Genomic DNA, 115343 nt, shown 5'->3' on the forward strand with positions numbered 1-115343 from the left:
TGCAGCCGGACCTGTTTCTGAAGCGCTACCCAAAGGAGCTTTCGGGAGGGCAGCAGCAGCGCGTCGGCGTGCTGCGGGCGCTTGCTGCCGATCCTCCGGTGATGCTGATGGATGAGCCATTCGGCGCAATCGATCCTATCAATCGCGAGGTCATCCAAGACGAGTTCCTCAAGATGCAGCGGGAAATCCGCAAGACGATCATCTTCGTATCGCACGATCTCGACGAGGCGGTAAAGATGGCGGACAAGATCGCGATCTTCCGTAGCGGCCGGCTGGAACAATATGCTAGCCCCGACGAGCTTTTGGCGAGACCTGCCAATGCATTCATCGAGAATTTCCTGGGTTCGGACCGGGCTCTGAAGCGCTTGCGGCTGGTGTCCGTCAGTGATGCGATGTCGACATCCTTCGACAGCGTCAAGCGGGATGAACCCGTGGTGCGTGCGCACGATCTGATGCGTGCATCCGGTCTTCCGGCAGTTCTGGTCGTCAATCCGGATGGGGTTGCCGATGCCGTGGTAACGAAGGACGTTGCAAACGGTGCAAGCGGCAGCGTTGCCGACCACGCAAAGCCGATCGGTGCCGCTGTTTCGGTCAATGCCGATCTGCGTAATGCAGTGGCCTTGATGTTCGGGCACGATATGCCTGTTTTGCCTTGTATAGACGACGCGGGCAGATTGAAGGGTGTGATGACCTACCGCTCGATCGTCAGAAACCTCGGCGGAGGGGATGGCGTATGAGTACTTCGGTGCCAGATAGCACTGCGGTCATCGGCGGGATGAGGCCTAGCCGTTTGGCGCCAATCCTGCTGTCCGTTGTCGTCGCCGCGGCAATTTACGGACTTTGGGCCAGCGGCATGGCCGCGGAGATACTGACCTACTGGGAGGACATCACTTATCTTACGCTGCAGCATCTGGAATTGGTTGCCTGGTCCGGTGCCCTGGCGATCATCGTCGCCCTCCCTGTGGGAATAATTATGTCGCGCCCATCGTTCCGCGCTTTCTCGGAAGCGACTATGCAGTTGTTCAACATCGGCAGTACGGTTCCCACTTTGGCAATTCTTGCCCTTTCCATGACGTTGCTCGGCATTGGCATCGTACCTGCCGTCTTCGGATTGTGGGCCGCGACGCTGCTGCCGATTGTTCGCAACACCTATGCCGGGCTGCGTGCCGTGCCCCCGTATTTGATCGAGGCAGCTCGGGGAATGGGCATGACCCCGGCCCAGGTGCTTTGGCGCGTTGAGCTTCCAAATGCGCTGTTCGTTATCTTCGGCGGAATACGCACGGCGTTGGCCATCTGCGTCGGATCGGCGCCTCTGGCATTTCTCATCGGTGCCGGCGGACTTGGCGAACTAATATTCACCGGCATCGCTCTCGACGAACTTCCGATGATGATGGCGGGAGCAATTCCCACCGCAGTGATCGCGGTGGCGGTCGATTTCCTGATCGGCCAGATCCAGTACCACCTCATACCGCGAGGCATCAATCCCCTGCGATAAGATAACAACAAGAGAGGAACGGAACATGACATTCATTTCTAAGCTTACGAAATCAGTCGTTTCAGCTGCTGCATTTTTCATGGTCAGCGGACCCGTCTGGGCCGACACATTAACGGTCGGCGGCAAGAATTTTACCGAACAACTGATCCTTGCCGAGATGACCAAGCAGTTGCTGGAGAGCAAGGGCTATACGGTCAACAAGAAGGATGGCATGGGTACAAAGATCGTTCGTGCCGCCCTAGAGAACGGCGAGGTTGACCTGTACTGGGAGTATACGGGTACATCACTGATCACCTTCAACAAGGTCACGGAGAGAATGTCTCCGGAAGACACCTACAAGAAGGTCAAGGAGCTGGATGGCGAAAAAGGTCTCATCTGGCTTGCGCCGTCGAAGGCGAACAACACCTATGCCTACGTGGTTCGCTCGGACAATCCGAAGACAGACGGCATGAAGACGATTTCTGATCTCGCCGCTGCCTATAAGGCCGGCACGGCCATCGCGATGGGAACGACGGCGGAGTTTCCGAAGCGTCCGGACGGATTGCTGGGCCTGCAGGAAACCTATGGCTTTGAGGCAGGACGTGCCAATGTCAGACCAATGGATCTGGGTCTGGCCTATAACGCTCTCGCTAACAAGGACCTCGATACTATCGCCGCACAGGCGACAGACGGGCAGATAGCTGCCTTGAAACTGCGGGTGCTTGAGGACGACAAGGGCTTCTTTCCGAATTACGCGCTGACGCCCGTGGTCCGCAAGGAGGTCCTCGATGCTCATCCGGATTTGAAGGATACGCTGGAATCCATCTCCACGAAGCTGGATGATACAACCATGCAGCGCCTCAATAGTGAAGTCGATGTCGAGAGAAAGACCATCGAGACCGTGGCGTCGGACTACCTGAAGTCAAGCGGTATCTAGGTTTCGAAGCAATGTGCGAAGGGCTTCGGTCAAAAGCGATTGCTTTGACCGACGCCGGCTGCGAGGGCCGCGTTTGACCCATCTATCAGTTCATTCAAACCCCTGTCTTGAGGACTCTGCGATGAATATCAGCTCATTGATCAGAATTGCCACAGTTGCGATTACGGCTTCATTTCTCTTCGGTTCAGCCGGTCAGGCGGCCGATCTCACGGTTGGAGGCAAGGATTTCACCGAGCAATATCTCGTTGCAGAGATGACCCGGCTCCTGCTGGAAGGCAAGGGATATACTGTCGAAAAGAAAGACGGACTGGGGACGAGCATCGCTCGGTCCGCCTTGGAGAGCGGTGAGGTCGATCTTTACTGGGAGTATACGGGCACCTCACTTGTTACCTTCAACAAGGTGACGACGTCACTCGGCCCCGACGAAACCTATGCCAAGGTAAAGGAGTTGGACGGGGCAAAAGGACTGGTCTGGCTTGCTCCCTCCAGGGCCAATAATACCTATGCTCTGGCAATCCGACAGAACAACCCAAAGACCGATGGCATGAAGACCTTATCCGATCTTGCCAAGGCCTATCGCGACGGCGGCGAGGTTATGATGGGCGCGACGGCCGAATTTCCCAAACGCCAGGATGGCTTGCTCGGACTTGAGAAGACATATGACTTCAAAGCCGGGCGATCGAATATCCGCCCCATGGAGATCGGGCTCGTCTACAATGCCTTGTCGAATGGTGACATCGACGTTGCAACCGTGGGCGCAACCGACGGCCGCATTGCGGCGATGAAGCTGACGTTGCTCAAAGACAACAAAAGTTTCTTTCCCAACTACGCGCTGGCCCCGGTGGTTCGCAAAGCGACACTCGACGCTCACCCGGATTTGCAGCCTCTGCTCGAGTCGCTCTCCGCGAAACTCAACGATGCCACCATGCAGCGCCTGAACGGAGAGGTCGATGTCGAGAAGAAGCCCATCGAAACCGTCGCAAAAACCTATCTTCAAGACGCAGGCCTTCTCTGACGGACCGTGCCATGCAACCCGATTATTCAAACCTCATTGATAGCGAGACATGGTCATTCATCGATCGCATCAACGCGTTCTATCCGCCAGAAGCTGCCGGATGGCCGATGGAACGCAATCGCAACGTTTACGACCGCATGTGCCGGGAGTTTCACGCGGGGATACCTGCCGGGGTCGCCATCGAAACCTCGGCCATCGACCTGGCGGATCGATCATTGCCAATCCGGATCTATGCGAACGGCGAGCCTGCTGGCTCAGCTGTAGTTCTGTATTTTCACGGTGGCGGCTTTATTCTCGGCGGACTAGACAGCCATGACGATATTTGCGCCGAAATTTGCGACCGCACTGCCTTGACGGTGATCTCCGTAGACTATCGCTTGGCTCCGGATCACCGGGGGACAGCCGCGTTCGACGATGCTGTTTGTGCATATGAATGGACGGCAGCCCGATACGCCCAGCCTGTCCTGCTGGTCGGTGAATCCGCCGGTGGCACGCTCGCGGCATGCATTGCCGGCCATGTAACCAAGCATAGCCAACCACCATGTGGTCAGGTCCTCATTTATCCTCTGCTCAGCGGCGCCAATGAGGGAGACTCGTACATTAGGCATCGTCACGCGCCATTGCTGTCGGCCGATGATGTTGTTTTCTACCGGAGCCTGCGTGGCAACGTTGCCGACATGGCGGATGACGAACTCTATACGCCGCTAGCGTGCACCAATTTTGCAAGCCTGCCGCCGACAGCGATCTTTACCGCCGAATGCGACCCGCTCGCCTCGGACGGCGACATCTACTGCCAACGCTTGCTGCAAGCCGGACGGCCCGCGGCCGTGGTCGAGGCAAAGGGCCTGCCGCATGGCTATCTCCGCGCGCGCACCAGTTCGTCTCGCGCCGCTGCGGCCTTTGCAAGTATTGTTCAAAGCGTAACAGCCCTCGGGCTTGGTGAGTGGAATCCATCACAATAAACAGAGCGCGACGGCAGCGACCATTCGGCGGAAACTTGCGAAGGAAAACAGCATGGTGAAGATTTCCAAAGTGCATATACGGCCACTCGTACTGCCGCTTAAGCAGCCTTATCACTGGTCCTACGGCATACGGGAGACATTTGCGGTAAATCTTATCGAGATCGAGGCGGACAATGGCGTGGTCGGTATCGGCGAGTGCACTGTCGCTCCCGATCAGGGAGGGACCGCCGCCATTCTCAGGCGGCTCGCCGGCCATCTCGTCGGTCATTCCCCCTACGATGTCGCACCGCTGATATCGCGAATCTTTCAGCAGGAATATCTCGGGCATGGCGCCAATATCATGCGGGCAGCGAACCAGATTTTTTCAGGAATCGACATGGCGATGTGGGATCTGCAAGGCAAGCTGGCCGGGCTGCCCGTCCACCAGCTTCTGGGCGGAGCACACCGTAAAGCCGTGGGCTACTTCTATTTCCTGCAAGGGGAAACCGCAGAAGAATTGGCGGAGCATGCGGCCGCTGGATACGCGGCAGACGAACGGATTTTCTACCTCAAGGTCGGGCGCGGCGAAAAGCTCGACCTGGAGATTACTGCCGCAGTGCGCCATGAAATAGGTAATGCCCGCTTGCGGCTTGATGCCAATGAAGGCTGGAGCGTGCACGAAGCGATCAATATGTGCCGCAAGCTCGAGAAGTTCGATATCGAGTTCATCGAGCAGCCCACCGTCAGCTGGAGCATCCCGGCCATGGCACATGTACGGGAATCGGTGGGCATACCGATTGTGGCGGATCAGTCGGCGTTCACGCTTTATGACGTCTATGAAATCTGCCGCCTGCGCGCCGCTGACATGATCTGCATCGGCCCGCGCGAGATTGGCGGGATCCAGCCGATGATGAAAGCGGCCGCCGTGGCCGAAGCTGCGGGACTGAAAATCTGCATTCATTCATCATTCACCACGGGTATTACCACCTGCGCAGAGCATCATATCGGGCTGGCGATTCCCAACCTCGATGATGGCAATCAGATCATGTGGCAGTTGGTTCAACAAGACATCGTCGCCTTTCCCGGCCTTTCTCCACAAAATGGCTGGCTGGCTGCGTTCCAAGGTCCGGGGCTTGGCTTCGACCTTGCCCCGTCTTTGGTTGCGGAAGGGGAAAAGCGATATGCAGAAGCTGCATGAGTAGCATTGGCGTTACGGCGGAAGAGATCGAACGGACTGCGCTTTTCGCGCTAATTGCCCATGGTGCAAGTGTGGCGAATGCAATACCTGTGGCGCGTGCCATCGCCCGCGCCGAGGCCGAAGGCAATTCCATCTGCGGCCTGTTCTACCTGCCCATCTTTTGCGAACATTTGGATTGCGGCAAAGTCGATGGCCGCGCCGAGCCGCATGTAGCCGTACAGGCGGCGGTGATACAGGTCGATGGCAGGTCCGGTTTCGCTCATCCGACTATAGAGGTGGGAAACACGGCACTGGCAGTGGCTGCACAGCGATATGGCATAGCATCAATGGCGGTGAGAAATTCATACAATTGCCTGGCGCTCTCGCACCATGTCACGCCACTGGCTGAGCAGGGGCTAATCGGTATATGTATGTCCAACGCTCCAGCGTCCGTTGCGCCTCCAGGTGCGATCAGGCGTATCTTTGGGACAAACCCGCTTGCCTTTGCCATCCCCTTTGCCGGGCAGCCTCCGATTGTCGTCGATCAAAGCATGAGTGCGGTGACGAAGACCGAGGTGATACTGCGACGTAACCGCGGCGATCCCATCCCCCTCGGCTGGGCGCAGGATAAAGCAGGCAACGCCGTCACCGACGCCGCAGCAGGACTGGAGGGCTCATTGTTGCCCGCCGGCGGGCAAAAAGGCGCCAATGTTGCCCTGCTTATCGAAGTCCTAGCCGCGGCGCTGACAGGCTCCGCTTTGAGCACGCAAGCGAGCGCATTTGGCGATAATGCAGGTGGACCGCCTGGTGTGGGTCAGTTCATCATTGCAATCGACCCTGCACACTTTGCTGGACAGGCTTTTGCAGCGAGCATCGGCCATTTGGCCGCGGCCTTCACGGAAGCGGGCGTACGACTTCCCGGCCGGACTCGCAATCGCCTCTTTGAGATAGAGGTGGATATTAATCTCTGGCGGAAAACAAATGCGCTGGTGAAGTCAGTCTAGCCGATAATCTATCAAGCCAGGCCGCTCGGCTGTCATTATATAAATTCGCGATCTGAACGTCCGCAGTGCCGGTCTGCCGTTCCTGAAACAGTCACGCAATCAGGTCTGATTGCGTGACGATCCCAACGACGCGGTTGTCGGTATCAGCAATGGGAGTGTGATGCAGGCCCATGTCTGCCATTGACGGCAAGAGCCTGGCTATCATGGTTTCAGGCGCGACCGATTGTTCTGCTCATGTTGATGTGGCGCCGAGGGGGAACCCGAAGTTAAGCGGAACCCGTTCTCATCTTATCAAGACGATGATTGTAGAATTACATGTTTCTTGGGTTGAGAGTGCGCAGGGCAAATCGATTGCAGAGGCAATCCGGTCGATAGGCGTAACGGAAGTAACATACTACCGATGGCGGTCTGAATACGGTGGCCTGAAAGGCGACCAGGTCAAGCGACTGAAGGAACTTGAGACAGAGAATGCCCGGCTTCGGCGCGCTGTTTCTGATCTGACCTTCGTAGCCGAGCAATGTAAATCTCCTTGATGTGTCAGTTGAATGACAGCTTGCTGTCAATTTTCGAGATGGTCTCAATTAAAAAGGGTGCGGTTGAATCTGCATTCTCGGTAACTCATGCAGTGAGTTGTCATTAATGTTTTAAGAAACGGAGGTACTAAAAAAGTAAGATTATCTTTTTCGGAGCGTCGGTCGGACGTCTCTGCACTCGTCTTGTAACGGTGAGTTCGGACGTGCGTGTCGATCTGTCAAAGACAATGATCGTGAGGTGTCGACGATGGACCGTTTCCTACTGCGTATTTGTCAAAAAAGACCAGTTGTTTTAGACATTTTCAGTGCCGCTCTCCTGGCCACAGGCCTCGCGTTGACTCCCGCCGCCTGGGCAGAGCCTATCCGGGGGGCTGGCTCGACATTTGCGGCGCCTGTAATTGCAAAATGGGCAGAAATTTACAAGACCGCACGGATGGATGGTGGCGACTTCAGCTCACCAGACTGGACGGTCGATTACGAACTTGTCGGCTCGTTGGCGGGTCTGATGAGACTTGATCAGCCAGAGCTGGATTTTGCGGCGACGGATGTTCCTGTGTCTCATGCGGAACTTGCCCAACATGGACGCCAGCAATTTCCAATCGTGCTGGGCAGTGTTGCAATTGCCATCAATCTTGATGGTGTCGCGCAGGGCCAGTTGAACCTGTCTGGTCCGCTGCTTGCGGATATCTACCTTGGCAAAATACAATCCTGGTCCGATCCTGCGATCAAGGCAATCAATCCGGATCTGGTTCTTCCAAGCCTGAAGATAAGCCCCATTCATCGCAAGGATGGATCAGGTACCACCTACATGTTTACCGAATATCTCTCGTCGGTCAGTGCCGAATGGAAGACGAAGTATGGGGCGGACACGTTGATAAGCTGGCCATTGGGGACGGGTGTCGAAGGAACGCAGAATCTCATTCTTGCCGTAAAGGGGACAAAGGGCACGATTGCTTATGCGGAATCCGGGCAGGTAGAACGGGCAAGCCTTTTTTTTGCTGCCGTCCAGAACAAGTCGGGCAAATTCGTGGAGCCGGGTCCGGAGGGCGTCAGAGCAGCTCAAAACGCCGTTGACTGGTTGAAGGCGGAGGATTTCGCCGTCTCCCTGACCGATCAACCCGGCGATGCAACATACCCAATCTGCGGGGCAACCTTTGCCGTGGTACCAACGATAGGCAAGTCGTCGGGCCGCTATCGCCGTGTGCACGACTTCTTCCGCCTGGCCTTCAAAACAGGTAGCCGCGATGCCGAGGCGCTTCGCTATGTGCCGTTGTCACAGCCTCTGGTAAGCGAGATTGAAAAATACTGGCTCAAGGAGCCGTCAGCAGCACGTTGAACCGTTTTAACACCTGCTGACTAGATGTCCGCCTTGGACAAGTGGATTTTTGTTGGATCGCGCCACAGGCGCTGAGGGGATAAGGCACAATGGATATAGATATTTTCAAGGATATTCTCGTGCCGGTCATCGGCGGGCTCGGCATATTCATGCTTGGACTGGAGTTCATGTCGAACGGCATCCAGGCGCTCTCTGTCAACAAGATGCGAGCTTTTTTGGCCAAAGCCGCTGGAACACCGATTAAGGGTGTTGTTGCTGGCACGTTAATTACGGGTGTCATCCAATCATCGACAGCGATGACTGTCATGGTGGTCGGACTGGTGAATGCCGGGGTTGTCGGATTGAGACCCGCTATCAGCGTTATTATGGGTGCCAATATCGGTACGACACTTGGAAATGGCTTGATTGCTCTTCCGTTAGGACCGCTGGGGTTGATCTTTGCCGGACTTTTCTCATTGGTCTATTGCTTCTCCAAGAATGACAAGGTGCGCAATATCGCGCTTGCCTGCATGGGGTTCGCGCTGATTTTCTACGGGCTCAATCTCATGACGGGTGGTTTGCGGCCACTCCGTAATATCCCCGAGGTGATGTCTGTCCTGTCGACACTCCAGGCTGATTCCTATTTCAACTTGATCAAGTGTGTTCTTATTGCTGCTGGCGTTACTGCAATGATCCACTCGTCCTCGGCTACGATTGGTATCGTGATGGGACTCGGTGCCGCCGGTGTTCTGGATTGGACCACTGCAGTAGCATTTTCCCTGGGTGCGGATTTAGGAACCACCATCACATCTTGGATCGCGTCCCTTAACCTGTCCAAGAATGCGAAACGCGCTGCATATGCCCACATATCCTTCAATATTATCGGCGTATGCATTACTGTGCCTCTGTTTTTTACCTCAATCAACGTGCTCGCCTGGGTCATGCAATGGTTTGGCGGCGACCCGGGAATTCCTGTTGTGGTAGAGGGTAAGGAGACTTTCCCCCTCGTTCCGGTGGCTGTCGGTCTCTATTCGACATTCTTCAATATCTTTAACACCGTGCTGCTCTTTCCCTTCGTCGGCGTGTTTGAAAACGTACTGGCGCGTATCGGACGCACTGATGCCGAAGATGTCGAAGACTACTCGACACCCAAATTCTTGGACCGTAAAGCTGCTGGCGATTTTGCAAAAGCCATCCCAGCCGTCCAGCAAGAGACCGCCCGCCATCTGCAGGCTGGTGCCATGTTCCTGGATATCGCACGCTCCGCGAAAACCGCACCGTCCGATCCAGGCGAGCATTATCTTGCTACCGATATACTCAGCCGCGACATCCGCGAATACACAGCATCGCTCATGAAAGAAGATCTGCCGTATGAACAGCTCGATCTTGTTGCCAGCCTGATCGAGGAGGCGGATTTCACGGCTGCATTGACGGAATCATTGCATCAGGTAGCGCGGCGTGTGAAGCGCGAAGAGTTTAGCCCGGCGGCGCGGGCAATCGTCGATGTCGCGCTCGACAAGCTTGACGCATCCCTTCAGGATATTATGCCAGACTACGGTGTTGCCAGTCCGGCTATGCCTGCCGGTCACGTCAGCATCCCGGACGTTGAGGAATTGCGGGCGCGGACATTGGCACTCGGCCCGAATGCCGGCGCTGCGGAACGGGGTACGATCCTGGCGCTTCTCGGTTCTATCGAGCGCGCCGAAATCCTGATCCGTCGTATCGATGACGAGCGCAAATCGGTCAATCGACAAAGCGTGCTGTCAAGGGCCGCACACAAAACCGAAAAGCCTCTCTCCTTAAACGATGCTGGACTGAGCCCCATGCCAGCGGAGTAACAGTCATGGCCTGCACGCGGAGCAAAGTCGTGCGCGGCTATGCCCGGGCGCTGGATATTCATCCGGCGGCGGTGAAGGCGGGCCTATCGAGTCTTCGCGGCGATGACAGCGTTGATGAGGGAATTGCGAAACTGTTGTCGGGCTGTCAGCAACAGATACGGGCAAATCTTTGCCCCGCGACAAGTGACCGTGAACCCGAAGGTGTCCACCGGTTGCGGGTGGCCTTGCGACGGTTGCGCTCGGCCCCTATTGGTTGCGACGCGAGCTGGACGCACCTTCGCTGCAGGCGCTAGATGCTGAAGCAAGCGCTTCGCGCGGACATTGGGACCGTCACGCAATTGGGATGTCTTCATCGATTCAACGCTTTGCGAAATCGAGGTGGCCAGTCTCCCGGACATCGAATTCTCCGTACTACGTGACGCCAGCGTTCCATTCCGAACCCGGGCCCGTCAGGATGTGCGTGAAAGTATTGCCGACGGGCGAACCAACCGCTCTCTATTGTCAATGGGGCTCGCGATCGAGCAGAGGAACTGGCGAAACGATAATGCAAGTGAGGATCTCGGAATATTGACCGAGCCGCTGAGGAAGTTTGCCGACCATGTCCTCATCCCTCTTGAGCGCAAGGCACTCAAGCGCGGACAGCACTTTCGCTAGATGCGACCGGAAGCACGCCACAAGCTGCGGCTTACCTTGAAGAAACTGCGGTACGCCGCAGAGTTCTTTCTGCCGCTATATTCCAGTCACGCGTCGACCAAAAAGTATCTCAGGCAACTGTAGAGCATGCCGGAGTCGCCCCGCTGCTCGACAGGTGGCGCAAATTCAAGTGCACTGCGCCGTTTTGACCCTGCCGAAAAGTCTCTCGTCCTAGAAGAGCGCAGTTCCCTGCTACGCATCGCGCAGCGGTTGCGATTCGCCATATCGTTTGTAAAGCCTGCAGCCGGTGCCGATGGCCGTTCCCGATGTTGGTTCTTCACAGCTCGATAAAGTTACATATCCGTAAAATAGCTGTCACAATCAACGCCGGCTTCATGAATCGTTCACGGCGGAAATGAGCGTTGCCGCTGTAGCGCCACGTTTTTTTCATTCGCTTGACACGCGGTCAGGCTATGAATTGATCAACGTGATATGAAACCCGATTGGCAAAGCAAAATGAACACATCGGCAAATCGGCGGACGCCGCATGAGGCACTCCATCCTGGCCAACATTTGCTTGAATGCATCAAGTCCCACGGCCTGTCGGAGCAAGATTTTGCGCTGCGTGCGGACATACCGATGGCGACGATTGATGCCATCATTGCTGGCCGGCATCCGATCACCTGCGATATCGCCCTGCGTATAGACCGAACACTGGGTATCATGCCGGATCTCTGGTTTGTCCTGCAATCAAGGTGGCAACAGCATCAGAAGAAGCTTTCCATTGCTGCGTTGTCCCAGACGTTCCCCGATCTGCTCATCGAGCAGGTGATGCCGTGATCGCCCATCAGACGCTGGAACTGTTTGCTGGTGTAGTGGGCAGGTTCAAGCGGTCGTCGCAACATCTTCGGCGAGTTTATCAGCGGGCGACTTTGCGCCGCAGCCATTCGATCTCAAGTTGTTTTGACTTCATCTGGCCATGCCCTGGAAAAGACTGGATCGGAGCCATGCTCTCTGATCCATTTGCGCAGCACATTCTCGTGGACATCGAGGTCGCGGGCAGCCTGTGTAGTAGCGACACCGCGCTTCTTCATCGCTTCAAGCTTGTATTCGCGGCTGAACTTTTGTCTTTGCATTCATACTTTCTGGTTTCATGCAGAACACCTTAACTCTATGTCTGTGAAACCGGTAGCAGGCCACAACGCTTCGCGTCCATTCACGACCCGATCTACAACCTTCATTACTATACTATCCCCGCAATCAATTCAGCTCCGCCGACTACCGAGAACTGCGTCAGGCTGCCACCAACATGTGGCGCGAAATCGCATGCGTGAAATAGCCTGAACATCACTCAAAGATATAACTAAGTCGACTGCAAAGTTAAGGTTCCAGTATTCTCCAGACAGCGTTGGTAGAGTTAACGCGCCGAAGATTTAGCTCGACAGAATTAGTTTATCGGTTCAGAATCGAGTTTCGGGCAGCCATTCAAAGATTGAATCAGAGCGTGATAATGGATTCATTATCAGTGATAATTGGCAGTCGGCTTTGAGCTTGATTAAGTTCTGGTAGAAAATTATTACAGGAAGATAAATAACGTTTCATTCAAATATGGGGCTTAGCTTCACCAAATAAATTAGCCAGCATGTAACATGTGTTAATTCCCTCGTATGTAAGCCAATCCTGAGGATAAGAGCGAACATATGCTTTTGTCATAAAGCAAATATACAGTAGATAACTTGATGGAATCCTAGATTTCAGAAAATAAACATTCGCGAATCGAAATTTTTTCTCGGGCGTGGGTTGACACCGATCCTAATTATTCCGAGTAAATGCCCAAAAGGTAAGCAAATGCCCAATTTGTGCTATATCGCGGTTGTGAGATCGGGTTAATGCCTAAATCGAAGTGTGTAGAAGTAAAATATAGTCATTATCAAAGCGACTGTAGCGATGCATCGCAAAGCCTCTGTGACAATTCCCTCTTTGTACGAGATGACTACGATGATTAGAGCCGATCTAGACAGAACGTTTTCTTGCCGAGATATTGCTGCCATATTGAGACTCGGTCGATTGGCTGCGCCCAAGGATATGCCGGATGGGCATGCAACTAGTAGTTTGCCATTCAAAGGCGAGTTTACGGTTCAGAGCGTTGTGAGCGGAATCCACACCGTTGTTTCGGACATCAAAAGTAACCAGGATTTTTCGCTCATCAACCCGATGCGATCAAGTTTGATGTGTTTGGTATTATTGGGTGGATCCCCGATAACACTGTACTCTCCCGGAAGACCTGCAGTTACATTAGATCATCAACGCCCGATTATCTTGAATTTCTCCCACAACGAATTGCTTGAGCTGCGCCAAAAGGCTGGTACACGGAGTGCGTTCGGCGGAATAGTTCTTTGCCCTGAGAAAATTCAATCGCCACCCTGGTCAACATATATTGGCAATTTCTCACCTTTGCTGGACTTTCATGCCAGACCTAACAACTACCTAAAGTTGCTCCCGTCGCAGCGCTGCGTAAAACTGGTGAGTGAAATATTATCGCACAATTATAGCGGGAAGCTGAGAAAGCTTTATCTTGAAAGTATAGTTCTGGCTTTCATCGTTGAGATAATAAGGCTGATGCAGGTGTATGATTTGCACTCGGAGGGACTTAATTTGAAGCACTTTTCAAAAGTGCTGGCTGCACGGGAAATCATTGACAGTGATATTGTGAATCCCCCTACAGCTCACGAGCTATCGCAGCAGGTAGGTGTCAATATCACCACCCTGAGGATAAATTTCCGGCTTGCTTTCAACAACAGCATAGGTGGATATATACATGACCGCCGCCTTGAAAAGGCTCGAGCTCTCTTACGGACTCAGGCGCCTTTAATAGCTGATGTGAGCCGGTCTGTCGGGTATACGAATGCCACCGCTTTCGCCACAGCATATCGCAAGCACTTCGGCTATCCGCCAAGTCAGGAAGTAAAAACGGAAAGCGAGATAGATCGAAGATCAATCGCAGGCTAGCGTCGTTTGCATCAATCTCGTGAACCTGACAAGTCGAAAAATAACTGCTCAAGACGTAGCAACGTGTCATAAGTTATGGTCATCTCATCGCTGTTCTCAGGGCAATTTTCCATTGAGTAAGGCAACTTCTCGATAAGCGAGTCTACAGCAATACAGAGTTGGTGCGCTTTGAGCTGCATGGTGAGTTGAATGGTCCGCCGGTTTTTATGAGAAAGAGCACGCTCGACATAGCCATGTTCTTCCAGACCGTTGATGTAGTAAGTGAGATTGGGACCTTTAAGGCCCAGCTGGTCGCCCAGATCACCAATCGAAGAGTAACCATCGCGCAAGGTAAGCAACAGCATGAGCTGGTTCGGCCCGATATCCTCGACGCCCAGTTTATTCAACTCTCCCTGAAGGAGAGTCGACAGTTTCCGGCCCATGCGATTAACTGAAGATCCCATTTTAAACAGGGTTGTAGCGTAGTCATTGCTCAGACGTGGATGAGCCGGGGGTACGGCGATATCGGTGGAGCAGCTATCGCTAAATACCATTTGGCTCTTTTGCAAAGATATGGTCTCCACATCTGCAATATTGGCGGACGATGCTTGCTCAGAAAAATTCATGACCATAAAACTCACTCACCCGGTTTCAGGAAGGACGCGGTAATTATCGTTGATCGGACATTTGCGATAACCTGATTGGCGTTGTTCAATCAGAGACCGCAGCAACAAGTCATACAGGCCTGCTCATCCGGAATGTCGCTGTGCCTGTTCTTTCGTCTGGTGGTTTGCTCAAGCGGACTCCTTTTTACCCGCTTCCATGTCTGTGCTTCCCCAGGGACGCCAATCATCGGTATGAGACTGATGACCATGTGGACCGTCCCTGGTTGTCGAGCCAGTCAGATGCTTCTCCCAAAGATTCTTGCTGTTGGGATCACCGTCCTTGTGCAGGTAGGGCGCAAGACGGAAAAGCGAGCTTCCTTTTTTGCCCTCTGTTTCCTTGAAATGCTTCCATTCGTCTGCCTGAAATTCAAAAATCGATTTGTCATCGGCTGAGTCACGACCGCCATACATGTAGCTGGCGTAACGGGCATATTCGAGCTTGTCGCCCCAATCGTCCTTTGTTACGCCCGCGCTGGCGAGATCCTTGAAGAACTGGCCTTGCGAGTCTGTCAGCTTTTGCATCTTGGCGTGTTCTACGGCCTCGGCAATCAGGGTGCCAGCGATGCCGAATACCAAACCTGCCACGCCGAGAACGGGACCGGCGACACGCGCGCCTATGCCTATGCCACGCACAACTGTCGAGGCGATATCGCCGGCCAATTTTGCTGCAAGATGACCGCCTTTGGGGGCAAACATCGATATAGTGTTTGCTATCGCCGAACCGGTTCCAGCCACACCTGTTCCTAATGAGAAAGCCGCATCTGCCTTCTCAAGTGCAGTATCCGCTTTCTTGAGCTTGCGGGCTCCGGATACAATGTCCATGACACCGCCTGTCAAATCCAGACCAGCTCCACCCATGAAGCGGAGGAACGAACGTCCGGCTGCGACGGCGGCATTTGGTTTCTTACCGTTGGGACCGTCTTTAGCGCCCATCGCTTCGCCGAGAGATTTGATGGTTTTTTCGTAGTCTTTCAGTTCCTCGGGCGTGAATTTGGTCACGTCATAGGATTTCAGATTTTCGGAGGACTTCCCTATCCGCTCATTGATTTCAGTGGCGAGTTTATCTGATTTCGTTTCCTTCTTGCCCCAGATGTCTGGGAAGTTTTCATCGATCAGGCCAAGCCATTCCGTGGCTTTGATTTTGGGTTGCGGTTTACCATCGGCACCAGCTGCAGGGTCTGCGTTCTGTGTGCCGCCGAGGGTTTCCACAATGTTTGAACCGAACTTGAGGAAATCGGGGGTTGCACCCAAACCGCCTACCAGATCACGAGCGGCAGCTAACTGCTCGTCTGATGTCATTTCACCCCAGCCGCCGCCATTGGCAATCTGCAGGGCACCGCTGACCAAGTTCATCGTACCAGATATAGCGCCGAGCGTACCAGTGTCGCTTGCGGAATGCAGTGCCTTCTTGAGTGAACCGGCAGTTTCCTCACGATTGGTCGAAAGGCCTTTTAGCTGCTCATCTACGACCTTGTCGATAGTCTTGGCATCACCGGTTGCTGCGGCCTGCCTGATGGCAGCTGCAATCTTGCTGTTATCCTCCGGCTTCAAGCCCTCAATTCTTCCGTCCAGGATGTCAAACTCATCCTGCATCTTCTTGTAAAGGTCGTAACTTTTATCACCTTTGTCCAATCCTGCCAGCGTCGTATTGAGTCCGCCTTTAACCATTGAGAATGTCGAACGCAGACCATTCTCGATATTTTCAGGCTTCACCGTTTCCGGCTTTTCCATGTAAGTGTCGAGCTGATGTGTCATCATGTTCTGGTTGAATGTCTGCCGACGCGCAGCATAGCTATCGGGCTCCAGGATGCGCAAAGATTCGAAATAACGGTCTACATCCAGCTCCGCCATTTCAGATTTTTTCGGATCCCCCGAGTCATTCATGGCAATGACATATTCTTCAAATTTCAGATTGGCGTCACGGCTGTCCTTGTTGAACAGGGCAGGGAAGACTTGCTCCCTAACTTCGTTGAGCGTTCCTTCAGGCAATTCACTGACCGCTTTCTTCAGCTCCTTGTCATAACGATCCTTAATGCCGTCTTTCTGCATCAACCCGGAAAGCTCTTTTGCGAGTTTTTCCTCATCGATTATTTCCTTGACGTCATGGCCGTTGAGTTTGGTGGGGTCCTTGTCGGATTCACGATAGGTCCCGCTGCCAAGATTGATGGCTTCTGCGTAGCCATAAAGATCATATCCGTTGTCTACAGCGGCCTGCGCATCCATCAACTTGACGATTTTTGCCTCGTCAGAATCCTTGGACAGCTTTCCGCTTTCGATATCGTCTTTGATGCCTTTAACAAAACTTTCAGCGGTCTTTGTACCAACAGTTTTGTCACCGTATAGCTCCATGTCCATGATGCCTTCGGCGCCAAATGACGGGATGCCGTATTTCTCACGCAATTCCTGTACGGATTTGGGTTCATCAGGTGGTGCAGCTTTGTCCGAATAGGCTTTGGGCTTGATCTGTATCAAATCGCCCTTGAGATTAGAAAAACCGTATTTGCCGAAATCCTGGAGACGGCCTGCTTCTGTTCCGTGCTTGGCATCACCGCCTTTAGTGAAACCATCGATCTTGCCATTCCCTTTCTCATCACCCGATAACAGCCTGTCGCTGTCGGTTATCCTCTTGCCACTCTCATCCAGATTTTCCACATGTTCCACAACCTGGCTTGCCCGGTATGCAGCATCGGCATCGTTATCGAAATCGCCGACACGTTTCTTAAGGTTGTCTTTGACATTGCTCTGGTTGCCAAGATTGCGAAGAAGCGGGGTGTCGTCGATAATCTGCTTGGCAGAACGATTGTCGCCTTCAGGGCGTTTTTGATTTTCGCCTATATCCGATACGACGATCTCGCCTTTCAGATTGGAATAGCCATACTTCCCGAAGTCCTGAAGGCGGCCTGCCTCTGTTCCGTGTCTGGCTTCACCATCCCTGGTAAAACCGTCAATGCTGCCGTTTCCGGCCTCTTTGCCATCAGTAAGCTTGCCGTCTTCATCAACGGTTTCGACGTGTTCCAGAACTTTGACTGCCCGATATGCAGCGTCAGCGTCATTCTCGAAGTCGCCGACCTGCTTTTTCAGATTGTCCTTGACGCCGCTTTGATTGCCGAGATTGCGGAGAAGGGGAGTATCGTCGATAATCTGCTTGGCCGTCCGGTTGTCTCCCTCTGGCCGCTTCTGGCCCTTGCCCATTTCATTTTTAGGAGGAGTGTCCGGGGAGGTTTTGACAGCGTTGTGCACCTCTTTTTCCCATGCAGCAGCTGCTACGGCATCTTTATTTGTTCCGCCAGCATCCTTGGAAGAAAGATTTGGTGCCTTGACTGTCATCGTGCATCCTCCGCCTAAAAATATTCAATCAGCTATTCCAGATTCACCCCCACTTCCCTACCTAGCTCTTGTGCAACGCAGGTACCTAATCAGAAAGTCAGGACGAATTCTTCGCCTTGCCTGCTTGCGATAAGCCTGCCGTCACGAATGTCCTTGATGATCCAGCCATCTTCGAGCGCGGCTCCCTTATAAAGCCGCGTTCCGTCTGAACTGATGGCGTAGGGCGCATCCCCGAACCATACAGCCTGTAAATTGAACTTCGGGTGCACCTTCGGTGCCATTGCCCCGACCATGCTGGTCAAGACATAGGTTCCGCCATAGGTGCGGTCGAACCAGTTCTGGATATTGGCCCATGCCTTCTGATCATCGGCCGACAGATCGCCGCTGACGGTAAGCCGCGTTCCGTCTGCATCGACTTCAAGACCGGAAAGACCGATTTCCGCCAGCCTGGTCTTCAGCGATGCTGCAACCGGCCCATCGGCTGCCGGAGCATGAATGCTTTCGACAACCTGACCATGCTTGGCCGCAAGATGGGCAACAGGCGCATTGCCCGAGCCGAGAAAGTCACTGACGCCTGCCTGTACGGCAGCAATCGTCAAAAGTGTCAGTGCACCGCCGCCGATGGCGATCCAGCTGGCTCGTGGCATCTTGCGCAGGCTATCCGTCCCGGACACAGGCGATGAAAGCGCGATGGTTGCACCGCCGATCTCGAACTCGAAAGGCAAGGGTGAACGCACGCCATGACCGGCCGGCACAAGCGTGTCACCGTCAATGACAACATCGCCCTCAATGGCTTCGATCAGGACATTCGATCCCTGAAGCTGCAGTGTCATGTGATGGGCGGCAACAGCGCGGTCGCTGAGCGTCAGATCGCAATCTGCCGCTGAACCGAGACGATAGGAGCTGCCTTCCAGAGGAAGCAGAACTCCATCATGAACACCTGCCGTTACACGCAGCAACAGCGCTGTTTTTGGTTCCTGAAACCGTACGACGGAGCCCATGGCATTTGCCTCGTTTGCAAAGTATTCGAAGTATTTCAATACGTCTTTACATCGGGCTCAAACTGGCAAAAGGCCCCCGACCGGCAATAAGGATTTGCGCAGAAGGCAAGAGCCCTCTGCGCAAACGTCAAAATCAGTTGTTTGGACGCTGCTTGGCAGCATCAAGTGCCACCTTCTTTTCAGTCGTGATTTCGGTAATCTTTGCTGACTTCTCAATCGCCTTGTCAAACGCTTGCGTCATCTTGTCGATTGAAGCGTCCGATCCCGTCGCCCCGCCACCAACACCTTGAACAGCCATGCTATTTCTCCAAAACTTGTTGCAATGTAGCCGGGATAGATAAGATAAAAATGACACCCTAACCTAGCTGACCTGAAGTCTAGAGCAAGAATTTGCCATGAGACAACTCGCTCTAAGCATTAATTTCGGATAACAAAGTATGTTCTTTCTCTAGCGAAGCCTTCGTGAAGGGATGGCACAGACAAAAAATGTATCGCAAGCGGTCATCATTTTAGTTAGCTGGAAATCTAATCAGTAATCGAAAAATTATTGTGGTTCTCTACAATGGAACCATACTCATGACCGATGAAGGTTCAAAGCCCCTGCTGTTGTCAGGGATCTTGAACGCCTCAGACCGAGGCGAGGTTTTGAGTGCACATACTTACGAGCTAGCGGTGAGCTTCGAATTTAGCATGCCAGTGATGCCTGCAGATAAAATGTGCGAAGTTGGCCGACAAATTTACCGCCGTTGTTGTCAGTGGAGCGTGGAAAGTATTGTTTATCAAACAAGTTCTTTCCGAAAGTGAACTTGAGGTTGTTTTTCTCTTTTTCTCCATCATAGCTCAGGCGAAGATTGACTGTAGCATATCCAGGAATGACACCGAGACGACTGGTCGCGTCTTCACCAGTGAGATACCTGGCCCCTCGTCGGGTAATCCCGGTGAACGTTGCTTCGACTGGGCGAAGACATCGGCATTAAATACCCAGTTCTGGTAGTTGGCGATCAATAGATCGGATCGGCTTAATTCATGTCTGTGTTGTTCAAAATATTCCTGCCGGAGAGCAGAACTGCGCCAAGAAGTTTCCAGTGCCTTTTGGACATCTTCGGTCTGTTTTTCTTGGCTGCCGTGCCTGTCTGCTCTTCAGTTATCTTCAAGCGGGCGTCGTTATGTGGGCTCGCTCTACCCTGAGTGGCAGACATAATGGGGTTCCGTCAACCGGATGGCGGATAACAACAGCTTCAATGCCGAACACGTCCTTAATAAGGGTTTCCGTCAAAAGCTCTTCTGGCGACCCGACGGCATAAATGCCACCATTGGATACGGCAATTATCTGATGCGCAAACTGCGCTGCCTGATTGAGGTCATGGACAACCATAACGATTGTCCTGTTTTCGTTGCGGTTCAACTCGCTGAGCAAATTGAGTATGTCGATCTGATGTGCAATGTCGAGGTATGTCGTCGGTTCATCCAGCAGCAGAATTGGTGTCTCCTGCACAAGCGCCATGGCAATCCAGGCACGTTGCCTTTGACCACCGGAAAGAAGGTGCAAAGGTCGCTCGGAAAACTCTGTCAGATGAGTTGCAGCCAGTGCCCGATCAACGATGTCGTCGTCATTTGTCTGCGAGAAACTTAAAATGCTTCTGTGAGGATGCCTGCCGAAACGGCACAACTCCCGAACTGTGAGACCATCCGGTGAAACAGGGTTTTGCGGCAAGAGTGCCATTATCTTTGCCGTCATTCTTCTCGAATTGCTGGCAATCGATCTGCCGTCGAGAATTACAGAACCACTTATCGGGTCTGCTACCCGCCCCAATGTCCGTAACAAGGTCGATTTGCCACTACCATTTGAACCGATGAGAGCTGTTATCTTGCCATCCGGAATTGTCAGGTTCACTCCGGAAAGAACAGATTTGCCCTCATAGCCAACAGACAGTGCATCAGCTGCCAGCCGATGGGTTTCGATCTTATCCATTTGAGCGGGCCTCCCGATACAACAAATAAAGCAGATAAGGTCCGCCAATTACCGCCGAGACGATGCCGGCGGGAATCTCGTTTGGCAGTGCGATCAATCGGCCGGTCAGATCCGCCACCGAAAGCAGCAATGCACCTACAAGTGCCGATGTGGGTAGGAGGTATCTTGCCCGTTGACTGACGAGCGCCTTGGCAATCTGGGGTGCCAGAAGACCGAGAAACCCCACGCTTCCAACGCTGGCCACAGCACCTGCCACGAGAGCTACGGCTACCACTATGAGACATGCACGAGCCCAGCGCGGATTGATCCCCAAACTTGAGAGGTTGTCATCGCCAAAGCCGGTCAGGTCCAACAGGTTGCTGATCAAGACAACAATGGGCAAGCAGATCAAAAGCCAGAGGGCCAACCATAATACATCATGGCCGGAACTGCCGAAAACAGTCCCGGCTAGCCAAAGCATCGCCTGATCGGATTTCGCGGGATAGGTTGCCATCAGAAAATGCGTGATGGCTTGTGCGAGAGCGCCCAATGCTACACCCACCAAAGCCATCGTGGTCACGCTCCCCCCCAGTCTTTGTCCGATTGCCAAGAGAAGGAAAAGGGCAAGAGTACTGCCGATGGCAATACCTGCAGGAATTGCCCAAATCGACCATGCTGGAGGCAGGAGTATAACTGCAGTAAGCGCTCCCAGACCTGCGCCTTTGGTGATGCCTATCACATCCGGAGAGGCAATCGGATTGCGCAGCGCGTTCTGCAGGAGTGCACCTGACAATGCGAAAGCGGCACCTGCCATTATCGAAACAAGCACTCTGGGCATACGGTATTCCAGAACGATAAATGCGTTTTCCCCCCCGCCAAGCGCCGTGATAACTTCGCCTAGGGATAGCGGCACTGCCCCCAGCGCCATTCCCAGGAGTGAAATAAGCACCAAAGCCGACAGCAATGCTGCCCAAACGGCAAGCACGTTCGTTTTAACGATAGATATTGAAACTGCGCGATTGGAAGGACTAGTCATCGAATCCGCTTTCTCGCCGCAATCACAAGAAATGCAGGGGCGCCAAGCATGGCCGTCAATGTCCCAACGGGTAATTCGGCCGGGTAGGCGAGGATACGTCCAAGCAAATCTGCTCCACTAAGAAGCAAGGCACCGCCCACACCGCTAAGAATGAGTAGCGCGCGCTGATCTTCACCAGCAAAGAACCGCACGACATGAGGCACGATCAGGCCAACAAAACCGATTGGTCCCGCTACCGCCACAGCGGGACAGGCGAGTATTAAAATAAGGGCACAGGTAAGAGCAGCAACATGTTTGGAGTTCTGACCTAGAGATTGGCTGGTAATCCTGTCGAGTGCGAGAACACCTATGTAACGTGCAGCAAGAACTGCGACTGTCCCACCAATAATCGTAAACGGCAGAATGATGAGGACTTTCGGCCACTGCGCCGTGCTTACTGAGCCAACAAGCCAGAAAATCATATCCTGTGTGGAATTATCAGCGATCAGCACACCTTGAATAAGAGCTGACAGGACCAACTGAATGGTGATGCCCGAAAGCGCAACTTTCATGTTGTTCGCTTTGCCATCAAGCGATAGCGCCCACATAATCAAACCCACCATTGACGCTCCGATGAAGGCGAGGATCACGTTTCCGAAAGGTCCGAACGAAGGAAGCACCATCGCGAGAACAACGATTCCTACGGACGCACCTGCATTGATTCCAAAGGTCTGAGGTGAAGCGAGGGGATTGCGCGTCAAGGTTTGTATAAGGACGCCGGCCATCGCCAGATTTATTCCCACAAGCGCCGCCAAGACAGCTCTTGGCATCCGCACGCTGAAAATCAGCGCATCATCAACCGAACCGTCGCGATTAAACAGAAGCAGGAAAGCTCGTCCGATGGACATCTCTGTAGATCCTGCTGCAAGGCTTGCAAGCAACGTCAGAGCCAGCATTGCCGATACGATCAACAGGAAGGTGAATCGCCTCCAACCCGGCCGCTGGTTTGTTGTGCTATCCAACGTTAACCTCGCAATACCGGTTATTTGGCGTATAGATTATCGACAACATCACGGGCAATGATCGTTGCGGTACGCAAGCCGCGAAAACGTGTGTACTGATTGCGATCAACCTCGAAAACCTTGCCATTGCGGACTGCGGATATATTCAACCAGACCGGGTTGGTCCGCCATTGATCGAGCAGAGTACTCTCGGCATCTGCAGCGATGAAAAGCACATCCGGGTTGAGAGATGCGAGGCGCTCCAAACCGACGCCGCCTTCGAGAGGTTTGTTGGAGACAAGAGCTGATTTCAAGCCGATTGCGGTGAACACTGAGCCGCTGAACGACGACGATGTATGTAGGGTCAATACATCGGGTGTAACGACTGCCAAGAGAAACTTGCGCTCTTCATCTGCAGGAACCTTTTTGGCAAGTTCTGCAATGGCAGCCTCGTGTTCTTTAATGACCTTTTCGCCCGTGGCCTTGATGCCCAGAGCATCTGCGATAGTGATCAAGGAATTTTTGATGTCAGCATAGCCACCTTCCCAACTGTTCAGAATGATCGTCGGCGCGATTGAGCCAAGCTGGTTATATATGCTTGCATGTCTCAACTCGTCCGCGATGATCAAATCCGGCGTTATAATGCTCACCAGTTCGAGATTGGGCTCAAGTCTAGTGCCAACAGATTTGTATTCAATCTTTTTGCCGAGCAATTGCTCTATTCTTTTGGGTTGATTGTCATCTGCAATGCCCGCAGGCGTCACGCCGAGTGCTTCAAGTGCTTCGACGAAGGAGTATTCAAGCGCCACTACCTTTTTTGGATTGCCTGTGATGAGCGTCGAGCCGAACTGATGAACGATGGTGCGCGGGCTTTCGTTACTCTCCTGTGCGTTTGCGCTGCAATGCCCGAAAATGAACAGGCTTAAGACCAAGCTGCCTGCAAATTTTTGCAGCAACCGAATGGCGTAAAAAACAGTAATCATAAGATTTCTTTGAAAATGGCTCATATTGCAATCCAACTTGCGCCATTACCTGAAATTGGCCAGCGCTGATGTTGCGGTCATTACAAGAATGTTGGATTCATTTCAATTAAATATAACTACGAATATCATGTTTATCATCTCTGTGGCTGAGACTCTTACAAAATGGTAGAGGGTCGACTGTAGCCTTGAATTGCTAGAATATAGAAATTGTAATAATCGTTGAATTTCATCAATTTTTCTCATCAATATTATTGAAATTTATAATTCTAGAAAAGTCTATTCGATGAAATTGAGATTATTTCTTATATATCTTTCTATTATATAAGTAATTTATAATATATATATTAAAACTAAACAATATAGTATAAATATATGACTTGATAATTTCGCTATACGGTTATATATTTCGTATATTGTATATTCAGTCGGAGATTTATACTGGAATATTTTGCTTATCTTTTAATTTTTATGCACCGATTAACAACTAAATACAACTAAAAATAGAAAATGCTTGAGTATTCTGCAATGTAAAGTAAGGATAAGCGCACTACCGACTAGGTAGATATACGATTCTCTGGGGGAGTCGTCCGGGGCGGGGCGTGGGGAAAATGAAGAAATTGTCAGCTTTAGGCGGCCGGATCAGTTATGTTCCGGGCAGCCTTTTTGTATTTTGTTTGACTTTTGTATTACTCGCTGCAGCAACTATGCTCTCCGTAAATCCGGCATCTGCGCAGGATTGTGGTCCCCATAACATTTCGGTCGCGCATGGCGGTTCCGTTCAGCTGAATGCTGGCGGTTGCGACCCATTCGGGCTGAATAATCCTTCTGTTACGACACCTCCGGCCCACGGAACCGTAACAGTTCTGAATATTGACTCCGGCCTGATAGAGTATTCGCATAATGGCGGTTCGGATGTGGCGACCTCCGATAGTTTTGTGCTTGCTGGAGCTGCCGGTCAGTCCATCCCGGTTAATGTAACGATCGGGCCCGCCTCCACCATGACGATCTCTCCCGGTACGCTGGGTTCCATGAGAATTGCCGTTTCGTATAGTCAGAATCTCTCAGCAAGCGGAGGCACGGCCCCTTACTCGTTCACTGTCGTGTCTGGGAGTATTCCCGGTCTGTCTCTTAACTCGGGCTTGATATCAGGTACTCCGACAGAGAGAGGGCCTCATACACTTGTTGTGGAAGTCACCGATAGTACCGGTGCAACCGCGCAAAAGTCCTATGGCGTCACTGTCGATAATCCGATTATGACTACCTCACCACTCAATCCGGCTTTGGCAGTCGGTGTGCCGAGTACCGCCTCATTCACGACCACCGGCGGTATCGCGCCCTATACCTATAACGTTAATACCGGCACTCTGCCGCCCGGTATAACACTTGCCGCCAACGGCAGCCTAACCGGTACGCCATCTTTGGCAGGAACATATACTTTCGATATTGTGGCGAGAGAAAGCAGCACAAGTTCTATTTGTAATTGCCCTTACTTTAAAGTGGACACTGTAACAGTTACCGTAGCTGCAGCACCAACAATTGTTATCAATCCCGCTACCATTACAGGTGCGACTGTTGCCGCGGCCTACAGCCAGACTTTCACAGCAAATGGCGGGACTGCGCCATACACATTTTCTGTTTCGGCCGGAGCATTGCCATCTGGTCTGACCCTCGATAGCGCTACGGGTGTTTTTGCCGGTACGCCTACAGATTCAGGCACATTTAATTTCACTATACGGGCTACAGACGCCAACAGCTTCACCGGTGATCGAGCTTACTCGCTGACAATTGCTCCGCCAACAGTAGAAGTTGTAGCTGAACCTTTGCCAGTGGAACAAGTCGGTGTTCCGTTCAGTCGTAGCCTCAGTGCGGATGGGGGCACCGAGCCTTATACTTATGCTATAACAGGGGGGAGTCTACCGCCTGGCAAAGTGCTCGCTTCGGACGGCACCATTTCGGGAAGTCCAACGCAAGCTGGCACATTTACATTTACCGTCACTGCAACAGATAGCACTGGAGGCACGGGTCCCTTTTCCGGAAGCCAGGGCTTTACAATTCTCGTAAACCCTGCGCCGCTGGTTTTGCCGGCAACGAGCCTTGCAAACGCGACGGTAGGAAGTGCCTACTCAGCGTCAATTAATCCTGCTACTGGCGGTGTCAGCCCCTATACATATGTGGTGACAGCAGGTGCCCTTCCTGCTGGTATATCGTTCAGTGCGGCTGGTGGTTTGAGTGGCACACCAACCGCAGCCGGTGCATTCAATTTCACAGTGACAGCAGCTGATAGTGCATCAGTAACGGCTACTCAGAATTACTCTTTAAATATCAGTGCACCTACGTTGTCGATGACTCCGGTTGCTGGAAATTTAGTGCTGCCCTACGGACAGCCATCAACCTACAATTTCTCAGCCAGCGGGGGGACTTCACCATACAGTTACAGTCTGGTTGCAGGATCCTTGCCTGTCGGTATATCGTTCAGTGCTGCAGGCGTATTGTCGGGAACTCCGACAGTACCTGGCAACTACAATATAGCGATCCGGGCAACCGACTCTTCGACCGGATCAGGAGCGCCATTCAGTTTACAAAGCAACTATACTTTGCAAGTTGGTGCCCCTACCATGGCAATCACGCCGCCAACTCTCGCCAATGCTCAAGTGGGCATTGCCTATGCCAGCACTTTGACGGCCAGCGGTGGTGTCGGTCCCTATAGTTTTGCTCTTATCAGTGGAGCCTTACCAATTGGAGTATCTTTCAACTCTGCCGGTCAATTGTCGGGAACCCCCAGCACATCAGGCGCCTTCGCGTTGAACATAAGAGCAACCGATGCCAACGGGCAGTTCGTATCACAGGCATTCACGCTTAACGTTGATGCACCGACGATCAGTGTGGCACCGGCAACGTTATCAGCTGGCAGTGTCGCTTCATCTTATAGCGAGACAGTATCTGCAACTGGCGGGACTGCGCCTTATTCATATGCAATCACAGCGGGTTCTCTTCCTGCAGGATTGACATTAAACACCTCGACTGGTGTGATCAGTGGCACACCGACGACTGAGATAAATGCGAACTTTACTGTAACTGCGACAGATAGTACTGGCGGTGCGGGGCCATATAACGCAAGCCGCGCTTACACGCTTGTCATCAATGCGCCTACGATTAGCCTCCCTGCAACAACACTGGCCAATGGTACGGTTGCAACCGCCTATACCGCGACACTCAACGGTGCGAGCGGCGGTACTGCGCCATATAGCTATGCCGTTACAGGTGGTGCACTGCCTGCGGGATTGACCCTGGCATCCGATGGTATAATCAGTGGCACACCGACCACGCAGGTGAACAGCACCTTCACTGTCACCGCTACAGACAATAGTCCCGGGCCGGGACCCTACACTGCAACGCAAACATATACATTGATTGTCGACGCACCAACACTTTCGCTGCCTGCAACGACGCTTGCTAATGGCACGGTTGCAACTGCTTACACTGCTGCGTTGAACGGCGCTGTTGGTGGAACTGCACCTTACACCTACGCGGTAACCGGTGGCGCTTTGCCTGCAGGGTTAACACTTGCTTCCGACGGAACCATCAGCGGGACACCTACAACGCAGGTGAATGCCAATTTCATAGTAACGGCAACGGATAATAGTCCAAGCCCGGGGCCTTACACGGCGAGCCGTGCATATACGCTTATTATTGATGCGCCGACGATTTCCTTGCCTGCAACCACGCTTGCTGACGGTGTGATTGCAACCGCATACACCGCTACGTTGAACGCTGCTTCAGGTGGTACCTCGCCTTACACCTATGCAGTGACCGGCGGGGCTTTACCGGCAGGACTATCGCTTGCCGCCGACGGTACGATCAGTGGTACGCCAACGGCACAGGTCAATGCGAATTTTGTAGTAACAGCAACGGATAATAGCCCAGCTCCGGGGCCATATACCGCAAGCCGCGCTTACACCCTTGCCATAGCTGCGCCGACGCTTGTTTTTCCGGACACTACGTTGGCAGGTGGTACTATTGGAACGGCTTATTCAGCTTCGCTCAATCCGGCCAGTGGTGGTACTGCCCCGTATAGCTATGCAGTCACCGCGGGTGCTTTGCCGGTTGGGCTAACACTTTCGGCAACAGGATCAATTACAGGAACACCAACTGCTGTAGAAAATGCGAACTTCACGGTTACCGCGACCGATGCAAGTCCAGCACCTGGTCCCTATACGATCAGCCGTGCCTTTATGATAACGACAGTTGATACGGTGCCGGTGGCAAACCCGGTTACTGCCACGGTTGCTTATCAAAGTGGTCCAAATCCGATAACTCTTAATATCACAGGCGGGACGCCAACATCCGTGGCGGTCTCTACAGCTCCCACGTCGGGAACGGCTGTCGCAAGCGGTACGACGATTGCGTATCAGCCTGCCACAGGATTTGCTGGAACGGCGAGCTTTGCCTACACAGCTTCCAATGCATCAGGAACATCAGCTCCGGCAACTGTTACCGTTACTGTCACAGCGACGCCACCAGTTGCGCAACCACTTGCAGTTTCCGTTCTGTTTAACCAAGCCAAGAACTTCACTCTTACTGCAACGGGTGCAGGAACTTTGACGTTCGAGCTTCAAACTGCTCCTGCCAACGGCACGATGGTCGTAGGAACAAGTGGGAGTTCAACCTATACGCCGAATACCGGTTTCAGTGGTGCAGACAGTGCCACCTACAAGGTGACGGGTGTCGGCGGCGTTGCTTCCGCCAATGTGACCTTTACAGTTGCAGGACCAGCTGTCGTTGCCGAGCTAACAGGGCTGTTACCGAATGCCGGAACACTTCAGCCCGCGTTCTCGCCAACAGTTGGAAGCTACAGGCTGAAACTTCCGAATACTCAGGAGACCATAACGCTCACTCCAACTTCACGGGATGCAAACTCCAGAGTAACTGTCCAAGGGCGTGCGGTAACGTCCGGCTCGCCGAGCCAGGCTATAAAGCTCGTCGTAGGTGAGACACGTATTGTTGTGATTGTAACTGCTCAGGACGGGTCTGCGTTGAAAACCTACGAAGTAATTGCTGAACGCCTTCCGCCTGCTCCTGTTGCCGCATCAAGATCAGTAGAGGTTATTGCTGGTCAGTCAGCGCGTGTGGACCTGACAGAAGGCTCAACCGGCGGGCCATTCTCAGCAGCCCGACTTGTCAGCTTGTCCAATCCGGACGCGGGACGTGTGACCATTGAAAAGAACGGCAACCGTTATGACATGGTATACGCATCAAAAGAGGCTTTTGGCGGTTCACTGGAAGCCAAATATACACTGGCAAATGCTTACGGCACGTCCAGTCCGGCAACGATAACGTTTGTCGTCATTGCACGCCCCGATCCTTCGAAAGATCCTGAAGTCATAGGATTGCTCACTGCACAGGCTGATAGTGCCAAACGGTTTGCAACCAACCAGATCAAGAACTTTAACTCTCGGCTTGAACAACTGCACGATGAAGGGGATCGTCGCAGCAACAGCATGGCGGTAAGGCTTGGATTCACCGAGCAGGACGAGCCTGATGAAATGGATGAGCCTTTCGACAGTGTTCTGCGTAAAGATGCCGCCTCAAAATATATGGATCAGTCATCCAACGGAGTACCGGATTTCGCAGCGCATTCGTTTGCCGAAGAAGAGAGAAAGAAGAAGGATGGGCAGCCCGCCCCTGAACTGAATATGGGTCGCCTTGCTGTGTGGACCGGCGGGTTTGTCAATTTCGGCGAACGTGATGATGACGGGTTGAATCTCGACTATACGACCGTTGGGGTAAGCGCTGGCATGGATTACCGGTTCTCCAAAAAGTTTGTTGCAGGTTTTGGCTTCGGGTACGGCCGGGATGCGACCGATATAGGTGAAAACGGAACGGAGAGCAGGGCAAACGCCTATAGTGCGGCAGTTTACGGCAGCTATTCTCCGATTAAATCGGTCTTTATCGATGGCCTCCTCGGCGGAAGCTGGCTCGATTTCAACAGTGAGCGCTACATAACCTCGACTGGTGATTTTGCCTCGGGTGACCGCGACGGCACACAGATATTCGGTTCGCTTACTGCAAGCTATGAACACCGGACCGAGGCGTGGCTCGTGTCTCCATACGGGCGCTTGGACTTCTCCCGTTCTTGGCTTGATGGCTTTACAGAGAAGGGTGGAAATGGCCTCGCTTTGCAATATGGCGAGCAGACTGTCGATACACTCTCCGGTATTCTTGGCATTCGACTGGAATATACGATGCCCATGGATTGGGGTGTCCTGAAGCCCGGTGTGCGTGCTGAGTATACGCATGACTTCGAAGGCTCAAGCAGAGTCAAGCTAGGTTATGCCGATATTGGAGGCTTGCCCTACGACGTCGAGACAGAGAACAGCGGTGATGACTACGTTACATTTGGTGCGTCACTTGATGCCGCCCTTAATTCAGATTGGTCCACCAATTTTGATTATCGTACAACGGTAGGTGCCGATGATCAGAATCATGCGTTCGGGCTGAGAGTCGCAAAGCGTTTCTGATCGCTAAAATTAATACCGGCTTGAGAGGCCCTCCCGCCGGTATTTTATTTGCCGCATAAGAAGCAGTTCATCAGTTGATCGCCTTCTTAGTCTGTCGAAGTTTCTATCCCAAAATTCATCATACAATAAACCATAATTTGTATATTGACATTATATTTGCTGAACCATAACCCTATTCTCCATGGGAGCTTGAGCCAAATAGCGGGATAACGCTGCTGAAAGGGAGGGCAGCATATTTCCGGATTGACAACAGTGGCTCTGGCAATTGCGTTCGGCTGCGTTCTCGCTCATGGCGATACCGAATAGAGGTGGCATCAAGCATGGATATTGTGACCGATCTGAAAGTCGAGAGAAAGCCCAAGCTTTCCGAAACGGTTGTCGCGGCGATCCGCGAACAGTTGCTGGGTGGGCTGATCCAGCCTGGCCAGAAGCTGCCGACGGAAGGCCAGCTTACCGAGACTTTCGGTGTCAGCCGAACAGTTATTCGAGAAGCTCTCGCTCAGCTTGCCGCCGCCGGTCTGGTCGAGCCGCGGCAGGGTGCCGGGGTTTTTGTTATCGAGCAGCTCTCTACGGCCTTTGGGGCATTGACATCGGAAATGGGCACAAAGAATTCAATTGCCCTGAACGTGCTTGAAGTGCGTCTTGCGATCGAAATCGAATCCGCCGGGCTGGCCGCCATTCGGCACAACGCCGCACAGGAAGCAGAAATTCAGGAAGCATTTTTCGAGTTCGATATGCTTTTGTTGAAGGATCAGCCGACGGGACCGGCGGATCTTGCGTTCCATCGCGCGATAGCAAGCGCAACGAACAATCCTTTCTACGTTGAAATGCTCGACGTCCTCGGTCGCCGAGCCATTCCTTGCGATATCACGTCACCCTGGTCCACCGAAGTTGCGCAATCAGGAGAATATCAGCGTGGTCTCCAGCGTGAACACCTCGCGATTCTCAACGCAATTTCCGCTGGTAATGCCGAGGCGGCCCGCAATGCAATGCGTGCGCATCTGACCGCGAGCCAGAGACGCTATTTAGAGAGAATTCAGGCACGCCATGGATTCTATGAAGCCGGTTCCGTGAAGGAACCATAATCGAATGAGAGATAGTTTCAGGATACAATGACCCAAGATCAGACCGAATACAGCTCACGTTATGCCATCGATCCGGTAGCCGCTTCTGCAATGGGAACGGATGAACTGCGCCACAATTTTCATATCGGCAATCTGTTCGAAACTGGCAAGATTAATCTCACCTATACGCATTACGATCGCATGATCGTCGGTGGCGCGACGCCCATTAATGGTACGCTTGCCCTTGAGGCCATCAAGCCGACAGGCACGAAGAATTTTCTGGATCGCCGTGAACTGATCATCGTAAATGTGGGCGGTAAGGGTACGGTCGTTGCTGGTGGTGAATCCTTCGAACTTGCAGAGCGAGATATGCTCTATGTCGGCATGGGCGTTGAAACGGTGTCATTCGCATCGACGGACAATCAAGAGCCTGCGAAATTCTATCTGTTGAGTGCGCCAGCACATCAGACTTACCCCACCCGGCATATCCGCATTGGTGACGCCAAGCGCGTGGATCTCGGTAGTCAGGCAACGTCCAACGAGCGTTCGATTTTCCAGTTTATCCACGCCGATGGTGTGAAGACCTGCCAGCTTGTTGTCGGCATGACGCAGCTGGCACAAGGTTCGGTATGGAATACCATGCCATGTCACGTTCATGACCGGCGCATGGAGGCTTATCTGTACTTTGATCTCCCCGAGACGGCGCGAGTCTTCCATTTCATGGGAGAACCAGACGAGACACGCCATATCGTCATGAGAAATGAAGAAGCAGTGCTTTCACCGGGCTGGTCGATCCATTCGGGATCGGGGACTTCAAACTACGCGTTCATCTGGGCGATGGCTGGCGACAATGTGGACTATACAGACGTTGATCCAGTGACCATGGATGATCTGAAATGAGCCAGACAGTTGGAAGCGGGTTTTTTGTTGCAGCAGAAGACAGCAGCTGGGAAAATACCGAGCCGGGTGTAAAACGACGGATCATGGCCTATCTCGACGAGATGATGATGGTCGAGGTTTTGTTCGAAAAGAACGCTGTAGGGAGCCTGCATTCGCACCCTCATATTCAGTCAAGCTATGTTGCTGAAGGGCGGTTCGAAGTCACTATCAACGGCATCACCAAGATTCTTGAACAGGGAGGAAGTTTTATCGTTCCGGGCAATCTCGTTCATGGGGTGAAGGCTCTCGAGGCGGGCAGATTGATCGACTCGTTTTCCCCTCACAGAGCTGACTTTTTAAAGTAGTTAGAGTATTTTTCCGGGATTCATGATGCCGTTAGGATCAAGCAGGGACTTGATGGTTCGCATCAAGTCCAGCTTGACCGGGTTAACGAGCGTGGTCAGCTCCGCTTTCTTATCCAACCCGATTCCGTGTTCCGCCGAGAATGATCCACCCATTTCCCGGAGGTGGGCATAGATGATTGATTTGACCATCTCTTTGTCCGGCTTGGACGCAGTGCCTGCAACACCCACATGCAAATTACCGTCTCCAAGATGACCAAAAGCAAAACCGCGGACATCGGGCCCAAGCACCGCAATCCCTTCATCGAATTGTTTCAGCCATGATTCCAGATGCTGGAGCGGAACGGAGATGTCGAACCAGTGACCGTTCGGATATACGCGGTCAATGACACTGCTGTCTTCGCGGATGTTCCAGATTTCGCCACGCTCTTTCTCGCTCTGGGCAAGAATTGCATCAAGCACGAGGCCTTCCTCGATGCCTTCGGCGAGCGCATTTTCCAGGATCGATTGTGCTGATGCCTGATCCACAGCATCGGTTTCGACAATGAGATAAATTGGTGCTGAAGCGATGGAAGCCAACGATGGCGGACCAAGGTTTTCGACTGCCGTAAGGAAATAGTTCTGTGCCATGAACTCGGCGCGCAGTAGATGCAGAGTGTGACTGGCTTGCAATTGCTGAAACAGAGATGTTGCAGCGTCCACCGATATGCACGCAACAAGAGCCGTCGCGGTAATAGCATCCGGAGGTGCGAGCCTGATCACGGCGCGTGTTACAATACCGAGCGTACCTTCGGCTCCAATGAACAACTGCTTGATATCGTATCCCTCGTTGGATTTGGGCACTTGCGCCATATCACTCATGATGCGCCCGTCGGCCAGCACCACTTCGAGACCGAGGACACGCTGACGCATAACTCCGTGCCGGAAAGCTTCCATGCCACCGGCATTCGTCGAAATCATCCCACCTATTGTAGCACTGCCGCGCGAGGCAATATCGATACCTGTTGATAGATGCTGGCATGCCGCAGCTTCTTGCACTGCATGCAGCGTGACACCCCCTTGAACAATGGCGGTTCCTGCGGATGCGAACAGCATCTCGATATTGTTCATTGACGACAGGGAGAGGATAATTTGTCCGGTTGCAGATACTCCGCCGCCCACTAATCCTGTCCGTCCGCCATGGGGCACAACTGCAATTCGCTGTTTATTGCACAGACGAAGTACGGCAGCCGTCTCGACAGTTGTTCGCGGCGCTACCATTACCGCCGCATTGAGATTATTCGCATCGGAACCCGGATGGATCAGGTCTAATGCTTCCCCAGTCTTCACACTGTTGGCACCAACGATCAATCGAAGGTCGGCAAGAATGGTTTCTGGGATCATTGCGTGTCCGCTGCCCTGCGCCGATCAATGAAAATTCGTAGAGCAAGGATAACGGCGGTTACAAGGATCAGAAGTACCGAGATAGCAGCGATTGCCGGATCGATATTGTCACGCAGGCCCATCCACATGAGCCGTGGGAGGGTGATGGCGTTGACACTGGTAATGAAGAGCGTGACGCCGATCTCTTCCCATGACAGGACAAAGGAAAGAAGTGCAGCCGTGGCGATACCAAATTTGATGTTCGGGATGATGACTTTGAACGCGCGGGTTGCCAGGTTGGCACCAAGGCCGCGTGCCGCAAGGTCTATGCGCCGGTCAACCTGAAACAGAGCAACGAGGATGAGCACCACTGCGAAGGGTGTTATCATCACTGCATGGGCGAGGGCGACGCCAAGCCAGGTGTCGTAGCCGATCCAACTATTGAAGCTTGATAGCGTGGTCATCAGGAAATAGAGCGTCATGGCCGAGACAACCGGCGGAACAATCAAGGGCAACAAAACGAACCCGATGAGCAAGGCGGAGAAGCGCGGCTGAAACATCCAGATGCCAAGGCCAAACATTGTCGCCAATGCCGTTGCGATAATGCTTGAAAGAATACCGATGCGCAGACTGAGCAAGATGCTTTGGAGCCATGCAGGATTATCAAGCAGGGCCTGATAATGGCGAAGGGATAAGGTGCCGGATGGCATCGACAGGAAACGGGCAGGTGTAAACGACACAGGTACGACTGCAATAAGAGGCATAAGCAGGAAGAGCGCGACTGCGGTAGCGAGGATGAGGAGTACCGGGCCGGGGCGGGATGACTGCATGATACTAACCCACCATATGCGCGGGTTTGATGAAGCGCCGCAGCAATGTCAGCAGAATTCCGATGAAAAGGACAAGCACAACACTGATCGCAGCGCCAAGTCCCCAGTCGGGGCTTTGGAAGATGCGTAGATAAACCAGTTCTGCCACCATCACGCTCCGTCCACCACCAAGGATTGCAGGCGTAACGAAGAAGCCGAGAGCAAATACAAAAACAATAAGAGCCGCACCAATCATCCCGCCATAGGTCAGGGGGACAAAAACAGTCCAGAATGTTCGCGTTCTTGATGCACCCATGCCGCGCGCTGCCAGCAGGACACGTTCATCAATGCTGCGCATGGCGGAAGCAATTGGAAACACAGCAAAAGGAATAAGGAAATGCGTCATGCCGATGATGACGCCAAACTCATTGCGCGCCAGAGCAAGTGGTTCGCTGATAATTCCTGCCGATTGCAACCAGGTATTGATCAGTCCGCGATTGGATAGCATCGCCAGCCAGCCGAAGGCGCGGGTAAGTACGGAAATCCAGAATGGGACAAGGATGCAAAATTCAGCAAGTGCGCGCTGTACGGAACTGCCACGCACCCAGACATAAGCGATAGCATAGGCTGTGATAAGTGACGCGGCGGTTACAATCAGGCAGATACGTAGGGTACGAACAAAGACCGACTGCACAAGTGGATCGGTAAACACAGCCGCGTACTGGCCAAGCCCTGTTTCAGGCATAGTGAAGCTCCAGCGAACCACACCCAGAAAAGGCGCGACATAGGCAAGCCCCAAAAACAGGAGCAATGGTGCCAGCAGAAGCAGCTTTCTGGAATGGGTAGACTTACCGTTCATTCAGCATCCTTTGTTGCGTAGTTTTGAGTTGGCGCGAGATTGTTGATCCCGCGCCATTCATGCTTAGGCAGAAATGACTTTTGTATACTCGTCAAATGCCTTGCCGTAGTTTTCTGCATACCATTCCATATCAAGCGGAACCTGCTTTGCCATGTTTGCCGGATCAACGCAGTTTATCCGCTTCTTGTCGTCGGGGATCAGCGCGTCGGTTGCCGGATTTGCGGGGCCTTGACCCAACAGGTTAAACATTTCCAACTGGCGCTCTGGTGTTTGAGCGCTGGCGATGAACTTCATCGCATTTTCCTTGCCGCCCGGGTTGTTTTTCATAACCGCCAAAGCACCGGGTGAGATCAAACCCTGATCCCAGACGAACTTGATCGTACCGCCTGAATCCTGCTCTATAAGCTGTGCGCGCGTCGACCAGATCAGCGCCATGGAAGCCTCGCCATCGATCAGGACAGACTGGCTTTCCGCGCCGCCTCCCCAGTAGGCAACAACATTTTCCTTGAATGCAGCAATCTTGTCGTGGGCTCGCTTGAGGTCGAGAGGGTAGAGTTTTTCCGGTGCAACCCCGTCTCCCATCAACGCTGCTTCCCACATGGCTGCACCCCATTTGTACATGGAACGCTTGCCGGGGAACTTCTTCACATCGAAGAAATCGGCCATTCCTGTAGGCACCAGATCGCCGAATTTCGACGAGTCATAAGCGACAATGTAAGAGAAGAAATACGTTGAAGCCGCAGTATCCCAGCCGAATCCCGGCCGCATCTTGTTCTTGTCCACTATGGAATAATCAATTGGTTCAAGCATGCCCTGTTTGCCGAGTGAAATCCCTGAAAAAGGATCAACGTCAAGCAAATCCCAGCTGGGTTTGCCGCTTTTGAACTGTGCTGTAATTGCCCCTTCCGTCGGCCCGGAACCATCCATCTTGACGGTTACTCCGCTCTCCTTGGTGAACGGCTGGCCATAGGCCTTGTCGTAGGCCGTCATCGCATCACCGCCCCAGTTGACCAGAACAAGTTCCTTGGCCTGTGCATACGACCCGGTGGAGCGAAGAAGTGCCGGAGCTCCTGCCAGGAACATCGCAGCCATCTGCGTGAAACGTCGGCGACTTATTTCACCTCGTTCGACTTTGCTGGCGAGTATTTCGAGGCAGTCTTTTTGAAATGCGTTATCCATTTTGTTTCCCTCTGGATTTGTAGTTGTCACATTCCTGAATGCTGCCTAACTCCCATTCGGCAGCAAAAAGCCTTGATGCACCGGCCATGACACCCATACGTTTGTTTCAGGTGCTATCGGTGACGTGGTTGCTGTTGGCATTGAAACGGACAAGCTCGTTCCGGTGCGTGTTCGCAAATGATACTTGGTTGCAGCACCGAAATAGGTGGCCCCCTCTACCCGGCAGGTTATGGCGTTGCAGTTCTCGTTTCCTTTATCCGAGGAGATAACCATGTGTTCAGGCCGCACAGCTGCTACCGCGGCTCTCCCCGCAAGCATCGTTGACTTGTTTACAATGATTGTCTGGTCTTCAAATCTGCCGGCAGCGCGCTCGCCATCCAGCTGCACAATGTCCAGCGGCAACAGGTTGATCTCACCAAGGAATTCGGCGACGAACTGATTCGAAGGCCGTTCATAGACATCCTGCGGTTTGCCAATCTGCAGGAGTTCGCCATGATTGAAGATGGCAACGCGCGAAGACAAGGCAAGCGCTTCGGATTGATCATGGGTGACGAAGACGAAGGTTGTGCCGGTTTCCTGATGCAGCCGCTTGGCTTCTTCCTGCATCATTTCACGCAGGTTCTTGTCGAGAGCCGAAAATGGTTCATCCAGCAGCAGTACGGCAGGTTCAAATGCCAAGGCGCGGGCAAGTGCAACACGTTGCTGCTGGCCTCCGGAAAGCTTGGCTGGCAGTTTTTTCTCATGGCCGGCCAGCCCAACGCGTTCGACCATCTCGCCGACCCTGCGTTTGATGTCTGCAGCAGAACGCCGGCGTACCTTGAGCGGAAAGGCGATGTTCTGCTCGACAGTCAGATGCGGAAAGAGCGCATAACCTTGAAACACCATTCCATAGGAACGATCCTCCGCAGGTACACCGGTGATGTCTTTGCCATCCATCATCAAACGTCCTGATGTTGGCGAAAGGAAACCGGCAAGGATCATGAGGAATGTTGTTTTGCCCGAACCCGAAGGTCCTAGCAGGGTTAAAAATTCGCCCCGCCTTATGTCGAGCGAGAGGTCTTTGAGCGCATGAAATGCGCCAAATGTCTTGCCAATCGAAATAGCCTTGATCTCGGCGGCTTTCGCATCGCCCAGTTGCATGCTTTGAGGCATTGATTGACCTCTTTCCCCTTCTTTTAAGTGAAGCCTAGGCACAATCTGCGATTACGACAATTGAATTATATTACCCTGATACGTGAACAAAATTCACGCCATATTCGTAAGTAGCCCAGGGTGCACCGATTTAGGCATTACGCGTTTGTGACAGTCGCGACTTCAACCATTCGGTGAAGGCAAGCTGCGCGGGATGATCTATCTTCGCGTAATCTGTGACAAGAAAGTACGACTTTGGTGATTTGATTGCGAGATCGAAAGGTTGAATGAGTTGGCCACCTCGCATGGCTTTTCTACACGTCAGCTTATCGCCTATCGCGATCCCTTGCGCTGTTATGGCCGCAGAGAACACAAGGTTCATGTCAGAGAAAACAATTCCACGTTCAGAATCAGGGTTATCGACATTTGCGAGTGCCAGCCAAAGCGTCCAGTCTTCGAAATCTACCAGATGCAGCAAGGGTGCTCGCAATATGTCCTTGGGTTCAGCGAGGCCACCGAGCTTATTCAGAAGAACCGGGCTGCATAGGGGCGTAAACTCAATCTCGCAAAGCAGGTCGACGGCCCTGTTGGGCCAGTTCCCGTCTCCAAAGGCGATGAAGAGATCAATTCCCGGTGCAGTTACGTCATCAAGCTTACGCGGGGTTACAATACGAAGTGCAATATCAGGATATTTCTCCTGAAACTCCGCAATATGCGTGCATAGCCAAAGTGATGCGAAGCCGGAAGTGCAACTGACGGTCAATGTTCCGCCTGTGCTTGCGGGGCTATGTCGGCCGCCGGCATCGTCGATGACAATCAGCGCCTTTCGAATATCATTGGCATATTTCCGCCCGCGCGGGGTAAGGATAACGCCCTTTCCGTCCCGCTGTAATAGCTCGAAACCCAGGTCTCTTTCCAGCAGACGGAGTTGGTGGCTGACGGCGCTCCGTGTCAAGTGTAGTTCTTCGGCAGAACGCCAGACGCTGCCATGTCTCGCAAAGCTTTCCAGCGCGCGAAGGGCCTGAGTAGAGGGAATTCGCATACAACGCCTTTAAAGAAGAGGTGAATAGAATTTGCACGTTTTGAGAAAACATATCACTTTTTCTCCCGCCTTCCAGATGATTATCTGACCTGTGGCGGGAGATAATTCGTGGTTACAGCAGCAGGGACATCAGCACTCGGTTTCATTGATGAGCACACGGCTGATCTCTCGGCATCGGCGCAAACAATTTTCGATTTTGGCGAAACTGCCTGGCGCGAATATCGATCCGCTGACTGGTATGTCCGTCGTTTGAAGCAGGAAGGCTTTGACGTGGAGATTGGCTCCGCTGGCATGCCGACTGCGTTCTGTGCGCATTGGACCAATAAAGCTGGAACGACCGGAAGGTCACCGACGATTGGTATATATGCCGAATATGATGCGGTGCCTGGAAACTGTCAGGCCGCGGCGACCTCCAAGCAACCACGCTCCGGGCTGAATGAGCATGCTGGTGGCCACACAGACCCTCATTCCGGCCTTGGAATATCATCGCTGGGAGGATTGCTGGCGACAAAGGCGGCAATGGAAAAACACGGTATTGCTGGAACTCTGCGGTTTACCGGCGAGCCTGCAGAGAAGGTGCGTGGCTCCAAACCTATTCATGCAGCCAAAGGTTACTATGACGGATTGGACGGTATGATCTCATTCCATCCATTCTATATGCTGCCCCTGTGCAATACCGTGCGATGGGATACGCATTGCGGGGCGGCCTATTCGATGATCTATCGCTTCGTCTGTGATCAGCCGGAATTATGGGGCCTGAGTGATGGTGCACCCATTCCGCAATCCCATTCTGCGGTCCGCGCACCGGGTGCCAATGATGCGCTGATGATGATGTATATGGCATCGAAAGCATTGCGCGATTCCATGTTGCCGCATCAGGGTGGCTGGTCAATCAGCGAAGCAATTCTCACCGCTGGGCAGGCAACAGCGGACAATTTGCCGGCGGGTCTTGCGGAAATTCAGTACATGATGCGCGTCCCGACTATCGCCATGGCTGAGCAGATCACAGCTGCCCTGGATCGAAATGCTGAGCATGCTGCTGCAATATCTGGTTGCAGAGTAGAGCGGCATTGGGTTTGCAAATCCCGACCCGGACTTGCAAATCATGCCATGGCTGGAATTACCTGGGATGCGCTCAATATTGTCGGCGCGCCACGTTGGGGCGAAGCCGCAAAAGCCATCGCTCGCGAAATTCAGGTCAGCGCCGGTATGGAGGCCATGGCTGAACCGTTTATCGATGAGTGCGAGCAGTTGGTCTCGCCGCAGGATGCGGAAGCCATATTACGACGTGATTTGCCGCCGTCGCAGATCAATTCTACCTCCGATGATTATACCGATATGACGTGGCACGCGCCCACCGTTCGCTTTTACGTGGCCCGTCCGGCATTGAAGACGCCAAAAGGTAAGTCCTACCCCAGCTGGGTCATGAATGCACTTGGCGGGATACCGCAAACGATCGACCCGATGATCGTCTGCGCTGCAAAGACAGTGGCGCTGACGGCATTACGGTTGCTGGAAGATGAAGGTGCGCGGCGCGCCGCAAAAGACGAGTTCATCAAGCGGACAGATGGGGGAATTGGCGGTTCCAAATGGATTGCGCCACTGTGTGACTATGACCCGCCAATTCATTTCCGTTGGCCGGAATATATAACAACAAAGCGTGGAACCGAGTGGTGGATACCGAACACCGCCCAGTGAGGAGAGTGCAATGACACGTCATGAGAATGGTTTTGATGCCGATGCTTTCACATTGAAGCGGCGCAACCCTAACGGTTCAACGAAGCCGCTTGCAAATTGGGGCTTTCGTAACGAGACCGATCCGCTGACCGATGTACTGCTTGGATCACCCGCATTTCTGCGGCATATGGCAACAAGCTCGCTTTCACGAAAGCACCTGCGGGAAGCTCCTTGCAACATTCAGTCAGCGCAGGCTCAGCATAAGGAGCTTGTGGCGGCCTATGAACATTTCGGCGTCAAGATTCACTGGCATGAGCCGGAACCGGAACTGCCGATGCAGGTTTATTCACGCGATTCCAGCGTCATGACTCCCTATGGCGCAATCATCACGGCCATGGCGAACTGGTGGCGGCGCGGGGAGAATTACGCGGCCATCCGCACCTATGAAAGGCTCGGTATTCCAATCTACGATATGGTGACAGCCGGAACTTTTGAAGGTGGCGATTTCAACGTCATTGAGGAAGGTTGCGTTCTGATTGGCTGCGGAGGGGCGCGGACGCAGGAAGAGGGCGCACGTCAGGTCGAGGAGTGGTTCCGCAAGGAAGGTTGGGAAACGCGACTTGCCTTTATCGATGAGTACTATGTCCACATCGACTTGATGGTGGTGCCCATAGCACCAAAGCTTACAGCGGTTTGTCTGGCCTGCACGGAGCCGGGGATTGTCGATTGGCTCAAAGCAAAAGGTCATGAAATAATCGACGTGCCGTTTCAGGACACAATGAATCTGGGGTGCAACTTCATGTCGCTCGGCAATGACCGGATTATCGCACCCACATCGAGCAAAACCTTGATTGAGAAGTTAAGAGCGACCGGATTCGAGGTTGCCGCTGTCGATATGAGTGAGATTTCCAAAACAGGCGGTGGAATCCACTGTATGGCGCAGGCATTGCTGCGGTCTCCCGAATGAATCTTCTAAAAATAGCGCCCCGGCGTGACCCCAAATGTTTTGCGGAACATTGAAATGAAAGCGCTGACATTGTCGTAGCCGAGATCAAAGGCGATAGTCGTGACCTGGGTCTTTTCTGACAATAGTTCGAGTGCACGCATAAGGCGGGCGCGCTGGCGCCATTCCATAAAGCTATAGCCTGTCTCTTTATGAAAACGCCTCGAGAGAGTGCGGGGTGCGATAGCCGCCCATGCAGCCCACTCATGCATCCGGCGATTATCATGCGGATGTTTAATCAGGGCGTTAGCAATGCGTACCAGTCTGGTATCGATCGGCATCGGCAGACTGAATGGCTCCTCCGGGGCCTGAGCAATTTCATCCAGAATAACATCGGCGATACGCTGTTCAGCCGGGGTCAGTCTTGGATTTTCCCAAGACATGCTACGTGTCACCGCTTCTCTTAAAAGCCCTGTTATTTTGATAATGAAGGGGCGGCTTGGAAGTTTGGAACAGAGTTCTTCCGATACATAGACGCTCCAACCTTCGAACGGACCGTGTGAGAGAAGCTGGTGATCCATATGCGGAGGTATCCACGCTGCGTGGGTTGCTGGCACCACCCATCTACCCATTTCAGTTCCAATTGATAAAAGCCCCGAAGTGGCCCCGAGTAATTGACCATGCGCATGCTGGTGGAGTGTCATATTGGGCACATGGGTAGGCAATGTGCGTACCGCAAATACTGGAACATCGGAACTTGGATTGAGCAACTTCATCAAATTGGCCTTAAAACAGTATTTTATGGCATTGATCGCGTAGTATGGCCCTCTTTAACATGCAAATTCAAGGAGAGACCATTCAGAAGGAAGACCGATATGACACAATTATCCAAAGCAGCGTCGCAGGATCTAATAAAGAAAGTGTTGGAGAGCATGCTTGATCCAAACGCACCAGTTGAACAATTGCGCGAATTCTTTTCCACCAATTACCGGCAGGATATAGATGGAGTTACACTTGATTTTACAGGCTTCATGGCTCACGCCGAAGATCTGAAGAAATCTATTTCGGCAGGTTCGACTACTTTTGAGATGATGATCGTCGAAGGGCAAACGGTAGCAGATGTTCATATAGTTGATGCCATCAAGTTGAACGGCGAAAAAATCAGGATCAAAGTTATCGCCTTTTATACAATTGAGAATGGCAAGATTACCCGGGTCAACGAACTCACCCACTTGCTTTCCGGATTAACGGAAGACAGAAATCTGGGCTCACGAACCTCCCATTAGACCAAGCTTTCCAGATTCTGGTTGCATTTGATGGCTAGCATTCTTATCGAAACTTTTGGGCAGATCTGCCAAGCTGTTGTATCGTTTCAGCCATACCAATGACAACCACATAAACTTAAGGCCTAGTGTGCATAGCGAAGTCGCATTGATCTCAACCGTTGCCGTCAGCTTTGTAGCCGCAGCAATCTGTGGCTATTTGGCTGACAGGCTATGGCTACCTCCGCTGGTGGGGTATCTTTTTGCGGGCATTATGCTCGGTCCGTTCACGCCGGGCTTTATTGCCGATAGCGGCCTTGCCGGGCAACTTTCCGAAATGGGCGTTATTCTGCTCATGTTTGGAGTAGGTTTGCATTTCTCCGCGTCGGAGCTTCTGGCCGTCCGTAACATTGCCGTACCGGGTGCGATTGTACAAATCCTGCTGGCCGGTCTCTTGGGTATCGGGTTGAGTTCGCTTTTCGGTTGGGGCATTGGGGCCGGTGTTGTTTTTGGCCTTAGCCTTTCAGTGGCGAGCACTGTGGTTCTCCTCAAAGCTCTTGAAGAACGCAATCTGGTGAACAGTGCTAATGGCCGGGTCGCTGTTGGCTGGCTGATTGTCGAGGATCTCGCCATGGTTCTGGCACTGGTTTTGCTGCCGGCATTGGCCGAAGTTCTTGGAGCTCAGTCCGGGGCGGACATCGGCGGAACGCAACTCGCTATGAACCTTGCAATCACGCTCCTTAAAGTAGCGGCATTTGCTGTTATGGCCGCTTATCTCGGGCCTAAGGTTGTTCCCTGGCTTTTGACTTTGATTGCGCGTACAGGCTCGCGTGAGCTGTTTACACTTTCAGTTCTCGCCCTCGCACTGGGTATTGCATTCGGATCCGCGGAAGTCTTCGGGGTGTCTTTCGCTCTTGGCGCATTCTTTGCGGGTGTCGTCATGAGTGAGTCGAACCTGAGCCATAGGGCTGCGGCAGATTCCCTGCCATTGCAGAATGCTTTCTCGGTCTTGTTCTTCATATCGGTGGGAATGCTTTTTGATCCATCTGTTCTACTGCGTGACCCCTTGGCTGTGATTGGAACGCTTCTCGTAATCATACTTGGAAAATCGATCGTTGCTTTCGGGATCGTAGTGGCACTGCGATATCCGGTCGGCATGGGTCTGACCGTTGCAGCCGGGCTTGCACAGATTGGCGAATTTTCCTTCATCCTTGCTGGACTTGGTGTATCGCTGAACCTGCTTCCCAAGGAAGGGCAAGACCTTATTCTTGCGGGTGCGATCCTTTCTATTACGCTCAATCCGGTCATCTTCATCATCGCTGAAAAATTGAAGAAAACGGCTCTGGCCAAGTGGCCAATCTGGTGCGACCGGCATGGCAAGATGAAGCATGAAAAGCTCGAGCGCGAACTTGCAATCATCCGGGCGGTCGGGGAAGAAAGAGACAAGAAGCATCAGCAAAAGCTCAAGCAGCTCATTGAGACGTTTCCCTTGTTCTCTCAACTCGACAAGACATCCCGTGAAGAGCTTTTTCTTTTGTTCCGGCCTAAATCAGCTTCTCCAGGTGAACGCGTCATTCGTATCGGTGATCGCGGCGATGGAATGTATTTCATCGTTTCGGGCGCCGTTGAAGTTCGGCTTGAGAATGCAGATGTTCCGCTGGATGCAGGCGCATTCTTTGGCGAGATGGCATTGCTGAGCGGGGGCCGCCGTACTGCTGATGTTGTGGCAATAGATTTTTGCCAGTTTCTGGTGCTGGATCGCAGGGACTTCAATATTTTTGCGTCACGTTATCCAGGTCTTCGGGCCGCCGTTACCACAATGGCCAGGGAAAGGACCGAAATGAATATTTCCCGCCAGCAAACAGATCAATAGCGGGACATTGTAAGCAAGGTTGGCTTGATCGCCTTGATTTAAGGCCATGCAGTTCCTACACTAAAAAGGGCAATACGCAGGAGCACGACAATGAAAATCTCATCCGAAACTTCATTCGCCTTATACGCAATTGAACGCTCGGTTTGTGATGTCAGCTCTTCTCGTTTTACAGAATGTTTCCTACACAACGGCTGATGGCCGTGAACTCTTCAACTCTCTAGACCTCAGTCTTGATAGTGGGCGCACCGGCCTTGTCGGGCGCAATGGCGCAGGCAAGTCTACGCTCCTGAAACTCATAAGAGGTGATTACGCTCCGCAATCCGGTACGATCAGCTGTGCTAGCTCTGTTGGTACTTTGGAACAAGTTGTCCAGGTTGCAGCCTCCAGAATGGTCATTGATGCATTGGGTGTGGCTGATGCTTATCAAACCGTACAACGGATGATGTCCGGTAACGGCACTCTGGCGGACAGCGCAGAAGCGGATTGGACCCTTGAAGCAAGGTTGGCCGATGCCTTGGCAGAGGTGGGATTACCAGGGTGTGACCCAATGCGTATGCTTTCTACATTGAGTGGCGGGCAACGAACCAGAGTTGCACTTGCGGCGCTGATCGTGAACAAGCCCGACCTCATTCTTCTTGATGAACCTACCAATAATCTTGATCGCGACGGGCGCGAAGCAGTGGCGGCTTTTCTAGCGCGCTGGAGGGGAGGTGCGCTGGTCGTCAGCCATGACAGGCAATTGCTCCGTCAGATGGATAGGATCGTCGAACTTTCCGGTCTTGGCGTGAAAATTTATGGTGGCAACTGGGATGACTACAAAGAACAGAAAGATCGCGAAATAGAAGCAGCGGAGCGCGAACTGGTGGTTGCAGAACGCAACGCGGTGGATCTTGCCCGCAAGATACAAATCGTTGCAGAGCGGAAGGCAAGAAAAGATTCAGCAGGAAAGCGCTCACGCGGTAAAGCAGGACTTAGCAAACTTATTTTGGATGCCCGGGAGGATCGGGCAGAGAAAACCTCCGGGAGAGGAAAACAATTAGCGGATCGGCAACACCGGAAAGCGGATGAGAAACTACAGTCGGCGGTGTCTAGCGTTGAGCGCATCAAGCCACTCTCATTTGAAATCGGCGCATCCCGAATATCTTCAGGAAAAACGGTTTTGGTTTTTCACGAGGTAACCGGTGGTCCTGATAAGAATTCTCCGATAATAAACCGTCTCTCCTTTACAATAACCGGCTCGGAGCGGGTGGCTGTTACAGGTCCGAATGGATCTGGAAAAACAACACTTCTTCGTCTCGCTACAGGCGATCTTCAGCCTGTTGGAGGAACCATCCAACGTTCGGGACCCTATGCGATGCTGGATCAGAATGTCAGCGTGCTCGACCCCGAAAGTACAGTCCTGGAGAATTTCAGGCGCCTTAACCCGGACAGTACAGACAATGATTGTCGTGCCGCCCTGGCACGGTTTGTATTCCGGGCGGATGCTGCTCTACGTCTGGTCTCTACGCTTAGTGGTGGGGAAATACTGCGGGCCGGGCTTGCCTGTGTTTTGGGAGGTAGCACGTCTCCCGATTTGCTTATTCTCGATGAGCCGACAAATCATCTTGATCTGATGTCCATTACGGCAATTGAAACGGCGCTGAATGCTTATGATGGTGCGCTGCTCATGGTCAGCCATGATGAAGATTTTCTGTCAGAGATTCGCGTCGGGAAGCGATTAACGCTCTAACCATTCTGTGATGCCGTGCGCAGCAGCACGGCCCGTAGCAAAGCAGGCGGTAAGAAGATAACCGCCTGTTGGTGCTTCCCAGTCCAGCATTTCTCCGGCAACAAATAATCCGGGAATAGCCTTCACCATATAATTGAGACCAATGCTGTTCCATTCGACGCCACCAGCTGAAGAGATCGCCTCAGCTATGGGGCGCGGTCGCAAAACGGCTATCGGCAGGTTCTTGATGAGCTTGGAGATCACGTCAGGATCAGCCAGATCATGATCACCCGCAAAGGTTCGCAGCAATGCCAGTTTGACACCATCAATGCCTGTGCCCTTACGGAGGCGATTGGAAAAGCTTGCTTTGCTGCCTTGCCGTGTCAGATCGCGCACCAGACGCTCTAGCGGTCGTCCCGGCATAAGGTCGACCATCAGTGCAGCTTTACCTCTAGTCGCGAGTTGTTCACGCAAGCTTGCAGCATGGGCGTAAACAAGGCTGCCTTCAATGCCGTGCCTGGTAATGACGAACTCACCGGGGATAGTCCCGGCATCTGACGTGGCCGTAACTGATTTTACCGCTGCCCCTGCAAAACGCTCGCGGAAGGTTTCATCCCAAACTACATCGAATCCACAATTGGCAGGTTGAAAAGGGCTGATACCTACGCCGGCATTACTTAATAACGACACCCAGCCGGCATCTGAGCCAAGACGTGGCCAGCTGGCACCTCCCAACGCAAGCAAGACTGCATCAGGCTTGACTGCAAGTTGACCATCTGGTGTGTCGAACAGGTAGTCCTGACCCGAATATCCGACCCAGCGATGACGCGGGCGAATTTTCACACCTCTGGATTCCAGCCGTTTGAGCCATGCGCGCAAAAGGGGCGAGGCCTTCATCGCCTTGGGAAATACGCGTCGGGACGAACCGACAAAGGTTTCGATACCAAGCTCTTCGGCCCATGCCCGCAGATCGTCGGGTCGGAAAGCATCGAGAGCAGGGCGCAAGCGTTCCGATGCAGTGCCAAAGCGATTCACAAATCGCGAGTAGTCCTCGGCATGGGTCAGGTTAAGGCCTGATTTTCCAGCGAGCAGAAATTTGCGGCTAAGGGTCGGCATGCTGTCATAGACAGTGATCGAGTAGTTGGAGAGAGATAATATCTCTGCCGCTGCCAGACCGGATGGGCCACCCCCAATAATCGCGATCTCTTTTGTGTTCACAAGCCTGCCTGTCTGCATTTGGAGAAATCAGGCGTCGAGTTCGTTCCGTCTGATAAGTTCGTCCCGTATCAGTTTCTTGGCAATCTTTCCATATGCGGACTTTGGCATATCCGGCCAGAACACAAAACGCTTCGGCAATTTATAGCGGGCCATCCTGCTGCTGAGCCAGTCGGTGATGGCCGTACCGTCGGGTGATGCTCCTGATTTTGCGACACAGACTGCAAGCCCTACTTCACCCCAGACGGGATCAGGGATGCCAAGGACAGCAACCTCGCTTATATCGGGATGGGTGAGAATCTTTTCTTCCACCTCCCGGGGGTAAACATTGGAACCGCCCGAGATGTACATGTCAGAAGCGCGCCCGGTGATGAAAAGGAAACCTTCTTTATCAAGGTAACCGAGATCTCCCGTTCGGAACCAGCCATTGCGGAAGGCTATCTGGTTGGCTTCGGGGTTGTTGTAATAGCCTGCAAACACCGCCGGACCTATCACGCAGATTTCGCCTGTCGTACCGGCGCTCACTTCATCTCCATTGTCATCCTGAATGGATATCTGCATGCCGGTGCGGGCATAACCGCAAGTGCCAATTCTCGCATTGCTGTGGTCTTCGGTGGAGTGGCATTCTGTTGGCAGAACCGTGATATTTCCAGTCACTTCACCAAGGCCAAAATACTGCACGATTACAGGGCCGAGAGTCTTGAGGGCATGTATCTGATCGGTACGATACATCGGAGCGCCGGCATAGATTACGTAACGCAGCGATGAATGATCATACAAACTCACGGACGGGCTTTCAGTCAAAATCTTGAGAATCGTCGGAACCGTGAACATGTTGCTCACCTTCCATTTTTCAACAAGCCGCCATGCTTCCGAGGCATCGAATTTTTCCGTCGGTAGCAGGATGGTCTTTGCGCCTCGCGCCACTTGCGTAAGTTGATGAATGCCTGCGCCATGCGACAGCGGAGCGACAACGAGTGACGCGTCTCTATATGTCGTCCCGGGCATCAGGTCGCAAAGATGGTTGGTAATGACAAAGGCCATTTGTCCGTGGGTCAGCACGGCTGCTTTGGGTCTGCCGGTTGTGCCTGACGTAAAGAAGAACCAGCACGGATCGTCGTGGTTCACCGCTGTCGCTATCACAGGTTGGTCAGCGAACTCTTCGACAAGTGTATCGTAGTCATCACCGAAACTGCTGATGCCAATGCTGATGGTAAACTCAAGATCGCTGTTTGCTGCACGAGAGGCGAGGGCATGATCGGGAAACGCGTTTCCGCATATCATTCCCTTTGCTCCGCTGGCGCTACCGAGATAGGCCACCTCATCCGGCGTCTGCCGGAAATTGGCAGGAACCCATACTGCACCGAGCTTGAAACAGGCAAACATCGATTCAAACATCTGGTTACAATTTTGCGACTGGATAAGGATACGATCGCCTTTGCCGATACCGAACTTGCTTTGCAGTGCCGCGGCCATTGCGTTAACGCGCCGATCAATCTGTCTCCAGGTCCATGTTTTATCAGCCCAGACAAATCCGATTTCGTCCGGAAAACGCCGTGCAGTCTCGCTCAGAAAATTGCTGAGGTTCATCACTCGTCGTGTCATGGGAGCTATAGTCAAACCACCGGCCTGCATTGTCAGTTTGCCCCTTCAATTCGTGATCCGGGTCTTGCCGGGGTAACCGGCCGTTTTATCCTTCCATTCAATGGTTGGAGATGGGCAAGCCGCGCTTCTATCTTCTTTGCCTCGATTCGCATCAATGCAACCAATTCGACCTGTCGGGCTGGCTGCATGCGGCTGTCGATGGCCGCAATGCTCAAGGCACCTGCAGGCCGCCCGTCTGGATAATGAATTGCAAGACCAATAGCCCAGGAGTTCGCAAGGATTCTGCCCGGGTTTAATGCAAAGCCGGTTGTGCGGGTTGTAGCTATGTCTTCCCGGATTTGAGCTGGAGCAAGATTAGGGTATTCACTCTGAAGCACTTGATCGTTGGCTTCAAGTACAGCCTCGATTTCCTCATCCTGCAAAGCTGACAGGATGGCTAAAGATCCGGCACCCACACCAAGGGGATGTCGGTAACCCGCCTGCAATGCGTGTGTACGGATTTGATAAGTACCTTCCTCACGATGCAGGCAGACAGACGAAGTTTCCCGCTGAATTGAAAGAAAGCTTGTATCTTCGGTCCTGGCGGAAAGTGCCGTCAGGCTATCGCGGGAGATTTGCAGCAAGCCGTAGCGGCGCGAGGCCAACGTGCCAAGAATATACGCCTCTTCACCAAGAAAATAACGGCGTGTCAGGCTGTCCTGCTCTAGCATGCCTGAACGGATTAAGGCAAGCAGCAGCCGCCGAGTTGTCGGCTTGTTCAAGCTGCTATGTTCGACAAGCTCGCTGAGCGTCGCCCCCTGATCTCCAAAATAGCTGACAAGGCTTAGCAAGCTCAACGCCCTGTCGACGCTCTGCGCACCGCTAAGGCCGGATGTGGACACGACACGTTGTTCCATCTACATTTCCTCAAAGGTCCATAATATGGATCAAGATTCAAACTTATAAGACAATGGCATAAAAAAGATTGCAAGACCGCTTTGTTTGTCTATGATTTTGTCGAAGATTATTGCAGGTTGCATTCTATAATATGGATCATGGTGTCGACAAAGCAAAGGAGGTTGCTGCGTCTGACAGGTCCGAAGAGCTGCAAAAGACACCCGGGAGGAACGTCAATGAACAATCTTTCACGTCGCCAGATGTTGCTGGCTGCTGGTTCAACGCTAATCGCCAGCCCATTTATTATGAGACGTCCGGCCATGGCTGCTGAGTTCTCGTATAAGTACGCCAACAATCTGCCTGTTTCTCACCCGATGAATATCCGGGCCACAGAAGCTGCCGATAAGATCAAAGAAGAGACCGGCGGAAGATTTGAATTGTCAATCTTCCCGTCAAGCCAGCTTGGCTCTGACACGGATACGTTGAGCCAGCTGCGGTCGGGCGCTGTAGAGTTTTTCACTCTCTCAGGCCTCATTCTTTCGACCCTCGTTCCTGCTGCATCAATTAACGGTATCGGTTTTGCGTTCCCTGACAGTGCGACAGTCTGGAAAGCCATGGATGGCGATCTCGGTGCCTATGTCCGTACACAGATCGAAAAGTCCAACCTCGTTGCCATGGACAAAATCTGGGACAACGGCTTCCGTCATATCACTTCAAGCACGAAACCGATTGTTACGCCGGATGATCTGAAGAATTTCAAGATCCGCGTGCCGGTCAGCCCATTGTGGACATCCATGTTCACGGCGTTCCAATCTTCACCAGCCAGCATCAACTTCAATGAAGTTTATTCCTCGTTGCAGACGAAAGTGGTCAATGGGCAGGAAAATCCGCTCGCCATCATTTCTACTGCGAAGCTTTATGAAGTTCAGAAATATTGCTCATTGACCAGCCACATGTGGGATGGATTCTGGTTCCTGTCGAACCGTCGCGCTTGGGAAGCGTTACCGGACGATATCAAGGAGATCGTTTCCAAGAATATCAATGCGGCCGGTCTTGCCGAGCGCGATGACGTTGCCAAGCTGACGGAAACCTTGCAGGCCGACCTCAAATCCAAGAATCTCGAGTTCAATACGCCGGATCCTGCCCCATTTCGTGATGCACTTCGCAGTGCGGGATTCTATTCGGAATGGAAGGGCAAGTATGGCGACGAGGCCTGGGAGCTTCTCGAAAAAGTTGTCGGTCAGTTGGCCTGATTGAAGGCCGTAGCTGATGGCCGAGATCAAGATTACCGAAGGTGCGGTCGCTGCAGGTGAGGAGAGCATTCTGTCAGCCTCGTCACGTGGCGACCGATCTTTCCTTTCAAGATGCGACCGGTTGCTTGGCCATCTGGTCGAGTATCCGGTTGCCGTACTGGTTGTGGCGGAGGTAGTCATTCTCTTCGCTGGAATTGTTGCGCGCTATGTTTTGCATCGACCTTTGATCTGGTCCGATGAACTGGCATCGATCCTGTTTCTCTGGCTTGCCATGCTGGGAGCGGTGGTTGCTTTCCGTCGCGGGGAACATATGCGCATGACAGCGCTGGTCGGGATGATGAACCCGGCGCGCCGCGCCTTTTTCGATGTGATTGCGGTGGTCGGTGCGCTGGCCTTTCTCCTCTTCATCATCTACCCGGCATATGACTATGCCCATGAAGAAACCTATATAACGACGCCTGCATTGGAGATTACCAATGCCTGGCGTGCGGCGGCACTGCCTGTGGGTGCCGCTCTGATGATTGTCTCGTCATTGATCAAGCTGTTGCAGGTTTCCAACTTGCGTAATGTCATTGCGGCTGTCCTTCTTATAAGCGCCATTGCATTCATCTTCTGGCTGCTTGGACCTTCACTCAAGACGCTTGGCAATTTCAACCTGCTGATATTTTTCGTCGGGATCGTTGCATCACTTGTCTTGAGCGGTGTACCCATTGCCTTTTCCTTCGGACTTGCGACATTCGGCTATCTGTCATTGACGACGAATGTTCCGATGCTCGTCGTTGTAGGCCGCATGGACGAAGGCATGTCGCATCTCATTCTACTGGCCGTGCCTCTTTTCGTGTTTCTCGGTGTTCTCATTGAAATGACCGGCATGGCGCGCGCCATGGTGCAGTTTCTTGCCAGCCTGCTCGGACATGTCCGAGGCGGACTGTCATATGTGCTGATCGGTGCCATGTACCTTGTTTCGGGTATCTCTGGTGCGAAGGCGGCAGATATGGCTGCTGTTGCGCCGGTGCTGTTTCCGGAAATGAAAGCGCGTGGTGCAAAGCCGGGCGAGCTTGTCGCACTTCTCTCCGCAACGGGCGCACAGACCGAAACCGTACCGCCAAGTCTCGTGCTGATAACAATCGGCTCCGTAACTGGTGTATCAATTGCAGCGTTGTTTACCGGCGGCCTGCTTCCGGGTGTTGTCCTCGCGATCATGCTTTGCTTCGTTGTCAGACATCGCTACCGCAATGAAGACCTTTCGCATGTGACCAAGGCAACAGGAAGCCAGATCGGGCGCTCCTTCCTCGTCGCTTTGCCTGCGCTTGCCTTGCCATTCATCATCCGTGCGGCCGTCATTGAAGGTGTGGCAACGGCAACGGAAGTGTCGACCATTGGTATTGTATATGCTGTCCTGGCAGGCTTGCTGATCTACCGGCAGTTTGACTGGAAGCGCCTGAAGCCGATGCTGGTAGACACGGCGTCTTTGTCCGGTGCAATCCTGCTCATTATCGGCGCCGCAACCGCCATGGCGTGGGCGCTTACACAATCTGGTTTCTCCCGGGACTTGGCAGCTGTCATGAGCGCATTGCCCGGTGGCCCAATGACATTCCTGGCGGTCTCGATTGTCGCCTTCATCATTCTCGGTAGCGTACTTGAAGGTATTCCCGCAATTGTCCTTTTCGGACCGCTTCTGTTTCCCATTGCGCAACAGGTCGGTGTGCACGAGGTGCACTATGCGATGGTCGTTATTCTTGCCATGGGTATCGGCCTTTTCGCACCTCCCTTTGGCGTAGGTTATTATGCGGCATGTGCTATTGGCCGGGTCAATCCGGATGAAGGAATGAGGCCGATCTGGGGTTATCTGGCCGCCCTGATCATAGGCACGATCCTGGTAGCGGCCATACCATGGATTTCGACGGGATTTCTTTGATGACTGGCAGATTGAAAGACAAGATAGCGCTTGTTTTCGGTGCAGGTTCGTCGGGCGAGGGATGGAGCAATGGGAAAGCTGCGGCAGTTGCCTATGCACGGGAGGGCGCAAGCGTAGTTTGCGCGGATCTCAACCTTGCCTCTGCAACAGAGACGGTCGATATCATATCGGGCGAAGGTTATAAGGCAACGGCAACAACAGCTGATGTTGTCAGCAGCGCTTCAGTGAACGAGGTTGTCAAGGAAGTGCTGGAGGAATATGGCCGGATCGATATTCTCCATAACAATGTCGGTGTGGTGACGGCTGGAGGGCCGGAGCAGCTTGAGGAAGAAGCGTTCCGCGCATCGTTAGATATCAATGTAGGCTCGGTTTTTCGCACGGCGAAAGCTGTCCTGCCGCATATGATGGCACGGAAATCAGGAGCGATTATCAACATATCATCACTCGCCTCTATCCGTTGGACCGGTTATCCTTATTTTGCTTACTACACGGCAAAAGGGGCGGTTAATCAGGCAACGGTGGCGCTCGCCATGCAATATGCAAAACATGGCATCCGGGCAAATTGCATATTGCCGGGTCTGATAGACACTCCTCTGATCTACAAGCAGATTTCCGGCAATTACGCCTCAATCGAAGAGATGGTGGACGAGAGAAACAGGCTGGTTCCGATGGGCCATATGGGAACAGCGTTCGATGTTGCCAATGCTGCGGTCTTTCTTGCATCCGACGAAGCTCGCTTCATAACCGGAGTCTGTCTGCCGGTTGATGGCGGCCAAAGCTGTTCGGCAGTTGCAGGTGTCTGAGCGTCGGCTTTTACAGCCCGGACCAGTTGCAGTACAACGGTTCGAGAGCTTTGAGGGCGGGGGGCGTAAACTCCAGTTTACGCTTGAGACTGGTCTCAGCCTAAACGACGCAATCGCACGTCCTTTGCTTGCGGCGAATCTCCGCGCAGCTTCGCTGGTAATTGAAGGTGGTGCATTCGCTCCGTTCCGCTATCTGATGCCTGCATTGTCGACTGATGGCATTCACGCTGCGTGGTATAGCGAGCAATATTCGCCTGCGGGTGAAGTGCAACTCGAATGCGGTAATGTGACTTTCGGCGAACGCGATGGGGCGCCATTCATTCACTGCCATGCAATGTGGAATGAGGCCGATGGCAGCCGCAATGTGGGCCACATCCTTCCACATGAAACAATTGTCAGCAAACCCATCCGTGCCACAGCATGGGGCGTTGATAGTGTTGCGATGGTGTCGGAGCCAGATTCGGAAACGAGGTTCACCCTGTTTCATCCGGTTTTGCGAGAGCAGACAGAAGAAGGAGCCCAAGGTTCTCGCATGATCTTTGCAAGGGTCGCACCGAACGAAGATATTATCGAATCTTTGGAAGCCATTTGCCGGAAGCACGCCATGAAAAACGCTGTACTTCGAGGCAGCATTGGGAGCTTGATTGGAGCCCGTTATCTGGATGGAAGCAGAGTCGACGATACTGCTACCGAAGTGTTCGTTCTTCAGGGCATGGTCAGTACGAATACCACTGCGACGCAATTGGAAATCGCAATGGTTGACACTTATGGAGTAATTACACGAGGCTTTCTGAAGCGGGGCGAAAACCCCGTGTGTATTACCTTCGAACTGTGCCTCGAAGAAGTTCTTTAGGTCTGGGGTCCGAGCTTCTCAATCAAGACGGAAAGATCAGCAATGTCCTTTGCTGTACAGTCGGTCAGCGGCGGCCGTACAGGACCTGCGGCATGACCAACAATAGACGCACCTGCTTTAACGATACTGACTGCATAGCCGGCGACGCGATTACGAATAGAGATATATGGAATGAAAAACTCACTCAGCAGGCGTGAAGTCGTGGTGTGGTCGTTCTCTTTAACCGCCTGATAAAAGGTGAGGGCGGTTCGTGGGATGAAATTAAAGACTGCCGAAGAATACACATCTACGCCCATCGCCTTATAGGCTTCGGCGTATACTTCCGCGGTCGGCAACCCGCCCAGATAGGAGAATCGATCACCCAGACGTCTGCGGATGGTCACCATGTTCTCGATCTCACCGACGCCATCTTTGAAACCGATAAGGTTGGGGCATTTTTCAGCCAGCTGCTCCAGAGCATCCGCGTTAAGTTTGCAGACGTTGCGGTTGTACACGATCACACCAAGACTTGTTGCAGCGCAGACGGCCTCTACATGACGCGAAATACCTTCGATATTGGTCTCTGTGAGATAATGCGGAAGAAGCAGGAGGCCTGCTGCGCCATTCCTTTCAGCATCACGCGCCATCTGTACGGCTATACGCGTTCCATAAGCGGCGGCAGCAAGAATTGGCAGTTTGCTGCCGCAGGCGGAAACGGCCGTACGTACAACATTCTCATGCTCGGCCGGGGTCAACGAGAAACCTTCACCCGTTCCTCCGCCGACAAAAAGTGCAGAAGCGCCATAGGGCGCCAACCAGGAAAGGCGGTCTGCATAGGCATTCTGCGCAAAATCACCATTCTGATCAAAGTCGGTGACCGGGAACGAAAGCAAGCCTGAACTGATGGTCTTCTTGAGTGTCTCGTAATGCATGGAAAGCCTCATATGGTATCTATTGCCAGATAACTAGCATGAGGTATGTCATCATACAACTATGTAGTATCAAATTTGTCGGATGCGTCTATTAATAGGTCAGGATGCCTTTTCGACCCTTAGTGCATTGGTTCTCAATCGATCACGGCTGCTACCCAAATGAAGACGCATTGCCGCCCGAGCCCCTTCCACGTCCTGCGCCTTGATCGCCTGATAAATCTGGTCATGTTCACGATTGACGCGCTCTAGGTATTGGCGTTGTGGCAGGTCATTCAATTTATGGGTCTGCAAGCGTGTGCGTGGAATGAGTACTTCACCCAAGTAATTGAACATACTAAGAAAATGACGGTTCTTTGTTGTTGAAGCTATAGCGCGATGGAACTCCAGATCGGCCAGAACCGAGCTTTCTCCACGCTCGATTGCTTCGTTCATCATATCTAGCGCGTTCTTGATTCTTGTAAGATCATCACCATCACGACGTATTGCGGCAAGTGCTGCGGCTTCCAATTCTATGGATATGCGCAGCTCCATGACGCTGACAATCTCTTCAAGCAGTTCAAGATTGTCCTCTTCAATCCTGAATGGCTCTGCAGAAACATCCTTAAGGACAAACGCCCCAATCCCCTGCTGAGTATGAACCAGCCCCTTTGCCTTCAAATTTGCGACGGCCTCACGCACAACCGTACGACTGACATTGAACTCACCAATCATTTCCTGCTCAGTAGGCAGGCGTTCGCCACGCGCGTACTGACCGGAGCTAATACGATCTGCTATGGCCCTAACCAATTGGCCTGTAAGGGTTTCCCGCTTTCCAATGCTCGACATTTGTACCTTTCTAAATAATCAAAATCATGGGGCGGAGCCTATCTTCTGTTCCAATTTGAGCATGAACTAAAGCCCAGCGCCAGACTGCGATGTCATCAAAGTAGGATATCATATATATGCCCTTATCCTCGATAGCCTGTCCGAAAAATACGCGTAGCCAAATCAGAATTCCAACGTTTACCTAGGGATTTATAGTAGGCAAGGCATAAAACTTATCACTAATCGCATCTTTGAGCTTGCCCGAACAAAAAATCAATACTACGATGTCATACAACATAAGAAGAAGATGACTAGGGAGGTATCTATGTCTCATGTTCGTACCCTGCTTGCAGGCACTGTGGCCTTGGCCTCTGTGTTGACAGTTAATATGGCGGCAGCGAAGACGCCGCAAGATCAGCTCGTCATCGGCATGAACATGGTGAATCTCACCAGTCTTGATCCGCACAATGTAAATTCCTACGAATCCTATCATGTCATCGCCAATCTTTATGACACTCTGGTGCGCAACGATCCAAACTTGCCCGGCAAGGTTTTGCCATTGCTGGCGAAATCCTGGACCGTTCAGCCGGACGGTACGATTGAATTTGACCTTGATGAAGAAGCTACATTCCAGACAGGTCGCAAGATAACTGCGGCTGATGTGGCCTATTCCTTTCAACGCGCTGTGAAACTCGGTCTCTTAGGCAAGACTTACTTCTCCAATTGGGGATATACGCCTGAGAACGTGGATCAGAAGTTCCGTGCAAAGGACGATGCGACATTTATCATGGAGGTTGCTACGCCCGTTGCGCCTTCCCTGAAGCTTGGTGCCTTGACCCGCGCCTATGGCGCAGTGGTTGACAAGGAGGTTATCGCCGAGCATGAAAAAGATGGTGATATGGGTCGTGGCTGGCTTGCGTCAAATGCCGCGGGCTCCGGGGCATTCACGCTCAATCGCTGGAATCCGAATGATATTGTCGTGCTTAACCGCTACGACGATTATTGGGGCGGCGAACCGAAGATGAAACGCGTTCTCGTGCGCCATCTGCCGGAGTCGCAAACTGAACGTCTCCAACTGGAGAAGGGCGACCTCGATGTCGGCTTTCAGCTTGTCTCCGCAGACATCGATGGTCTGGCAAAGAACCCTGATATCGTTATCGACCGGCTGGTAGGCTCCGGTTTCTACTATTTGATCATGAGTACAAAGGACCCGGAGTTCGCGAAGCCGGAAGTGCGAAAGGCTCTGCGTTATTGCATCAATTACAAAGATATCAACGATGTGGTGATGAAGAACTACGGAAAAAGCGCGACGACCTTTGTCCCTGCCGACATTCCGGGGTATCTGCCAGATATTGGCAATGTTTATGATCCCGCAAAGTGCAAACTGGATCTGGCGGCTGCGGGTTATGGTGATGGGTTCAGCAAGCAATTGCTGTCACTGAATTCTACTCCCTATGCTGATTTGGCGACTGCTATTCAACAGAACCTTGCGGTGGCGGGTGTCAAAGTCGACATTCAAACCGGTAATGGTGATCAGACCTATGGACCGATGCGTGATCGCAAATTCCAGCTCGGTGTGGGGCGCACAGCGTCCTCTGCGCAAACAGATGCCGACGGCTGGGTTCGCACACATGCTTATAATCCCGACAACAAGGATGATGCGAACCTTGCCAATTTGCAGGCGTGGCGTGCGTCGTTCGAGTTGCCTGAAGTCAATAAACTGATCGACGAAGCGGCGGCAATTACAGACAATGAAGAAAAGCGCGTCGAGCTTTACAAGCAGGCCCTCAAGCTTTTCGAAGAATCCGGACCGCCAGTTATTCCGATTTCACAGCGTGTTGATCCCTATGCCAAGAGTGCGCGGCTGAAAAACTATGTTGGTGATATTGGCTGGATGACCCGTTGGGATCAGGTCGAAAAGCAGGATTAAAGTCAGGTCTCCGTTTGCATGGTCAACCAGATTGAAACGGCGGCCCGGACGCCAGTAAGACGTCGGGGTTTCAGGAAATATCGCCGTTTCGGCGGCTCGGTATTCAGCGTTCTGACGACATTATTCCTGTTGGTTCTGCTCACCTTCGTCATTGGCCGGTTAATGCCGGTTGATCCGGTGATTGCAGTGGTAGGGCCTGATGCAGACCGTGCAACCTATCTTAAGGTAAAGCAAGAGCTAGGTCTTGATCTGCCCATCTTCCAACAGTTCTGGATATTCTTCAAAAACCTGCTTCATGGCGACTTTGGCAGTACCTTGCTAACCGGCCGCCCAGTAATGGAAGATATTGTCCGAGTCCTGCCTGCGACAATCGAACTTGCAACCGTGACCATTATTCTTGGCGCAGGCATCGGTATCCCACTCGGCGTCTATGCGGCGGTCAATCGGGGACGTTTTGCCGACCATGCCGTGAGGTTGATTGCGCTGCTTGGCCATTCCACACCGATTTTCTGGATCGGTATGGTTGGTTTGATGCTGTTTTATGCCAAGCTGGGCTGGGTCGGCGGCTCGGGGCGCATTGATCTGTTCTACGAGGATATCGTTCCCAACGTAACCGGCTTTCTGCTCATAGATTCTTTGCTGGCTTGGGATATGGATGTATTCTGGAGTGCCGTCTCGCATATCATACTGCCGGCATCAGTGCTCGCTTATGCGTCGATTGCCTACATCAGCCGTATAACGCGCAGCTTCATGCTGGAGCAACTCAGCCAGGAATATGTAACGACTGCCCGGGCAAAAGGTGTGCCGCGTAATGGCGTTATATGGCGACATGCTTTCAAGAATATCCGCGTCCAGCTCGTCACTGTCGTTGCGTTGTCTTATGGCGGCATGCTGGAGGGGGCTGTGCTGATCGAGACAGTGTTTGGCTGGCCGGGCTTTGGGCAATACCTCACCAATGCGCTGGTTATTGGCGACATGAATGTAGTGGTTGCATGCACGTTGATCATTGGCTGCGTTTTCATAGCGCTCAATGTCATCTCTGATCTGCTCTACAGATTTTTCGATCCGAGGATTCAATGAATACCCAAAGCAAAGGGCTGACGGCTTGGCTCACGACCGAGGAACCTGCAAGTGCCACCCATGCAGCATTTCAAAATGTCTGGCGTGTCTGGATACGGTTCGCTTCAAATCCGCTTGGCCTCGCCGGGTTGATTATCATTCTGCTTCTGGTGTTCATCGCGGTCTTCGTACCATGGTTGGCTCCATACTCTCCTTTTGACCAGAATTTGCGCGAAGCGCTGGTAGCACCAAATAGTCAGCATTTGTTTGGCACTGACGAGCTTGGCCGCGATATTCTCAGCCGTGTCCTGTGGGGAAGCCGCATCACACTCTCAATCGTCATGATCGTGAGTGTTATCGTAGCGCCGATCGGTCTGCTTGTCGGGTGCATAGCCGGATATTATGGCGGCTGGCTCGATACTATCCTGATGCGCATTACCGAGCTATTCCTGTCTTTCCCAAGCCTCATTCTGGCATTGGCCTTTGTCGCAGCGCTTGGGCCCAGTCTGAACAATGCAATTATTGCCATTGCCCTGACACAGTGGCCGCCGATTGCGAGACTGGCGCGTGCCGAGTCCCTGAACCTGCGAAAGCGGGATCACATTTCGGCAGTGCGCCTGATGGGAGCATCCAGCATGCGGATCGTTCTGGCCCATATTGCTCCGCTTTGTATTCCGTCAGTCATCGTTCGCATCACGCTCAACATGGCTGGCATTATCCTGACGGCCGCCGGTCTGGGTTTTCTTGGTCTTGGTGCCCAGCCGCCTAGTCCAGAGTGGGGTGCCATGGTTTCAACCGGCCGCCGTTTCATGCTCGACAGCTGGTGGGTGGGGACAATCCCCGGCATTTCCATCCTGTTTGTCAGTCTGGCTTTCAACCTTGTAGGTGATGCTTTGCGCGATGCCCTCGATCCGAGGCAGGAGTAGGCGAATGAGCGAGACACTTCTCTCGGTGAAGGATCTTCGAATAAGCTTCAATGGTGCAGCTGGGCCTTTTGATGCGGTTCGGGGTGTTTCATTTGATCTTGGCCGCGAAAAGCTGGGTATTGTCGGAGAGTCCGGATCAGGCAAGAGCATGACAGGCCGGGCCATCATGCGCCTGACGCCGCCTTCGGCACTGGTCAAGGCCGAGCACATACAGCTTGGTGACGTGGACATTCTCCATGCATCCGAAAAGACAATGTACGGCATACGTGGCCGCCGTATCGGCTTGATCATGCAGGACCCGAAATACTCGCTCAATCCCGTCGTCACTGTTGGTGAACAGATTGCGGAAGCATACCGCATCCACACGCGGGCGACCTCTTCACAAGCGCGCGAGAAGGCCGCCGCGATGCTGGGAGCAGTACAGATACGTGACCCTGAAAGGGTATATCGCATGTACCCGCATGAGATGTCGGGCGGCATGGGTCAGCGCATCATGATCGCCATGATGCTTGTTTCCGAGCCGGAAATACTGATCGCGGACGAAGCGACGTCGGCATTGGACGTTACTGTGAGGCTGGAAATTCTTAATCTGCTCAATGAGCTGGTGGAGAAGCGCGGGCTCGGTCTCATCTTCATCAGCCACGATCTCAATTTGGTCCGCCGTTTCTGCGACCGCGTGCTGATCATGTATCGCGGCAGGGTTGTTGAAACGCTAAATGCGAGTGAACTCGGACAAGCCACGCATCCCTATACGAAGGGCCTGCTGGAGGCGATGCCGCGCATTCATACATCGCGCAAGCGTCTGCCGGTCCTTAAACGTGATGAAGCGTGGTGACGATATGAGCAGTACCATGCCAGTCATCAAAATAGACAATCTCAGCGTCACATTTGGCGAAGGCGTAGATGCACGTCGTGCCGTTGATGGTGTCAGCTTTTCTGTCAATCGCGGCGAAACCTTTGGCCTTGTCGGCGAATCCGGGTCAGGCAAATCAACAATTCTGAGGGCTATCACCGGTCTCGTACATGGCGATGCAGATACCCTTCAGGTTGCCAGTGAGGATGTTCGCACGAAACGCGGAAGAGAATTTTACCGTAAGGTACAGATGGTCTTCCAAGACCCGTATGAAGCCCTGCATCCGCGTCACACAGTCTGGCGCCAACTCATGGAGCCTGCTCGAATTCAGGGAATTCCCAGTGCCGAGGCTCGCGGTAATCAAGCGCTGGACTCTGTCGGATTGAGCAGGGCATTGCTATGGCGTTATCCGCATCAGCTCTCAGGTGGGCAAAGGCAGCGCGTCGCGATTGCCCGTGCTCTGATGTCGGGGCCAGACATACTTCTGTTGGACGAGCCGACCTCCGCGCTCGACGTCTCGGTACAGGCTGAAATTCTCAATCTGTTCAGCGATCTGCAGGAGGAGCACGGTTTGACCTATCTCATGGTCAGTCACGATCTTGGTGTTGTTGCCCATATGTGCAAGCGCACTGCCGTCATGCAGGCTGGAAAGATCGTCGAAACATTGGATGTCGACGCGCTCATCAACGGCGGTGCGGTGCAGGAATATACAAAAAAGCTCATAGCGGCGAGCGAGGCCTATGGCGAAGACCCGGCTGAAATTGCTGCAGCACACAGGTAATGGGAGAAGCATATGTTTCTAGGCACACAGTTTCGTGCACGGGATGACGATGATTATCGTGTCATGGCGCAATTAGGCATTGAGCATGTCTGTGCCGATCCGGCCGGCAACCCCCATGATTGGACCTTGGATATTCTCAAGCAGCATCGCGATCACGTAGAGAGCTTTGGTCTGTCCGTGGATATGATCCAACTGCCGTTAAGTTCGCGCGTCATCGAAAAACAATACAGCCCGGATATCCTTTCGGCCGGGCCTGAACGGGACAGACAGATCGACTCCATTTGCCGTCTTATCGAACGAACTGCCGAGGCAGGGATTCCTGCGGTGAAATACAATCTCAACATCATAGGTATTCCACGAACTGAGCTGGAGACCGGACGAGGCGGTTCGCGCAACGACGCATTTCGCTGGAACAAGGCCGATCATGATGCGCAGCCAACGATTGCGGGCGTGCTCGATGAAGACGAGAACTGGGAACGTATCGATTATTTTCTTGAGCGTGTTGTGCCTGTTGCCGAGGCAAACAAGGTACGGTTGGCCTGCCATCCCCACGATCCCTATACGCCGCCCGGTTATCGCGGTGTTACACGGGTTCTGGGAACCGTAGAAGGATTGAAAAAGTTCGTGCTGATGCGCGAAAATCCATATCACGGTTTGAATTTCTGTCAGGGCACTGTTGGCGAGATGCTCGATAATCCCGCCGAGGAGATTTTTGATATTATTCGCTGGTTCGGCGAACGTGGCAAACTGTTTAATGTTCATTTTCGCAATATTCGTGGCGGAAAACTTTCGTTTATGGAAACCTTTCCAGAGGAAGGGGACATGGATATGTGGCTTTCGCTCAAGACATACGCGGAAGTCGGCTATCAATATATGATCATGCCGGATCACGTGCCGCAAATCTCGGGGCGCGACCCCCAGAACACTGCATTTGCTTTCAGCTATGGTTACATCGTCGCGCTGCTGCAAGTGCTTAAGAGTGAGGGCAAATAGCTATGTCTGCAAAGTTGATCCGCGCTTACGACAATGGAAACGAACCTTTGCTGGTCGGAGGCAATCCCACAAAACTTATACATTTCAACCTTGTGAAACTTGCCGCTGGTCAGGCACACAGTTATCGCCTGGCGGACTTTGAAACCGCAGTCGTTCCCATGTTCGGGAGTTGCAACGTCGTGGTTGATGGCGATGTTTTTGAGCAGGTGGGAAGACGGTTGAATGTATGGGCCGGGCAAGCTGACTCTGTCTATGCCGGACCTGATGTGCTTGTTGAAATCACGGCTATTACCGATTGCGAGATTGCGATTGCCGGTGGTCGCTGGACAGAGAAAATGGAGCCCTTTCGCGTCACGCCCGACGAGGTGGACATGGTGGATGTCGGCTCGAACGAGACAAAATCCCGGCGCCGTATTTTCCATATCCTCGGAAACAGGCAAGCAGAGCGTGTCGGACGACTTCTCGTCAGCGAACTCTATGCTGATGAAGGTTGCTGGTCGGGTTATCCCCCGCATAAACATGACGCTGATCGGCCGGGCGAGACGGCGCATGAAGAACTCTACCATTGGCGTTTTGATCCGCCGACCGGGTTTGGCACGCAGTTGTGGTATGAGGAAGGGCAAGAGCCGCACGCTTATGTAACGCGTAATGGCGATACGTTCGCCTTTTCGACAGGCTATCACCCAACCGCTACATCTCCGGGCCACGCTTCCTACATATTCACGATTCTTGTTGGCAAGACGCAGCGATCCCTTGTGCAGAATTTCGAGGAAGTGCATCGGCCGCTTATGGCAAAAATTCCGGGTATTGATGCCATGCGGGCAAAATTCAAATAATCACGTGCCGGATTCCCGAACCAGAACAGTGAGGACGCGGCGCCATCCACGTGCGAGCAGGCTTTCCGCCCGTCCATCCATCGACAAGGAGAATGTCGAGTCGGCTGATGACGAACCTGACAGGCAGCTTGAGCGGATCCTCCCGTTCAGTTTCCCCTATGCTGATCGCACATCGCAAAATGACAATGATTTCGATCTGGACGGAGAGATATCAAAGTCGAGCGGCAATCTTGGAAGTAGCAATTACGGGGTAACCGTAGCAGGGTTGTCGAACAGACACTGCGCATTAGTCTGCCGACACCGGTGATACGATAACGCGTCAGATCAACTGATGTACTATTGCCAGTTCGATGGTGTTGCTGCCACCCATGTAACAACGGCATTACCCTATAACAAAATTGCAATAACTTCTGCCGTTGTGGGTATCCCACAACGGGCAATTGCTATTGCTTAATCTGGATAAGGGGCGCACTTTCCCCCTCCCGCTGTCTTACATAATCAATAAAAATATGGGGGTAAGGCAGGTCATTCACCTAAGGAGGAATAGTGTGAACAACGTTCTGAAATGCATGATTTTTGGCGCCCTGGCTTTGGCAACATCCACAGCCGCGCAGGCTGGTACAACGCTTGATCGCGTCATGGAAAAGAAAGCCATGGTTGTTGCCACCAACAGCAGCTGGCCCCCACAGAGCTATCTTGACGATAATAATGAAATGGTCGGTTTTGATATCGATATGGCGAAAGAGATTGGCAAGCGCCTTGGCGTTGAAGTCTCGTTTCAGACGCCGGATTGGGCAACGTTGACCGGTGGTCGCTGGCAGGGCCGTTACGATGTCGGTGTTGGCTCGGTAACTCCAACCAAGGCGCGTGCGCAGGTTATCGATTTCGCTTCGGTTTATTATTACAGCCCTTACGTTTATGTCGTGCACAAGGACAGCCAAGCAAAGTCGGTTACCGATCTCAATGGTAAGGTGATTGGCGTGGAAACGGCCACAACTTCGGAAGATTTTATCCGTCGGCAGCTTGAGATCGATGCGCCCGGATTGCCGCCGGTCGAATACAAAGTCGAGCCGGGCGAAATTCGTACTTTTGCTGACTCCATGCTGCCCTTCGACGATTTGCGGCTAGGCGATGGCGTGCGTCTTGATGCAGTCATAGCGCCGGAACAGACAGCACAAAATGCCGTGAAGAACGGCTACCCGGTTCGTATTCTCGAAGGCGGTTACGCTTTCCGCGAACCACTCGTCGTCATCGCTGAAAAGGGTGATCCGGAATGGACTGCCAAGGTTGGTGAAATCATCACCGCCATGCGCTCCGACGGTACGCTCGCAACGCTGACAACCAAATGGTATGGCAAAGACTATAGCGCGAATTGATCATTGCACGGCTCGCGCCGCCATATAGGTGGGTGAGCCGTGGCTGCCCTCAGCATTGCCAGATCACGAGTCCCAAATGAGCTACATCGATACTTTTTACAGGCGAACCCTCGCCGATGATAAATCCTATCCAATGTTGTCCGGTCATGCCGAATGCGACACCTGCATTATTGGTGGCGGGCTCGCAGGTCTGACTACTGCTCTCCAGCTTGCGCGGGCGGGCCAGTCCGTGGTCGTCCTGGAAGCACAGCGGATTGGATGGGGCGCGTCTGGACGAAATGGCGGGTTTGTCAGTCCCGGTTTTGCCAATGACGGAGAAGCCATTGCCAAAGCGGCAGGCATTGAAAATGCCCGTGAGTTACACAAGCTTTCAATCGAGGGAGTGTGGTTTGTCCGTGATACCATCAAGGAGCTGAACATTGCTTCAGCCGCGCCCATCAACGGCATAATGAGTGTCCTGCGCTATAGCGATGAAGCAGCGATGAAAAAGCGTGCTGACTATCTAACGCGCGAGTTTGACTATACTGTCGAGTATATGGATCGCGATCAGGTTCAGGCCGTGCTCCGTTCCGAGCGTTATTTTCAGGCGGTACGTGACCCGCAAGCGTTTCATATGCACCCACTGAATTATCTACGCGCGGTTTCCCGGGAAATTGAGCGGCTGGGCGGCAAAATCTACGAATCCAGCGCTGCAACCACCACGGATTTGTCCCGCCCCGAGAAGTTTGTCAGCACCGCAAATGGTAAGGTCAAAGCGCGGAATGTTGCGGTCATGACGGGTGGCTACACAACTGGTCTGATTGGCAAGCTCAAGCGCAGTTATCTGCCGATTGCGACCTATGTGATGTTGTCTGAGGAAGCGCCTGATTTGATCCGGACAGCTATCCGGACAACAGATGCAGTCGGCGATAATCGTAGGGCAGGGGATTACTATCGCGTCGTTGAAGGTGGAAAGCGCCTTCTATGGGGTGGCCGCATCACCACCAGGGCCGCTTCATCTGCCGCCTTGGCCGTAGAACTTCGCAGGGAAATGGTTGGCACATATCCGCAGCTTGCAGATCTTAAAACAGAACTTTCGTGGTCCGGGCTGATGTCTTATGCCCGGCATTTAATGCCCCAGATCGGCCAGCTGCAATCGGGCGTCTGGTATTGTACTGCGTTTGGCGGTCATGGGCTGAACACGACAGCTATGGGCGGCAAGGTGATTGCAGAAGCGATCCTCGGTCAATCGGAGCGTTACAAACTCTTTAAGCCGTTCGGACTGGTCTGGGCCGGTGGATTTGCGGGCCTTTCTGTTGCGCAGCTAACCTATTGGAAACTGCAGGCACAGGATTGGTGGCGGGAACGCCAAGCATAGAGTTACACCTGTCTGAATTGGGGAATTGATATGATTGCCACGTTAATCCTGTCCTATCCGAAAGCAATAAAACGCATAGGTGCGGGCTTAGCCATACTTGTCGTAGCCGCGTTGCTTTACTGGATGGGAGTAGGTGGGGCGTGGGTCGGCAGTATATTCCCGTCGCTCCTGCCCGGAATGGAAAGTTCACCGGAAACGACGCGTGGTGTTGCGGCAATCGTGTTCGCAATCTTGATTGCAATCAATTGGAAGCTCCTTGGCCTGTTGCCACGGACCTATCAAATAGGCGCGGTTTGGGTGGAGCTGCTTTGCCTGCTCCTCCTGTTCTTTTACTCGTTTGATTTGAGCTTCACATTCATCGCCAAGAAGATCAGCTTTCTGATCACACAGGGCGTGGTAACTACACTCTACATATCCATTATCTCGATCGTGATAGCGACGATCATTGCCTTGATCGGTGCTATGGCCAAACTGTCGAAAAACGGCGTGGTCTATGGGCTCGCCAGTTTCTATACGTCCCTGTTTCGGGGCCTTCCGCTGCTGATGCAGATTTATATTATCTATCTGGGACTGCCGCAGGTTGGCTATGTCATTGGTGCCATCCCTGCAGGCATTTTGGCGTTATCGCTTTGCTATGGCGCATACATGACAGAGATTTTCCGGGCTGGTATCGAGAGCATACCGCGTGGACAGTCAGAGGGCGCGACAGCTCTTGGATTAAAGCCCAATCACACGATGTTTCTGGTGGTCCTGCCACAGGCAATGCGGGTTATCATTCCGCCGACCGGCAATCAATTCATCGCGATGCTGAAAGACTCTTCGCTGGTGTCCGTGGTCGGCGTGTGGGAGATCATGTATCTTGCCCGCACAATGGGCCAGAAGGAATTCCGGCACATTGAGATGTTGATTACGGCCTCGATGATATACTGGATTCTTTCTATTGGACTGGAAATTCTCCAGGCGCGGATCGAAGAGCGCTTCGGCCGTTCCTTGAAGCGTTAGCTGGCTGCAAGGCGTTGGCTTATAAGCCAAGCTCCTTGCGGACTGCATCCGCTCCCGGTTCGCCGGTCAGCGTCGTCACATCCTTCAGCCAGACATCAAGCTTCGCCGGATTTGCCTTTATCCAATCCTTGGCGGCATCGGTGCCTTCTTCTCCATCATCAAGGATTTTGCCCATCAACTCGTTTTCAGACTTCACGTCGAAAACCAAGTTGGTGAAGAACTTTGCGGCGTTTGGGCATTCCTTCGACCAGCCAGTCCGGGCAAGCGTATAGACTTCGGCACCGCCGAAATCCGGTCCGAAGTAATCGTCACCTCCACTTAGATAGGTAAGATCAAACTTCGCGTTCATGGGGTGGGGAGCCCAAGCGAGAAAAGCTACCCACTGCTTCGTTCGGCCAGCACGGTCAACTTGTGCCAGCATGGCCTGTTCACCGGATTCAACGAGCTTCCAGCCATCCAGACCGAACTTTTTATCGCCGATAATTTTCTCGATGTTCTGGTTTGCCGGTGCGCCGGGCTCGATGCCATAAATTTTGCTTTCAAATTTGTCAGCGTGTTTTGCGAGGTCGGCAAATGTCTTCACGCCTTCGGCGGCAACATAATTCGGCACCGCCAGTGTGAATTTCGCGCCGGTGAGGTTCTTGACGAGAACATCGACAGCCTTGCTCTTGTCGAGATCATCACGGAATGTCTGTTGTGCGGGCATCCAGTTGCCAAGGAAAACATCGGTTTCCTTGTTCTTGAGGGCCTGATAGCCAATGGGAACTGACATGGTTTTCACGTCGGCTTTATATCCAAGGCCTTCTAACAGAACTGATGCCACAGAATTGGTCGAAGTAATATCGGTCCAACCCGGATCTGAGAGTTTGATCGTTGAGCAGCTTTCACCATCAGCCGCCATCGCGGCACCCTGCAATGATAGGATTGAAACGAATGCGATGGCGGAGGGCTTCAGTAGGGGCATGGGTATTCCTGTGTGAGGACTCAATCAAAGGTTGCGCACAAACTATTCGTCCAGCGCCACAAGGTGAACGAATGAATTGCTCTTTCGGTTGCCGTTAGTAGAGGGTTTTTCCAAACTTGTGGCGAGGGATCAGGCGAAGTAAAGGACGCCGAAAATAATGGCGATCACCATAAGCACGACGCCTGCTGCAATGAGGCGTGGTCTGACCGTCGAAACAGGTGGGCCATGCACTTCGCTGGCGGCAGGCGCAACTCGGTTCTGGCTGCTGTTAGCTACAGTGTCGAAAGAAGAAGATGGTACTTCGGGCACAGCCAAGGGCGGCTTTTCCTCAAGCGGTTTCGAGTTGGCGCGTAGCTCTACAGAATTCGGCCTTTGTTTAGTGTCGAGAATCTCGTGTTTTCGCTGACGGGTGGCGCCATCTGCCGCGCGTTCGAACTTTCGCATGGCATTCTCATCATTCCAATTGCTTTCGAGCGCCTGTTGCGATCCTGCATTGTTGATGGACTGAACCAAAGAACCGTCCTTTCTGAATAGCTACGGTCTTGAACGTCGTATCTTCTGCCGGTGAATGATGACGGCATAGCGCGTGATTGGCAATTATATTTTGTCGCATACTCCATTACAGCTAGCCTCTGTCATAAAACTGTGAGGCGCATCTTTCATGTTCGGTCCTGCTATTGCCGGAGAGTTTCGTGCTCTGTCGCGCGGCAAGCCATTCCGGATCAGGCAGGAGAGAGCGATGTCTTTTCGTATCGATATAGATGGCAAAAGCCGCTATGACGCCAATGGAAACAAGATACCGCTTACCTCGCTGCAACAACAGAAATTGTTCGTGGAACAGATCAGCGAGGCCGTGCGCGAACGTGCGAAGGCTGGCGGGCCCAGCTCTTTCGACCCGGATAAAGAAAAACTGATTGTTGTTCAGCCGGGCGACAATCTTTGGGAAATCGCCAAAGACAATAATGTCCGGTTCGGTGATGTGATCGAAGCAAACAAAGGTCTCCACGATAATCAGATAGATCTGGTCGAGTCGGATGATGTCATCATCATTCCTCACATCGCGCCGGATCTGGCTGCCAGTACACCAAAAGACAGCAAGGGCGTTCCGGGAGGAGAGGCGGCCTTCAAAAACGAACTCTATGAGCGTGGAAACAATCTGCAATACGTGGATGATCCATCGAAGACCGACTTCTCCGGCGAAACGAAGAACATACAAGGTGATGTCGGCGCTTATCTCGATAGCCTTCCTGCAGGAGAGCGGCAGGCAGCCGTCTCAAGGCTCATTGGCAATAAAAGCGACTGGCAGGATGCGCGCCCGGCTCTCACCGCTATCGAAACGGCGGCCACAGAGAGACAGCTTATTGCCGATCCGCAAGAGGCTTTTGCCAACGACATTTATACAACCGGCAACAAGCTTCAATATTCGGATAACCCAGATACGGATTATAAGGCCGGAACCGCAGGCATTGCGTCCGATGTAAAAACTTACCTTCAGGGCATCCCGGAAGGTGAGCGCGCAAAGTCTTTGCAGGCCCTTTATGATCACGACTGGGCAGACGCAGGCCCATCGCAAATTGCGCTGGAGAACACTGCCAAAGAGCTCGGAATATCGCTCAGGCCCTCGACACATCGTGGGCCAGAAATAGAGTCTCAAGCCCGCCTGATTATCGATAATGCCAATGCTGCGGGCAAACCGGAAGAGGCTTTCAAAAGTCTCAATGCGTCGTACAGCAAGGCCCCGGCAGAATTGCAGGAAGCCATTCGCGGTAATGCGGACGCCAAGGAACTGATAGGCAAGACCGCAGACTGGGCGACCGAAAGGCTCAAGGATTATGATCCGGAAAAGGCCACCAGCGATCAGGGCGATAGTGCGGAGTCAATGCGCAAGCTGGAAGCCTTGACCAAGGATGCTGATCCGCAACTGGCAGCTCAATTGATGCTCGATGCCTTGCCGACGATAGAGGCTGCGAATGCGCGCAGACAGGAGAAGATCGGTGGCGATCTCATAGGTCGCGAGGGTCAGCAGAATCTCACCACAATTTTGGGCCGTATCGGCGAAACGCCGACCGGCCAGACAGTCATAGACCGTTTTACAAAGATGGACACAGGCAATCCTGAATCCATGCGTATGGCAATCATCTCAGGCTCCGGTCTGGATTTTCCCCTTGCGCGGGCAGCGACAACAGCAGGTTCCAGCACCTATCTTGAGAGCACGATTCTTCCGAGTGTCGTTGAATTTTCCAAGGGCTCCGTCAATGGCAGCGTCGATCAATACTCTACCCATATGCAGGAACTGCAATGGCTGATTTCCAATCACGGCGCGACCATGACGCCGGAGCAGCTTGAAAAAGCCATTGCCGATTACGAAACCGAAAAGGGCCAAGGCTGGAAAGATCAGAAGCTGGCACTGGAAAATGATGTTGCCGCTAAGGGCAATCAACTTCTCAACCAGTTGAGCCAGTTGGGAAGCTTGCCACCGGAACTTGCCTCGCAACAGGGCAAGGTCGATGAAAAGATCAAAGAGATACTTTCTGATGATAAGTCGGTCATGGCGATGCAGGTTGCCCTCAAGAATGATCCTGCGCTTCTGGACAAGCCTGCAGTTGTTTCCCTGCTCAGCCAACAGGCGCGGCTGACGGATCGCGGGCGGAAGCTTGCGGAAGAGGCGATGACGCAGATCGTGCGGCGGACGGTTCTCCCTTCGTTTGGAAATCTCAATCCGAACGATCCTGCAAGCATCGAGCGGGCGAAGGCAGGGATAACCTCGCTCCAGAATAGTCCCGCTGCCAAACTGCTCGGCATACCGGATGACGAATTCAAGAAGGCCCTTAAAGCAGTGGAGGAATCGCTTCCCGCCGCCGGTGATACCGAAGTCGACATGGTACAGAAGCTGAAAAACCTCGACGCCAAGCTTACTGACACCAATGACGGCATGAAGTCGTTCAAGAACACCACGGTCCCCGGCCAGATGTTGCGCTTGATTGGCCTGGCAGCGGTGGGTGTAGGCCTTGCTTCGACTCTGAGCAAAACTGGCCAGGGCCCGTTGATGAAGTTCAAAGTCTTCATTGACGCTGCTGGAGTGGCACAACGCTCGATTGAATTGCTCAACGGCTTCCAGCAGATCAATCCGGACTCGCTGGCAGTAAAACATTTCGGCAGCAGTAGTACGACCGCTGCAAAATGGTTGGGTTCGGTTGGAGCAAGCTTCGATCTGGTTCTTGCTACACGCTCCTATACGGGTGGCGACTGGCAAATGGGCACTTTGCAGGCTGCGGCTGGCGTAGGCGGTATTATTGCAGCTTTCGGAACAGGCTCAATGGCAGGGCCGGTCGGTCTCGTCATCGTCGGAGCCGCCGTTATTGGCCAGATGCTTCTTACCAATACGCGCGAGTCGAATATCTACATGACCGACACATCAATGCGCTTCCTGCAGCACTCACAGCTTTCGCAAGAGACATCCAAGGCACTCGTCGATCAGAGCGGCGAGGGGTTCAGTCCGGTCCCCTTGTTGATGAAATATGCTGAGATGAAGGGGTATAAGCTTGATCAGCCAGCGGACCTTCAGCGTTTTGTAAGCTGGCTGAATGCGATACCGCAAGACAAGTTGGCTACCTTACGCGATAATCTGCACCATACGCTTGACGGTCTGAACGGCGATATCTCCGGATTTCCCGCTACAGCGGGTAATGATGCGAACTATACTGATCCGCAGAAACTGCATCATCGTACACAAAGCGTCTCCGGTAAGGCGGCGGTATCGTTGCCCAGTTTGGCCGATAAGATCAACAGTGGCGACGCAAGCCCGCAATCAATAACACAGGTTGACGCCATGATCCGCGAGCTTGGTTTGCCTCTCGCTTGAAAGGATCAGGGTGCCTTCTGAGGCTCGCCATCAACGAGTGAGCGCATTATCTCCGATGTCCCGCGAAGTTCTTTTAGCTCGGACATCATGTAGGGCACGAGATAGGAAATATAGAGCACCATCAGTACGGCAAAAAGCATGTTCTTGATGGCAAGTGACAGATCAAAAATATGCAGCTGCGGCGACATGCGTGAAAGATAAGCCAGCATCAAATCGGTCAGGAGCAGGGCCAGCACGATGGGGGCGATCAGAATGACGGCGATTTGCATGATACGGTCCAAAACCGCGAGCAGGGCAGGAATGGCATTGACGTTCACAATTGGCATGAATTTGACGGCTGGCCACAATTCGTAGCTTTTGTAAAACCCGTCAACGAGCAGCAAAAACCCGCCCGACATAAAGAATAGTGCGAGCAGAGCGAAGACGAGCAAGGTTCCGGTGATAGTGGTTTCGCTTACCTGCAAAGGGTCGACCAACTGAGCCGAGGTGGAGCCGCGCTGTAGATCGACCAGATCGCCTGCAACCTCGGCGCCCCAAAACGGAATACCGAAAGCGATACCGATGACCATGCCGACAATCAGCTCTTTTACGAGCAGCCCCGTGATCAGCAAGCTACCCAGCTGCCCTTCGGCAAGAACTCCATTGAGAACGCCAGGAACTGCGGGAATGCAGATAGCAATAGCGACGCAGGAACGGATCATTCCAGTCAGACCAAGCCTTATGAAAGCCGGGGTGACAAGGATCATGCCAAGGGCACGGGCAACGGTTATCGCTACGGCAACGAGCAGGGGATAGGCAAGTGCAAGAAAGGAAGATGTCGTTGAAATGGCGTCCATGTGCCGCTAACGCGTCATCGCGGGGAAGCTGTCGAGTACATGGCTGGCCAGATTTGCGACCTGCACGGCAAGAGTCGGCCCAAGCACGATAAGCGTCAGCATGACAGCAACAAGCTTCACCGCCTGTGGCAATGTCTGATCCTGGATCTGGGTCAGCGCCTGTATCAAACCAACGCTGATGCCGATGATAATTGCGATCCCCAAGACGGGCGCCGAAGCGAGCAGAACGGTCAAAAGCGCATTCTGCATTTGTGCGAGAAAAGCGGTTTGACCCACGGCTATGTGCCTCCATAACTTAATATGAGACCATGCATCAGGCGGGACCAGCCATCGACTGCCACAAACAGAAAGATTTTCAGGGGAATCGAGATAAGCGTCGGAGACACCATCATCATGCCCATTGCCATCAGCACATTTGAGACGATCAAATCGATGACCAGAAACGGCAAATAGAGCAGGAAGCCGATCTCGAAGGCGCGGGTGAGTTCCGAACTTACAAACGCCGGAATCAGCACAAGCAGACTATCCGGCTTGAGATCAGCGCGTGCTTCCGGCGACCAGACATTCTCGGTTGCTTGCAGGAAGAACTGCCGTTCATTCTCGTTGGTGAACTTGGAAAGATGAGCCTGCAAGGGCGGCCGCAATGCTTCAGCCGCGGCCCTCATGCTCTCCACTGACTGCGTATCCACCTGCTGAGCTTCAAGAATGCGGTACATCTCGCCCACCAGCGGAGTCGTCACATAAACCGTCAGGATCAGGGCAATTCCGTATAGCACCAGATTGGGCGGTGATTGCTGGATGCCCAATGCATTCCGGATAAGAAACAATACGATGGAAATCTTCAGAAACCCGGTCATCGTCACAACGGCAAGCGGGATCAGCCCGATAACCGAGACAATAATGATAATCGGGATGAGATTGGTCTGATACTCACCCAAACCGAACTACCCTTACGCCGAGACCGGCACCGATCTTGACCAGCTCGCCGCTGCCAACCAGACGTCCATTTGCCAGTATGTTCACAGCGTTTGTAGCGCTTGCAGCAGTAGGAACCACGCTGCCTTCGCCAAGCTTGCGAATTTCACTTAACGGCAGTTCACAGCGGCCGATTTCGAAGACCAACTCCACCGGAAGATCATCGACTTGTTCAAATCCTGCCGACCCGGCAGAGTTGGAGTAGGATTGCGACATTGTCGAGTTCTCCCCGTTTTTGGCAGATAGGCTCCACCCGCTGGTAAGTTTGTGTGTTTGTCCGTCAGGTGTAACAGAAGCAACGAAGCGCCCGGAAAGAATGGCGATAGGGTCGGCTTCAGGCGATTCTCTACGCAGGATCACATCACCGGCCCGCAGATCGCGCAGTTCAGCCACTGTTACGACCTGCGTTCCGGCACAAAGCTGTACCGGAAAATCGATGTTCGAAAGCAGTTCGGCCGCGTCATTTGGGTCTGCTTGTTTGAGAGCGGTACCAAGGAGTTGCGCAGCATCGCGTGTGAGATGCAGTTCCGCATTGCGTGGATAGTCATCAAAATCGAGAACCCACGGCAGCACGATGTCGTAGCTTACGGTCTCTTCCCTTTCGCCAAAGCGAATGGGGTGTCCGATGATTTCTTCAAGCCTGTCCAACTGTTCGGAAAGCACATACTCGATCAGGATACTGCGCTGGCGCGGCTCAAGACTGGCGATCATTTTGGTGATGCCGAAGCCCTGCACAAGCCGCTCAAGCGTTCCGGCGGATAGTACCAGCTTGCAGGCCCACGGTCCTATGGCAACCGGCACGGCGACAGGGTTCAGAAGGAGCGAGGCCTGATCAGCAAGATGCACGCCGATTGCAGGTCCGCTATTGGTCAATCGCACGGAAACGCTATTCTTCGGGAAGAGGTTCAAAATGGCGATATGATCCGGGTCGACTGACGGGAGCCAGTTCAAAGGGTCTTTTTCACCGCCGGTTTTGTTCTTTGAAAATGTCTGCGTTTCTGCGAGCATGTTCATCCTCAAAGTCCCTTGTGAACTGGTGATGCGGGAGGCCTTTGCTGATCCTCATCCTCCAGTTCCGTCATCAGGCCTGCACGTTTGTCTTTCTTGATGCCTTGCTTCTCAAGAAGAAGTTCAAGCTTGTCGTGCTGGCGTAGTTTAGAAAGGTGCTCGGCTGCCTTTTCGCGGGCCTTTTCGGCTTCTTCCAGAAGTTTGCCCTTCGCCTGCTCTTCCATTTTCTGGAGATGAGCAGCCTGATAGGTCAGTGCGGTTAGTGCATCCTGATAATTATCCAGCGCCTGTCGCCCGAGCAATTCGCCGGACATTTGTTCATACATCGCGGCCTCGCGGTTGAGGCGGCTTTCATCATTCTGGACGATCCGGTCTGCGGCGGCATTCACGGCCATTGCCGCAGCTTTTTCCGCATTCTGCTGGCGGATGGATGCTTCTTCGGCAAGTCTCGTGCGTAACTTACGTAGCTCCATGAGTTTTTGCAGGTTTTTTTCCTGACTCATGTGAGAAGTCCCTGCAATTGCATTTCAGTTTCGGTGAAACCAAAATGTTCGTCACTGCCTTGACGGAGAAACTGCTCGATCTGAGAATGCCTATCGAGTGCTTCGTCGGATCGCGGATCGGCGCCCCTCTTATACTCTCCAACGCGCAGCAGCAGTTCGATATCTTCATAGCGTGCCATGAGATCGCGAACTTTGGCGGCATTGACGCGGTGCGATCTGTTCGCCACCGCATCCATCAGGCGGCTGCGGCTTCGCAGTACATCGATGGCCGGAAAATGGTTGCGTTGGGCAAGCTCGTTACTCAAAACTATATGCCCATCAAGGATGGCCTTTGTTTCCTCGGCCACTGGATCGAGAGTTCCATCACCCTCGGTCAAAACAGTGTAAAGTCCGGTGATGGAGCCACCAAGGCCGGGACCGGCGCGTTCAAGCAGGCGCGGCAATGCAGCGAATAATGATGGTGGAAAACCGCGCCTTGTCGGCGGTTCACCTGCTGCCAGACCGATTTCGCGCTGCGCCCGGGCAAAGCGGGTAACGCTGTCCATCAGCAACAAAACATGCTGTCCCTGATCGCGGAAATACTCGGCAATCGCCGTCGCACCATAAGCAGCTTTGACGCGTTCGATCGCCGGGCGGTCAGAGGTTGCGACGACAACGACGGATCGTCTCCGGCCTTCTTCACCAAGCTGGATGTCGATAAACTCGCGCACTTCACGTCCACGTTCGCCGATCAGGGCAATGACGATAACGTCTGCCTGCGTGCCGCGTACGATACTCGAAAGCAGGGATGATTTACCGACACCGGCTTCACCGAATATGCCGATGCGCTGTCCCCGCGCCACCGTCAACAGACCGTCAATAGCTTTTACGCCAAGCTGCAGCGGATACTGGATAAGATCGCGCTGCAACGGTTGAAGCGGAACATTGTGTGTCGGATAATAAGTTCCGGTATGCAGTGCTGTCGGCAAGCCGGTGCGGCTGAGGACTTCACCAAGCGGATTAAGCACACAGCCCAGTAATTGCGGCCCAACAGGGATTTGCAGCGTATGACCTGTAGGGATCACCTCTGCACGTGTCGACATGCCGTCGAGATCACCGATCGGTGTAAGAACAGCTTCTTCGTCATGAAAGCCGACAACTTCAGCAGGGACAATTTTTCCTGAGACCGGATCGCGCAGATGGCAATATTCACCGATCCGCACCATTGAGACGGTTGCGTGCACGATAATGCCGGTGATCTTGCGAATACGCCCGCGAACCGGACGCGTATCTGCCTTGGCTGCAGTATCCTGCAACCTTCCCATGAGAAGGCTGAGATCGGGCGGGTTGAACTCTCGTTTCATTCAGCCGCCCCGTCAGACCGTTGGGGCGCTACAAGGGCTTCCCGGATGGCGGAAAGCTGTGTTTCAAGCCCGGCATCAACGACAGCTATTGCATTTGAAAGCACGCATTTGGTGCCGCTCAAACGTGGGTCGGGAAGAACCGTGATGTTCAATGAAGGATTGACGTAATCAGAGGCGATGCGCCGTGCGACGTCTTCGGCAATGTCCGGTGCAACGGTAATTGTGATGTCACGTTCGCGCTGAAACCCCTGCAAGGCATGCTGCGCAAGTTTTGCAACCAGTTCGGCATCGTCGAACTTGCCGAAAATTCTTGAAATGATGGAGAGGCTAAGGTCAACAAGCTGCTGGTCGAGAGCGGCAACGTAGTTATTGACGCGTGCGGTCGTCGTTGTCAGCAGGGCTGAGGCCTCAAGGGCTCCCTGCTGAAATCCTGCCTCGTAACCTTCCTTGCGGCTTGCCTCCCGGATGTCATGGATGCGGTCCATCTGGGCTGCAGCTTCGGTTCGTGTTGCTTCGATAAACGCAAAGCCGTCGACCCAATGCTGGACATCCTGCTCGCGGATAATTTTTGATCCCGGTAACATGGGCAATTCGGTCATCACGTCTCCTCTTGTGGCAGTGAGGAGTCCAGATGTGAAGCAAGCCTGCGCATGATGGCTGCACCCAAGGCGCGCTGTTTTGCATCCGGGAAGGGTGTGAGTGACCGGTCATTGGCGTGTTTCAGGCGTGCCCATGCTCCAACGGCAGCAGGTAATGCCGCATGCCAGCTTGCAAGGCAGTGATAGCCATCGGTCTCAAGATTGATTTCGAGTGTGTCGAGACTTTCGGGGGCGGGAAGATTGCCTGCAAGATCCCGGTTGGAAAGAGCCGCTTGAAATGCCTCCTCACCGATGCGCCGCTTTATCTCGGCCACTTCATTGGTGCGAATTTCGCTGGCCAGAAACTGGGCCCAGTAGACTGCACCCGCCAGCGGAATCAAAGTGGAAATCTGATCGGCTGGCCGCACCATCAGTTGAATGTCCGCCGGGTCGAGACTGGCTGGCTCCGTCAATTCCGGTAGTGCGAAATGATCCATCAGCAATAGTGCGAGCTGCTGCTGCACTCTGCTTGAGGCTTGAAGCTTCGCTGCGACTTCCCGTGAGATCACATTGTCATAACAGGCGGCAATACGTTCCGGGTGGACGAGCTTTGCCGGATTCGAAACGAAGGTGTTCCAATCGCCTTGCCCGGATAAGGAATCTGCGGCCTCGCTCTCGGTACCGGGAACCTCGCTCACTTGGCTGGTCCTACCGGTACAAGTGGGTAAACTCGTCTACGCTTTTTCTGCCAGAAGAGGTAACCAAGGGCTCCTCCAAGGCCGAGTACCGCGAGAACCAGTATGCCGAAAAGCCATTTGGCTTTGGCGGCACTGGCAGGAAGCATCCAGATGCCGAGGAATGATGTCAGCTCGGTACTGGTGCCCGTGGTTGGACTTGCTGTTGCAACAACAGGAATGACGGATACCTTTTCATAGGTCAGACCCGCAATGCCATTGGCAACCAGCGTCTTGATCTGGGGAATCAGCGTATTGATATCGAGGTTGGGCTCATGGCGGATAAAGACCGAAGCGGAAGCTGGAACGGCATTGCGTTGGAGCGGATCATTGTCGGGCAGAACAACATGGACACGGGCGGAGACGACACCATCGATTTCCGAAACGGTGCGCGATAATTCCTCGCTTAAAGCAAAAATCATCTGCGCCCGTTCCTGAACGGGAGAAGCGACAAGTCCTTCCTGTTTGAAGACGCTGCCCATTGTTGCGAACTGCGTCTTTGGGAGTCCCGCTTCATTCAGGATCGTGACCGCCTGGGCGAACTGGTCTTCATCAACCGTAACGGAGAGCTTTCCATTCTTCTGCAGAACCCGTCCCGCAGGGATACCTTTCTGGAGCAGGGCGGCAACCATGGCATTGGCCTCACGCTCTTCAAGATTGGTATAAAGGTCTTCCTTGCAGGCTTGCAGCGTAAGGCAGATCGTTGCCACGATCAGGCATCGCGGCAATAGTCTTTGTACCGGGCTCATTTCCATGCGACGCTTACTGGCCTTTAACGAGTGTATTTGCTGCGCCGGTCATCTGAGTCGTGCCGCGCACGACCATCTGCGTTTCGATCGAATGATCGAACACGGTGCCCAGCTCCTGAACCACACGGGTAATCGCGTCACCTTCAACCTTTGTCGACGTGTTGCCGCTCAATGCTGTATTGGTGAAAGATTGCGGCGTGCTTTTCTCTGTCTCGTTGCTGCGGTTGACGAACTTCCCGCTGCGTTCGACAAACCCTTTCAGGTCATTAACAAGCGAGCGTCCAAGGTCCGCCGGACTCGCTCCATGGGGGAGCGTCTGAATATTCGAGGACATGTGCTCGAATAGATTCTGTGAAGCGACTGACTGGGTTGCCGTCGCATCGACCGGCACTGTAGCGGCTACGGCTGCCGAAACTGCTGTCATGACAAATTCTCCGTCTGATCCGGACCTGAAAAGTCCTTATTCGTCCTCGGACATTGCTTCGTTCAACATCTCATTGGCAATCTTCATCATTTCCTGACCGATCAGGGAAGTGCCGCCAGTCATCAAAGCCTGATTCAACGCTTCGTCAAATTGCTGCTCCTGTTCGGATGGCGTTGGTTCGTTGACTGCCTGCGTTGTAACATTGGAAATTGACGGTGTTCCCATTATTGCTCTCCTGTCTGCTGTCCAGCGCCTGCTGAGGTTTGTCGGCGCATGTTGTTTTGCCCGGCATTCCGGGGTTCGGTTTGGGCTATTTCTTCCACGACTTCGTTTTGCTGGCCACCTCGAAAAACCCGTACCCGAGGATCGTCTGCCGTTGCCTGGGGTGGTGGCTGAACAGTCGAAATAACCTGTTGAACCATCGCGATGAAAGCTGGAGGACCTGATACCCGCAAAGCGGGAGCATTAGGCGTGGACCTGATCGAGAAACGATCATCCATAAGATCAAGGCGCTCGACTTCGTTGACAACCATATCGCCATTGGCACGGCCAAGGTCGATGATTTGTGTTGCAAACTCTTCGCTTGAATTCATGTGGAGGATCGATCCATCATAATACCAGATCAGCCCATTGGCCTCAGCCAGCCTTGTCAGGAAGGCACCTGCGGTATCGGCACGGACTTCGCCCCGAACCTGACCGCGAATCTTGTCGGATAGCGCAACAGGAACCCCGAGATTCCGGCCGAATTCCCTCAGTGCATCGCGAATGTCCTGATTGATGAGAACGTAGGAATATTGCTTGCTGAACCAGTCGGGTGCGGCTGCAAATGCTGAACCGGCAGACATTGAAACGAAGCCCGCAGTAGCTATCGACACAACGAGTGCTCGCAAATGCCTGGCGGTCATCGGAAAAGTCATGCGAAAGCACCCTTTAATACGAAGTGTCACACTTACCTCTATAACAGCAGTGAAACATATGCAACGCAACTATAAACTAAATGTAGTTTGACCCTGCTGACATTTTTTGTCAGTAGTAATATCATATATTTTGAATAGTTCAAATTTTGAATTATTTTTGATCTTGCAACGCACAAGATTGTATTGATACGATTCTCAGATCAACTATCGTTACAAATTGTAATATGAACTGAACTTTGTTAAATTGCCTTCTCTATTTTTTCATACTATCACCGACTACTAGCCAGTTCGCTTAATCATATGCCACGGCTGGCGCCGAGACAGTATGAATCGGTTGGATTTCTATGAATGAGTGTCAATCTCAAGGAGAAATAGCATGGCTGTTCAAGGTGTTGGTGGCGGGGCGACGGGATCGGACGCTTCAATCGACAAGATGACGCAAGCGTTTGACAAGGCGATTGAGAAGTCAGCAAAGATTACCGAAATCACGACTGAAAAGAAGGTGGCACTTGATGCTGCCAAGCAGCGTCCAAACAACTGATTTTGACGTTTGCGCAGAGGGCTCTTGCCTTCTGCGCAAATCCTTATTGCCGGTCGGGGGCCTTTTGCCAGTTTGAGCCCGATGTAAAGACGTATTGAAATACTTCGAATACTTTGCAAACGAGGCAAATGCCATGGGCTCCGTCGTACGGTTTCAGGAACCAAAAACAGCGCTGTTGCTGCGTGTAACGGCAGGTGTTCATGATGGAGTTCTGCTTCCTCTGGAAGGCAGCTCCTATCGTCTCGGTTCAGCGGCAGATTGCGATCTGACGCTCAGCGACCGCGCTGTTGCCGCCCATCACATGACACTGCAGCTTCAGGGATCGAATGTCCTGATCGAAGCCATTGAGGGCGATGTTGTCATTGACGGTGACACGCTTGTGCCGGCCGGTCATGGCGTGCGTTCACCCTTGCCTTTCGAGTTCGAGATCGGCGGTGCAACCATCGCGCTTTCATCGCCTGTGTCCGGGACAGATGGCCTGCGCAAGATGCCACGAGCCAGCTGGATCGCCATCGGCGGCGGTGCACTGACACTTTTGACGATTGCTGCCGTACAGGCAGGCGTCGGTGACTTTCTCGGCTCGGGCAATGCGCCTGTTGCCCATCTTGCGGCCAAGCATGGTCAGGTTGTCGAAAGCATTCATGCTCCGGCAGCCGATGGGCCGGTTGCAGCATCGCTGAAGACCAGGCTGGCGGAAATCGGTCTTTCCGGTCTTGAAGTCGATGCAGACGGAACGCGGCTTACCGTCAGCGGCGATCTGTCGGCCGATGATCAGAAGGCATGGGCCAATATCCAGAACTGGTTCGACCGCACCTATGGCGGCACCTATGTCTTGACCAGCATGGTCGGGGCAATGGCGCCGAAGGTCCACCCGAAGTTCAATTTACAGGCTGTATGGTTCGGGGATGCGCCCTACGCCATCAGTTCAGACGGAACGCGGCTTTATAAGGGAGCCGCGCTCGAAGATGGCTGGATCATCAAGGACATTCGTGACGGCAGGCTTATCGCAAGCAGGCAAGGCGAAGAATTCGTCCTCACGTTCTAGCTCAACGCGCATAACCCCAGGAATTGTATTCGATTTTTGGAAGGACTTATGCGCCGGATTAATAGTTGCTGCGTCTTTGCAATGGAGACAAAACGCGGTGATGGGGGATGCGAATGGCACTTGACGTTCGTCGGCAGGATGAAAGGATTCGGGCACAACTCGGGTCCGTCTCCGCACGTCCGGATGCCACCCGGGTCGAGCAAGCCCAATCAAAGGCGTTCGATGCATCGCTGGCTCGCTCCGAGCAGGCGGCAAGACGCGCCAAAGAGCCTTTTATCGGTCAAATTGGACGTCTGAGAAAGCCAAAGCTGGCAAATCCGGGCGTTTTCGATCTGGCACGCTCACAGGAGATTCTCGACTACCTTATCAATGACCTGTTGCCGGAGCTCGATATCGACGAAGAAATCGCGGCTATCACCGCGTCCATGCTGACGGAGGAGATAGACAGCCGGCGTGAATTGCAGGAGCGGCTCAGCCTTGCGCAAAATCAGGCATTGGGCCAGTGACACAGCAGCGCCGGGACAGTGTCGAATTTCTTCATGGGCTCGGTTACCTCTATTGCAGGGCCGGTCAGCCAGAGCGTGGACTGGTCTTTCTGTTGTTGGCAGCAAAGATTGCGCCGCACGAAACCTCAGTCCTCAGATCGCTTGCGGCAGTATTTGTTGAAACAGAATCAGCCACGCGTGCACTGACTGCAATCGACCGGATTGAAGATATTGAAGGAACGATTGCACCCAACCTTTCGCTGCTCAAAAGCAGAGCGCAGTGGCTTCGCGGCGAACACGACCGTGCCCGCGAAACCTTTCAAGACTATGTAGAACGGAGGCGGTCGGCATGAATATTCTCGCCTCGCTTAACCGCTTAGCACGAGCTGCTTCCAAGCGTTCTGACATTGTCATTGCGGCTTTCATGCTTCTTGCCATCATCATGATGATCATTCCGCTGCCGACATTTCTTGTCGATATGCTGATTGGTATGAACATTGCCTTCAGCTTGCTGATTTTTGTTGTGGCGTTCTACATCTCAAAGCCCGTGCAGTTTTCGGCTTTGCCTTCGATTATCCTGCTTGGCACGTTGTTTCGACTTTCGCTGTCTATCACCACGACCCGCCTGATTCTGCTTCAAGCCGATGCAGGCCAGATCGTTGCCGCTTTTGGTGATTTCGTTGTGGGCGGCGAAGTCGTGATTGGTCTGGTTGTCTTCCTGATTATTACCATTGCCCAGTTCGTCGTGATTACGAAAGGTGCCGAACGCGTTGCTGAAGTCGGTGCGCGCTTTGCCCTTGATGCCATGCCCGGCAAACAGATGAGCATCGACAGCGAAGCCCGCAGCGGCGATATCGATCAAGCTGAAGCAAAACGCAGGCGGCAGGGTCTGGAGCGCGAAAGCCAGTTCTACGGTGCCATGGATGGCGCCATGAAGTTTGTCAAAGGCGATGCGGTCGCCGGGTTGATCATTATCGCTATCAATCTGATTGGCGGCCTTGCCATTGGCTCGTTACAGCATGGCATGCCGTTCAGCGAGGCGGCACATACCTATTCACTGCTGACCGTCGGCGATGGTTTGATTTCCCAGATACCGGCGCTGATGATGGCGGTTGCCGCAGGTACAGTTGTGACACGCGTTACCTCCGACCGTAATGAAGATCTGGGTACCGAGATCATCGGGCAGCTGGGTGCCAATCATCGTGCTCTGGCCTTGGCAGCAGTTATCCTGTTCGGCTTTGGTGTTGTTCCCGGGTTCCCGACTTTCGTCTTCTGGACGTTGTCAGCATTGGCTGGCGGGCTTGCATATGTCGTCCACAAGCGGGCTGTCCAAGCGCAGCAGGACGGTATTGAAGATGATAACGGCAATGTGGTCCAGATTGGCAATATAACCAAGCCACAGCTCGCTTTGGGTGATGGACAAACGGGACTTTTGCCCGGTTCTCAACGTCTGGTTCTTTGCCTCGGCTCGCATCTCGCCGAGACAGCCGCGCTACCGGTCTTGCAGGAGAACATCGAGCAGGTCCGCAGCAACCTCTTCACGGACATTGGCGTTCGGGTGCCTCAGATCGGTATCCGCATGGATTCGATGCTGGAACCCGATCAGTTCCGAATCGATCTTGAAGATGTCCCGGTTACCGATGGCATAATTTTCATCGACCAGATTCTGGTGACGGATGAAACTGTCCACCTTGAACTCATGTCCATCCCCTATCAGGTGCGTCCCGTCCTTATTGGGCGCAATGATTCGATATGGGTCGAGCAGCGTCACCGGCAGACTCTGGAAGATGCAGGCATAACATTTCACGAGCCGGTTGCGGTTCTGATGGAAGTCCTGACGCGCTCGGTTCGCCGTTATGCAGCCGATTTCATTGATGTACAGGAAATCCGGTTTCTTCTGTCGCAAGTCGAAGATGACTATGGCGATCTCGTCAAGGAGGCTGTGGCAGTTTCATCCTTGCAGAAAATCTCTGAGGTTCTTCGCAGGCTGGTCGAAGAGGATATCCCGATCACCAATCTGCGCGTCATCCTGCAGGCCATCGTGGAATGGGGGCCGCAGATACAGAATCCTTATGTACTGGCGGAATATGCACGTATCGGATTGGCAAGGCAGATTTGCCACCGGCATTCGGAAATGAACCGGATTGTTTCAGCCTATTTGCTGACCCGGGAAACTGAAGATGCCGTCCGTGCCAGTGTGAATCAGGGCCCGGGCAATCCTTCCATCAATATTCCGGAAGATATTTCGCGTCCGATCATCGAACAGCTGAAAGGCCGCTTCAATGGCAGGGATACGGATATCGTCAGAACGGTGCTGACGACAATGGATATTCGCCGTCCGATCAGGAATCTCCTGATTCGTAACGATATCAATCTGCCGGTCCTCTCATATCAGGAAATATCGCCGGAATTCAGTGTGCAGTCTCTTGGCTATATCTCGCTACCGGCCTCTGGGCCGATGCGGCAGATCGGGGCAGGGGCAAATGAGTAAGCGTTTGATCAGTTTCCGTAACCAGCAACATCAGAATGTGGTGGACAATTACCCTATGCTCATACTGAATTCCTTTAGAAGGACCCGGCCAGCAGCAAGGCTGCCACTGCCGGGGTTTATAATGGCAGTCCTGTTGGCCTTGCTTATGTGCCTTCAGCCGGCCGCCGCTCAGGTCAAGGTTGATGCTACCGCAGGGCAGGTGCTCAAACTCAGCATGGGGCAAGGCCAGATCTTGCGTTTTGACCAGCCGGTTGAATCGGTATTCCTGGCCGATACGACTATCGCCGATGTTCGTGTCGTGTCTCCCGGTGCCGTCTACATTTATGCGACAAAGATCGGCAATACCAATCTGATCGCACTTAGCCCCGATCAGGGTACGCGCGGTACGGTTCAGATACGCGTTGTCGGTAATCCGAAAGAAGCACAACAGTCCGCCAAAGTGCTGCAACCGACGTCCACAGTCGATATCACACTGTTTGGCGAGCAATATGTAGGTAAGGGCCAGACCAACAATGTTGGCGAAGCGCTGGATACGGACAATGTTCTCCAGAGCTATTCGAAACCCGACAAACCCGCGCTTAACAATACGACGATTTCCGGTCCCAATCAGGTCAATATTCGCGTCCGCTTTGCTGAAGTCGCGCGAAATGAACTCGCCCGCTACGGCGTTGACTGGAGCGCTGTCGTCAATAGCGGTTCCTTCTCATTTGGTCTTGTGCGAGGCGGTAATGTTCCCAGCCAGGAGGGGGCCACCGCGATTGGCGTGAACAGCCGCAATGTCAATGTCGGCGTTCTTCTTGATGCGTTGAAGGATAACGGTGTTCTGACAATTCTGGCAGAACCGAACATCACAGCCGTCACCGGGCAAACAGCGAGCTTCCTTGCCGGTGGTGAAATTCCGGTTCCGATTCCAGTCGGTAACGACCAGATCGGTATTGAGTACAAGCAGTTCGGTGTTTCCTTGCAGTTCACGCCAACGCTTCTGCCCAATGATCGCATAGCCCTGCAGGTGAGACCCGAGGTCAGCAGTGTTTCGCAGGATAGCGTCGTGTCCATTCGCGGTCTGGTTGTGCCGTCCCTGCGTATCAGGCGCGCCGATACAACAGTTGAAGTCGGAAGCGGTCAGACATTTGCCATCGCCGGTCTGTTCCAGCGGCAGGAGACTCAATCGATCAACAAGACGCCGGTTGTCGGCGATGTGCCTATTCTAGGAGAGCTGTTCAAATCCAAGCGCTTCCAGCGCAACGAGACGGAGCTGGTCATTCTGATAACGCCCTATCTCGTCACACCCACATCCTCCCGTAATCTCAAAACGCCATTGGACAGTCCATCAGGTGCAATCTCGTCGCCGCGCAAGAAGTCCAAGAAGGTCGTCAATCAGGGGTATGGTTTCTATGTTGAATAATAGCCCCATGATCCGTTTCGGTTTGCAGCTTTTAGTTGTAGCTAGCACAGCAGCCCTTTCAGGTTGCATGGGCACCAAGATACAGCCTTACTCGCCGAACTACAGTTACATCGATACCGGAGGCACATCGAAACCCGGTGTGGTCAGGAAGGGATATGACAGCGAGCGTGCTGCCATGCTCGTGCCTGATGCCTGCATCACACCGGACACGGGTGAAGATCCGATGTATCTGCCCTCGGGCTGCGCAAATAATCTTAATTTGCAGCATATGGCCGCCAAAAAGCAGGATCTGATGCATGGCCGCGAGATGGGGCCGGCGATGGCCGCACCTGTGGCCCGGGCTGCACAAAATTACATTGAGGGGACTGAGCCTGAAACCCGTCGACGCCGGTTACCGGCAGACGAGACAAACCAGTCAACCCAATGAGGATAATCGACATGATCGATGGATATCGGGGAGCATCTACATGATCATGAAGCACTTTGCAGGAAGCATCTTGCCTGTTTTGGTTTTGGGGCTGGGGGTTTCGGGTTGTATGTCGACGCCACCTGAGCAGGCGGCCGCCGCCAAGAAGCCTGTCAGTCAGCAATCTCAGCTGATGAAGATTGCCAGGGATATTGACGCAAAGGGCGAGAGTGGTACGGCTCTGGCGCTTTACGAGCGCGCTGCCGAAATGTCCACGGACGATTCCACCATTCATGTCAGGCTTGGAAATGCCAGGATGAAGGGTGGCGATCCGGACGGCGCAGAGCAGGCTTACCGATCCGCCCTGCAGATCAACCCGCAGGACGCCAATGCGATGCTCGGATTGGGAACAGTGCAGCTTCAACGTGGCGATGCGAGTGCGGCTGCGAGAATTTTGGCGTCTGCTGCTCCGGCGGTAAACACCGTGTCGGCCTATAATAAGCTCGGAACTGCAATGGTACTCAGCGGGGATGGCGCCGGAGCGGAAGGTGCCTTTGCCAAGGCTCTCGCATTGCAGCCGGGAAACCTCGATACCAAAACCAATCTGGCGCTGGCACAGGCCTTGTCCAACAAGATGCCTGATGCATCTTCCAGCATGAACAGTGTCGTGACTTCGCCGCTCGCCGAGAAGCGTCACTTCGTTAATTACATGATCATTCTCAGCATGTCGGGCGATTCAGCCGGAGCGCGCGCGATTGACGTTCCTGACATGCCTACGAACCAGAAGAACCAGATCTTGGCGAAAGCTGCGAAGCTACGGTCGATTCAGGACCCGGCGAAACGGGCGCAGGCGATTGGCCTGCTCGCTTCGGCGTAATCAGGGACTTAAAATGTGAGCCAGACCAGCGAAGAAAAAACACTTCCGGCGTCGGACAAGAAGATACAGGACGCGCGCAAGAAGGGTCAGGTGCTGCACAGCCCGGACATGGTTTCGGGCGTGATCATTCTCTCGTGCACCGTCTTCCTGATCTATATTGCTCCGCTTCTGCGCGTAAAGGTCGGCGCTTTGCTGGAAGAAGCATCGCATATTTACGACCGGCCTTTTGCCGAAGTCTGGTACCGGCTGATTACAATTTCCGTCCAAAGTCTGCTGACGGCGACGATACCGATTCTCGTCATCACCATGTTTGCGATCCTGGTCACGAATGTTGCTGTCACACGGGGTTTCGTGTTCTCAGCCAAACCCATAGAACCTGATTTTGAGCGCATCAATCCGGCAACCGGCTTGAAACGCATATTCTCGCTGAAAAGCGTTGTGGAGTTTTGCAAGGCGCTGTTCAAAATTGTTGCCGTGACCACAGCGTTTGTCTTCGTCTTTCAGGCCGGGCTGAAGGCCCTGTTCGAATCCCCGTCCTGCGGCGGCCTTTGTATGCAGGCGACCTTCTTCGCCATGCTTAAGCCATTGGCGGCAATTGCTGTCGGCGCTTTTTTGATTCTCGGATTTTGTGACATCTTCCTGCAACGCTGGCTGTTCCTGCGTGAAATGCGCATGACGAAGACGGAGAGCAAGCGCGAGCACAAGGATATGGAGGGCGATCCGCTTATCAAGCAGGAACGCCATCGCCAGCGTCAGGCGGTAACCGGCGGCAAGACAGGGCTGAAAAGCGCGGTTCTGCTGATCGGAGAGCCGAAAGGTACGATTGTCGGTATCCGCTATGTTCGAGGCGAGACGCCGGTTCCCATCGTTGTCTGCCGGGCATCCGGCGAGGCTGCCGCGCAAATGGGCCAGCAGGCCGGTGAGCTTGGGATTCCAGTGACATATGATGGCGACCTTGCTCGTCAAATCGCCAAAACAGCCAATATAGGCAATCCGGTTCCGGAACGGGCATTCCAGTCTGTCGCCAATGCCCTTGTCGGTGCGGGGTTGATTTGAATGGTCCAGGATTTTGCACAGTTACAGCAGGTAATGCTCTCAATGGAGGTATGTTTTTCATGATGACCCTGAAGTCCGGCATCGGAGCATTGGCAATCGTTCTTACCTGCCTTGGCAGTATCTCAGCGGGCGAGAGAGTACAGTCGACAGAGCCCTCACCGCCTGTTCTCGACAAGAAGAACCACAAGGTATGGGTTCAGCAGGGTTATCTGGATTTCCTGATGGAACCTGAGAGCTATCCACCGCGCCATGCCCGTCAGGGTGCTGTTGCGGTTGATACGCTGCGACCGGCCGTGCCTCGCGGAGTTGTTAGTTACGAGACACACGAAAAGCCCGGCACGATCATCATAGAGACAGAAAATCGTTCCCTTTACCTCGTACAGGGAAACGGGCAGGCCCTCCGCTACTCAGTCGGAGTCGGCCGTGAAGGCTACGGCTGGCGTGGTACGGAGCGCGTATCGAGCAAGAAGGAATGGCCGGAATGGCGCCCACCTTCCGACATGCTCGCCCGGCGGCCGGATCTGCCGCAACATATGGCTGGCGGAATCGATAATCCGTTGGGCGCCCGCGCACTTTATCTGGGAGATACGCTCTACCGGATTCATGGCTCCAACGAGCCTGAAAGCGTTGGTCAATCATCGTCATCAGGATGTTTTCGCATGACGAACGAAGACGTTGTTGATCTCTACAGCCGTGTAAAAATCGGAACAAAGGTAGTTGTTTTGTAAGGAGGCAATACAATGGCATTTGTCGTAAAATTCGATGGAAAGAGTTTCAGCCTGAAAAGTGCAGATGGTTCCCAGAGTTTCAATGTCACCCCGGCTCAGTCGCAATCCTGGCAGGTGGCGCTCGACAAGCAGGCCAAGATGCAAGGCTTCAAAGACACATCGGAGATGTTGAGCAAGGTTACCGTTACGGTGCCAAACGCTGGTGATTCCCAATACAAGATCGCAGATCAGTTTGGCATTGGCGTCGAGGGTGCGCAGGTCATGGTGGAAGGCAATGTGCAGTTTGCCGATCCCGATCTGATCCATACTTATAACGAAGGAGATCTCAATCCGGATTTTGTCACTGTTCCGGTAGAGCCGAAGGTTGAGCAACCTCCAATTTCGAACAAAAATCCGGACGGCCCCATCCCTGAGGCGGATACTTCCCCGGCGCCAAGCGATGCGACGAAGAAGCAAACCGCTATCGATACTCTGAAGAATCCCAGTGCCACGGCCGAGCAGAGAAAGACCGCGATTGCAGCTTATCTCGATGGCCATAATGGCAGCATCGAAGAACGGACAAAAGCGGCTATCGAGTTGCTTGATCCGAACCAGGATTATGGCGAGGAAAATGTCAGGACAGCAAAGCGCCAGGAAATTCTTGATGTGCTGGTTGAGCCCTACAAAGAGAAAGACACCAAGAAACAAGTGTTTGACAGCCTGCTGGAGCACACGTGGGTTTCTGAAAGGTTTGACGACAAGAGCATGGATAAGGTCATCGGTGAACATGCGAAGAATAAATACAACATCGATTGCGATCCGGAGAAGTGGAACAAATAGCCACTTTTCGTTGATGATGGTGGATTGCAAAACGTCCGGTTTCGGGAGGAAATGAGATGTCTTTTGGTGCGAACAATATCTTTCAGCGTTGGCGGCCCCAACCCGCAAAGGTTGATAACAAATTCGACTCTGTGCTAACGCAAAGCGCCAAGGCAGCGCCCGCGGCGACGCCAAAACCACCGGTTGCACCGCACGGTTGGAATGAAGCACCGGCGGGCATTTCTCAGCACCGTACTGAACCCGGTCTCTGGCCGTTCCGCATCTATGACAGGGCGGGCATTGATCCCACAGACAATAAAGCGTTGCACGACCAGCTGGTAGCAACGCCTGAGCTTGATCCCAAAGCGTTCGGTAACAGGCCGGCCGCGCCGCCTGATGCCGACAGGGCATTGGAGAAATGCGATACGATTAATGTTCTTAGTCCCGAGCGGCTTTCACTATTGGAAAAACAACGCACCTCGTTGGCGACCGCAAGCGACACCACCAAGACTCAAGCCGAAAGAGATGCTGCGAAGGATGATCTCATTGTCTCCATCGCCGATGAGATTGATCTGGCAACTGTAGGTCAGGGTGCGCCCAAACTTGGCACAGACCAGAACAACGACAAGAAAGTTGATGTCAACGAAGCAAGCAATGTCACAAAGCCAATCCTTGAACGTGCGCCAAACGATCCTGTTTTCGTTGATGCCTTTAATCAGGCAAAAGAACTGAAGGAAACCAAGTGGAAGGCCGAGGGCCGCACCGATGACCAGATCGGCGTGATTGCCAAGGCTGGTGATGCGCAGGACTACACCAAGGTAACCAGCGAAACCAAGAAGCAGCTGGTTGATTTGGCACTTGCTGCTGGCCCTACCGAAGGTGAACAGATTACAGCGCTGACCAATCGCGCCAACATCTATATGAATTATAGCGCTGGTGACCCGGAAAAATACCAGGCTGCTCTGCAGACTGGTGCAGAACAGGCTATCAAGGAAATTCGTGTTGACCGGAAGGTCGATGAACTGACCACGGCTTTCGGCAAGGGTGATCTTGGCGGCGCTCAGGCGTTCATGGCAAAACTACGCGAGAAAACCGGCACTGAAAATACGCTTCCCGGCAGCGGATCACTGTTGGCTTCTGATCCTCGTGTCATGTCCATGCTCGATAAGTCAATCGACGCGATTGCGGGCGCAGGGCCGCGCGACGGGGATATGAAGGAGAAAACCCAGGCAGTCGTTGATCTGGGAGTAGCCAGCCAGAACATTCTTTACAATGATGGCGACAAGCCTGGCAAAGGCAAGGAAGTCGTTGATCACGTTGCGAAGTATGTTGTCGACAAGATGCGTACTGAGCTGCCCGGCGATCATCTCAATGTGTTCCACCAGCAGAGGTTCTTCAGCATTGTCAGCCGCGAAGATGTGCAGGGTGGTGGCACTTCGCTGCTCTCGGCTATTTCGGCCCACACTGCCGTTGAAGCTGACAGGCAGAAAGGCAAGTTTGATACCGCTGATGATAGCTACAGCGCTATAAATTCCAATGCGCAGTGGGCAACCCGTCGCAGTATCGAGAACTTCGGCTCGGCCTCGAAGGCGCTCAACGAGGATATGAACGTCAAGTACAACGAGCTTTATCACGGGCTCGAAGGTTGGGGCGCGAATGTCAAGGCCGATACCGGTATTCCTGCCGAGGCTCAGCTCGCCCGGGATATGGAATCCATCGACAATATGTCACCGGAGAACAAGCAGAAATCTGAGGATCTGGTCAAGCTGGGCAACGACAAGCAGAAGCAGTGGGAACTTCAGGAAAGCATTGAGCTTGGCGTCAACATGTACAGTAACGACAACAAGAAGGTTGGTGGGCTGGATAGCGAAGCTCCCATACCGATGTTGTTTGGTACGGGCATCATGATGACCAAATCCAAGTCGGTGAAGGAGGCAATGGCAGACTTGCCAGAGCGTCCGAAACAGACGGAAGACCCTTATACAGGTGTAGATACGAATGGTCAGCCAAAGACTCCCGCTACGATCTGGGTTCAGAGAGCAACGCGTGGGCTTGCAACGCAGGCAGTCACAGAGTCGCTCAAGGGCAGCGTCAACAACATCAATGTCGCTCTTGGCGAACAGCGTTATCAGTCCATCCTGAACGATGGCACGATAGCAACCAATGAAGAGCGCAAGGCGATGAAGGACGCCAAGACCTTGAGCCCCAATGGGGATGCCTATGTCCGCAATGCGAAAATCGCTCTTGGTGAAGCAAGGTTCAACGATATTGTCGATGGCAAATCTCAACCCACTGATGCGGAAAGAAAGCAGCTTTCCAATCTTGGCGGTCTTCGCTTTGGCCTGAATGCTGTAACCCGGATTTCAGGCGGTGGCAGTGCCGTTCTCTTCGGACGTAATATTGGTGCCTTGGATGGGTCACCTGCGGATCTCGTCTATTATGTGCCGCATACTCTGATGATGCTGGGGGCAGCGCAAACGGCTTTGCTGCCCAAGTCAGGACAAATATTCCTGAACAAGGGTGCTGAACACGACACCCCGGCCAGAATGAAGATCGACGACATCCAAAAGAAGGTCGCTGCAAGCACCAACCTTACCGATCTGGAAAAGAAGAGATGGGCAAGCAGCCTTAATTTCCTCGATGGTGTCCGCGGTGGCGGCATTGATACTGCTTATGTGGCCGCAGATATGAGCAATGCCGTTATGAATGGTTTTGGTCTGTTCGGGACCAAACAGGATAGCGTCAAGGCGTTCGGCTATGGCACGGCGACAATCAGTGATGCACTGTTTGCCACGGTCAGTGCACGCGGGGCTGATGCCGCGCTGCTGAGCAGAAGTGAGACCGGTCTGTCCCGGCTTCTCGTGAGGCTTGGACCGCTCAAGGTCTCGGGGATTGCCGCTGTCCTGCAGGTTGCGGGCGCTGGCATCGTCGGCGGTCGCGGCGCCTATAATGCGGCCCACACCTACGACAAGGCCGATGCGGACGCCATACAGGTTCTTTACGGCGTAAAGGATCGCAAGACTGCTGAAATGCTGGCGGAACACAACGATCTTCTTGACGAAGGATTGATGGGCATTCTCCAGACGGTATTCCCGGGCGATGAACATCTGATGGGCGGCGACGAGGGTACACGCAGCGCAAATAATGTGCTGACCGGTACCTATGCCGATCTCGACTATAATCGAGCCCGTCTGGGGCAGCTATTCAATAGCTGGACGCCGGATCAGGCGAAAGAAGTGTCCGAGACCATCCGGAACATGACGACGAATGACAAGCACGAGTTGAAGGATACGCAGGATGACCTGAAATACCTGCAACTGCCATTCGACCCGGAAAAGGCGGATTTGTCCAAGTACCCGAACATCAAATACAACGCTCAGGAAAAACGCTACGAAGATACCCAGACGTCCATGCACTGGGAACAGGGTAAATGGTGGGCTCCGCCTAAGAAGTATGAACCCGGTATGGCGCCAAGTCAGGATCCGCTCTGGTATCAGCCTTCAGATGGTACGCTCATGCACGAGAATGCATTTGCCAGACAGGTCAAGCCGGACAGCAAGGAAGGCCTTAAAGCCTGGCTTAAAAACAAGGGCTATATCGATTGATAGCTGACTGAGAAAAAGCCGGCTCAGCGCCGGCTTTTTCTTGGCTAGAGGGCAAGGCCGAGAGTTTTCAATCTCTTCTGTACATCTTTTTTACGGTCCGGATGAACCGCGAGAATATTGGCAACCCTTCCTGAAGGGAAGGCAGCATCAACCTCTGCTGCATTTTTGAGAGGAGCAATGGAATCGATATCCACCTCCCATACCCCGTACCCCCAGCTGATCAGAACATCACAAATCTTACCCGGCGTGACGCGTGAGAGGTTCCATAGGACATCCCTGTTAACCTCGACAAGCATCGTCGGATGAGAGGCTTGTATCGTTTTCGCCGCGCCTGTGAAGAACATGCCTTCCGCGCCTTCTATATCAACCTTGAGCGTATCCGGCTTTATACGCTTGGCGATGATATCCAGGGTTTCAACCCGGACACTGCGATCCGAGTGCCGGTTTCGTGAGCCCGCAACCAGACTGGTCGCGCCGGCATTGACGGTTTCGTCCGCCCTGTTCAGTTCCATCGTCCCGGGAACATCCGCAAGGGCTATCTGGTGAACAGTGATCGTCTTTGAGAGCTTGTTTTCCTTGATCGACTTGCTGAACAGCGTCCACAAATGCGGGAGCGGTTCGAACGCAACAACCTTGCCGGTGAAGCCCGGCTTGGTGGCGACGGACAGCGAGTAATAGCCGACATTTCCGCCCACATCGAAGAACGTGCCGGTATCCGGAGTTATCGCCTTGATGATATCGATGTCGAACTTCTCATAGCCACCACTGAAAATGCCGAACGTCATGTGGTACTGGCGCAGATCGAGATAGATTTTGAATCCATCCTTGGTCTCGTAAAGAACCTCTATGCTCTTGGGCACGAAGTTATTGAACAGAAGCTCGGCGTGCCGCTGATGAAATTCAACCGAGCTCATGAACCTTCTTCGATGTTCGGTAAGCGGCATCTCTGAGATGCTGAAAAGGTTTTCGGAAATAACGCGAGTCTCCTCAATGTTAACGTCGCGCCCGAGGATATACTTATACGAATTGAGAATATCGTTATAGCTCGTCATTACGCTTTCACTCGCCCCTACGCATGGATTGCACTTGTATGATTGCCTGCATTGCTTTTTCGACTGGCTGCCGCATCCAGCAATTCATCTAACTGGTCAAAATGCTTGTCCCACTTTTGCAGGATAAGCGGCGTGCTGCGACGATGTTCCGCCGCATGTGTCTCGATAGCATCGCGCCATCCAAGCCCGTCCAAAGGATCAAGGAAGATCGCATTCTCCCCGGCTATTTCCTTGTGTGACGGAATATTGGACGCAATGATGGTTGTGCCGGTCGCCATGGCTTCAGCCAAAGGCATCCCATAGCCCTCGACAAATGAGGGCGCGAGCAGGGCAGTCGCACCTGCCATAAGATCGGCAAGTGCCGCATCTCCGAGGTCTGGAGCCTCAATGACGATATCCCGCAGTTGGGGACACCGATCGAGCGTGGCGAAGACCTGTGCATTCTCCCAGCCACGTTTTCCGGCAATGACCAGACGTGGTGTATTCTTGCCGTGCTTGTCGACAAGCGCACGCCAAAGTTGCAAGATCATCGCATGGTTCTTGCGCGGTTCAAGTGTTCCAACCATCAGGAAGTAGGGTCGTTTCGAGCGGGAAGCAGCTCTGCTGGCAAGATTGAAGCTGTGTTCCACGCCGGGCGGGAGAATGGCGATGGAGGGAACGGCATGGCCTCTCTCTTCGGCAAAAGCTTCGAAAGAACGGGCTGTGGTCTGCGAGTTGCAGAGAACCAGCCCCGCATGTTTCAGGACTGTCTCCATCCGTTGCAGATGCCGCTGTGGTTCATTCTTGCGCACAAACTCCGGATGGGTCAGCGGGATAAGATCATGAACGTAGAATATGCCATTGCTGCGTTGGGCATTCAGCCAGGAAAAAGCGGCAGGGCGATGCAGATTGGTGTGTGAAACATGCACAAAGGGCGCGCTGGTGGCCATACGGCTCATCGGCAATATCGTGCGCAGCACCTTGCCTGCATTCAAGCTCCATTGATGCAATTTGGTTTTGTTTCGAGGGGGCGTGATGCTTTTCAACTGTGACCAGGACAGGCGCCCGTCTAAGGCGGCGTAAATCTGCTCGAGTTCAGCAGACTGCGACTGGCTCAATGCCGCTGTTGACCATCTCTCGCCCAATTCGGAAATCAATCCGCTTGCGCGGCCGCGATTAATTTCAATGGGTTTTGTCCTGCTCATTTCGATGAAGTAGGAGCTGCGGGCCTGCGCCCAGTTTGCATATTGAAGCTCGAAGCGATCAATACCCGTGGGGGTCGAGAAATGCGACCTGTCGATCAGCCGGGAGATATCCATTGCAATTGCGTTCATCACGACCATCCCATCATGCGCAGAGCTGTCCTCAACAAGGACGGCTCCATCGGCTTTGCGCCATGCAGTTCTTCAATCACGTCCTCCACCTCGCAAGGCAGGTTGGTGCGGGCGGAAAAATAGAGCGGGTAAAGGATCAGGGCACCGGCAACCAAGGCGTCCAATGTCAGGTATTTACGTGGCCGCAATGGTGATACGCAATCATGCGTCAGACCCCAACCGGCATAGAATGGCAGCCCGTGGCACCAGACCTGACGCCCCCGCATTAATGCTTCGAAACCAATCAGCGAGGTTGCAACATGGACTTCGTTGCACACGGAAAGCAGGCTATCCACCGACACATTCCCGACAATGAGATCGGAAAACTCTGCAAGTTGAGCAGGGTCAGAAACTCTGCCACGCTTGCCTGCCAACATGTCCGGGTGTTCTTTGAAGATGATGAATGCCTGCGGACGTTGGGCACGAACAGTCTTGAGCAAATCCATGTTGGAAATGTTGTTGGTCAAGCCGAAACGCAGTGATGCGTCGCCCGGAACCTGCCCCGCAACGAGGATAACGGGTTTGCCTGCGGCCAGGCTTCGGTAGTCGGGAGGGGTTGTGCCCTGAAGGTTATATTTGGTTACGTTATGCTGCACTATGCTCTGGCGCAGGCGGGCAGCACGGCTGAGAATAGCGGTCGTAAAATCGGTGCTGAGCAGCAGACGTTCAAGACCGCTTTCACGCGTGGCATCGAAGTAGATCCCATCCCTATCAAGGCAGAGCGATGAAGCCGGAATGAGACGCGAGCCCAGCCCCACAGAACGTATGAACCCGTCTTCCATCCGCAGCATCGGTACGGAACGAGTGGTGTCGGCGGCGGCGCTGGTATCCTCGCTCTGACCCCAGCGTACTATATAATCCGCCCGTGCCAGTTCATTGGCTCCCGGCTTTGAACCGGTGAAACGGACAGTCGACCATGGACCGGAGAGAAAGCGTTTGACGCTGCGGCGTTTATGCTTGGAAAAGCCGACACAGAGATAGTTGCCTCGTCGTGCCAAGGCGTGGTGCCGCCAGGCAATGAGCCGTTCGATTGCTTTCTCGGCAGTTGTTGCTTTTCGGGTTACCGGATCGACATAACGGGAATAATGCAGCAGTGCGGCTGCAACAAAACTATCAAGATCCGGACGGCTGGTCCTGCGTGAGAATGCCGCCCTCGCAATCGGGCCATCAGCCCAATCTGTTGTAAGGCCCCAGCCGGCATAAAACGGGACGCCAAATGTTTTGACGGGGACAGATCGGATCAATGCATCGAAGCCGAACTGGCTCGAGACTGTCCAGACCTCATCCACGACATCAAGCAGGGAATGCGGAGAGATATTCTCGGTGATGACATGAACGTTGGCTTCGCTGCCTAGCTGAGTGAGATAGCCTCTGGCATACCCGGCAGCGATATCCGGGTGGCTTTTTATCAGCACGGTAGCACCCGGAACTGCGAGTGCTTCCTGCAACATTTGTTGGAACGTGTGCTCATTCGCACCGGCCCCGCTTACCGAGTAATCCGCAGTAACCTGATCGATCAGCAGAATTCTTCGGCCGGTTGTCGGCGCGAGGGAAAAGGGATAGTCCGGCAGATGATTATACTTGGTCAGCCTGTGCTCAACGATCTGCTGCTGGATTGTACGGCTTCTGCAAATATCGCGGTCCCCAATGCCGGATTCTATCAGAAGCTCCAGCCGCGATGGTTTTGCCGCGTTGAAATATATGCCGGTATCATCCGCGACAATGGAAACTCCGGGTGCCCCGGCCTTGCCAAGTCCGGCAGACCGGAGGAACCCGTCTTCGAGGGTCCAGTAAGGTAGGCCCCGCAACTTTGCCAATCGCTTTGCGGTACGCGCCAATGGCTTTTCGCCCCAGCCTAAAAACCCGTCAGCGGATATGACAGGCAACTCGGCACTGCGTATCCGCGATGTTTCCAGTGCTGCGCCAATCAACGGGAACCGCAAGCGCGTTGGCGTGAAGGCCAGCAGTCGCGCGTTCTTGTGGGGCAACCATTCCGGCATCGCTCCCTTGCCCGAAAAGTCATGCGGTATCACCGGGCCAGATTGTGCAATTGGTGATGCCGGGATGACATTCATGGCATCAATTCACCCTATCTGCCGAAAGCGAAGTATTGGCCTTCTGCGCGGCCTTCTCACATGTGGCAGAAGGTCGATTTACAAGAACAGAAGCTTCATCGAGGGGAACGATTTTCAGTTCGAGCTGGATACGCTTCACAACTCGCTTGGCAGTGGCCTCCAGCAAATTGCGGAGATAGAAGCTCCCATTTACAAGACTTTCATCGTGCATTCTTGAATTGAAAGCTTTGACTGCTGCCTTGTCCGGTGCAACCGGCGATGCCCAGAATGCGTCCAGACTGTTGGCAGCAGCGCCCTGTTGTGCACCTTGAATGGCTGATAGCCCCTGTCCGCTATAGACCGCGTCACCCAAAGTGAGCAGTGGTTTGCCATGGTTTAATGCGAGCAGGCCTGAAGTGCTGTTGACTGTTACCAACCCGAGCGAGTGGCGGATGAGCAGGCCGATCGAACCATCATCGACAATGTGAACTCGGTCTTCGCAACCGGCAATGCGGGCGAGAGCCATAGCAAACGGCCGGTAACTTTTATGGCCGCGATCCATCGGGTGAATCTTGATAACGAGATGATGGTTGCCCGCTGCATGACGCTCAAAAGAGCGCAAGCTTTCGGTAATCAGCTTTTCCATGGTCCAGCCGCGGCCATGCCGAAGCAGTTGCTGGTCATCGTGCACCTGAAGCGCAACGACAAAATACTGATCCTCAAGGTTCTCGATGAGATTAAGCATCAACTCATTGTTTGCCGGATAATAACGCAGCTTCCGATAGAAGTTTCGCGTCCACAAAACGGATTCGGAAATGATGCCCCGGCTGCGATGGTGTGTGTTCCCGCGGAAGAATACAGCGCCGGCTGTTTTCGCCAGATAGTATCGAATGGCAAGGAAAGTCATCGCCCGGAAAAGATTACCCTTTACCTGCTCAGGTGGCACGGCAGGCCCGCGCGCATGCAGATGGGGTTTGTTCATACGTAAGGGCGACATGGCATTGTTGCCACCCCACTCGAGAGTAACGAAATTGGGGCGGACATAACCTTCTTCGAATGAAGCTACAGGGATGCCGGCTTGTTGTGCCACCTTGATGGCCTGACGATGATAGGGGCGGCTATCGCCGAAAAGAACAATCGTCTCCGGTTTCCTGCCACGGATAAAAGCGCTCAGCCAGTCGGACCACGCGTCGGTTGTACCTGAAAAATGCAGCGTTTGCGGTCCACGGAAATAGGACCAGTCGCCCCCGTTGAAGTTTACCTTGAGAACGTCGTAGCCCTCCGCTTCAAGCTCGGTGGAGAGGATGCGAAAAAAGGGGCCGACGGGGCCTTGGAGAAGAAGAATTAGAGGCTTTTGTGCAGGCACTATGGGGTCAGTGCGTTCCGGGAATGAAACGATCATACCCAACTGGTCGGATTCATGGCGTCCGATTCTATGCCCCACTGGTCTTCAAGCCCCTTTACAACGCATACTCTGGTCAAAAAACTCTACTCAGAGCATAAAACTGATGCATTTTCAGGTAGTTATTTCATTGGCAAACATCGTCCGCCATACTAATTACGCCAGAACAAGTAAAAAAACGCCAATTACCCATTAAAATTATTTATTATGGTTTCTATTCTGAAATTTATTTACTTAATAATCTTTATACCAATATTTACAGTGGTTTATAATTGCGACTAAGGTTTTTTCATTATATGCTGCACTTGGGTTTAGTACCGATAACGCACTTCTTTAGTGCAAATATTGGAGCGTAATTTGGCTTGCATTTCCTCTAGACGGCGGTTCTACGCAGCATGACGCGCGTTAGTACAAATGATGAGTTTACCGACTATCTGACGTTGGTGGACATTCATGCCGGGAATGTCTTGCCTGAGAAGAAATCTTTCTTGGACCGCGCACTTTTCTGGATTCGAAACCATCTTCTCGTTCTGATCGTGGTCGCGCTGCCGACGGGTCTTGCCACTGTTTATTATGGTGCTATCGCATCGGATCAATACCTATCCGAAACACGGTTCGTCGTGCGCAGTCCCAACAGGAATGCGGCAGGCTTGTTGAGTGGCTTCCTTCAAAGCACGGGCTTTGTGCGGGCTCAGGATGACAGCTACGTTGTCATGGAATTTATTGAATCGCGGGCTGCAGCGGGCGACATGGCCGAGCATGGTGGATTGCGGGAAATACTTTCCCGGCCCGAGGCCGATTTTCTCACCCGCTTTCCGGCGCCTTGGGGCAAGCCGACCGGCGAAGCCCTTTATCAGCATTATCTCGATTTCGTAACGATAGAAACAGATTCTGGTGGAGGGGTGACGACCTTGCGGGTCCGTGCATTCCGTCCTGAGGATGCGCAGACTTTGGCGCAGGCGCTTCTTGATCGCGCTGAGATGCTTATTAACCGGCTCAATGATCGGGCGCGTCAGGATGCCGTGCGCTTCGCCCGGATCGAGGTTGCAGATAGCGAGAAGCGCCTCCGCGACCTGCAAAAATCTCTGACCGACTTCCGCAACAAGGTTGCGATGGTTGATCCAAGCAAGCAATCCGCCAGCATGTTCGAGATGATAGCAAAACTGTCCGATGATGTTGCGCAGAACAAGGCTCAGCTGGCTTCGTTGATAGAACAAACACCGCAGAGCCCGCAGATACAATCCATGCGCAGTACCATTGATGCCAAGGAACAGCAGATCATTGAGGAGCGTGCAAGGATTGTCGGCGACGATGCTTCCATGGCCCCGCTGATTGCCGAATACGAGCAGTTGCTGCTGCAGCGCGAGCTTGGGATGCGGATGCTGGAGTCATCTGCCACGTCGCTTGAAAATGCCAAACTTGAAGCGCAGAGGCAGCAGCTTTACCTCGAACGCATCGTCAATCCCAATCGCCCTGATTATGCCATGTACCCGAAGCGGATAAAATCGATCCTGATGATATTTGCCCTTTGTTTTGCAGTCTTCTGGATTGCCCGCTTTTTCCGCAACCAGATTTACGATCATTCAGAGACATGAATACAGACGGCACAATCACGTTTCAGGGTGGTGGAAATGGTGGTCTTCCGACCTCCTGGGTTAGCGACAGGCCTGCCAAAACCGGCGCTGTGTCGGTACGCAATGTCAGCAAGGAATACCCTATGAATGGCGGCACCCGCCGTGTGCTTGACGACATAAGTTTCGAGGTAAAGGCGGGTGAGAAAATTGCCGTTCTCGGTCACAATGGTGCAGGGAAATCGACGCTGGTGAGGCTCATTGCGGGGATGGAGCCTCCAACCTCGGGTGAGATCACCCGAACAATGTCCTTGTCCTGGCCCATCGCGTTAAGTGGCGGATTTGGCGGGTCCATGACTGGTATAGACTGTATGCGGTTTCTGTCGCGTGTCTACAACAGGCCTGTCGATGAAATTCGGGATTGTGTCGAGACGTTCAGCGATCTGGGAAAATATCTGCGCATGCCCATCAAGACCTATTCTTCAGGTATGCGTGCACGTCTGGCATTCGGGCTATCTCTTGCAATCGATTTCGATTGTTACCTGATCGACGAGGTTGTCGCGGTGGGCGATCAGCGATTCCAGCGCAAGTCCTTTGAAGAGTTGTTTGTGAAGCGGCGGGATCGCGCAATGATCATCGTTGGTCACAGCCTTGATATCATTGCAGAACATTGTGCATCGGCGCTTGTGCTCAAGAACGGGCGGGGCAAGGTGTTCAATGATGTGAAATTTGCCTTCGATATCTACGCGTCATTGTAGGAGATGGGATGCAGTTGAACACGCTACAGGCCGGGCAAAAAAGTCTACTCGAACTTGATGTGGTCGCGCACACGTTCGATCAGATAAAGACCTATGGCCGTGGTGATCAGGCAACAGGCGAGAACATACGAAATATCGTAGTGGGCGACGATCGTATCGCCGAACGTACCGGAACGGAACATCTCGAAGCAATGCACGAGCGGCACATAGAGAGCCAGTTTCTGTATGTCGGAAGGCAGCCACGAAACCATGAAGAACATGCCCGAAATTGGCAGGGTCAGATATTGCAGCGGAGCAATGAGCTTTTCGACGAATTCGAAGAATTCGGCCAGAGCCGCCAGTATCAGGCCTACACCGAATGCGAACCAGGCCATGAAGAACCAGCCTGCCATGACCAGTCCGAGATCGTGATAGGGCTCCATGAGATCGGCAAAGCGCGTTCCGGTGTAGACGATGACCAGAGCAAGTGTCGTGCCGCCAAGTTCCAGCAAGGCGCGCGCCATGAGCGTATCGGCCATGCGTATTTGACGATGATACATCAACGGCAGGTTGTGCTTCAGGCAGGAAACCAGCTGGGAAGAGATATGGCGCCAAAGCGTCAGGGGCATGTACCCGCTCAAAACGAAGGCGATGATGCCGAGACCATGCGACTCGTGCTTCATCAGTGTCCACATGGTCATAACGCCGACGGTCAGGATCATCGGTTCAAGAATGAGCCAAAGGAAGCCGACATTCTCGCGACCATAACGCGTGATCATCTCGCGCATTATCAGGGCGCCGAGGACCCGCAACTGAACGCGTATGCCAGTCAGGATGGTGGTCTTCGCAGGTTTTGCCGATACAGCGTCCATTCAGTCTCCTTGGTAACAACAAGAGGAGTTCATTGACGATTATATGCGAAATAAAGTATTGTGCAATAGAAGTTAAGAAGAAACTTTATCTATTAACTATAGATTGGTTTTAATGACACAATAATATTTAAAATATACTATTGTGCCTGATCGAATGCATGAAGGGATGAGTGCCATAAATAGTCTTGCTCCAGGTTTGTTTACACCGGCAACGGCGCCGCGGCCCGCGTACTCGCGGCCGAAATTTGTACAGCGGTTGCTCGCTGCCCTTTTCATTGGCCTGCCGACTTTGCTGGTGAGCCTCTATTATATTTTCGTTGCGTCACCGATGTTTGTATCTGAGTCGGCTTTTGTGGTTCGGATGGCTGCACCACCATCTTCATCAAGCTTTGGTTCCATGCTGCAGAATAGCGGTATCACGCGATCACAGGATGATACGTTCTCCGTTCAGGAGTACATCCGCTCCCGGGACGCTCTGACTGTGGTGCAGGATGCCCTGCCGCTGCGAAACTATTACGACAGCAGCCATGGCGATGTATTGGCGCGCTTTCCGGCCCCTTGGGAAAGCGGACGCTTTGAGGAGCTTTTCCGCTATTATAGCAAGCGCGTTCAGATTGTGCACAACGACACAACAGGCATAACCGTGCTACGCACCTCCGCATTTCTGGCTAAGGATGCACTTACTCTCAACCAGAAATTGCTGGACGTGGGTAATGCGCGTCTGATCAAGATGAATGAGCGGGCGAGGGGAGATGCCGTCCGCTTTGCCACGACGGAGGTCGAAGGTGCCGAGCATCGGATGATCGAAGCCCAGAAAAACATAACGCTCTTCCGCAACAAAGAGCTGATGATCGATCCCAAACTGAATTCGGTATCCATGGTCGAACTCATGAGCCGCATCAGTTCCGAACTGGCCGTTTCCCGCGCAAACCTTGCGGAGACGAGATCCACGGCCCCGGATTCAAGTGCGATCCCTTTCATGACCAGCCGCATTGACGCACTGGAAAAGCAGCTGGCCATGGAGCGGAGCAAAGTGGCGGGAACAGACGGCTCGATTGCGCCGAGAATTGCAGATTATGAAGCGCTGATGCTGCAAAGGGAGTTTTCCAACAAAGCATTATTGTCTGCGCTGGATTCTTTAAAAACTGCCCGTGCGGATGCGCGCCGACAACAGCTTTATCTGGAAGTGGTCGTCTCACCCAATTTGCCGGATCAAGCTGAATTGCCGCTCGCCTTGAAGAATATTGCGATTGTATTTTTGGTCACTTCCATCGGATATTTGCTTGGCTGGCTGCTTTTGACTGCTATCCGCGACCATGGCAGCTGAGCCTGCTCAAGCAGGCTGGGCAAAGCAGGTATAGATTTCCCTGATGCAGGTTTGAATCTCTTTTTCGATGGAACTGGTCTGGTCGATATAACCAGACCTTTTGGCTCTTATATCGCGCGCCAGAATATAGTGCGACAGCGCTGTTTTGTAATCGCCCGCGAGTTTATGCAGATGCCCAAGCTGAAGCTCTACGTCCTCAAGGCTGTTTTGATCAAATGCTTCCGCATATTCACGATACTCGCCGTATAGTTTCTTCGCTTCATCAAAATCACCATCTTCCTTGGTGATGTTTGCATATACGGCGATCATATCCCGCTCATTGTCTTCGGTAACAAGTTCGCGCAAAAGTTGCCGCGCGCAGGACCAGTTCTGCTCTTCGACAAGCTTCATGGCCTCACGGCGCTTGAGTTCAACGCCCGGTTTGCCGGATCTGTTGCGGGCGATATTTGCGTGGCGGATCAATTCCGCATCGGCAGGAGCGAGTTTTAGACCTTTCTCGTACCATTCAAGAGCTTTCCCGGACTCGCCCATCCGGCTGAACAGATGTCCAAGCTGCAGGTGGACGTCCGCATTGTCAGGGTTCATGCCGACAAATTTCCGGTAAGCGGTTTCGGCACGATCATAATTGCCGAGTTCCTTTTCGGCATGGCCCAATTGCACAAGCAATCCTGTGCGTGCCGGATCGGCGGCAATGGCTTTTGTATAAAGCTCTGCGGCGTTCGCCCAATTACCCTTGTCGCGGGCTGCATCCGCCTGCAGGGAAATATTTCTGGGGCTGGTCGAACTGTCAGCCACTGCCGCCAGTTGCACCGCCATACGTCGTGTGCGTTCTGAGAAAGGCAGCTTGATCATGTGTTCTCAACCCGCTGCTTGCTGCGGATCATTGAGACATCACGCAGCTTGATCCATGGCTTTGTATCAGGTGTTTCAAGAATTTTGAGCCGGAGTTCCACGAACCTGTGCTCATTGCGGATATCGACGCAGAGATTCCCGATAAATGATCCGGCAATGATAAGCTCCTGCAAGGTGTCCAGACCGGAGTTGGCACTGATCTGTACCGCAATCTTCGCCGCAGGGTCCTGCACAAGATCGATCCGGACCATCCAGGTACCGGCTTCCAGGCTGCGCTTTGGTCCGGTGATCAGCCAACCGGGCGAAACACTCCACCCGCCATCGACGACATTAACCGGCTGGTGAAGCAGGTCAGGACCTATCATCCAGCCTTCGCCAGTCACTTCGCGTACGAAGATCAATGTCTGGTTGCCATCCATGTCATAGGATAGTCCTGCCGGCAGGGTGCGGGCGGAGCTTGGGTCGACAGGCTTGTTACCCGGGTCTTGGGTCGCGGGTTGCTCCAGTGTGTCCCAGAGAGAAATTTGCCCGTCGCGGCGTGCAATGGAGACAACCCGTTTGACGATATCTTCGCGCGTGGTCACATTGCGACGCAGATCGAACTCCATGGTGAGCCGTTCCTTGTCGGTAGGATCGCGGCCGCATATCTTGTCAAATGTATAGCGCAGGAAGGCTACGTTATTGTCCGGCGCAAAACGGGTGAAGCTTTCGATAATGGCAAACTGGTCCGGGGTGCGGCGCAGGACCTGCGCCTCATAGTCGACTGGCTTTCCTCCACCTTCCGACGAAGCGGCGCGTAAAGCGTCAACGATCTTGAGGCGGTTCGTACCATTACGGATGGCTTTCACGAGGTTTTGCCTTTCTTCGTCGCTGAGTTCACCAGAAGAGAGGTTGAAAGCAGCTGCCCATGCTTCCACAAATGCTTCGCCGGAAAGGGAAAAAACATCCTTGGGCACGGCTTGAAGCGGGATTTTATGCAGCTCGGCGATTGTCATGTTTCTGATCCAGCATCTGTTCGATAAGTGCGGCATGTCTCGCCGCCACACGCGGGTAGGAATTCCATTGTACAGCCTGACGCCTGTCAGGATCGCGTAGCCCGAGCAGAACGGGATTTTGCGCAAGACTGATCAAGGCTTCGGCAACGCAATCAATGTCCACGGAACGAACGACATGGCTTATCGGCCACATATCGCGCAGCACCGGAGAGCGCGAGCACAGCAACGGCCGGTCTGCACTCATTGCAATGCGGGCTGCACCTGTCGCCGTTTCATTCGAGGGACCGTAGAGAAATGCCAGTAAATCGGATTGTGCCAATTCGCGGGCCAACTCGTCCTGTTCAACAAAGTCAAATCGCGCAGAAGCTACATCGTGCAGATCGAAATGGGAAAACAGGTTTTCAACAACGACCCGGACTTCCTGCGATTCATCGTTTGGAAGCATGCAGTTGAGAAGCTTCAGACGCAGCCGTGGTTCGAAGACCCGCGCTCGCGCAAAGGCTTGCACAAGCAGGTCGATATTCTTGTGCCGCGTCAGAAATCCGAACGACCCTATGGTAAAGACCGATGGGTCCGGGCGGATGTTCTCTTCCGGTATGGGAATTACACCGTGTGGCATGACCACGGGATTGGGATGCCCGGCCTTTGCCAGCAGGCCCGCATCCTCGGCGGAGTGCACGAACACAATATCGAAAAGTTTGGTCCACTCAAGATGACCGTGCCGAAGGATTTCCTTGACGCTGTGCATGGTGATGACACGCAGCTTGTGGCGGGTCTTCGCAAGCGTGTTGTTTACAAGCTCCATATCCGGCGTGGAGAAATGCCCCGGATGATGTTGTATCCACAGCACATCGCCGCGTGCACTTTCGATTTCGGAGACGAACCTTGTGAGTGATGTCAGGTCATAGCCCCACGAACGGGAAACAAGGTCCGGTATGTGAGTAAGCTTCGCCTGTGCGGAAGCTGGCAACTCGTCGTTCAGCAGACGCCTTGCATAGATGTGTGAAAACCTGCCGGTAAACGCTGGAGTCGAATAGAGGTGCTCGGAATAGGTAGCGATACCGCATTGCTGATGCCAGGACGAAACAAGGTCAAGGCTCCATGGTTTGCGTGCTGCGGCCGCTGCGGTCTTTCTGGTCTTGGTAATTGATGTGAGCACACGGCGCGCGACGGAACCCCAGCTCAGGTGATCGGCCAGAAGCCGCTGCGCAGCCCTGCTTCGCGACTGGGCTACCTCGCTGTTCGTGAGCGCTGCACGCATCTGCGCTCCGAGATGCTCAACAGAAGGCTCGGCCCAAAGGCTCAGCGTCCCGGAAACATGGGTCTGTGAAGGAGCCATGTGATAGTCCACCATCCATGCGGTCTCTGGCGTGCAGAAATCCAGCTGTCCGCTGTAGGCAGTCGTTACTACCGGAATATCGAGCCGCATTGCCTCTGCGAGAGGCAGGCCGAAACCTTCTCCTTTGCTTGGTGCAGCAACGAGAGAGGCTGTACGGTAGAGTGCCAGCATTTGTTCGGAAGTATACAGATCGTCGATAATCGTAATCGGAGCTGCGTCGGGCAACCGCTCACTGAATTTGTCCATGACCGAGGAGAGGATGTTGTCAGGGTTTGGAAATGTCTTGATGACAAGCTCAACCTGTTCGTCTCTCTTGAACGTTTGCGTAAACGCGTCGACAAGCGCATCGATACCTTTGCGCGGAAAACAGGAAGAGACATGCAGGATGCGCTTTTTCCCGGTCGAGGGCACGGGTGAGGGAGTGCCGAGCCCTGCATCGGGTGCAACATGGTCCGTACCATTGCCAACGACCTCAACAGGAATGGTCAGGCCAGACTGAACGAAGGCCTGTTTTACAAAATTTGCTGTCACCATAACCAAATCGAGATCGCGGTTGAAACGTTCAATGAGATATTGGGGAACTTCCAGTTCTTCCCAGGCAAAATTCACATAGGCATTGAAACGGCCAATCATGTCGCGCGTGGTTGGCGGCCATGTGTTGCGAAGGTGAATGTCATATTTCTCGGATGGATAGCCGGGTAACAGCAGGCGTTTAACCTCGGGAGTAGCGTTGAGCCTTGCGTCGCTCTGCCAGTCGGATTCCGGCGTATAACAATGAAGATCGACACCCGCTTCTACAAGCGCTTTCGCGAGAAGCCGGTTAACGATGGCAAGGCTGTAATCGCCTTTGAACACGCCATCAAAAAAAACACGCTTGCCTGAAAATGCCTCACGCGAGAGTTTCAGATTTTTCTCATCAAGATCAATAGTATAAGGCGAAACGGTTGGCGCACTGCGCATACACTTTTCTCCAGAACATCCGTAGATCAGATGTCATACTGAATGTGAATAACTTCTAATGCGTAAATCGACCCCTGCTTTGCACAGTAGAGGTCGATTCAAGGTTAAGAAAGTACGTGGGGTGCGTTGACTGGAGTAAAACGCGCCCCACGATATATTAAGAAACCTTGGCTTCGTCGGTTTCGTAGCCAAGTTCTACTTCGCGCTCCGTGATGATTGCGCGTGCTGCATCCACAGCCGGGCCGGAGTAAGCAAGCGGATAGCAAGCCTTGGCATCATATGCCTTTGGCGAGGTGAACTGCAGAACACCCGGCTCCAGGAATACATGACGGTTGCCGAGATCGAGATAGGTCTCTGCCATGGCACCATTTGCCCAGATCACATCATGCTGTTCGAGTTCAACATGATAGTAGTCGATTGGGTTGAGGGTGATCGGCTGGCTGACGGTGGTTCCGTTGATCAGCAGCTTTGCGGGTACCAGCGATCCATTGACGAACATGCAATGGTCTGGCGAGACATAGAGATCACGTGAAGGCATGTCTTCCGCAATGGCACCGGCCAGAATGCGGACCGGAAGATCATTGCGCGGCTTGTCCAGAGTCTTCGGGTCGATGGCACGATTGCCAACCCATTTCACTGCGACAGTGCCATTGTTAAGGCTGGAAATCAGATCACCGGCCTTGAGACGCTCTACTGCGATTTCACCTGTTGGTGTTGCAATAAGCGTACCGCGAACGAAGCAAGGTGTAAGGAATGTAAGTGTGTCTGTATCATTGCTGTAAGTATAAGTGGCACCAGCCGGAATGTCGTAGGAAGCAATCGGCTGCAAGATGCCCAACGGTCCGTAAAACGTTACCGTGTTGCCAACTTGACCGACACTTGCCGATCCAATGACAGTGACGCGGTCTCCATTGTCAACATTCACAATATCCGGTGGACTGCTGAGGGCAATGTTGAGAAGACCGGAGTCGTAGACGAAGTGTCCATTGCCATTCGCATTCAGGAAGTCAACGGTGGTGCCATCAAGAAGGGAGGCGCTGATAAGTGCAGCCTCGATTGTCAGGCTGGTGCCATCGCCGATCATGTAATGGAATGTTGAACCCGCCGTAACACCCGCGAGAGTAGTGTCAACGACAAGGTCAGCGCCGTTCTGCAGAATCAGGGTGGTGCTTGTCAGGACACCGCCGCCGATAAGATTTGTCAGGGTCAGGTCGACGCCATCGATGATCAGTGTACCATTTGAAACCAACCCAAGTTCGAGGGTATCTCCATCCTGTGCACCACTACCGGCATCGATTGTCTGTGTCGTATTACTGATCAGATTGAGGTTAATTAGAGCCATAGTTATCCCGCTCCTGTTAAGAGTTAATTTATCATAGTACTGCTGTTAATTAGGGTCAGAACTTGTAGTTCAGACCAATGCGAATGCTATGAAAGTCCGGCGAAGCCCGTGTTGAAACGCCTTCGCTCTCGACGCTGTAATCACCGAAATTGATGTATTGATATTCAAGCTTGGCAGTTACATGGTCGGTGAAAGCATGTTCAACACCTGCACCGGCAACCCAGCCTGCACGTGTTTTCTTCTCATTCAGGAACTCGTCGCCATCGGCTGAAATCTTGTACTTGACCCGGCCATAGGCAAGACCACCCGTACCGTAGATCAGAGTGCGATCCCAGGCATAACCGACGCGGGGACGCAGTGTACCATACCAGTCGATGCTCGACTTGGCGCGAAGATCAACGCCGACGAGTTCGCCAGAGGTCTTGTCATCCAGCCCCGCACCCTGAAAGTCTGTTTCGATACCGAGAACAAAGTTATTAATCTGGTAGTTATAGCCGATCTGAGCACCACCGACGAAACCGCTCTGTTCGATCTTGCCGATATTACCGATGAAATCCCCACCACTGTGGATACCCACGCGGTCGTCACCACCGAAGCCGTAGCCGGCATTCACACCCGCATAAAAACCTGTCCAGACAAAACCCGGATCAGCGAAGGTAGCTTCGGGAGCACTTTCAATGACAGCATCAGCGGCATGCGCGCCCCCCGAAACAACCAATGCTGACAAGAATAGACCGATAACGTTGAAATTCCGCATGAGATTCACCTTTGAATGTGCAACTTCAACTTATATTCGCACAGAATAAATACTGTGAATACAATATAGTTAGAGCAATAATGCTAAAGATATTCGTTAAATGTGCTTAATTGACGTAATATGTATTGCATAGAGTGGTGATTGATTATTGAGCGCTGGCTTGGCTGGCTTCCTTCGATTCTGCTGATATTGCCAGCGCGGATGCCACATTCTTTTCAGGATAGTGATCAGCTTTCTCAAAGCGGGCATCTGTCCCGGAATCTTCGTCCGGAATCAGCTCAACTGACCAGTGAGCTATCGAGCCTTCAATAGCGCCGCTTTCTGTGAATAGACGAATTTCTATCGGTTCCTTGGCACGCTCTACCAGAAATTGCGCTTCAGCAATGAACGATCCCGTTTGAGAAGGGCGTATGCGAATCTTGCTCAGTAGCTCTGAATTATGGATTTCGATGGTGAATATCTGGCCGTATATTTCATTATCGATACGCAGGGAAAAACGAGCAGTCCATTCGCCGGGAGGCAAATGAAAATATGGACCATAAATGACGCAACGTGCACGGCCGACAAGCTCGATTTCGTTGACTATATTTGCGCCTTCCTTATCAGCCAGCAGAAAAGTCTGCAGGGGCCAGATCATTTGCCTTATCGGGGTTCGCATGATCGAGCCATCAAGCGGCTTGAGCACATCCAGCGCAATCGCCCGTATTTCCGGCGAAATCCCCTCATATTCGGTGCCGGGAGCCATGTAATGGGCGTCGAGCATTTTGGCAGACTCTTCAAATGTCGGAATGCGCGAGAGGTCGGGCTTCGGTCGGGAAAAATCAGTGCCGAGCTTTTCAAGACAGCGGACGATACCTTCTTTGGAGAGATTGATTCCAAGGGTCCGGCAGAAATGACCAAGGATGCGGTGTATTTGTACGGGTCCCATTTTTTGCCGCTGGACAGCCACGATCATCGGGTGTGAACGAATTTGGGAGATACAGGCTATGCTCGCCGACATTGCCCGCACCAGCGGAATATCGGTTGTGCCCGTCGTTTGTGAAAGCCAGTTCAGCGCATCCATTACGCCTTCGGTAAAAACAAGGTAGGGGGCTCTCGTTCGCATCAGGAACGCGCAAAGCTCCTGATCCGGATAATGCGATGTAACAATCATCGCTTTGCCGGTCCGGTTCCGCCATGCTTCCTGCAACTCGGGCAGCGTCTCGACTTCTACAGTATCGCAATCGCCAAAGACTTCACGGGCAATAGCTTCAAGTGCAGCAGTGCCCCAGGAAAACATCGTGCCGGGTAATCCAAAGGCGACGAAAAGCGTCATTCTACATCGGCCTCCCTTGTTCAACTCCCCAGCAGGTCATCATAGAGAGTAGCGATTGCCTGCTGATAGCGCTCGGGCGAAAATTGGGCAGCCTGTTTCGGGCCAAGCTCTGCAAGATGGTCGCAAAGGTCCTGATCGTTGGCAAGCGCACGCACGGCATTGCGCAGGGAGTCAGTATTATATGGATCGATCAACAGTGCTGCATCACCGGCGATTTCCGGAACAGAGCCCTCGGTCGAAGTCAACACAGGTGTGCCAAGCTGCATGGATTCCAAAACTGGAAGGCCGAACCCTTCGTATAGGGAAGGGAACAGGACGGACCGCGCGCCCCTGACAAGGCTGACGAGCAGATTGTAGGAGACAAAATCAAAGCGGTGGATTCGTCTGCCCGGCGTTATCCGGTTGTCCTGTTGAAGGAAGAAACGAAAGCGATCATCTTCAATCAGGAGTTGTGTTTGATCACCCTTCCAGCCCGGTGCGCCTACAATGATCAGTGGGTAATCGACCTTGGCTGAAAGGTAAGCTTCGACGAGGCGCGAAAGGTTTTTCTTGGGTTCGAATGCGCCGAAAAAGAGGAAGTACTTTTTCCAGTCCAGATTGAATATTCCGGCAATCTCGTCTGCGGCCACATCCTGCGGTTTTTCACGCAGTTCAAGCGGTACATGAACAGCCTGATATGTATTGGTTACCCGGCTTTCATCCACGCCAAGAAACCGGATGATATCCTGGCGGGATGTTTCGGACACCGTGACCACGTGATCGACGGATTTTACCAGATGGCTCAGCATCTTGTAGTGATACCGTTTATTGTCTTCCGTCAGGTAGGGCAGGCGCAACGGCACGAGATCATGAATCGTGCAAATGTTCAGGGCTTTTCTCGCGCGCATCGGTATCGGATAGGTGCAATGGAGAAGATCCGGTCTGTGATCGAATGAAAGCGGCAGGCTCTTGCCAAAATTCTTGAAGTGCTGCCGTGCAGTGGCGAACAGGTCGTTATTCGCATAAAGATAATCAGAGTCCAGTACATTCCCCTGCAGGGATTTCAGGATGACCGTTCCGTTCAGCTCAACATGTGTTGGCGTGACACCGAAGGGAGCACCGACGCGGCGTCGTGCCCAGCGTTTACCGAGTGCAACAGGGCCGAGTTTCCTGTTCGAATTGTCATCAAAAAGCACGACTTCGCGTAAAGCCGGATTGCGCGGCAACTTGCTTTGGACACTGTGTACAATTCCGGTTTGATGGCCAAGGCTCCGGACAGTCTGAATTAAACCACGCGTATAGGTGGCAACGCCTGTTCCCTTTTGCAGGGATAGATTAAGTCCATCGTAGAGGACGGTTTTCACCAAGGCGGCATCCTTTCAAGTGATACTTCAAGGCCAATGGCCTCATGCGGGTTCGTTGTCCGAAAGCACAAGCAGCCAATCCTGGCCATAGTTCTGTGTCATCAACTCGTGGGCCGTAACCGGTTGAGCAAAGCCTTTGAAATCGAGACGCCGGATCTTTCCATAAATGTTTGTGAGCCTTTCGATGAATTGAGCGCTGTTTGCTGAGCGCGCCGCGTTGAACTCCACCACGATCATAGGCCGGTGACGCGCTATCGTCTCATCCATGGCGGAAAAGATGTTTTCTTCCGCGCCTTCCGCATCGATCTTGATAAAGTCAATCCGATCCAGCGGCGTACACAGCGCGTCCATGGTAACAGCGGGAATTTCAAGCAGATAACCGCCTTGTTGATTGGCGCTCTCGACATTGAAAGCACCGGATACAACCGTCGCGTTTTTGGGTTCGTGATCCCGGATAAACAGGCTTGCGTTACTGGAACCGGCTCCGCCGAGAACCATTTCAATAACGTCGCTGCGAGGAGTAAATCCGTTCAGGTCGAGACTTCTTTTTAAAAAGTCCGCCGCATGTGGATTGGGCTCTACCGCTATCAGTTTTCCCGCTTCACCGACAAGCTCGGCCAGCAGCACCGAGTAGTAGCCAAAGTTTGCACCGACATCGATGGCCGTCATGCCCGCCCGAACGTTTCGGGCGCAAAACTGCGTCAGCCAGATTTCCCAGTAGCCGTCGAGCAGAATATGCGATCCGAAGCCGCGGTCCCGCGTATCGATATAGAGTTTATATCGACCAAGCACACGGGCAATTGCAGTGTGATCACCCAAATAGGCACTATCCGCCAGTTCCAGTATGGCCGCTTCGAGATCGAGGCGTTTCAAATTCGCTATCTCGTGCAAGTGAAGCAATGATGGCATGCGCTATCTCATTCCAGTACGCGGTAATAGACAAGAACAGTTTCAGAGGCGCCCTGCAGTTATGCCGAATGACGTTGCATTGATTGCAGGTGAACTTACGCCCTGGAAGATAGCCATGATCTTCTGCACATCTGCACCAGCCGCATTGGCGATATAGATCACGTCGCGAGGCTGGATTTCGAAGCGCTGCATGGAAAGCATCACATTGGTGTCGCGCATATTGAAGCGGTACACCACAGGGATGTATTCGCCCTTGCCAAGAAGTGGGTTACCCTCCGGAATAAAGCGTCTGGCGATGGATGCCAGCTCGTAACGCAGCACGAACACACCGCTCGCATCTGCGCGCTGATCGTTCAGACCGGCTGATTTAGCCAGCGCATCGGCCATTGTTATGCGGGACGCGTCAAACGGGATTTCCGCATTACGGCCTGCCGCACCAAACACCAGGAATGTACGTGGTTCACGGACCACGGTGATCATGTCTCCCGAGCGCAGCCGGACATTTTCTTCCGGATTTTCCAGCATGACATCAAAGGGAACACGTGCAACCACACCGTTACGGGTCAGCCCGACCATGCTATCGCTGGCTGCAGCACGAATACCACCGGCGGTTGCAATGGCGTCGAGCACCCGTTCACCCGCGCCTGTGAGTGATATTCTTGCGCCGGAAGCAACTTCGCCGGTTACGGTTACCGCATTGGCGGTACTGCGCTGAATGGTTACCAGTGCCTGCGGCTGGACTGCCTTGCCCTCAAGCGCCTTGGTTATCTGCTGTTCGACCTGGGTTGGTGTGTTTCCGGTGACCTTGATGCGCCCCGCATAGGGTACGGCGATCGTTCCATTGCCCGAGACAGTCTGTGCCGGGATACTCGTGGAGCTGCCCGTTGGCTGCTGGAATCCGGCCATTGTGATGTTTCCGCCGAAGAGGCTGCCGGGAGGTGCTTCCCAGATGTTGACCGCCACAACGTCACCCACAGCAATACGCAGATCACTTGAACGTGGTCCCGCGCCAAACTT

Annotated in this window: 101 protein-coding genes and 3 pseudogenes (2 of these 104 cut by a window edge); 54 read left to right on the forward strand and 50 right to left on the reverse strand. The window is 53.2% G+C overall.

Features of this window, described 5'->3' with window-relative positions; translation table 11 throughout:
- From ABKW30_RS23705 to ABKW30_RS23735, 7 genes are all read left to right on the forward strand, one after another.
- A protein-coding gene (locus ABKW30_RS23705) for an ABC transporter ATP-binding protein (RefSeq protein ID WP_348601408.1) crosses the window boundary here: on the forward strand, positions 1–737 show its 3' portion. It extends 367 nt beyond the left edge of the window; the window shows 737 of its 1104 coding nt (coding positions 368–1104); its start codon lies beyond the left edge, outside the window; it ends in the stop codon at positions 735–737.
- Positions 734–1495 carry an ABC transporter permease gene (locus ABKW30_RS23710; protein WP_348601409.1) on the forward strand — a complete coding sequence of 254 codons (762 nt, stop codon included), beginning with the start codon at positions 734–736 and terminating at the stop codon, positions 1493–1495. The genes ABKW30_RS23705 and ABKW30_RS23710 overlap by 4 nt, the downstream gene beginning before the upstream one ends.
- A gap of 25 nt (positions 1496–1520) precedes the next feature.
- Positions 1521–2411, forward strand: a complete 891-nt coding sequence (locus ABKW30_RS23715) for a glycine betaine ABC transporter substrate-binding protein (protein WP_348601410.1) — start codon at positions 1521–1523, stop codon at positions 2409–2411.
- A gap of 121 nt (positions 2412–2532) precedes the next feature.
- On the forward strand, positions 2533–3426 hold the full coding sequence (locus ABKW30_RS23720; protein WP_348601411.1) for a glycine betaine ABC transporter substrate-binding protein: 894 nt from the start codon (positions 2533–2535) through the stop codon (positions 3424–3426).
- An 11-nt stretch (positions 3427–3437) separates the two neighbouring features.
- Positions 3438–4388: an alpha/beta hydrolase gene (locus tag ABKW30_RS23725; protein WP_348601412.1), complete on the forward strand. Its 951-nt coding sequence runs from the start codon at positions 3438–3440 to the stop codon at positions 4386–4388.
- Positions 4389–4440: 52 nt separating this feature from the next.
- Positions 4441–5565: a mandelate racemase/muconate lactonizing enzyme family protein gene (locus tag ABKW30_RS23730; protein WP_348601413.1), complete on the forward strand. Its 1125-nt coding sequence runs from the start codon at positions 4441–4443 to the stop codon at positions 5563–5565.
- The gene (locus tag ABKW30_RS23735; RefSeq protein WP_348601414.1) at positions 5562–6548 is read left to right on the forward strand and encodes an Ldh family oxidoreductase; all 987 of its coding nucleotides are present in this window, start codon (positions 5562–5564) and stop codon (positions 6546–6548) included. Before ABKW30_RS23730 ends, ABKW30_RS23735 begins: the two co-directional genes overlap by 4 nt.
- Before the next feature lie 91 nt (positions 6549–6639).
- On the opposite strand, the gene ABKW30_RS23740 is transcribed toward ABKW30_RS23735, so the two are convergent.
- On the reverse strand, positions 6640–6753 hold the full coding sequence (locus tag ABKW30_RS23740; protein WP_348601415.1) for a CBS domain-containing protein: 114 nt from the start codon (positions 6751–6753) through the stop codon (positions 6640–6642).
- Positions 6754–6883: 130 nt separating this feature from the next.
- Between ABKW30_RS23740 and ABKW30_RS23745 the strand changes: the two are divergent.
- From ABKW30_RS23745 to ABKW30_RS23770, 6 genes and pseudogenes are all read left to right on the forward strand, one after another.
- Positions 6884–7051 (forward strand): annotated as a pseudogene (locus tag ABKW30_RS23745) (transposase); the annotation flags it as partial.
- A gap of 277 nt (positions 7052–7328) precedes the next feature.
- On the forward strand, positions 7329–8417 hold the full coding sequence (gene pstS / locus ABKW30_RS23750) for a phosphate ABC transporter substrate-binding protein PstS (protein ID WP_348601416.1): 1089 nt from the start codon (positions 7329–7331) through the stop codon (positions 8415–8417).
- An 89-nt stretch (positions 8418–8506) separates the two neighbouring features.
- Positions 8507–10234, forward strand: coding sequence for a Na/Pi symporter (locus ABKW30_RS23755; RefSeq protein WP_348601417.1), 1728 nt, complete (start codon positions 8507–8509; stop codon positions 10232–10234).
- Positions 10235–10239: 5 nt separating this feature from the next.
- Positions 10240–10527, forward strand: coding sequence for a CHAD domain-containing protein (locus tag ABKW30_RS23760; RefSeq protein WP_348601418.1), 288 nt, complete (start codon positions 10240–10242; stop codon positions 10525–10527).
- Positions 10528–10549: 22 nt separating this feature from the next.
- Positions 10550–11011, forward strand: a pseudogene (locus ABKW30_RS23765) (CHAD domain-containing protein); the annotation flags it as partial.
- Positions 11012–11383: 372 nt separating this feature from the next.
- Positions 11384–11707: a HigA family addiction module antitoxin gene (locus tag ABKW30_RS23770; RefSeq protein ID WP_348601554.1), complete on the forward strand. Its 324-nt coding sequence runs from the start codon at positions 11384–11386 to the stop codon at positions 11705–11707.
- An 82-nt stretch (positions 11708–11789) separates the two neighbouring features.
- Here the strand turns inward: ABKW30_RS23770 and ABKW30_RS23775 are convergent.
- Positions 11790–12003: pseudogene (locus tag ABKW30_RS23775) on the reverse strand (transposase); the annotation flags it as partial.
- Between the two features lie 931 nt (positions 12004–12934).
- Here ABKW30_RS23775 and ABKW30_RS23780 point away from each other — a divergent pair.
- A complete protein-coding gene (locus tag ABKW30_RS23780) occupies positions 12935–13876 on the forward strand; it encodes an AraC family transcriptional regulator (RefSeq protein ID WP_348601419.1) in 942 nt (313 codons plus the stop codon).
- Between the two features lie 11 nt (positions 13877–13887).
- Here the strand turns inward: ABKW30_RS23780 and ABKW30_RS23785 are convergent, their stop codons facing one another.
- The 4 genes from ABKW30_RS23785 to ABKW30_RS23800 all read right to left on the reverse strand — a co-directional run bounded on the left by ABKW30_RS23785 (position 13888) and on the right by ABKW30_RS23800 (position 19146).
- The gene (locus tag ABKW30_RS23785) at positions 13888–14487 is read right to left on the reverse strand and encodes a MarR family transcriptional regulator (protein ID WP_348601420.1); all 600 of its coding nucleotides are present in this window, start codon (positions 14485–14487) and stop codon (positions 13888–13890) included.
- Between the two features lie 162 nt (positions 14488–14649).
- Positions 14650–17847, reverse strand: coding sequence for a hypothetical protein (locus ABKW30_RS23790; RefSeq protein WP_348601421.1), 3198 nt, complete (start codon positions 17845–17847; stop codon positions 14650–14652).
- An 89-nt stretch (positions 17848–17936) separates the two neighbouring features.
- Positions 17937–18848 (reverse strand): FHA domain-containing protein, encoded by a 912-nt coding sequence (locus ABKW30_RS23795; protein WP_348601422.1) that lies wholly within the window; start codon positions 18846–18848, stop codon positions 17937–17939.
- A gap of 133 nt (positions 18849–18981) precedes the next feature.
- Positions 18982–19146 carry a hypothetical protein gene (locus ABKW30_RS23800; RefSeq protein ID WP_163025336.1) on the reverse strand — a complete coding sequence of 55 codons (165 nt, stop codon included), beginning with the start codon at positions 19144–19146 and terminating at the stop codon, positions 18982–18984.
- A 278-nt stretch (positions 19147–19424) separates the two neighbouring features.
- Between ABKW30_RS23800 and ABKW30_RS23805 the strand changes: the two genes are divergently transcribed.
- Positions 19425–19652 carry a hypothetical protein gene (locus ABKW30_RS23805; RefSeq protein WP_348601423.1) on the forward strand — a complete coding sequence of 76 codons (228 nt, stop codon included), beginning with the start codon at positions 19425–19427 and terminating at the stop codon, positions 19650–19652.
- Between the two features lie 346 nt (positions 19653–19998).
- On the opposite strand, the gene ABKW30_RS23810 is transcribed toward ABKW30_RS23805, so the two are convergent.
- Genes ABKW30_RS23810 through ABKW30_RS23825 form a run of 4 tightly spaced genes read right to left on the reverse strand, consistent with a single transcriptional unit; the run spans position 19999 to position 23798 of the window.
- Positions 19999–20820 (reverse strand): ABC transporter ATP-binding protein, encoded by an 822-nt coding sequence (locus tag ABKW30_RS23810; protein ID WP_348601424.1) that lies wholly within the window; start codon positions 20818–20820, stop codon positions 19999–20001.
- Positions 20813–21835 (reverse strand): iron chelate uptake ABC transporter family permease subunit, encoded by a 1023-nt coding sequence (locus tag ABKW30_RS23815; protein ID WP_348601425.1) that lies wholly within the window; start codon positions 21833–21835, stop codon positions 20813–20815. The genes ABKW30_RS23810 and ABKW30_RS23815 overlap by 8 nt, the downstream gene beginning before the upstream one ends.
- Entirely contained in the window at positions 21832–22836 is a 1005-nt protein-coding gene (locus ABKW30_RS23820) for an iron ABC transporter permease (RefSeq protein ID WP_348601426.1), read from the reverse strand. Before ABKW30_RS23820 ends, ABKW30_RS23815 begins: the two co-directional genes overlap by 4 nt.
- Positions 22837–22856: 20 nt before the next feature.
- Entirely contained in the window at positions 22857–23798 is a 942-nt protein-coding gene (locus ABKW30_RS23825) for an ABC transporter substrate-binding protein (RefSeq protein WP_348601427.1), read from the reverse strand.
- Between the two features lie 608 nt (positions 23799–24406).
- Here ABKW30_RS23825 and ABKW30_RS23830 point away from each other — a divergent pair.
- The 4 genes from ABKW30_RS23830 (at position 24407) to ABKW30_RS23845 (ending at position 32624) form a co-directional block, all read left to right on the forward strand.
- On the forward strand, positions 24407–30316 hold the full coding sequence (locus tag ABKW30_RS23830; RefSeq protein WP_348601428.1) for a putative Ig domain-containing protein: 5910 nt from the start codon (positions 24407–24409) through the stop codon (positions 30314–30316).
- Between the two features lie 320 nt (positions 30317–30636).
- On the forward strand, positions 30637–31401 hold the full coding sequence (locus tag ABKW30_RS23835; RefSeq protein WP_348601429.1) for a FadR/GntR family transcriptional regulator: 765 nt from the start codon (positions 30637–30639) through the stop codon (positions 31399–31401).
- Between the two features lie 27 nt (positions 31402–31428).
- Positions 31429–32280: a 5-dehydro-4-deoxy-D-glucuronate isomerase gene (gene kduI, locus ABKW30_RS23840; protein ID WP_348601430.1), complete on the forward strand. Its 852-nt coding sequence runs from the start codon at positions 31429–31431 to the stop codon at positions 32278–32280.
- Complete coding sequence (locus tag ABKW30_RS23845) at positions 32277–32624, forward strand: cupin domain-containing protein (RefSeq protein ID WP_348601431.1); 348 nt, start codon at positions 32277–32279, stop codon at positions 32622–32624. The genes kduI and ABKW30_RS23845 overlap by 4 nt, the downstream gene beginning before the upstream one ends.
- Here the strand turns inward: ABKW30_RS23845 and ABKW30_RS23850 are convergent, their stop codons facing one another.
- The 6 genes from ABKW30_RS23850 to ABKW30_RS23875 form a co-directional block, all read right to left on the reverse strand.
- The gene (locus ABKW30_RS23850; protein ID WP_348601432.1) at positions 32625–34004 is read right to left on the reverse strand and encodes an FAD-binding oxidoreductase; all 1380 of its coding nucleotides are present in this window, start codon (positions 34002–34004) and stop codon (positions 32625–32627) included.
- On the reverse strand, positions 34001–34813 hold the full coding sequence (locus ABKW30_RS23855; RefSeq protein WP_348601433.1) for an ABC transporter permease: 813 nt from the start codon (positions 34811–34813) through the stop codon (positions 34001–34003). Before ABKW30_RS23855 ends, ABKW30_RS23850 begins: the two co-directional genes overlap by 4 nt.
- A gap of 4 nt (positions 34814–34817) precedes the next feature.
- Positions 34818–35651 carry an ABC transporter permease gene (locus tag ABKW30_RS23860; RefSeq protein ID WP_348601434.1) on the reverse strand — a complete coding sequence of 278 codons (834 nt, stop codon included), beginning with the start codon at positions 35649–35651 and terminating at the stop codon, positions 34818–34820.
- 63 nt (positions 35652–35714) lie between these two features.
- Positions 35715–36830 carry an ABC transporter substrate-binding protein gene (locus ABKW30_RS23865; protein ID WP_348601435.1) on the reverse strand — a complete coding sequence of 372 codons (1116 nt, stop codon included), beginning with the start codon at positions 36828–36830 and terminating at the stop codon, positions 35715–35717.
- Between the two features lie 45 nt (positions 36831–36875).
- Positions 36876–37982, reverse strand: a complete 1107-nt coding sequence (locus ABKW30_RS23870; protein WP_348601436.1) for an ABC transporter ATP-binding protein — start codon at positions 37980–37982, stop codon at positions 36876–36878.
- Positions 37983–38112: 130 nt separating this feature from the next.
- On the reverse strand, positions 38113–39003 hold the full coding sequence (locus ABKW30_RS23875) for a LysR substrate-binding domain-containing protein (RefSeq protein WP_348601437.1): 891 nt from the start codon (positions 39001–39003) through the stop codon (positions 38113–38115).
- Between the two features lie 108 nt (positions 39004–39111).
- Here ABKW30_RS23875 and ABKW30_RS23880 point away from each other — a divergent pair, with 108 nt between their 5' ends.
- Entirely contained in the window at positions 39112–40701 is a 1590-nt protein-coding gene (locus ABKW30_RS23880; protein WP_348601438.1) for an amidohydrolase, read from the forward strand.
- A gap of 10 nt (positions 40702–40711) precedes the next feature.
- On the forward strand, positions 40712–41647 hold the full coding sequence (locus ABKW30_RS23885; protein WP_348601439.1) for a dimethylarginine dimethylaminohydrolase family protein: 936 nt from the start codon (positions 40712–40714) through the stop codon (positions 41645–41647).
- A gap of 5 nt (positions 41648–41652) precedes the next feature.
- Here ABKW30_RS23885 and ABKW30_RS23890 read toward each other — a convergent pair whose 3' ends face one another.
- A complete protein-coding gene (locus ABKW30_RS23890) occupies positions 41653–42255 on the reverse strand; it encodes a helix-turn-helix transcriptional regulator (protein WP_348601440.1) in 603 nt (200 codons plus the stop codon).
- Between the two features lie 48 nt (positions 42256–42303).
- Between ABKW30_RS23890 and ABKW30_RS23895 the strand changes: the two genes are divergently transcribed.
- From ABKW30_RS23895 to ABKW30_RS23905, 3 genes are all read left to right on the forward strand, one after another.
- A complete protein-coding gene (locus tag ABKW30_RS23895) occupies positions 42304–42909 on the forward strand; it encodes a nuclear transport factor 2 family protein (protein WP_348601441.1) in 606 nt (201 codons plus the stop codon).
- A 127-nt stretch (positions 42910–43036) separates the two neighbouring features.
- Positions 43037–44758 carry a cation:proton antiporter gene (locus tag ABKW30_RS23900; protein ID WP_348601442.1) on the forward strand — a complete coding sequence of 574 codons (1722 nt, stop codon included), beginning with the start codon at positions 43037–43039 and terminating at the stop codon, positions 44756–44758.
- Between the two features lie 148 nt (positions 44759–44906).
- On the forward strand, positions 44907–46487 hold the full coding sequence (locus ABKW30_RS23905) for an ABC-F family ATP-binding cassette domain-containing protein (RefSeq protein WP_348601443.1): 1581 nt from the start codon (positions 44907–44909) through the stop codon (positions 46485–46487).
- On the opposite strand, the gene ABKW30_RS23910 is transcribed toward ABKW30_RS23905, so the two are convergent.
- Genes ABKW30_RS23910 through ABKW30_RS23920 form a run of 3 tightly spaced genes read right to left on the reverse strand, consistent with a single transcriptional unit; the run spans position 46476 to position 50182 of the window.
- Positions 46476–47684: a TIGR03862 family flavoprotein gene (locus tag ABKW30_RS23910; protein ID WP_348601444.1), complete on the reverse strand. Its 1209-nt coding sequence runs from the start codon at positions 47682–47684 to the stop codon at positions 46476–46478. The genes ABKW30_RS23905 and ABKW30_RS23910 overlap by 12 nt on opposite strands.
- A 27-nt stretch (positions 47685–47711) precedes the next feature.
- Positions 47712–49316: an acyl-CoA synthetase gene (locus ABKW30_RS23915; protein ID WP_348601445.1), complete on the reverse strand. Its 1605-nt coding sequence runs from the start codon at positions 49314–49316 to the stop codon at positions 47712–47714.
- A 2-nt stretch (positions 49317–49318) separates the two neighbouring features.
- A complete protein-coding gene (locus ABKW30_RS23920; protein WP_348601446.1) occupies positions 49319–50182 on the reverse strand; it encodes an IclR family transcriptional regulator in 864 nt (287 codons plus the stop codon).
- Between the two features lie 216 nt (positions 50183–50398).
- Between ABKW30_RS23920 and ABKW30_RS23925 the strand changes: the two genes are divergently transcribed.
- Genes ABKW30_RS23925 through ABKW30_RS23940 form a run of 4 tightly spaced genes read left to right on the forward strand, consistent with a single transcriptional unit; the run spans position 50399 to position 54989 of the window.
- Entirely contained in the window at positions 50399–51415 is a 1017-nt protein-coding gene (locus ABKW30_RS23925) for a TRAP transporter substrate-binding protein (RefSeq protein WP_348601447.1), read from the forward strand.
- Between the two features lie 16 nt (positions 51416–51431).
- On the forward strand, positions 51432–53333 hold the full coding sequence (locus ABKW30_RS23930; RefSeq protein WP_348601448.1) for a TRAP transporter large permease subunit: 1902 nt from the start codon (positions 51432–51434) through the stop codon (positions 53331–53333).
- Complete coding sequence (locus ABKW30_RS23935) at positions 53333–54136, forward strand: SDR family oxidoreductase (RefSeq protein ID WP_348601449.1); 804 nt, start codon at positions 53333–53335, stop codon at positions 54134–54136. Before ABKW30_RS23930 ends, ABKW30_RS23935 begins: the two co-directional genes overlap by 1 nt.
- On the forward strand, positions 54129–54989 hold the full coding sequence (locus tag ABKW30_RS23940; protein WP_348601450.1) for a DUF296 domain-containing protein: 861 nt from the start codon (positions 54129–54131) through the stop codon (positions 54987–54989). Before ABKW30_RS23935 ends, ABKW30_RS23940 begins: the two co-directional genes overlap by 8 nt.
- Here ABKW30_RS23940 and kdgD read toward each other — a convergent pair.
- Positions 54986–55900, reverse strand: a complete 915-nt coding sequence (kdgD, locus tag ABKW30_RS23945) for a 5-dehydro-4-deoxyglucarate dehydratase (RefSeq protein ID WP_348601451.1) — start codon at positions 55898–55900, stop codon at positions 54986–54988. The genes ABKW30_RS23940 and kdgD overlap by 4 nt on opposite strands.
- A 99-nt stretch (positions 55901–55999) precedes the next feature.
- Complete coding sequence (locus ABKW30_RS23950) at positions 56000–56725, reverse strand: FadR/GntR family transcriptional regulator (RefSeq protein ID WP_348601452.1); 726 nt, start codon at positions 56723–56725, stop codon at positions 56000–56002.
- A gap of 304 nt (positions 56726–57029) precedes the next feature.
- Between ABKW30_RS23950 and ABKW30_RS23955 the strand changes: the two genes are divergently transcribed.
- The 10 genes from ABKW30_RS23955 (at position 57030) to ABKW30_RS24000 (ending at position 67817) form a co-directional block, all read left to right on the forward strand.
- Positions 57030–58634, forward strand: a complete 1605-nt coding sequence (locus ABKW30_RS23955; RefSeq protein ID WP_348601454.1) for an ABC transporter substrate-binding protein — start codon at positions 57030–57032, stop codon at positions 58632–58634.
- A gap of 18 nt (positions 58635–58652) precedes the next feature.
- Positions 58653–59714, forward strand: a complete 1062-nt coding sequence (locus ABKW30_RS23960; RefSeq protein WP_348601455.1) for an ABC transporter permease — start codon at positions 58653–58655, stop codon at positions 59712–59714.
- Positions 59711–60619, forward strand: a complete 909-nt coding sequence (locus ABKW30_RS23965; RefSeq protein ID WP_348601456.1) for an ABC transporter permease — start codon at positions 59711–59713, stop codon at positions 60617–60619. Before ABKW30_RS23960 ends, ABKW30_RS23965 begins: the two co-directional genes overlap by 4 nt.
- Before the next feature lie 4 nt (positions 60620–60623).
- On the forward strand, positions 60624–61454 hold the full coding sequence (locus ABKW30_RS23970; RefSeq protein ID WP_348601457.1) for an ABC transporter ATP-binding protein: 831 nt from the start codon (positions 60624–60626) through the stop codon (positions 61452–61454).
- Positions 61455–61458: 4 nt separating this feature from the next.
- Positions 61459–62253, forward strand: coding sequence for an ABC transporter ATP-binding protein (locus ABKW30_RS23975; protein ID WP_348601458.1), 795 nt, complete (start codon positions 61459–61461; stop codon positions 62251–62253).
- A gap of 12 nt (positions 62254–62265) precedes the next feature.
- Positions 62266–63246, forward strand: a complete 981-nt coding sequence (locus ABKW30_RS23980) for a mannonate dehydratase (RefSeq protein ID WP_348601459.1) — start codon at positions 62266–62268, stop codon at positions 63244–63246.
- Between the two features lie 2 nt (positions 63247–63248).
- Complete coding sequence (locus ABKW30_RS23985) at positions 63249–64082, forward strand: 5-deoxy-glucuronate isomerase (RefSeq protein ID WP_348601460.1); 834 nt, start codon at positions 63249–63251, stop codon at positions 64080–64082.
- A 569-nt stretch (positions 64083–64651) separates the two neighbouring features.
- A complete protein-coding gene (locus ABKW30_RS23990; RefSeq protein ID WP_348601550.1) occupies positions 64652–65458 on the forward strand; it encodes a transporter substrate-binding domain-containing protein in 807 nt (268 codons plus the stop codon).
- A 76-nt stretch (positions 65459–65534) separates the two neighbouring features.
- Positions 65535–66815, forward strand: coding sequence for an FAD-binding oxidoreductase (locus ABKW30_RS23995; RefSeq protein WP_348601461.1), 1281 nt, complete (start codon positions 65535–65537; stop codon positions 66813–66815).
- A 30-nt stretch (positions 66816–66845) separates the two neighbouring features.
- Positions 66846–67817, forward strand: a complete 972-nt coding sequence (locus ABKW30_RS24000) for an amino acid ABC transporter permease (RefSeq protein ID WP_348601462.1) — start codon at positions 66846–66848, stop codon at positions 67815–67817.
- 19 nt (positions 67818–67836) lie between these two features.
- Here the strand turns inward: ABKW30_RS24000 and choX are convergent, their stop codons facing one another.
- Together choX and ABKW30_RS24010 are read right to left on the reverse strand one after the other, a co-directional pair.
- A complete protein-coding gene (gene choX / locus ABKW30_RS24005; protein WP_348601463.1) occupies positions 67837–68781 on the reverse strand; it encodes a choline ABC transporter substrate-binding protein in 945 nt (314 codons plus the stop codon).
- A 129-nt stretch (positions 68782–68910) separates the two neighbouring features.
- Positions 68911–69294, reverse strand: coding sequence for a hypothetical protein (locus ABKW30_RS24010; protein ID WP_348601464.1), 384 nt, complete (start codon positions 69292–69294; stop codon positions 68911–68913).
- 148 nt (positions 69295–69442) lie between these two features.
- Here ABKW30_RS24010 and ABKW30_RS24015 point away from each other — a divergent pair, with 148 nt between their 5' ends.
- Entirely contained in the window at positions 69443–72643 is a 3201-nt protein-coding gene (locus ABKW30_RS24015; protein ID WP_348601465.1) for a LysM peptidoglycan-binding domain-containing protein, read from the forward strand.
- Positions 72644–72648: 5 nt separating this feature from the next.
- On the opposite strand, the gene sctT is transcribed toward ABKW30_RS24015, so the two are convergent.
- From sctT to ABKW30_RS24075, 12 genes are read right to left on the reverse strand one after another with little or no spacing between them, the layout of a single operon-like run.
- Complete coding sequence (sctT, locus tag ABKW30_RS24020; RefSeq protein WP_348601466.1) at positions 72649–73479, reverse strand: type III secretion system export apparatus subunit SctT; 831 nt, start codon at positions 73477–73479, stop codon at positions 72649–72651.
- A gap of 6 nt (positions 73480–73485) precedes the next feature.
- A complete protein-coding gene (locus tag ABKW30_RS24025; protein ID WP_348601467.1) occupies positions 73486–73755 on the reverse strand; it encodes a flagellar biosynthetic protein FliQ in 270 nt (89 codons plus the stop codon).
- Positions 73756–73757: 2 nt separating this feature from the next.
- Positions 73758–74417: a type III secretion system export apparatus subunit SctR gene (gene sctR / locus ABKW30_RS24030; RefSeq protein WP_348601469.1), complete on the reverse strand. Its 660-nt coding sequence runs from the start codon at positions 74415–74417 to the stop codon at positions 73758–73760.
- Positions 74410–75468, reverse strand: coding sequence for a type III secretion system cytoplasmic ring protein SctQ (gene sctQ, locus ABKW30_RS24035; protein WP_348601470.1), 1059 nt, complete (start codon positions 75466–75468; stop codon positions 74410–74412). Before sctQ ends, sctR begins: the two co-directional genes overlap by 8 nt.
- A 2-nt stretch (positions 75469–75470) precedes the next feature.
- Positions 75471–75965 carry a YscO family type III secretion system apparatus protein gene (locus ABKW30_RS24040; protein ID WP_348601471.1) on the reverse strand — a complete coding sequence of 165 codons (495 nt, stop codon included), beginning with the start codon at positions 75963–75965 and terminating at the stop codon, positions 75471–75473.
- Positions 75962–77308, reverse strand: coding sequence for a FliI/YscN family ATPase (locus ABKW30_RS24045; RefSeq protein ID WP_348601472.1), 1347 nt, complete (start codon positions 77306–77308; stop codon positions 75962–75964). The genes ABKW30_RS24040 and ABKW30_RS24045 overlap by 4 nt, the downstream gene beginning before the upstream one ends.
- Positions 77305–77907 carry a FliH/SctL family protein gene (locus ABKW30_RS24050; RefSeq protein WP_348601473.1) on the reverse strand — a complete coding sequence of 201 codons (603 nt, stop codon included), beginning with the start codon at positions 77905–77907 and terminating at the stop codon, positions 77305–77307. The genes ABKW30_RS24045 and ABKW30_RS24050 overlap by 4 nt, the downstream gene beginning before the upstream one ends.
- Complete coding sequence (locus ABKW30_RS24055) at positions 77907–78584, reverse strand: type III secretion protein (protein WP_348601474.1); 678 nt, start codon at positions 78582–78584, stop codon at positions 77907–77909. The genes ABKW30_RS24050 and ABKW30_RS24055 overlap by 1 nt, the downstream gene beginning before the upstream one ends.
- Positions 78581–79369 (reverse strand): type III secretion inner membrane ring lipoprotein SctJ, encoded by a 789-nt coding sequence (sctJ, locus tag ABKW30_RS24060; protein ID WP_348601475.1) that lies wholly within the window; start codon positions 79367–79369, stop codon positions 78581–78583. The genes ABKW30_RS24055 and sctJ overlap by 4 nt, the downstream gene beginning before the upstream one ends.
- 13 nt (positions 79370–79382) lie before the next feature.
- On the reverse strand, positions 79383–79793 hold the full coding sequence (locus ABKW30_RS24065) for a hypothetical protein (protein WP_348601476.1): 411 nt from the start codon (positions 79791–79793) through the stop codon (positions 79383–79385).
- 36 nt (positions 79794–79829) lie between these two features.
- On the reverse strand, positions 79830–80018 hold the full coding sequence (locus ABKW30_RS24070; RefSeq protein WP_348601477.1) for a hypothetical protein: 189 nt from the start codon (positions 80016–80018) through the stop codon (positions 79830–79832).
- Positions 80018–80710 (reverse strand): type III secretion protein, encoded by a 693-nt coding sequence (locus ABKW30_RS24075; RefSeq protein WP_348601478.1) that lies wholly within the window; start codon positions 80708–80710, stop codon positions 80018–80020. Before ABKW30_RS24075 ends, ABKW30_RS24070 begins: the two co-directional genes overlap by 1 nt.
- A 376-nt stretch (positions 80711–81086) precedes the next feature.
- On the opposite strand from ABKW30_RS24075, the gene ABKW30_RS24080 reads away from it, so the two are divergent.
- The 12 genes from ABKW30_RS24080 to ABKW30_RS24135 all read left to right on the forward strand — a co-directional run bounded on the left by ABKW30_RS24080 (position 81087) and on the right by ABKW30_RS24135 (position 94147).
- Positions 81087–81251, forward strand: coding sequence for a hypothetical protein (locus ABKW30_RS24080; RefSeq protein ID WP_163025336.1), 165 nt, complete (start codon positions 81087–81089; stop codon positions 81249–81251).
- A 133-nt stretch (positions 81252–81384) separates the two neighbouring features.
- Positions 81385–82296 (forward strand): FHA domain-containing protein, encoded by a 912-nt coding sequence (locus ABKW30_RS24085; RefSeq protein ID WP_348601479.1) that lies wholly within the window; start codon positions 81385–81387, stop codon positions 82294–82296.
- A 113-nt stretch (positions 82297–82409) separates the two neighbouring features.
- Positions 82410–82802 (forward strand): hypothetical protein, encoded by a 393-nt coding sequence (locus ABKW30_RS24090; protein ID WP_348601480.1) that lies wholly within the window; start codon positions 82410–82412, stop codon positions 82800–82802.
- On the forward strand, positions 82799–83134 hold the full coding sequence (locus tag ABKW30_RS24095; protein ID WP_348601481.1) for a type III secretion protein: 336 nt from the start codon (positions 82799–82801) through the stop codon (positions 83132–83134). The genes ABKW30_RS24090 and ABKW30_RS24095 overlap by 4 nt, the downstream gene beginning before the upstream one ends.
- Positions 83131–85272 carry a type III secretion system export apparatus subunit SctV gene (sctV, locus tag ABKW30_RS24100; RefSeq protein ID WP_348601482.1) on the forward strand — a complete coding sequence of 714 codons (2142 nt, stop codon included), beginning with the start codon at positions 83131–83133 and terminating at the stop codon, positions 85270–85272. The genes ABKW30_RS24095 and sctV overlap by 4 nt, the downstream gene beginning before the upstream one ends.
- 121 nt (positions 85273–85393) lie before the next feature.
- Positions 85394–86677 carry a type II and III secretion system protein family protein gene (locus ABKW30_RS24105; protein WP_348601483.1) on the forward strand — a complete coding sequence of 428 codons (1284 nt, stop codon included), beginning with the start codon at positions 85394–85396 and terminating at the stop codon, positions 86675–86677.
- A gap of 7 nt (positions 86678–86684) precedes the next feature.
- Positions 86685–87104 (forward strand): hypothetical protein, encoded by a 420-nt coding sequence (locus tag ABKW30_RS24110; RefSeq protein WP_348601484.1) that lies wholly within the window; start codon positions 86685–86687, stop codon positions 87102–87104.
- A gap of 40 nt (positions 87105–87144) precedes the next feature.
- A complete protein-coding gene (locus tag ABKW30_RS24115; RefSeq protein WP_348601485.1) occupies positions 87145–87960 on the forward strand; it encodes a tetratricopeptide repeat protein in 816 nt (271 codons plus the stop codon).
- Positions 87961–87975: 15 nt separating this feature from the next.
- The gene (locus ABKW30_RS24120; RefSeq protein ID WP_348601486.1) at positions 87976–89016 is read left to right on the forward strand and encodes an EscU/YscU/HrcU family type III secretion system export apparatus switch protein; all 1041 of its coding nucleotides are present in this window, start codon (positions 87976–87978) and stop codon (positions 89014–89016) included.
- A 59-nt stretch (positions 89017–89075) separates the two neighbouring features.
- Positions 89076–89744 (forward strand): L,D-transpeptidase, encoded by a 669-nt coding sequence (locus ABKW30_RS24125; RefSeq protein ID WP_348601487.1) that lies wholly within the window; start codon positions 89076–89078, stop codon positions 89742–89744.
- Between the two features lie 12 nt (positions 89745–89756).
- On the forward strand, positions 89757–90563 hold the full coding sequence (locus tag ABKW30_RS24130; protein WP_348601488.1) for a hypothetical protein: 807 nt from the start codon (positions 89757–89759) through the stop codon (positions 90561–90563).
- Positions 90564–90619: 56 nt separating this feature from the next.
- The gene (locus ABKW30_RS24135) at positions 90620–94147 is read left to right on the forward strand and encodes a hypothetical protein (RefSeq protein WP_348601489.1); all 3528 of its coding nucleotides are present in this window, start codon (positions 90620–90622) and stop codon (positions 94145–94147) included.
- A 44-nt stretch (positions 94148–94191) separates the two neighbouring features.
- On the opposite strand, the gene ABKW30_RS24140 is transcribed toward ABKW30_RS24135, so the two are convergent.
- The 4 genes from ABKW30_RS24140 to ABKW30_RS24155 form a co-directional block, all read right to left on the reverse strand.
- A complete protein-coding gene (locus tag ABKW30_RS24140; protein ID WP_348601490.1) occupies positions 94192–95061 on the reverse strand; it encodes an FkbM family methyltransferase in 870 nt (289 codons plus the stop codon).
- Positions 95062–95216: 155 nt separating this feature from the next.
- Entirely contained in the window at positions 95217–96512 is a 1296-nt protein-coding gene (locus ABKW30_RS24145; protein WP_348601491.1) for a glycosyltransferase family 1 protein, read from the reverse strand.
- On the reverse strand, positions 96512–98626 hold the full coding sequence (locus ABKW30_RS24150) for a capsular polysaccharide biosynthesis protein (protein ID WP_348601492.1): 2115 nt from the start codon (positions 98624–98626) through the stop codon (positions 96512–96514). The genes ABKW30_RS24145 and ABKW30_RS24150 overlap by 1 nt, the downstream gene beginning before the upstream one ends.
- A gap of 4 nt (positions 98627–98630) precedes the next feature.
- A complete protein-coding gene (locus ABKW30_RS24155; RefSeq protein ID WP_348601493.1) occupies positions 98631–100007 on the reverse strand; it encodes a capsular biosynthesis protein in 1377 nt (458 codons plus the stop codon).
- A gap of 395 nt (positions 100008–100402) precedes the next feature.
- Between ABKW30_RS24155 and ABKW30_RS24160 the strand changes: the two genes are divergently transcribed.
- Complete coding sequence (locus ABKW30_RS24160; protein ID WP_348601494.1) at positions 100403–101602, forward strand: capsule biosynthesis protein; 1200 nt, start codon at positions 100403–100405, stop codon at positions 101600–101602.
- A complete protein-coding gene (locus ABKW30_RS24165) occupies positions 101599–102336 on the forward strand; it encodes an ABC transporter ATP-binding protein (protein ID WP_348601495.1) in 738 nt (245 codons plus the stop codon). The genes ABKW30_RS24160 and ABKW30_RS24165 overlap by 4 nt, the downstream gene beginning before the upstream one ends.
- Before the next feature lie 44 nt (positions 102337–102380).
- Here ABKW30_RS24165 and ABKW30_RS24170 read toward each other — a convergent pair whose 3' ends face one another.
- Positions 102381–103187, reverse strand: a complete 807-nt coding sequence (locus tag ABKW30_RS24170; protein WP_348601496.1) for an ABC transporter permease — start codon at positions 103185–103187, stop codon at positions 102381–102383.
- 166 nt (positions 103188–103353) lie between these two features.
- Here ABKW30_RS24170 and ABKW30_RS24175 point away from each other — a divergent pair, with 166 nt between their 5' ends.
- Positions 103354–104514, forward strand: coding sequence for a capsule biosynthesis protein (locus ABKW30_RS24175; RefSeq protein ID WP_348601497.1), 1161 nt, complete (start codon positions 103354–103356; stop codon positions 104512–104514).
- A gap of 6 nt (positions 104515–104520) precedes the next feature.
- Here ABKW30_RS24175 and ABKW30_RS24180 read toward each other — a convergent pair whose 3' ends face one another.
- The 9 genes from ABKW30_RS24180 to ABKW30_RS24220 form a co-directional block, all read right to left on the reverse strand.
- Positions 104521–105366 carry a tetratricopeptide repeat protein gene (locus ABKW30_RS24180; RefSeq protein WP_348601498.1) on the reverse strand — a complete coding sequence of 282 codons (846 nt, stop codon included), beginning with the start codon at positions 105364–105366 and terminating at the stop codon, positions 104521–104523.
- Entirely contained in the window at positions 105363–106361 is a 999-nt protein-coding gene (locus ABKW30_RS24185; protein WP_348601499.1) for a hypothetical protein, read from the reverse strand. The genes ABKW30_RS24180 and ABKW30_RS24185 overlap by 4 nt, the downstream gene beginning before the upstream one ends.
- Positions 106339–108660, reverse strand: coding sequence for a glycosyltransferase (locus tag ABKW30_RS24190; RefSeq protein WP_348601500.1), 2322 nt, complete (start codon positions 108658–108660; stop codon positions 106339–106341). Before ABKW30_RS24190 ends, ABKW30_RS24185 begins: the two co-directional genes overlap by 23 nt.
- Before the next feature lie 157 nt (positions 108661–108817).
- The gene (locus tag ABKW30_RS24195) at positions 108818–110002 is read right to left on the reverse strand and encodes a Hint domain-containing protein (RefSeq protein ID WP_348601501.1); all 1185 of its coding nucleotides are present in this window, start codon (positions 110000–110002) and stop codon (positions 108818–108820) included.
- A 55-nt stretch (positions 110003–110057) separates the two neighbouring features.
- Positions 110058–110759, reverse strand: a complete 702-nt coding sequence (locus ABKW30_RS24200; protein ID WP_348601502.1) for an outer membrane protein — start codon at positions 110757–110759, stop codon at positions 110058–110060.
- A 145-nt stretch (positions 110760–110904) separates the two neighbouring features.
- On the reverse strand, positions 110905–112074 hold the full coding sequence (locus ABKW30_RS24205) for a hypothetical protein (protein ID WP_348601503.1): 1170 nt from the start codon (positions 112072–112074) through the stop codon (positions 110905–110907).
- Between the two features lie 20 nt (positions 112075–112094).
- A complete protein-coding gene (locus tag ABKW30_RS24210) occupies positions 112095–113417 on the reverse strand; it encodes a glycosyltransferase family 1 protein (RefSeq protein ID WP_348601551.1) in 1323 nt (440 codons plus the stop codon).
- A gap of 42 nt (positions 113418–113459) precedes the next feature.
- Positions 113460–114326 (reverse strand): FkbM family methyltransferase, encoded by an 867-nt coding sequence (locus tag ABKW30_RS24215; protein ID WP_348601504.1) that lies wholly within the window; start codon positions 114324–114326, stop codon positions 113460–113462.
- A 42-nt stretch (positions 114327–114368) separates the two neighbouring features.
- On the reverse strand, positions 114369–115343 hold the 3' portion of the coding sequence (locus ABKW30_RS24220; protein ID WP_348601506.1) for a polysaccharide biosynthesis/export family protein. Its footprint extends 255 nt past the window's final position; 975 of the gene's 1230 nt are visible here — the last part of the coding sequence; the start codon falls outside the window, past its right edge; its stop codon occupies positions 114369–114371.

Source organism: Phyllobacterium sp. SB3 (genome assembly GCF_040009165.1).
GTDB lineage: Bacteria > Pseudomonadota > Alphaproteobacteria > Rhizobiales > Rhizobiaceae > Phyllobacterium.

Bases quoted from the DNA above. Each gene is read 5' to 3' on its own strand.
- ABKW30_RS23710 (WP_348601409.1), top strand. From the start codon at position 734: ATGAGTACTTCGGTGCCAGATAGCACTGCGGTCATCGGCGGGATGAGG.
- ABKW30_RS23715 (WP_348601410.1), top strand. From the start codon at position 1,521: ATGACATTCATTTCTAAGCTTACGAAATCAGTCGTTTCAGCTGCTGCA.
- ABKW30_RS23720 (WP_348601411.1), top strand. From the start codon at position 2,533: ATGAATATCAGCTCATTGATCAGAATTGCCACAGTTGCGATTACGGCT.
- ABKW30_RS23725 (WP_348601412.1), top strand. From the start codon at position 3,438: ATGCAACCCGATTATTCAAACCTCATTGATAGCGAGACATGGTCATTC.
- ABKW30_RS23730 (WP_348601413.1), top strand. From the start codon at position 4,441: ATGGTGAAGATTTCCAAAGTGCATATACGGCCACTCGTACTGCCGCTT.
- ABKW30_RS23735 (WP_348601414.1), top strand. From the start codon at position 5,562: ATGAGTAGCATTGGCGTTACGGCGGAAGAGATCGAACGGACTGCGCTT.
- ABKW30_RS23740 (WP_348601415.1), bottom strand. From the start codon at position 6,753: ATGATAGCCAGGCTCTTGCCGTCAATGGCAGACATGGGCCTGCATCAC.
- pstS (WP_348601416.1), top strand. From the start codon at position 7,329: ATGGACCGTTTCCTACTGCGTATTTGTCAAAAAAGACCAGTTGTTTTA.
- ABKW30_RS23755 (WP_348601417.1), top strand. From the start codon at position 8,507: ATGGATATAGATATTTTCAAGGATATTCTCGTGCCGGTCATCGGCGGG.
- ABKW30_RS23760 (WP_348601418.1), top strand. From the start codon at position 10,240: ATGGCCTGCACGCGGAGCAAAGTCGTGCGCGGCTATGCCCGGGCGCTG.
- ABKW30_RS23770 (WP_348601554.1), top strand. From the start codon at position 11,384: ATGAACACATCGGCAAATCGGCGGACGCCGCATGAGGCACTCCATCCT.
- ABKW30_RS23785 (WP_348601420.1), bottom strand. From the start codon at position 14,487: ATGGTCATGAATTTTTCTGAGCAAGCATCGTCCGCCAATATTGCAGAT.
- ABKW30_RS23790 (WP_348601421.1), bottom strand. From the start codon at position 17,847: ATGACAGTCAAGGCACCAAATCTTTCTTCCAAGGATGCTGGCGGAACA.
- ABKW30_RS23795 (WP_348601422.1), bottom strand. From the start codon at position 18,848: ATGGGCTCCGTCGTACGGTTTCAGGAACCAAAAACAGCGCTGTTGCTG.
- ABKW30_RS23800 (WP_163025336.1), bottom strand. From the start codon at position 19,146: ATGGCTGTTCAAGGTGTTGGTGGCGGGGCGACGGGATCGGACGCTTCA.
- ABKW30_RS23805 (WP_348601423.1), top strand. From the start codon at position 19,425: ATGACCGATGAAGGTTCAAAGCCCCTGCTGTTGTCAGGGATCTTGAAC.
- ABKW30_RS23810 (WP_348601424.1), bottom strand. From the start codon at position 20,820: ATGGATAAGATCGAAACCCATCGGCTGGCAGCTGATGCACTGTCTGTT.
- ABKW30_RS23815 (WP_348601425.1), bottom strand. From the start codon at position 21,835: ATGACTAGTCCTTCCAATCGCGCAGTTTCAATATCTATCGTTAAAACG.
- ABKW30_RS23825 (WP_348601427.1), bottom strand. From the start codon at position 23,798: ATGATTACTGTTTTTTACGCCATTCGGTTGCTGCAAAAATTTGCAGGC.
- ABKW30_RS23830 (WP_348601428.1), top strand. From the start codon at position 24,407: ATGAAGAAATTGTCAGCTTTAGGCGGCCGGATCAGTTATGTTCCGGGC.
- ABKW30_RS23835 (WP_348601429.1), top strand. From the start codon at position 30,637: ATGGATATTGTGACCGATCTGAAAGTCGAGAGAAAGCCCAAGCTTTCC.
- kduI (WP_348601430.1), top strand. From the start codon at position 31,429: ATGACCCAAGATCAGACCGAATACAGCTCACGTTATGCCATCGATCCG.
- ABKW30_RS23845 (WP_348601431.1), top strand. From the start codon at position 32,277: ATGAGCCAGACAGTTGGAAGCGGGTTTTTTGTTGCAGCAGAAGACAGC.
- ABKW30_RS23850 (WP_348601432.1), bottom strand. From the start codon at position 34,004: ATGATCCCAGAAACCATTCTTGCCGACCTTCGATTGATCGTTGGTGCC.
- ABKW30_RS23855 (WP_348601433.1), bottom strand. From the start codon at position 34,813: ATGCAGTCATCCCGCCCCGGCCCGGTACTCCTCATCCTCGCTACCGCA.
- ABKW30_RS23860 (WP_348601434.1), bottom strand. From the start codon at position 35,651: ATGAACGGTAAGTCTACCCATTCCAGAAAGCTGCTTCTGCTGGCACCA.
- ABKW30_RS23865 (WP_348601435.1), bottom strand. From the start codon at position 36,830: ATGGATAACGCATTTCAAAAAGACTGCCTCGAAATACTCGCCAGCAAA.
- ABKW30_RS23870 (WP_348601436.1), bottom strand. From the start codon at position 37,982: ATGCCTCAAAGCATGCAACTGGGCGATGCGAAAGCCGCCGAGATCAAG.
- ABKW30_RS23875 (WP_348601437.1), bottom strand. From the start codon at position 39,003: ATGCGAATTCCCTCTACTCAGGCCCTTCGCGCGCTGGAAAGCTTTGCG.
- ABKW30_RS23885 (WP_348601439.1), top strand. From the start codon at position 40,712: ATGACACGTCATGAGAATGGTTTTGATGCCGATGCTTTCACATTGAAG.
- ABKW30_RS23890 (WP_348601440.1), bottom strand. From the start codon at position 42,255: ATGGGTAGATGGGTGGTGCCAGCAACCCACGCAGCGTGGATACCTCCG.
- ABKW30_RS23895 (WP_348601441.1), top strand. From the start codon at position 42,304: ATGCGCATGCTGGTGGAGTGTCATATTGGGCACATGGGTAGGCAATGT.
- ABKW30_RS23905 (WP_348601443.1), top strand. From the start codon at position 44,907: ATGTCAGCTCTTCTCGTTTTACAGAATGTTTCCTACACAACGGCTGAT.
- ABKW30_RS23915 (WP_348601445.1), bottom strand. From the start codon at position 49,316: ATGCAGGCCGGTGGTTTGACTATAGCTCCCATGACACGACGAGTGATG.
- ABKW30_RS23920 (WP_348601446.1), bottom strand. From the start codon at position 50,182: ATGGAACAACGTGTCGTGTCCACATCCGGCCTTAGCGGTGCGCAGAGC.
- ABKW30_RS23925 (WP_348601447.1), top strand. From the start codon at position 50,399: ATGAACAATCTTTCACGTCGCCAGATGTTGCTGGCTGCTGGTTCAACG.
- ABKW30_RS23930 (WP_348601448.1), top strand. From the start codon at position 51,432: ATGGCCGAGATCAAGATTACCGAAGGTGCGGTCGCTGCAGGTGAGGAG.
- ABKW30_RS23935 (WP_348601449.1), top strand. From the start codon at position 53,333: ATGACTGGCAGATTGAAAGACAAGATAGCGCTTGTTTTCGGTGCAGGT.
- kdgD (WP_348601451.1), bottom strand. From the start codon at position 55,900: ATGCATTACGAGACACTCAAGAAGACCATCAGTTCAGGCTTGCTTTCG.
- ABKW30_RS23950 (WP_348601452.1), bottom strand. From the start codon at position 56,725: ATGTCGAGCATTGGAAAGCGGGAAACCCTTACAGGCCAATTGGTTAGG.
- ABKW30_RS23955 (WP_348601454.1), top strand. From the start codon at position 57,030: ATGTCTCATGTTCGTACCCTGCTTGCAGGCACTGTGGCCTTGGCCTCT.
- ABKW30_RS23960 (WP_348601455.1), top strand. From the start codon at position 58,653: ATGGTCAACCAGATTGAAACGGCGGCCCGGACGCCAGTAAGACGTCGG.
- ABKW30_RS23965 (WP_348601456.1), top strand. From the start codon at position 59,711: ATGAATACCCAAAGCAAAGGGCTGACGGCTTGGCTCACGACCGAGGAA.
- ABKW30_RS23970 (WP_348601457.1), top strand. From the start codon at position 60,624: ATGAGCGAGACACTTCTCTCGGTGAAGGATCTTCGAATAAGCTTCAAT.
- ABKW30_RS23975 (WP_348601458.1), top strand. From the start codon at position 61,459: ATGAGCAGTACCATGCCAGTCATCAAAATAGACAATCTCAGCGTCACA.
- ABKW30_RS23980 (WP_348601459.1), top strand. From the start codon at position 62,266: ATGTTTCTAGGCACACAGTTTCGTGCACGGGATGACGATGATTATCGT.
- ABKW30_RS23985 (WP_348601460.1), top strand. From the start codon at position 63,249: ATGTCTGCAAAGTTGATCCGCGCTTACGACAATGGAAACGAACCTTTG.
- ABKW30_RS23990 (WP_348601550.1), top strand. From the start codon at position 64,652: ATGATTTTTGGCGCCCTGGCTTTGGCAACATCCACAGCCGCGCAGGCT.
- ABKW30_RS23995 (WP_348601461.1), top strand. From the start codon at position 65,535: ATGAGCTACATCGATACTTTTTACAGGCGAACCCTCGCCGATGATAAA.
- ABKW30_RS24000 (WP_348601462.1), top strand. From the start codon at position 66,846: ATGATTGCCACGTTAATCCTGTCCTATCCGAAAGCAATAAAACGCATA.
- choX (WP_348601463.1), bottom strand. From the start codon at position 68,781: ATGCCCCTACTGAAGCCCTCCGCCATCGCATTCGTTTCAATCCTATCA.
- ABKW30_RS24015 (WP_348601465.1), top strand. From the start codon at position 69,443: ATGTTCGGTCCTGCTATTGCCGGAGAGTTTCGTGCTCTGTCGCGCGGC.
- sctT (WP_348601466.1), bottom strand. From the start codon at position 73,479: ATGGACGCCATTTCAACGACATCTTCCTTTCTTGCACTTGCCTATCCC.
- sctQ (WP_348601470.1), bottom strand. From the start codon at position 75,468: ATGAACATGCTCGCAGAAACGCAGACATTTTCAAAGAACAAAACCGGC.
- ABKW30_RS24040 (WP_348601471.1), bottom strand. From the start codon at position 75,965: ATGAGTCAGGAAAAAAACCTGCAAAAACTCATGGAGCTACGTAAGTTA.
- ABKW30_RS24045 (WP_348601472.1), bottom strand. From the start codon at position 77,308: ATGAAACGAGAGTTCAACCCGCCCGATCTCAGCCTTCTCATGGGAAGG.
- ABKW30_RS24050 (WP_348601473.1), bottom strand. From the start codon at position 77,907: ATGACCGAATTGCCCATGTTACCGGGATCAAAAATTATCCGCGAGCAG.
- sctJ (WP_348601475.1), bottom strand. From the start codon at position 79,369: ATGAGCCCGGTACAAAGACTATTGCCGCGATGCCTGATCGTGGCAACG.
- ABKW30_RS24065 (WP_348601476.1), bottom strand. From the start codon at position 79,793: ATGACAGCAGTTTCGGCAGCCGTAGCCGCTACAGTGCCGGTCGATGCG.
- ABKW30_RS24070 (WP_348601477.1), bottom strand. From the start codon at position 80,018: ATGGGAACACCGTCAATTTCCAATGTTACAACGCAGGCAGTCAACGAA.
- ABKW30_RS24075 (WP_348601478.1), bottom strand. From the start codon at position 80,710: ATGACTTTTCCGATGACCGCCAGGCATTTGCGAGCACTCGTTGTGTCG.
- ABKW30_RS24080 (WP_163025336.1), top strand. From the start codon at position 81,087: ATGGCTGTTCAAGGTGTTGGTGGCGGGGCGACGGGATCGGACGCTTCA.
- ABKW30_RS24085 (WP_348601479.1), top strand. From the start codon at position 81,385: ATGGGCTCCGTCGTACGGTTTCAGGAACCAAAAACAGCGCTGTTGCTG.
- ABKW30_RS24090 (WP_348601480.1), top strand. From the start codon at position 82,410: ATGGCACTTGACGTTCGTCGGCAGGATGAAAGGATTCGGGCACAACTC.
- sctV (WP_348601482.1), top strand. From the start codon at position 83,131: ATGAATATTCTCGCCTCGCTTAACCGCTTAGCACGAGCTGCTTCCAAG.
- ABKW30_RS24105 (WP_348601483.1), top strand. From the start codon at position 85,394: ATGGCAGTCCTGTTGGCCTTGCTTATGTGCCTTCAGCCGGCCGCCGCT.
- ABKW30_RS24110 (WP_348601484.1), top strand. From the start codon at position 86,685: ATGATCCGTTTCGGTTTGCAGCTTTTAGTTGTAGCTAGCACAGCAGCC.
- ABKW30_RS24115 (WP_348601485.1), top strand. From the start codon at position 87,145: ATGATCATGAAGCACTTTGCAGGAAGCATCTTGCCTGTTTTGGTTTTG.
- ABKW30_RS24125 (WP_348601487.1), top strand. From the start codon at position 89,076: ATGATGACCCTGAAGTCCGGCATCGGAGCATTGGCAATCGTTCTTACC.
- ABKW30_RS24130 (WP_348601488.1), top strand. From the start codon at position 89,757: ATGGCATTTGTCGTAAAATTCGATGGAAAGAGTTTCAGCCTGAAAAGT.
- ABKW30_RS24135 (WP_348601489.1), top strand. From the start codon at position 90,620: ATGTCTTTTGGTGCGAACAATATCTTTCAGCGTTGGCGGCCCCAACCC.
- ABKW30_RS24140 (WP_348601490.1), bottom strand. From the start codon at position 95,061: ATGAGCTCGGTTGAATTTCATCAGCGGCACGCCGAGCTTCTGTTCAAT.
- ABKW30_RS24145 (WP_348601491.1), bottom strand. From the start codon at position 96,512: ATGAACGCAATTGCAATGGATATCTCCCGGCTGATCGACAGGTCGCAT.
- ABKW30_RS24150 (WP_348601492.1), bottom strand. From the start codon at position 98,626: ATGAATGTCATCCCGGCATCACCAATTGCACAATCTGGCCCGGTGATA.
- ABKW30_RS24155 (WP_348601493.1), bottom strand. From the start codon at position 100,007: ATGATCGTTTCATTCCCGGAACGCACTGACCCCATAGTGCCTGCACAA.
- ABKW30_RS24160 (WP_348601494.1), top strand. From the start codon at position 100,403: ATGACGCGCGTTAGTACAAATGATGAGTTTACCGACTATCTGACGTTG.
- ABKW30_RS24165 (WP_348601495.1), top strand. From the start codon at position 101,599: ATGAATACAGACGGCACAATCACGTTTCAGGGTGGTGGAAATGGTGGT.
- ABKW30_RS24170 (WP_348601496.1), bottom strand. From the start codon at position 103,187: ATGGACGCTGTATCGGCAAAACCTGCGAAGACCACCATCCTGACTGGC.
- ABKW30_RS24175 (WP_348601497.1), top strand. From the start codon at position 103,354: ATGAGTGCCATAAATAGTCTTGCTCCAGGTTTGTTTACACCGGCAACG.
- ABKW30_RS24180 (WP_348601498.1), bottom strand. From the start codon at position 105,366: ATGATCAAGCTGCCTTTCTCAGAACGCACACGACGTATGGCGGTGCAA.
- ABKW30_RS24185 (WP_348601499.1), bottom strand. From the start codon at position 106,361: ATGACAATCGCCGAGCTGCATAAAATCCCGCTTCAAGCCGTGCCCAAG.
- ABKW30_RS24190 (WP_348601500.1), bottom strand. From the start codon at position 108,660: ATGCGCAGTGCGCCAACCGTTTCGCCTTATACTATTGATCTTGATGAG.
- ABKW30_RS24195 (WP_348601501.1), bottom strand. From the start codon at position 110,002: ATGGCTCTAATTAACCTCAATCTGATCAGTAATACGACACAGACAATC.
- ABKW30_RS24200 (WP_348601502.1), bottom strand. From the start codon at position 110,759: ATGCGGAATTTCAACGTTATCGGTCTATTCTTGTCAGCATTGGTTGTT.
- ABKW30_RS24205 (WP_348601503.1), bottom strand. From the start codon at position 112,074: ATGACGCTTTTCGTCGCCTTTGGATTACCCGGCACGATGTTTTCCTGG.
- ABKW30_RS24215 (WP_348601504.1), bottom strand. From the start codon at position 114,326: ATGCCATCATTGCTTCACTTGCACGAGATAGCGAATTTGAAACGCCTC.